Origin of the sequence: Enterobacter sp. KB-280D8 (assembly GCF_041399405.1) — a bacterium.
GTDB lineage: Bacteria > Pseudomonadota > Gammaproteobacteria > Enterobacterales > Enterobacteriaceae > Enterobacter > Enterobacter cloacae_N.
Genome location: NZ_JBGKEC010000004.1, coordinates 115,344 through 230,686 on the forward strand (window position 1 = coordinate 115,344; position 115,343 = coordinate 230,686).

At 56.6% G+C, this 115,343-nt stretch carries 100 protein-coding genes, 1 pseudogene, 1 riboswitch and 1 other annotated feature (2 of these 103 cut by a window edge); of the genes and pseudogenes, 34 read left to right on the top strand and 67 right to left on the bottom strand.

Annotation, left to right across the window (positions count from 1 at the left end; all coding sequences use genetic code 11):
• From ftsZ to leuO, 19 genes are all read right to left on the bottom strand, one after another.
• Nucleotides 1-507: the beginning of a cell division protein FtsZ gene (gene ftsZ, locus AB8818_RS13520; RefSeq protein ID WP_008501978.1), read on the bottom strand. 645 nt of this gene lie to the left of the window's left edge; 507 of the gene's 1,152 nt are visible here — the first part of the coding sequence; the start codon lies at nucleotides 505-507; its stop codon lies off the left edge, out of view.
• Nucleotides 508-570: 63 nt separating this feature from the next.
• The gene (gene ftsA, locus AB8818_RS13525; RefSeq protein WP_006173845.1) at nucleotides 571-1,827 is read right to left on the bottom strand and encodes a cell division protein FtsA; all 1,257 of its coding nucleotides are present in this window, start codon (nucleotides 1,825-1,827) and stop codon (nucleotides 571-573) included.
• Nucleotides 1,824-2,666, bottom strand: a complete 843-nt coding sequence (ftsQ, locus tag AB8818_RS13530) for a cell division protein FtsQ (RefSeq protein ID WP_116342512.1) — start codon at nucleotides 2,664-2,666, stop codon at nucleotides 1,824-1,826. Before ftsQ ends, ftsA begins: the two co-directional genes overlap by 4 nt.
• A gap of 1 nt (nucleotide 2,667) precedes the next feature.
• Nucleotides 2,668-3,588, bottom strand: coding sequence for a D-alanine--D-alanine ligase (locus tag AB8818_RS13535; protein ID WP_192981997.1), 921 nt, complete (start codon nucleotides 3,586-3,588; stop codon nucleotides 2,668-2,670).
• Complete coding sequence (gene murC, locus AB8818_RS13540) at nucleotides 3,581-5,056, bottom strand: UDP-N-acetylmuramate--L-alanine ligase (protein WP_116342508.1); 1,476 nt, start codon at nucleotides 5,054-5,056, stop codon at nucleotides 3,581-3,583. Before murC ends, AB8818_RS13535 begins: the two co-directional genes overlap by 8 nt.
• Nucleotides 5,057-5,112: 56 nt before the next feature.
• On the bottom strand, nucleotides 5,113-6,177 hold the full coding sequence (gene murG / locus AB8818_RS13545) for an undecaprenyldiphospho-muramoylpentapeptide beta-N-acetylglucosaminyltransferase (RefSeq protein WP_116342506.1): 1,065 nt from the start codon (nucleotides 6,175-6,177) through the stop codon (nucleotides 5,113-5,115).
• Nucleotides 6,174-7,418 (bottom strand): cell division protein FtsW, encoded by a 1,245-nt coding sequence (gene ftsW, locus AB8818_RS13550; RefSeq protein WP_028015508.1) that lies wholly within the window; start codon nucleotides 7,416-7,418, stop codon nucleotides 6,174-6,176. The genes murG and ftsW overlap by 4 nt, the downstream gene beginning before the upstream one ends.
• Complete coding sequence (gene murD / locus AB8818_RS13555) at nucleotides 7,418-8,734, bottom strand: UDP-N-acetylmuramoyl-L-alanine--D-glutamate ligase (RefSeq protein WP_166710111.1); 1,317 nt, start codon at nucleotides 8,732-8,734, stop codon at nucleotides 7,418-7,420. The genes ftsW and murD overlap by 1 nt, the downstream gene beginning before the upstream one ends.
• 2 nt (nucleotides 8,735-8,736) lie before the next feature.
• Nucleotides 8,737-9,819, bottom strand: coding sequence for a phospho-N-acetylmuramoyl-pentapeptide-transferase (mraY, locus tag AB8818_RS13560; RefSeq protein WP_008501985.1), 1,083 nt, complete (start codon nucleotides 9,817-9,819; stop codon nucleotides 8,737-8,739).
• Nucleotides 9,813-11,171: a UDP-N-acetylmuramoyl-tripeptide--D-alanyl-D-alanine ligase gene (gene murF / locus AB8818_RS13565; RefSeq protein ID WP_116342502.1), complete on the bottom strand. Its 1,359-nt coding sequence runs from the start codon at nucleotides 11,169-11,171 to the stop codon at nucleotides 9,813-9,815. Before murF ends, mraY begins: the two co-directional genes overlap by 7 nt.
• Complete coding sequence (murE, locus tag AB8818_RS13570) at nucleotides 11,168-12,655, bottom strand: UDP-N-acetylmuramoyl-L-alanyl-D-glutamate--2,6-diaminopimelate ligase (protein WP_116342500.1); 1,488 nt, start codon at nucleotides 12,653-12,655, stop codon at nucleotides 11,168-11,170. Before murE ends, murF begins: the two co-directional genes overlap by 4 nt.
• Nucleotides 12,642-14,408, bottom strand: coding sequence for a peptidoglycan glycosyltransferase FtsI (locus AB8818_RS13575; RefSeq protein WP_028015504.1), 1,767 nt, complete (start codon nucleotides 14,406-14,408; stop codon nucleotides 12,642-12,644). The genes murE and AB8818_RS13575 overlap by 14 nt, the downstream gene beginning before the upstream one ends.
• A 15-nt stretch (nucleotides 14,409-14,423) precedes the next feature.
• Nucleotides 14,424-14,789, bottom strand: a complete 366-nt coding sequence (gene ftsL / locus AB8818_RS13580; RefSeq protein WP_006173860.1) for a cell division protein FtsL — start codon at nucleotides 14,787-14,789, stop codon at nucleotides 14,424-14,426.
• Complete coding sequence (rsmH, locus tag AB8818_RS13585; RefSeq protein WP_028015503.1) at nucleotides 14,786-15,727, bottom strand: 16S rRNA (cytosine(1402)-N(4))-methyltransferase RsmH; 942 nt, start codon at nucleotides 15,725-15,727, stop codon at nucleotides 14,786-14,788. The genes ftsL and rsmH overlap by 4 nt, the downstream gene beginning before the upstream one ends.
• Nucleotides 15,728-15,729: 2 nt before the next feature.
• Nucleotides 15,730-16,188 (bottom strand): division/cell wall cluster transcriptional repressor MraZ, encoded by a 459-nt coding sequence (gene mraZ / locus AB8818_RS13590; RefSeq protein ID WP_192981995.1) that lies wholly within the window; start codon nucleotides 16,186-16,188, stop codon nucleotides 15,730-15,732.
• Nucleotides 16,189-16,787: 599 nt separating this feature from the next.
• A complete protein-coding gene (gene cra / locus AB8818_RS13595) occupies nucleotides 16,788-17,795 on the bottom strand; it encodes a catabolite repressor/activator (protein WP_014168621.1) in 1,008 nt (335 codons plus the stop codon).
• 179 nt (nucleotides 17,796-17,974) lie between these two features.
• Complete coding sequence (gene ilvN, locus AB8818_RS13600) at nucleotides 17,975-18,466, bottom strand: acetolactate synthase small subunit (RefSeq protein ID WP_045259452.1); 492 nt, start codon at nucleotides 18,464-18,466, stop codon at nucleotides 17,975-17,977.
• A 1-nt stretch (nucleotide 18,467) separates the two neighbouring features.
• A complete protein-coding gene (gene ilvI / locus AB8818_RS13605; RefSeq protein ID WP_192981992.1) occupies nucleotides 18,468-20,192 on the bottom strand; it encodes an acetolactate synthase 3 large subunit in 1,725 nt (574 codons plus the stop codon).
• Between the two features lie 380 nt (nucleotides 20,193-20,572).
• Nucleotides 20,573-21,535: a transcriptional regulator LeuO gene (gene leuO / locus AB8818_RS13610; RefSeq protein WP_316387717.1), complete on the bottom strand. Its 963-nt coding sequence runs from the start codon at nucleotides 21,533-21,535 to the stop codon at nucleotides 20,573-20,575.
• A 590-nt stretch (nucleotides 21,536-22,125) separates the two neighbouring features.
• On the opposite strand from leuO, the gene leuL reads away from it, so the two are divergent.
• From leuL to leuD, 5 genes are all read left to right on the top strand, one after another.
• On the top strand, nucleotides 22,126-22,212 hold the full coding sequence (gene leuL, locus AB8818_RS13615) for a leu operon leader peptide (RefSeq protein ID WP_071786497.1): 87 nt from the start codon (nucleotides 22,126-22,128) through the stop codon (nucleotides 22,210-22,212).
• A 91-nt stretch (nucleotides 22,213-22,303) separates the two neighbouring features.
• Entirely contained in the window at nucleotides 22,304-23,875 is a 1,572-nt protein-coding gene (gene leuA, locus AB8818_RS13620) for a 2-isopropylmalate synthase (protein ID WP_116342492.1), read from the top strand.
• The gene (leuB, locus tag AB8818_RS13625) at nucleotides 23,875-24,966 is read left to right on the top strand and encodes a 3-isopropylmalate dehydrogenase (protein ID WP_163330310.1); all 1,092 of its coding nucleotides are present in this window, start codon (nucleotides 23,875-23,877) and stop codon (nucleotides 24,964-24,966) included. Before leuA ends, leuB begins: the two co-directional genes overlap by 1 nt.
• A 2-nt stretch (nucleotides 24,967-24,968) precedes the next feature.
• Nucleotides 24,969-26,369 (top strand): 3-isopropylmalate dehydratase large subunit, encoded by a 1,401-nt coding sequence (gene leuC, locus AB8818_RS13630; RefSeq protein WP_163330309.1) that lies wholly within the window; start codon nucleotides 24,969-24,971, stop codon nucleotides 26,367-26,369.
• A 10-nt stretch (nucleotides 26,370-26,379) separates the two neighbouring features.
• Nucleotides 26,380-26,985 (top strand): 3-isopropylmalate dehydratase small subunit, encoded by a 606-nt coding sequence (gene leuD, locus AB8818_RS13635; protein ID WP_023345432.1) that lies wholly within the window; start codon nucleotides 26,380-26,382, stop codon nucleotides 26,983-26,985.
• Between the two features lie 86 nt (nucleotides 26,986-27,071).
• On the opposite strand, the gene AB8818_RS13640 is transcribed toward leuD, so the two are convergent.
• Both AB8818_RS13640 and sgrT read right to left on the bottom strand, forming a co-directional pair.
• Nucleotides 27,072-28,250 carry a sugar efflux transporter gene (locus tag AB8818_RS13640; RefSeq protein WP_116342482.1) on the bottom strand — a complete coding sequence of 393 codons (1,179 nt, stop codon included), beginning with the start codon at nucleotides 28,248-28,250 and terminating at the stop codon, nucleotides 27,072-27,074.
• Nucleotides 28,251-28,370: 120 nt separating this feature from the next.
• On the bottom strand, nucleotides 28,371-28,523 hold the full coding sequence (sgrT, locus tag AB8818_RS13645; RefSeq protein WP_116342480.1) for a glucose uptake inhibitor SgrT: 153 nt from the start codon (nucleotides 28,521-28,523) through the stop codon (nucleotides 28,371-28,373).
• An 88-nt stretch (nucleotides 28,524-28,611) separates the two neighbouring features.
• Between sgrT and sgrR the strand changes: the two genes are divergently transcribed.
• From sgrR to thiQ, 4 genes are all read left to right on the top strand, one after another.
• Nucleotides 28,612-30,267: an HTH-type transcriptional regulator SgrR gene (gene sgrR, locus AB8818_RS13650; protein ID WP_163330307.1), complete on the top strand. Its 1,656-nt coding sequence runs from the start codon at nucleotides 28,612-28,614 to the stop codon at nucleotides 30,265-30,267.
• 36 nt (nucleotides 30,268-30,303) lie between these two features.
• Nucleotides 30,304-30,404: riboswitch (TPP riboswitch) on the top strand.
• Nucleotides 30,405-30,435: 31 nt separating this feature from the next.
• Entirely contained in the window at nucleotides 30,436-31,419 is a 984-nt protein-coding gene (gene thiB / locus AB8818_RS13655) for a thiamine ABC transporter substrate binding subunit (RefSeq protein WP_192981989.1), read from the top strand.
• The gene (gene thiP, locus AB8818_RS13660; RefSeq protein ID WP_192981986.1) at nucleotides 31,395-33,005 is read left to right on the top strand and encodes a thiamine/thiamine pyrophosphate ABC transporter permease ThiP; all 1,611 of its coding nucleotides are present in this window, start codon (nucleotides 31,395-31,397) and stop codon (nucleotides 33,003-33,005) included. Before thiB ends, thiP begins: the two co-directional genes overlap by 25 nt.
• Nucleotides 32,989-33,690 carry a thiamine ABC transporter ATP-binding protein ThiQ gene (gene thiQ, locus AB8818_RS13665; protein WP_192981983.1) on the top strand — a complete coding sequence of 234 codons (702 nt, stop codon included), beginning with the start codon at nucleotides 32,989-32,991 and terminating at the stop codon, nucleotides 33,688-33,690. The genes thiP and thiQ overlap by 17 nt, the downstream gene beginning before the upstream one ends.
• Nucleotides 33,691-33,733: 43 nt before the next feature.
• Here thiQ and AB8818_RS13670 read toward each other — a convergent pair whose 3' ends face one another.
• Together AB8818_RS13670 and araC are read right to left on the bottom strand one after the other, a co-directional pair.
• Entirely contained in the window at nucleotides 33,734-34,501 is a 768-nt protein-coding gene (locus AB8818_RS13670) for a DedA family protein (RefSeq protein WP_163330303.1), read from the bottom strand.
• 128 nt (nucleotides 34,502-34,629) lie between these two features.
• Entirely contained in the window at nucleotides 34,630-35,475 is an 846-nt protein-coding gene (gene araC / locus AB8818_RS13675) for an arabinose operon transcriptional regulator AraC (protein WP_116342460.1), read from the bottom strand.
• Between the two features lie 337 nt (nucleotides 35,476-35,812).
• On the opposite strand from araC, the gene araB reads away from it, so the two are divergent.
• From araB to rluA, 6 genes are all read left to right on the top strand, one after another.
• Nucleotides 35,813-37,522 carry a ribulokinase gene (gene araB / locus AB8818_RS13680; protein WP_192981980.1) on the top strand — a complete coding sequence of 570 codons (1,710 nt, stop codon included), beginning with the start codon at nucleotides 35,813-35,815 and terminating at the stop codon, nucleotides 37,520-37,522.
• A gap of 10 nt (nucleotides 37,523-37,532) precedes the next feature.
• Nucleotides 37,533-39,035 (top strand): L-arabinose isomerase, encoded by a 1,503-nt coding sequence (araA, locus tag AB8818_RS13685; protein ID WP_032649842.1) that lies wholly within the window; start codon nucleotides 37,533-37,535, stop codon nucleotides 39,033-39,035.
• 47 nt (nucleotides 39,036-39,082) lie between these two features.
• Nucleotides 39,083-39,778 (top strand): L-ribulose-5-phosphate 4-epimerase, encoded by a 696-nt coding sequence (gene araD / locus AB8818_RS13690; protein WP_025758012.1) that lies wholly within the window; start codon nucleotides 39,083-39,085, stop codon nucleotides 39,776-39,778.
• A gap of 74 nt (nucleotides 39,779-39,852) precedes the next feature.
• Entirely contained in the window at nucleotides 39,853-42,210 is a 2,358-nt protein-coding gene (gene polB / locus AB8818_RS13695) for a DNA polymerase II (protein WP_192981978.1), read from the top strand.
• Nucleotides 42,211-42,338: 128 nt separating this feature from the next.
• Nucleotides 42,339-45,245, top strand: coding sequence for an RNA polymerase-associated protein RapA (rapA, locus tag AB8818_RS13700; protein WP_371199906.1), 2,907 nt, complete (start codon nucleotides 42,339-42,341; stop codon nucleotides 45,243-45,245).
• A 12-nt stretch (nucleotides 45,246-45,257) separates the two neighbouring features.
• On the top strand, nucleotides 45,258-45,917 hold the full coding sequence (rluA, locus tag AB8818_RS13705) for a bifunctional tRNA pseudouridine(32) synthase/23S rRNA pseudouridine(746) synthase RluA (protein WP_192981975.1): 660 nt from the start codon (nucleotides 45,258-45,260) through the stop codon (nucleotides 45,915-45,917).
• Nucleotides 45,918-45,947: 30 nt separating this feature from the next.
• Here the strand turns inward: rluA and djlA are convergent, their stop codons facing one another.
• A complete protein-coding gene (gene djlA, locus AB8818_RS13710; RefSeq protein WP_163330299.1) occupies nucleotides 45,948-46,763 on the bottom strand; it encodes a co-chaperone DjlA in 816 nt (271 codons plus the stop codon).
• A gap of 239 nt (nucleotides 46,764-47,002) precedes the next feature.
• Here djlA and lptD point away from each other — a divergent pair, with 239 nt between their 5' ends.
• From lptD to apaH, 6 genes are read left to right on the top strand one after another with little or no spacing between them, the layout of a single operon-like run.
• Nucleotides 47,003-49,378: an LPS assembly protein LptD gene (gene lptD / locus AB8818_RS13715; protein WP_116342450.1), complete on the top strand. Its 2,376-nt coding sequence runs from the start codon at nucleotides 47,003-47,005 to the stop codon at nucleotides 49,376-49,378.
• A 53-nt stretch (nucleotides 49,379-49,431) separates the two neighbouring features.
• Complete coding sequence (gene surA / locus AB8818_RS13720; protein ID WP_116342448.1) at nucleotides 49,432-50,718, top strand: peptidylprolyl isomerase SurA; 1,287 nt, start codon at nucleotides 49,432-49,434, stop codon at nucleotides 50,716-50,718.
• On the top strand, nucleotides 50,718-51,704 hold the full coding sequence (pdxA, locus tag AB8818_RS13725; RefSeq protein WP_163330298.1) for a 4-hydroxythreonine-4-phosphate dehydrogenase PdxA: 987 nt from the start codon (nucleotides 50,718-50,720) through the stop codon (nucleotides 51,702-51,704). The genes surA and pdxA overlap by 1 nt, the downstream gene beginning before the upstream one ends.
• Nucleotides 51,701-52,522, top strand: coding sequence for a 16S rRNA (adenine(1518)-N(6)/adenine(1519)-N(6))-dimethyltransferase RsmA (gene rsmA, locus AB8818_RS13730; protein WP_008502020.1), 822 nt, complete (start codon nucleotides 51,701-51,703; stop codon nucleotides 52,520-52,522). Before pdxA ends, rsmA begins: the two co-directional genes overlap by 4 nt.
• Nucleotides 52,523-52,525: 3 nt before the next feature.
• Nucleotides 52,526-52,903 (top strand): Co2+/Mg2+ efflux protein ApaG, encoded by a 378-nt coding sequence (apaG, locus tag AB8818_RS13735; RefSeq protein WP_014882505.1) that lies wholly within the window; start codon nucleotides 52,526-52,528, stop codon nucleotides 52,901-52,903.
• Between the two features lie 4 nt (nucleotides 52,904-52,907).
• Nucleotides 52,908-53,756 (top strand): bis(5'-nucleosyl)-tetraphosphatase (symmetrical) ApaH, encoded by an 849-nt coding sequence (gene apaH / locus AB8818_RS13740; protein WP_116342444.1) that lies wholly within the window; start codon nucleotides 52,908-52,910, stop codon nucleotides 53,754-53,756.
• 81 nt (nucleotides 53,757-53,837) lie between these two features.
• On the opposite strand, the gene folA is transcribed toward apaH, so the two are convergent.
• The 13 genes and pseudogenes from folA to AB8818_RS13805 all read right to left on the bottom strand — a co-directional run bounded on the left by folA (nucleotide 53,838) and on the right by AB8818_RS13805 (nucleotide 69,139).
• The gene (folA, locus tag AB8818_RS13745; RefSeq protein WP_006173915.1) at nucleotides 53,838-54,317 is read right to left on the bottom strand and encodes a type 3 dihydrofolate reductase; all 480 of its coding nucleotides are present in this window, start codon (nucleotides 54,315-54,317) and stop codon (nucleotides 53,838-53,840) included.
• A gap of 114 nt (nucleotides 54,318-54,431) precedes the next feature.
• Nucleotides 54,432-56,297: a glutathione-regulated potassium-efflux system protein KefC gene (gene kefC / locus AB8818_RS13750; protein WP_192981971.1), complete on the bottom strand. Its 1,866-nt coding sequence runs from the start codon at nucleotides 56,295-56,297 to the stop codon at nucleotides 54,432-54,434.
• The gene (gene kefF / locus AB8818_RS13755; RefSeq protein WP_192981969.1) at nucleotides 56,290-56,820 is read right to left on the bottom strand and encodes a glutathione-regulated potassium-efflux system oxidoreductase KefF; all 531 of its coding nucleotides are present in this window, start codon (nucleotides 56,818-56,820) and stop codon (nucleotides 56,290-56,292) included. The genes kefC and kefF overlap by 8 nt, the downstream gene beginning before the upstream one ends.
• 103 nt (nucleotides 56,821-56,923) lie before the next feature.
• On the bottom strand, nucleotides 56,924-57,157 hold the full coding sequence (locus AB8818_RS13760) for a YgdI/YgdR family lipoprotein (protein ID WP_116342438.1): 234 nt from the start codon (nucleotides 57,155-57,157) through the stop codon (nucleotides 56,924-56,926).
• 139 nt (nucleotides 57,158-57,296) lie between these two features.
• Nucleotides 57,297-60,521 (bottom strand): carbamoyl-phosphate synthase large subunit, encoded by a 3,225-nt coding sequence (gene carB, locus AB8818_RS13765; RefSeq protein WP_008502028.1) that lies wholly within the window; start codon nucleotides 60,519-60,521, stop codon nucleotides 57,297-57,299.
• 18 nt (nucleotides 60,522-60,539) lie between these two features.
• Nucleotides 60,540-61,688 carry a glutamine-hydrolyzing carbamoyl-phosphate synthase small subunit gene (carA, locus tag AB8818_RS13770; RefSeq protein ID WP_010427050.1) on the bottom strand — a complete coding sequence of 383 codons (1,149 nt, stop codon included), beginning with the start codon at nucleotides 61,686-61,688 and terminating at the stop codon, nucleotides 60,540-60,542.
• A gap of 455 nt (nucleotides 61,689-62,143) precedes the next feature.
• Complete coding sequence (gene dapB, locus AB8818_RS13775; RefSeq protein WP_163330295.1) at nucleotides 62,144-62,965, bottom strand: 4-hydroxy-tetrahydrodipicolinate reductase; 822 nt, start codon at nucleotides 62,963-62,965, stop codon at nucleotides 62,144-62,146.
• Between the two features lie 205 nt (nucleotides 62,966-63,170).
• Complete coding sequence (gene ispH, locus AB8818_RS13780) at nucleotides 63,171-64,121, bottom strand: 4-hydroxy-3-methylbut-2-enyl diphosphate reductase (protein ID WP_116342434.1); 951 nt, start codon at nucleotides 64,119-64,121, stop codon at nucleotides 63,171-63,173.
• A gap of 1 nt (nucleotide 64,122) precedes the next feature.
• On the bottom strand, nucleotides 64,123-64,572 hold the full coding sequence (fkpB, locus tag AB8818_RS13785) for an FKBP-type peptidyl-prolyl cis-trans isomerase (protein ID WP_006173955.1): 450 nt from the start codon (nucleotides 64,570-64,572) through the stop codon (nucleotides 64,123-64,125).
• A gap of 52 nt (nucleotides 64,573-64,624) precedes the next feature.
• Nucleotides 64,625-65,125 (bottom strand): signal peptidase II, encoded by a 501-nt coding sequence (lspA, locus tag AB8818_RS13790; protein ID WP_028015470.1) that lies wholly within the window; start codon nucleotides 65,123-65,125, stop codon nucleotides 64,625-64,627.
• Complete coding sequence (ileS, locus tag AB8818_RS13795) at nucleotides 65,125-67,941, bottom strand: isoleucine--tRNA ligase (RefSeq protein WP_192981966.1); 2,817 nt, start codon at nucleotides 67,939-67,941, stop codon at nucleotides 65,125-65,127. Before ileS ends, lspA begins: the two co-directional genes overlap by 1 nt.
• A gap of 45 nt (nucleotides 67,942-67,986) precedes the next feature.
• The gene (gene ribF, locus AB8818_RS13800) at nucleotides 67,987-68,913 is read right to left on the bottom strand and encodes a bifunctional riboflavin kinase/FAD synthetase (protein ID WP_116342430.1); all 927 of its coding nucleotides are present in this window, start codon (nucleotides 68,911-68,913) and stop codon (nucleotides 67,987-67,989) included.
• 7 nt (nucleotides 68,914-68,920) lie between these two features.
• A pseudogene (locus AB8818_RS13805) lies at nucleotides 68,921-69,139 on the bottom strand (DUF2575 domain-containing protein).
• A 101-nt stretch (nucleotides 69,140-69,240) separates the two neighbouring features.
• On the opposite strand from AB8818_RS13805, the gene rpsT reads away from it, so the two are divergent.
• Nucleotides 69,241-69,504, top strand: coding sequence for a 30S ribosomal protein S20 (rpsT, locus tag AB8818_RS13810; protein WP_003856458.1), 264 nt, complete (start codon nucleotides 69,241-69,243; stop codon nucleotides 69,502-69,504).
• Between the two features lie 57 nt (nucleotides 69,505-69,561).
• Here the strand turns inward: rpsT and nhaR are convergent, their stop codons facing one another.
• From nhaR to dnaK, 4 genes are all read right to left on the bottom strand, one after another.
• The gene (gene nhaR / locus AB8818_RS13815) at nucleotides 69,562-70,461 is read right to left on the bottom strand and encodes a transcriptional activator NhaR (protein WP_080328999.1); all 900 of its coding nucleotides are present in this window, start codon (nucleotides 70,459-70,461) and stop codon (nucleotides 69,562-69,564) included.
• 58 nt (nucleotides 70,462-70,519) lie between these two features.
• Nucleotides 70,520-71,695, bottom strand: coding sequence for a Na+/H+ antiporter NhaA (gene nhaA, locus AB8818_RS13820; protein WP_192981963.1), 1,176 nt, complete (start codon nucleotides 71,693-71,695; stop codon nucleotides 70,520-70,522).
• Nucleotides 71,696-71,868: 173 nt separating this feature from the next.
• Entirely contained in the window at nucleotides 71,869-73,014 is a 1,146-nt protein-coding gene (dnaJ, locus tag AB8818_RS13825; RefSeq protein WP_008502040.1) for a molecular chaperone DnaJ, read from the bottom strand.
• An 87-nt stretch (nucleotides 73,015-73,101) separates the two neighbouring features.
• Nucleotides 73,102-75,015: a molecular chaperone DnaK gene (gene dnaK, locus AB8818_RS13830; RefSeq protein WP_163330292.1), complete on the bottom strand. Its 1,914-nt coding sequence runs from the start codon at nucleotides 75,013-75,015 to the stop codon at nucleotides 73,102-73,104.
• A 296-nt stretch (nucleotides 75,016-75,311) separates the two neighbouring features.
• On the opposite strand from dnaK, the gene satP reads away from it, so the two are divergent.
• Entirely contained in the window at nucleotides 75,312-75,878 is a 567-nt protein-coding gene (gene satP, locus AB8818_RS13835) for an acetate uptake transporter (RefSeq protein ID WP_061099280.1), read from the top strand.
• Here satP and AB8818_RS13840 read toward each other — a convergent pair.
• The 3 genes from AB8818_RS13840 to tal form a co-directional block, all read right to left on the bottom strand.
• Entirely contained in the window at nucleotides 75,855-77,177 is a 1,323-nt protein-coding gene (locus AB8818_RS13840) for an MFS transporter (protein WP_116342423.1), read from the bottom strand. The genes satP and AB8818_RS13840 overlap by 24 nt on opposite strands.
• A 122-nt stretch (nucleotides 77,178-77,299) precedes the next feature.
• Entirely contained in the window at nucleotides 77,300-77,887 is a 588-nt protein-coding gene (mog, locus tag AB8818_RS13845; RefSeq protein ID WP_192981960.1) for a molybdopterin adenylyltransferase, read from the bottom strand.
• Nucleotides 77,888-77,997: 110 nt separating this feature from the next.
• Nucleotides 77,998-78,951: a transaldolase gene (gene tal / locus AB8818_RS13850; protein ID WP_008502045.1), complete on the bottom strand. Its 954-nt coding sequence runs from the start codon at nucleotides 78,949-78,951 to the stop codon at nucleotides 77,998-78,000.
• 262 nt (nucleotides 78,952-79,213) lie between these two features.
• Here tal and AB8818_RS13855 point away from each other — a divergent pair, with 262 nt between their 5' ends.
• Together AB8818_RS13855 and yaaA are read left to right on the top strand one after the other, a co-directional pair.
• On the top strand, nucleotides 79,214-80,644 hold the full coding sequence (locus AB8818_RS13855; RefSeq protein WP_192981956.1) for a sodium:alanine symporter family protein: 1,431 nt from the start codon (nucleotides 79,214-79,216) through the stop codon (nucleotides 80,642-80,644).
• Between the two features lie 66 nt (nucleotides 80,645-80,710).
• On the top strand, nucleotides 80,711-81,484 hold the full coding sequence (gene yaaA / locus AB8818_RS13860; protein ID WP_061099284.1) for a peroxide stress protein YaaA: 774 nt from the start codon (nucleotides 80,711-80,713) through the stop codon (nucleotides 81,482-81,484).
• Nucleotides 81,485-81,600: 116 nt separating this feature from the next.
• Here yaaA and thrC read toward each other — a convergent pair whose 3' ends face one another.
• The 6 genes from thrC to yjjY form a co-directional block, all read right to left on the bottom strand.
• A complete protein-coding gene (gene thrC, locus AB8818_RS13865; RefSeq protein WP_192981953.1) occupies nucleotides 81,601-82,887 on the bottom strand; it encodes a threonine synthase in 1,287 nt (428 codons plus the stop codon).
• A 3-nt stretch (nucleotides 82,888-82,890) separates the two neighbouring features.
• Entirely contained in the window at nucleotides 82,891-83,820 is a 930-nt protein-coding gene (thrB, locus tag AB8818_RS13870; RefSeq protein ID WP_047957721.1) for a homoserine kinase, read from the bottom strand.
• A gap of 1 nt (nucleotide 83,821) precedes the next feature.
• Nucleotides 83,822-86,284 (bottom strand): bifunctional aspartate kinase/homoserine dehydrogenase I, encoded by a 2,463-nt coding sequence (gene thrA / locus AB8818_RS13875; RefSeq protein WP_116342415.1) that lies wholly within the window; start codon nucleotides 86,282-86,284, stop codon nucleotides 83,822-83,824.
• A gap of 24 nt (nucleotides 86,285-86,308) precedes the next feature.
• Nucleotides 86,309-86,426, bottom strand: a sequence feature (Thr leader region).
• Nucleotides 86,365-86,433: a thr operon leader peptide gene (gene thrL / locus AB8818_RS13880; protein ID WP_015572623.1), complete on the bottom strand. Its 69-nt coding sequence runs from the start codon at nucleotides 86,431-86,433 to the stop codon at nucleotides 86,365-86,367. Its footprint overlaps the feature before it by 62 nt.
• 211 nt (nucleotides 86,434-86,644) lie before the next feature.
• Nucleotides 86,645-87,331 (bottom strand): tRNA/rRNA methyltransferase, encoded by a 687-nt coding sequence (locus AB8818_RS13885; RefSeq protein WP_116342413.1) that lies wholly within the window; start codon nucleotides 87,329-87,331, stop codon nucleotides 86,645-86,647.
• Nucleotides 87,332-87,730: 399 nt separating this feature from the next.
• Complete coding sequence (yjjY, locus tag AB8818_RS13890; protein WP_085928893.1) at nucleotides 87,731-87,871, bottom strand: protein YjjY; 141 nt, start codon at nucleotides 87,869-87,871, stop codon at nucleotides 87,731-87,733.
• Nucleotides 87,872-87,966: 95 nt separating this feature from the next.
• Between yjjY and arcA the strand changes: the two genes are divergently transcribed.
• Entirely contained in the window at nucleotides 87,967-88,683 is a 717-nt protein-coding gene (arcA, locus tag AB8818_RS13895; protein ID WP_003856501.1) for a two-component system response regulator ArcA, read from the top strand.
• A 46-nt stretch (nucleotides 88,684-88,729) separates the two neighbouring features.
• Here the strand turns inward: arcA and creD are convergent, their stop codons facing one another.
• Genes creD through creA form a run of 4 tightly spaced genes read right to left on the bottom strand, consistent with a single transcriptional unit; the run spans nucleotide 88,730 to nucleotide 92,737 of the window.
• Nucleotides 88,730-90,082, bottom strand: a complete 1,353-nt coding sequence (gene creD, locus AB8818_RS13900; protein ID WP_371199909.1) for a cell envelope integrity protein CreD — start codon at nucleotides 90,080-90,082, stop codon at nucleotides 88,730-88,732.
• A gap of 56 nt (nucleotides 90,083-90,138) precedes the next feature.
• Nucleotides 90,139-91,563, bottom strand: coding sequence for a two-component system sensor histidine kinase CreC (gene creC, locus AB8818_RS13905; protein WP_192981950.1), 1,425 nt, complete (start codon nucleotides 91,561-91,563; stop codon nucleotides 90,139-90,141).
• Nucleotides 91,563-92,252, bottom strand: a complete 690-nt coding sequence (creB, locus tag AB8818_RS13910) for a two-component system response regulator CreB (protein ID WP_116342409.1) — start codon at nucleotides 92,250-92,252, stop codon at nucleotides 91,563-91,565. Before creB ends, creC begins: the two co-directional genes overlap by 1 nt.
• A gap of 14 nt (nucleotides 92,253-92,266) precedes the next feature.
• Nucleotides 92,267-92,737 carry a protein CreA gene (gene creA / locus AB8818_RS13915; RefSeq protein ID WP_014882476.1) on the bottom strand — a complete coding sequence of 157 codons (471 nt, stop codon included), beginning with the start codon at nucleotides 92,735-92,737 and terminating at the stop codon, nucleotides 92,267-92,269.
• Nucleotides 92,738-92,948: 211 nt separating this feature from the next.
• Here creA and robA point away from each other — a divergent pair, with 211 nt between their 5' ends.
• Nucleotides 92,949-93,818, top strand: coding sequence for an MDR efflux pump AcrAB transcriptional activator RobA (gene robA, locus AB8818_RS13920; protein WP_116342407.1), 870 nt, complete (start codon nucleotides 92,949-92,951; stop codon nucleotides 93,816-93,818).
• Here robA and gpmB read toward each other — a convergent pair.
• Nucleotides 93,815-94,462 (bottom strand): 2,3-diphosphoglycerate-dependent phosphoglycerate mutase GpmB, encoded by a 648-nt coding sequence (gene gpmB, locus AB8818_RS13925; RefSeq protein WP_008502057.1) that lies wholly within the window; start codon nucleotides 94,460-94,462, stop codon nucleotides 93,815-93,817. The two genes, robA and gpmB, sit on opposite strands and share 4 nt — an antisense overlap.
• A gap of 49 nt (nucleotides 94,463-94,511) precedes the next feature.
• Here gpmB and yjjX point away from each other — a divergent pair, with 49 nt between their 5' ends.
• Nucleotides 94,512-95,027 carry an inosine/xanthosine triphosphatase gene (gene yjjX, locus AB8818_RS13930; protein WP_192981947.1) on the top strand — a complete coding sequence of 172 codons (516 nt, stop codon included), beginning with the start codon at nucleotides 94,512-94,514 and terminating at the stop codon, nucleotides 95,025-95,027.
• Here the strand turns inward: yjjX and trpR are convergent.
• Together trpR and sltY are read right to left on the bottom strand one after the other, a co-directional pair.
• Nucleotides 95,018-95,347, bottom strand: a complete 330-nt coding sequence (gene trpR, locus AB8818_RS13935) for a trp operon repressor (protein WP_061099291.1) — start codon at nucleotides 95,345-95,347, stop codon at nucleotides 95,018-95,020. The two genes, yjjX and trpR, sit on opposite strands and share 10 nt — an antisense overlap.
• A 55-nt stretch (nucleotides 95,348-95,402) precedes the next feature.
• Complete coding sequence (sltY, locus tag AB8818_RS13940) at nucleotides 95,403-97,340, bottom strand: murein transglycosylase (protein ID WP_233002939.1); 1,938 nt, start codon at nucleotides 97,338-97,340, stop codon at nucleotides 95,403-95,405.
• Nucleotides 97,341-97,566: 226 nt separating this feature from the next.
• On the opposite strand from sltY, the gene ettA reads away from it, so the two are divergent.
• Complete coding sequence (gene ettA, locus AB8818_RS13945) at nucleotides 97,567-99,234, top strand: energy-dependent translational throttle protein EttA (RefSeq protein WP_032660788.1); 1,668 nt, start codon at nucleotides 97,567-97,569, stop codon at nucleotides 99,232-99,234.
• 91 nt (nucleotides 99,235-99,325) lie between these two features.
• On the opposite strand, the gene AB8818_RS13950 is transcribed toward ettA, so the two are convergent.
• On the bottom strand, nucleotides 99,326-100,225 hold the full coding sequence (locus AB8818_RS13950) for a LysR family transcriptional regulator (protein ID WP_163331148.1): 900 nt from the start codon (nucleotides 100,223-100,225) through the stop codon (nucleotides 99,326-99,328).
• Between the two features lie 108 nt (nucleotides 100,226-100,333).
• Here AB8818_RS13950 and AB8818_RS13955 point away from each other — a divergent pair, with 108 nt between their 5' ends.
• On the top strand, nucleotides 100,334-101,335 hold the full coding sequence (locus tag AB8818_RS13955; protein ID WP_192981941.1) for a zinc-binding alcohol dehydrogenase family protein: 1,002 nt from the start codon (nucleotides 100,334-100,336) through the stop codon (nucleotides 101,333-101,335).
• Nucleotides 101,336-101,390: 55 nt separating this feature from the next.
• Here the strand turns inward: AB8818_RS13955 and nadR are convergent, their stop codons facing one another.
• The 3 genes from nadR to serB are packed head-to-tail and all read right to left on the bottom strand — an operon-like array spanning nucleotide 101,391 to nucleotide 105,024.
• Nucleotides 101,391-102,623 carry a multifunctional transcriptional regulator/nicotinamide-nucleotide adenylyltransferase/ribosylnicotinamide kinase NadR gene (gene nadR, locus AB8818_RS13960; RefSeq protein ID WP_192981939.1) on the bottom strand — a complete coding sequence of 411 codons (1,233 nt, stop codon included), beginning with the start codon at nucleotides 102,621-102,623 and terminating at the stop codon, nucleotides 101,391-101,393.
• 35 nt (nucleotides 102,624-102,658) lie between these two features.
• The gene (gene radA, locus AB8818_RS13965) at nucleotides 102,659-104,044 is read right to left on the bottom strand and encodes a DNA repair protein RadA (RefSeq protein WP_003856523.1); all 1,386 of its coding nucleotides are present in this window, start codon (nucleotides 104,042-104,044) and stop codon (nucleotides 102,659-102,661) included.
• Between the two features lie 11 nt (nucleotides 104,045-104,055).
• Nucleotides 104,056-105,024, bottom strand: a complete 969-nt coding sequence (gene serB, locus AB8818_RS13970; protein WP_192981937.1) for a phosphoserine phosphatase — start codon at nucleotides 105,022-105,024, stop codon at nucleotides 104,056-104,058.
• A gap of 117 nt (nucleotides 105,025-105,141) precedes the next feature.
• On the opposite strand from serB, the gene AB8818_RS13975 reads away from it, so the two are divergent.
• Both AB8818_RS13975 and lplA read left to right on the top strand, forming a co-directional pair.
• Nucleotides 105,142-105,786, top strand: a complete 645-nt coding sequence (locus AB8818_RS13975; RefSeq protein ID WP_116342397.1) for a YtjB family periplasmic protein — start codon at nucleotides 105,142-105,144, stop codon at nucleotides 105,784-105,786.
• Nucleotides 105,787-105,825: 39 nt separating this feature from the next.
• A complete protein-coding gene (lplA, locus tag AB8818_RS13980; protein WP_192981935.1) occupies nucleotides 105,826-106,842 on the top strand; it encodes a lipoate--protein ligase LplA in 1,017 nt (338 codons plus the stop codon).
• Nucleotides 106,843-106,927: 85 nt separating this feature from the next.
• On the opposite strand, the gene deoD is transcribed toward lplA, so the two are convergent.
• The 4 genes from deoD to deoC all read right to left on the bottom strand — a co-directional run bounded on the left by deoD (nucleotide 106,928) and on the right by deoC (nucleotide 111,267).
• Nucleotides 106,928-107,650, bottom strand: a complete 723-nt coding sequence (gene deoD, locus AB8818_RS13985) for a purine-nucleoside phosphorylase (RefSeq protein ID WP_010427122.1) — start codon at nucleotides 107,648-107,650, stop codon at nucleotides 106,928-106,930.
• Between the two features lie 128 nt (nucleotides 107,651-107,778).
• Nucleotides 107,779-109,002: a phosphopentomutase gene (gene deoB / locus AB8818_RS13990; protein WP_127729560.1), complete on the bottom strand. Its 1,224-nt coding sequence runs from the start codon at nucleotides 109,000-109,002 to the stop codon at nucleotides 107,779-107,781.
• Between the two features lie 53 nt (nucleotides 109,003-109,055).
• The gene (deoA, locus tag AB8818_RS13995; protein ID WP_116342627.1) at nucleotides 109,056-110,378 is read right to left on the bottom strand and encodes a thymidine phosphorylase; all 1,323 of its coding nucleotides are present in this window, start codon (nucleotides 110,376-110,378) and stop codon (nucleotides 109,056-109,058) included.
• A 109-nt stretch (nucleotides 110,379-110,487) separates the two neighbouring features.
• Entirely contained in the window at nucleotides 110,488-111,267 is a 780-nt protein-coding gene (gene deoC / locus AB8818_RS14000; protein ID WP_032644972.1) for a deoxyribose-phosphate aldolase, read from the bottom strand.
• Nucleotides 111,268-111,529: 262 nt separating this feature from the next.
• Here deoC and AB8818_RS14005 point away from each other — a divergent pair, with 262 nt between their 5' ends.
• Entirely contained in the window at nucleotides 111,530-113,077 is a 1,548-nt protein-coding gene (locus AB8818_RS14005; RefSeq protein WP_192981933.1) for a YjjI family glycine radical enzyme, read from the top strand.
• Nucleotides 113,052-113,912 carry a YjjW family glycine radical enzyme activase gene (locus AB8818_RS14010; RefSeq protein ID WP_192981931.1) on the top strand — a complete coding sequence of 287 codons (861 nt, stop codon included), beginning with the start codon at nucleotides 113,052-113,054 and terminating at the stop codon, nucleotides 113,910-113,912. The genes AB8818_RS14005 and AB8818_RS14010 overlap by 26 nt, the downstream gene beginning before the upstream one ends.
• On the opposite strand, the gene AB8818_RS14015 is transcribed toward AB8818_RS14010, so the two are convergent.
• Both AB8818_RS14015 and AB8818_RS14020 read right to left on the bottom strand, forming a co-directional pair.
• Nucleotides 113,907-114,689 (bottom strand): TatD family hydrolase, encoded by a 783-nt coding sequence (locus AB8818_RS14015; protein WP_116342387.1) that lies wholly within the window; start codon nucleotides 114,687-114,689, stop codon nucleotides 113,907-113,909. The two genes, AB8818_RS14010 and AB8818_RS14015, sit on opposite strands and share 6 nt — an antisense overlap.
• Nucleotides 114,686-115,343 carry the 3' portion of a patatin family protein gene (locus AB8818_RS14020; protein ID WP_116342385.1) on the bottom strand. The gene runs 395 nt beyond the window's last position, so the window shows 658 of its 1,053 coding nt (coding positions 396-1,053); its start codon lies off the right edge, out of view; its stop codon occupies nucleotides 114,686-114,688. The genes AB8818_RS14015 and AB8818_RS14020 overlap by 4 nt, the downstream gene beginning before the upstream one ends.

A 115,343-nucleotide genomic window follows, 5' to 3' on the forward strand; every position in this document is an offset into this window, starting at 1 on the left:
CAACAGTTTGTCGTTCGGGATAGTGATCAGCGAGTCCACATGCTTGGACAGCTCGGTGATACCCTGCTCCGCGAAGGCCATACGCTTTTTGCCTTCGAAGTTGAAAGGCTTGGTCACGACAGCAACGGTCAGGATACCTAAATCTTTTGCCACTTCAGCCACAACAGGTGCTGCACCGGTACCAGTACCGCCGCCCATGCCTGCTGCGATGAAGACCATGTCCGCGCCTTCCAGTGCAGCACGCAGGGCTTCACGATCTTCTTCAGCCGCGTTACGGCCGACTTCCGGGTTAGCTCCAGCCCCCAGGCCTTTGGTGATACCACCGCCGATCTGGATAGTCTGGCCAACTGCCGTCTTACGAAGTGCTTGCGCATCGGTGTTAACTGCAAAGAATTCAACACCTTCAATGCGTTCACGCACCATATGCTCTACGGCGTTACCGCCGCCGCCACCGACGCCGATGACTTTAATCACCGCGTCGTTGGTCAGTTCCATAGGTTCAAACATAATTTCTCTCTCCGTTGTGCCTGTCGCCCGAGACCGCTAATTCTCTCCGGTCTCTTTAAAAAATTAAAACTCTTTTCGCAGCCAGTTGTTCAGTCGTTTGACCCACGACCCCACTGAGACGCGTTTTTCCACTTCTGCTTCACCACTGAGATGAGATTCCTTCCCGTAGTGGAGCAGGCCCACTGCCGTTGAATAGTACGGCTCCTGGGCATAATCCGTTAAACCGGTAATATTCAGCGGCGCACCAATACGCACCTGCGTATGGAACACGCGCTGAGCGCAGGCCGCAAGACCTTCAATTTGCGCTGCACCGCCGGTTAATACAATCCCCGCCGCAAGATGATGTTTCACGCCCTGCTGACGAAGCTGTTCCTGTAACTGTAAAATCTCTTCGTTGACCAGGTTGAGCAGCTCGGTATAGCGTGGCTCAATCACCTCTGCCAACGTCTGGCGCTGCAGGCTACGCGGCGGACGACCGCCCACGCTCGGCACTTCAACGCTCTCATCTTTGCCAACAATAGACCCCAGCGCACAGCCGTGGCGCACTTTAATCGCTTCTGCATCGCTCGGTGGCGTACCAAAAGCGTAAGCAATATCGCTGGTCACAACGTTCCCTGCGTATGGGATCACTTTGGTGTGGCGCAGCGCACCGCCGGTATACACGGCCATGTCCATTGTACCACCACCAATATCGACCACACAGACACCCAGTTCACGTTCGTCTTCGGTCAGCACGGAATAACTTGCCGCCAGACCGGCGAAAATAAGTTGGTCAACTTTCAGGCCACAACGTTCAACGGCTTTTACAATGTTCTTCGCCATATCGTTGTGACATGTGATCAGGTGCACTTTTGCCTGCATACGCACGCCAGACAGACCAACCGGGTTCTTGATCCCTTCCTGGTAGTCGATCGCATACTCCTGCGGGATCACGTGCAGCACGCGATGCTCATCGCGAACGCGCACGGACTTCGCCGTATGCACAACGTTTTCAACGTCTTCCTGCGTCACTTCTTCTTCGGAAATCGGCACCATACCGATTTCGTTCTGGCAGCTGATGTGCTTGCCAGAAAGGGCCAGATAGACAGAAGAAATCTGGCAATCTGCCATTAATTCAGCCTGATCGATGGCGCGCTGTACGCACTTCACCACCGACTCAAGGTCGTTTACCCCACCTTTATCCATACCACGGGACGGGCAACTGCCCACGCCAATGATATTGACCATACCGTCGGGCAGAACTTCCCCTACTAAAGCGGCAACCTTCGCGGTGCCAATCTCCAGTCCAACTACCAGTTTTCTGTCCGTCGCCTTGATCATTGTTGTTCTGCCTGTACCTGTGCCTGATTCTGTTGCTGATTAGGTTCCTCGACCGGAGCCGGCTCCCAACCGACTGCTGCGCCTGAGTCATAGCGCAAATCAACGTAGCTTATCCGTTTGCCGTCCGTCTGCGCCTGCTGCTGTAAAACCGGGTAAAGTTCTACAAAACGCGCCAGACGTTTCATTGTGTCGCCGCGTCCCAGGTTGAGCTTAATGCCGTTCGTCAACGTCAGCTGCCAGGAGCGGCGCGCCGTCATCGCAGCATCTTTTAACGTAAACCTGTCCTTCGCCAGCACCTGGCCCATTTCACGAAAACCCTGCAATACTTCGTTTTCGCTGCCTTCCGGGCCATACAACATCGGTAAATTTTGCTTGTTGACACGATCGCTCGGGACGCTGAAGGAATTTCCGTCTACGTCAACCATGTGCTGATCATTCCAACGCGCAATGGGCACATATTCAACCAGATGAATCTTCAATTCATCAGGCCATTGTTTTCTGACACTCGCCTGTTTTATCCATGGCAGACGTTCAATCTGGCTCTGAATAATATTGACGTCCTGCGTCATAAAGGTGCCGGGCGATCCCAGCGCCAAAATTGACTGGCGAATATCATCGTTACGCGTGTAGTGACGCTCACCGGTCACCACCAGCTTCGACAGCGGCAGCCGCTGCGCATCTTCCATCCAGCCCAGCACCATCCAGCCGCTGATAAACACGGTGCACAGCACCCCGAGCAGGAAAATAATCCCTGCAAGACGCGTTCCATTACTCCGGCGTGAAGAAGTATATTCTTCTTCGTCATCGCGGTTGCGCGTGTTCAATGCAGCCTGAGACATATCAGCCCGCCTGGTCCAGAATACGTACGACTAACTGAGAGAAGCTCATTCCCGCCTGACGCGCCGCCATCGGCACAAGGCTGTGGCTGGTCATTCCCGGCGAAGTATTGGCTTCCAACAGATAAAACTGCCCGTCATTGTCCTGCATCACATCAATGCGTCCCCAGCCGCGACACCCGAGAACATTCCAGGCTTTTACCACCAGGGACTGTAATTCGGCTTCACGCTCACCTTCAAGACCACAAGGGCAGAAATATTGCGTCTCATCAGAGAGATACTTCGCCTCATAATCATAGAAGACTCCGGCGGGTTGGATGCGAATTGACGGTAAAATTTCTTCGCCAAGCATCGCGACGGTAAATTCCGGCCCGCTGAGCCATTTTTCAATCAGAACTTCTTCATCGTGTTGAAATGCCAGCGCTAAAGCAGATGACAAATCTTCAGCTTTATCGACCTTTGACATCCCGACGCTCGACCCTTCCCGGCTCGGCTTTACAATAACCGGTAAGCCCAGTGACGCAATGCGTGTATTAACGCTGTCCGACAGGCCCAATTCAAATTCGCGACGGGTCAGCGCCACCCAAGGTGCAACAGGTAGCCCCGCGCCCTGCCAGAGTAACTTACTGCGCAGTTTATCCATAGAGATGGCGGAAGCCATCACGCCGCTGCCGGTGTAAGGCATGCCGATCAGATCCAGAAGCCCCTGCAGGGTTCCGTCTTCACCGCCACGACCATGTAACGCGATAAAGACCTTATCGAAGCCCATCGCTTTTAATTGCGTCACGTCGACCTCTTTTGGATCGACCAGGTGCGCGTTTACGCCGCCTTCACGCAGGCCCGCCAGCACGGCAGCCCCGGAATTCAGGGAAACCTCGCGCTCGGCGGAGGTGCCGCCAGAGAGGACTGCAATCTTATCAGCCATGATGCTCATCCTCCTGGGTTTGCGGCTTCAGTTTGATTTCAGCTAAAGTACGGGCGATTTTGCCGATATTTCCCGCACCCTGAATCAGAATCAGATCGTTACCGGTCAGGACCGGTGCCAGAATTTCCGCCACCTGCGCCGGATCAGATACCAGAATAGGGTCAACTTTACCGCGCCCGCGAATGGTACGACACAGGGAACGACTGTCCGCGCCCGGAATCGGCGTTTCGCCTGCGGCGTAAACATCCAGCATCAGCAGGGTATCCACCTGCGACAGGACGCTGGCGAAATCGTCATACAGATCGCGGGTACGCGTGAAGCGGTGCGGCTGGAAGATCATCACCAGATTCTTCTCCGGCCAGCCCGCGCGTGCGGCTTTGATGGTCGCGTCCACTTCGGTCGGATGGTGACCGTAGTCGTCTACCAGCATCGCGGTGCCTGGCTTACCATTCACCGCATCCAGCGGGAATTCACCGAGGAAGTCGAAGCGACGCCCCGTGCCCTGGAAGCTTTCCAGCGCGCGCAGGATCGCTTCATCGTCAATGCCTTCTTCCGTCGCAACAGCCACTGCCGCAGCGGCGTTGAGCGCGTTATGGCGCCCAGGCGCATTCAGCGTGACGTGCAGCAGCTCTTTGTCCTGACGCGCCAGAGTGAAATGGCCCTGCGCACCAATCTGTTTGTACGCTTCCACGCGGACGTCAGCGTCTTCGCTGAAACCATAGGTAGTGATTTGACGACCGACGCGCGGCAGCAGCTCGCGGATCACCGGGTCGTCGACGCACATTACCGCACGCCCATAAAACGGCAGGTTGTGCAGGAAGTTGATAAAGGTCTGCTTTAAGTTCTCGAAGTCGCCCTGGTAGGTATCCATATGGTCAGCTTCGATGTTCGTGACAATCGCCACCATCGGCTGCAGATGCAGGAACGACGCGTCACTCTCATCCGCTTCCGCAATCAGATAACGGCTGTGGCCCAGACGCGCATGCACGCCTGCCGCTTTCACCAGACCGCCGTTGACGAACGTCGGATCGAGCCCGGCTTCCGCATAAATACTGGAGACCATCGCCGTGGTCGTGGTTTTACCGTGGGTGCCGGCAATCGCAATGCCGTGACGGAAACGCATCAGTTCCGCCAGCATTTCAGCACGGCGGATCACGGGAATGCGCGCTTCATGCGCGGCAACGATTTCCGGGTTGTCAGAGGAGATGGCGCTTGAGACCACCACCACGCTCGCATCGCGCACGTTTTCCGGGCGATGGTTGAAATAGATAGTCGCCCCAAGCGACGCCAGCTGCTGCGTTACAGGGTTTGGCGCCAGGTCAGACCCGCTGATCTGATAGCCTTCGTTAGCTAACACTTCGGCAATACCGCCCATGCCAGCACCACCGATGCCAACAAAGTGAATGTGCCGGACGCGACGCATCTCGGGCACGATTGAACGCAGTTTTGCCAGTTGTTGTGTATTCATTCTCTAAACGCCATCGACTACTTAAAATTCGTGCCGCGCTTCACGCGCTGCGAGGGTTAAGCCTGGGCTGCCAGGCTCACTTCTTTTGCCACCCGTTCTGTCGCATCCGGGATAGCAACCGCGCGCGCGCGTTGTGCCATCTCCAGCAGTGCGTCTCTGTTCCAGCCCGCCAGGGTGGTGGCGACCGCATCGGCGGTAAATTGTGGCTGTTCAAAAATTTTCGCCGCGCCGGCTTTCTCAAGCGGCAGCGCATTCCAGTACTGCTGTCGGTCTTTGTGCTGGAACGGCACGAACAGCGCGGGTAAACCGGCGGCGGCAATTTCGCTCACCGTCAGCGCCCCCGAGCGGCAGACCACGACATCGGCCCAGGCATAGGCTGCGGCCATATCGTCAATAAATTCCGTCACTTTATGCTGCGGTTTTCCCGCTTCGGCATAAGCCTGCTCAACGGTCTGCTGAGCGCCTTTTCCGCTCTGGTGCCAGATCGTCACGGCATCCCCCAGCTTTGCCGCCACCTGCGGCATCGTCTGGTTTAAAATACGCGCCCCCTGAGACCCACCGACAACCAGCACACGAACCGGACCTTCACGTCCCGCCAGGCGGGCATCCGGCAGCGGTAGCGCCAGCACGTCCACGCGCACCGGGTTGCCCACCACGTCCGCTTTCGGGAACGCGCCGGGAAACGCCTGCATCACTTTGGTCGCGATTTTCGCCAGCCACTTGTTGGTCAGGCCGGCAATACCGTTCTGCTCATGCAGCACAACGGGAATACCCAATGACCATGCGGCCAGCCCGCCGGGTCCAGAGACATAGCCGCCCATGCCCAGCACCACATCGGGCTTAAAGCGCTTCATGATGGTCCGCGCCTGACGCCAGGCGTTGAAAATACGCACCGGTGCCAGCAGCATGGCCTTGAGGCCTTTTCCCCGCAGGCCAGAAATTCGAATAAAGTCGATCTCGATACCGTGCTTCGGTACCAGGTCGGCCTCCATGCGGTCTGCGGTTCCCAGCCAGCGTACCTGCCAGCCCTGATCCATTAAATGGTGCGCAACCGCCAGTCCCGGGAACACGTGTCCGCCGGTACCGCCCGCCATCACCATTAACCGCTTCGGTTGATTCATCGTGAACCTCGTGTAAACGCCTGGGCTTTCTCCAGACGCGTCTCATAATCTATGCGTAACAAAAACATAATGGCCGTCGACATGATCAACAGACTCGAACCACCATAGCTGATCAGCGGCAACGTCAGACCTTTGGTCGGCAGCATACCCGCTGCGGCCCCGACGTTAACCAGCGCCTGGAAGCTAAACCAGATACCAATTGAGCAGGCTAAGAAGCCTGAGAAGCGGTGATCGATCTCCAGCGCTTTCCGGCCGATGGACATAGCACGGAAAGCGACGAAGAATACCATTAATAGCGCTAATACCACACCGATATAACCCAGTTCTTCCCCAATAATGGAGAAGATGAAGTCAGTATGCGCTTCCGGTAAATACTCCAGTTTCTGAACCGAATTGCCCAGGCCTTGTCCCCAGACTTCACCGCGGCCAAACGCCATCAGCGACTGCGTCAGCTGATAACCGCTGCCGAACGGATCTTCCCAGGGGTTCCAGAATGAGGTAACGCGGCGGATACGGTAAGGCTCAGCGAGGATCAGCAGCACCACCGCTGATATCCCCATTCCGATAATGGCAATGAACTGCCACAGCTTGGCCCCTGCCAGGAACAGCATCGCCAGTGTCGTCACGAACAGCACCACCACAGTACCGAGGTCAGGCTGCGCCAGCAGCAGAATCGCCAGCACCAGAATCACGCCCATCGGCTTTAAGAAGCCGCGAAGGTTATTACGCACCTCATCGACCTTACGGACCAGGTAGTTCGCCAGATAGCAGAACAATGAAAGCTTGGTAAATTCCGCTGGCTGAATACGCAGCGGGCCGAAGGCGATCCAGCGCGATGCCCCGTTAACGGAGCTCCCGACAACCAGCACGATCAACAGCATGATGATAGAAGCGATCAGCATCGCGGTACTGTGCCGCTGCCAGAACGCCATCGGCAGACGAAGCGTCACCAGCGCCAGGCAAAACGCCAGAATGATGTACAGCCCGTCACGCTTGGCGAACAGGAAGGGATCGTTCGCCAGACGCTGCCCGACGGGCATGGAAGCCGAGGTCACCATGATAAAGCCGATCGCCGCCAGCCCCAGCGTCAGCCAGAACAGGGTGCGATCGTACATAATCAGGCTATCGGAATCTTTATCCCGTGAAGCCATCACCCAGCCTTTAAGCGCCGCAAACAGCCACACCAGGATCCCAAATCCTGGCAGGCGCGGCATTTTCAGGCGAGGGAGAGATAAACGCATCAGCCTAACTCCTTCGCAAGGCGGGTAAAGACATCGCCACGCTGTTCGAAATTCTTAAACTGATCGAGGCTGGCGCACGCCGGGGAGAGCAGAACCATGTCGCCAGGCTGCACGCGCGGGGCGATCAGGCGCATCGCCTGTTCCATCGTTTCAGTTTGCTCGGCAATTTCCGGGCGTAGTTCAGCCAGCTCGCTGCCGTCGCGGCCAAAGCAGTACAGGCGGATGTTATCGCCGGTGAGATACGGCTTCAGGGAGGAGAAATCTGCGGATTTGCCGTCTCCCCCCAACAGCAGATGCAGGGTACCGTCAACGTGCAGACCGTTCAGCGCGGCCTCCGTGCTTCCCACGTTGGTCGCTTTGGAGTCGTTAATCCAGCGCACGCCGTTATGCTCCAGCGCCAGCTGGAAACGGTGCGCCAGGCCGGAAAACGTGGTCAACGCTTTCAGGCTGGAAGAGCGCGGCAGCCCTACGGCATCCGCAAGCGCCAGCGCCGCCAGGGCATTGGTGTAGTTGTGCTGGCCGGAAAGCTTCATCTCTTTCACGTTCAGCACTTTCTCGCCTTTCACGCGCAGCCAGGTTTCTCCCAACTGACGGTTCAGATGATAATCACCCATGGTGATACCAAAGCTGATACAGCGCTCATCCGCGCCACGCACGGGCATGGTCAGCGCGTCATCGGCGTTAACCACGCAGACTTTGGCGTTTTCGTATACGCGCAGCTTGGCCGCGCGGTACTGCTGCAGACCAAATGGATACCGGTCCATATGATCTTCAGTCACGTTGAGGATTGTTGCCGCCGCCGCATGCAGGCTGGAGGTGGTTTCAAGCTGGAAGCTGGAAAGTTCCAGAACGTACAGCTCGCAGCCTTTGTCCAGCAGCATCAGCGCGGGCAGACCGATATTGCCGCCTACCCCTACGTTCATGCCTGCGGCTTTTGCCATTTCACCCACCAGGGTGGTAACGGTGCTTTTGCCGTTAGAACCGGTGATCGCGATAACCGGCGCCTGCGCTTCGCGGCAGAACAGTTCGATATCGCCAACAATCTCAACGCCCGCATCCGCGGCAGCGCTCAATGAAGGGTGCGCCAGCGCCATTCCCGGGCTGGCGACAATCAGATCGGCTGCCAGCAGCCAGTCATCATTCAGACCACCAAGGTGGCGTTCAACCTGTTCCGGCAGCTTGTCCAGACCCGGCGGAGAGACACGCGTATCCATCACGCGCGGCGTAACGCCGCGCGCAAGGAAAAAGTCCACGCAGGAGAGGCCTGTAAGGCCTAACCCGATGATAACGACTTTTTTGCCCTGGTAATCTGCCATGATTAACGTACCTTCAGCGTTGCCAGGCCAATCAGCACCAGCATCAGCGAAATAATCCAGAAGCGCACAATCACGCGCGGCTCCGGCCAGCCTTTCAGTTCATAGTGGTGGTGGATCGGCGCCATACGGAAGATGCGCTGACCGCGCAGCTTGAAGGAGCCAACCTGCAAAATCACCGACAGGGTCTCAACCACAAACACGCCGCCCATGATCACCAGCAGGAACTCCTGACGCAGCAGTACGGCGATAATGCCGAGCGCACCGCCTAAAGCCAGAGAACCGACGTCGCCCATAAAGACCTGCGCCGGGTAGGTGTTGAACCACAGGAAGCCCAGCCCCGCGCCAACAATCGCCGTACAGACGATCACCAGCTCACCCGCGTGGCGCAGATAAGGGATGTGCAGGTAGTTCGCAAAGTTCATGTTACCGGTCGCCCACGCCACCAGCGCGAAACCGGCGGCCACAAAGACGGTTGGCATAATGGCCAGGCCATCCAGACCGTCGGTCAGGTTAACGGCGTTGCCTGTGCCAACAATCACAAAGTAGGCCAGCAGGATGTAGAACAGCCCCAGTTGCGGCATCACGTCTTTAAAGAACGGCACCACCAGCTCGGTGGCAGGCGTGTCTTTCCCGGCCAGATACAGCGCGAAGGCCACGCCCAGCGCAATCACTGACATCCAGAAATACTTCCAGCGGGCGATCAGGCCCTTCGTGTCTTTGCGGACGACTTTGCGGTAATCATCCACAAACCCGATAATGCCGTAGCCCACCAGCACGGTCAGCACGCACCAGACGTACGGGTTGGACGGGTAGGCCCACAGCAGCACGGAAACAACGATCGCGGTAAGGATCATGATCCCGCCCATCGTCGGCGTACCGCGCTTGCTGAAGTGCGACTCCGGACCGTCGTTACGTACGACCTGGCCGAAAGAGAGTTTTTGCAGACGGGCAATCATGCGCGGGCCCATCCACAACGAGATGAACAGCGCAGTCAGCAGGCTGACGATGGCGCGAAACGTCAGATACGAAAAGACGTTAAAGCCAGAATAATATTTGACCAAATGTTCGGCCAGCCAAACTAACATGTCCCGTTCTCCTGTAATGCGTGCACAACCTCTTCCATGGCGGCACTACGTGAACCTTTCACTAACACTGTCACAATTTGTTTTTCTGTAATTAATGCCTTAAGGCGCTCAATTAAGGCGGCTTTATCGGCAAAATGTTCGCCAACGCCGCTGGCACGGCTAATCGCCTGGCTCAGTTTTCCTGCGCTCAGCACGCAGTCCAGCCCCGCCGCTTTTGCCGCTTCACCGACCTGGGTATGACAGGCTTCGCTTTCATCGCCCAGCTCGGCCATATCGCCAACCACCATGATGCGGTAGCCCGGCATTTCAGATAATACCTGCACCGCCGCCGTCATCGAGCCGACGTTCGCGTTGTATGAGTCATCCAGCAGCAGCTTGTTTTCCGAAAGCTGAATCGGGAACAGACGTCCCGGCACGGCTTTCAGGTTCGCCAGCCCCGCTTTGATCGCCTCATGCGACGCGCCCACCGCCGTCGATAACGCCGCTGCCGCAAGCGCATTGGCGATGTTATGGCGTCCCGGCAGCGGCAGCAGCACGTCTACGCCGCCCGTCGGAGTGGTGAGGGTGAACTCCGTACCGTGCGACGTCACATGGATATTGGTCGCGGTAAAGTCACTGTTGGCCGCATTCGGCGAGAAGCGCCAGGTTTTACGCGAACCAATGATGCTTTGCCAGTTCAGCCAGTCGTTGTTATCGGCGTTAAGAATGGCAATACCGTCATCCGGCAGGCCGGTGTAAATCTCACCTTTCGCTTTCGCCACGCCTTCCAGCGAGCCGAAGCCTTCAAGATGCGCCGCCGCCAGGTTATTCACCAGCGCCGCTTCCGGGCGAGTCAGGCTTACGGTCCAGGCGATTTCGCCCTGGTGGTTTGCCCCTAACTCAATCACCGCAAATTCATGTTCTTTAGTCAGGCGAAGTAATGTCATCGGCACGCCGATGTCATTATTGAGGTTGCCCGCGGTATAGAGCGTATTGCCGCACTGGCTGAGGATCGCCGCCGTCATCTCTTTCACCGACGTTTTGCCTGATGACCCGGTCAGTGCGACAACGCGAGCAGGCACCTGCTGACGCACCCAGGCGGCCAGCTCGCCGAACGCGAGACGCGTATCGTTCACCACAATCTGCGGCAGATCGATATCGAGCCTGCGGCTGACGAGCAGCGCACCGGCGCCGTTCTCTTTGGCCTGTTCTGCAAAATCATGCGCGTCAAAACGCTCGCCTTTCAGCGCCACAAACAGACAGCCCGCAGTAATTTTGCGGGTGTCCGTCGTCACGGCATCGATGGTCAGGTCTTGCCCGTGCAGGTCGCCCTGCAGGATGGCAGCGGCCTGACGTAACGTGATGCTAATCATGCCACTACTCCCAGCAGGCGTGCTGCCGTTACGCGGTCCGAGTAGTCCAGACGGCGATTGCCAACAATCTGATAATCTTCATGCCCTTTGCCCGCCAGCAGAACAACATCATTCTGCTGCGCCTGCATAATGGTGTTGGTCACGGCTTCCGCACGGCCTTCCACCACGCGGGCACGACCGGCGTCCAGCATTCCCGCCAGAATGTCGTTGATGATGGCGCGCGGCTCTTCGGTACGCGGGTTGTCATCGGTCACAACCGGAATATCCGCGAACTGCTCGGCAATAGCCCCCATCAGCGGGCGTTTGCCTTTATCGCGATCGCCGCCGCAGCCAAACACGCACCAGAGCTTACCGGTGCAGTGCAGGCGCGCTGCTTCCAGTGCTTTTTCCAGCGCGTCCGGGGTGTGGGCATAATCAACCACTACGGTCGGTTTACCCGGCGCGCTGAACACTTCCATACGGCCGCAGACCGGCTGCAAACGCGTTGACGTTTCCAGCAGCTCCGCCATCGGATAACCCAGCGCCAGCAACGTCGCCAGCGCCAGCAGCAGATTGCTGACGTTAAACGCCCCCATCAGGCGGCTTTCAATTTCACCTTCCCCCCAGGAAGAGGCAAAGCGGATCGTCGCGCCGCTGTCGTGATAGTTAACGTCAACGGCCTTCAGCCAGCGGCCGTGGCAGTTCGGATTGATATGGTCTTCCATCGACACCGCAACCGCGTCCGGCAGCTTCGCAAGCCAGCGGCGGCCCACTTCGTCATCGGCGTTGATGATAGCCTGGCCGTAATGGTGAGTAGAGAACAGCAGCCATTTCGCGGCTTCGTAGTGCTCCATATCACCATGGTAATCAAGGTGATCGCGGCTCAGGTTCGTGAACACTGAAGCAGCAAATTTCAGCGCCGCAACGCGGTGCTGAACCAGACCGTGCGAAGAGACTTCCATCGCGGCAAAGGTTGCCCCCTGACCTGCCAGACCGGCAAGCACATGCTGTACGTCAACCGCCGAGCCGGTGGTGTTTTCCGTCGGGCTCACTTTGCCCAGCAGGCCGTTGCCTACGGTGCCCATCACGGCCCCCGTTTCACCCAGCAGCTGAGCCCACTGCGCCATCAGCTGTGTGGTGGTGGTTTTTCCGTTCGTGCCCGTCACGCCAACCAGACGCAGCTGGTCGGAAGGTTCGTGATAAAAACGTCCTGCCAGTGCAGAGAGACGCTCATTCAACTGGCTGAGATAGACAACCGGCACCCCGTGAATTTCACGGATCTCACCGTCGGTTGCCTCGTCTTTGGCCTCAGCAATAATGGCAGCAACACCTTGCGCAATCGCCTGCGGGATATAACGACGCCCGTCCGCCTGATGACCGACCACCGCCACAAAAAGATCGCCAGAAGCAGCCACGCGGCTGTCCAGTACCATCTCTCGTAGTGCTCGCGCAGGTAGCATAGGCACCCACGGAGCGAGAAGGTCGCGCAAATTACGATCTGCCACCTGTACCCTCGCCTTGATTAATTACAAATTCACTTTTTTCACCCGTCGCCAGCGCATCCGGTTCAACGTTCATGGTGCGTAACACGCCGCCCATGATGGCGCCAAACACAGGCGCAGAAACGGCGCCGCCGTAGTATTTACCCGCCTGTGGATCGTTAATGACGACCACAAGCGCAAAACGCGGATTGCTTGCAGGCGCAACGCCTGCGGTATAGGCAATGTATTTGTTGATGTAGCGACCGTCTGGCCCCACCTTTTTCGCCGTACCGGTTTTAATGGCGATGCGGTAGCCTTTAATGGCCGCCTTCACGCCGCCGCCACCCGGCAGCGCCACGCTTTCCATCATGTGCACAACGGTACGAACGATGGATTCCGGGAAGATACGCTCGCCCGGAACCGGTGGATCAACTTTGGTGATGGACAGCGGGCGATAGACGCCATAGCTGCCAATCGTTGCGTAGACTCGCGCTAACTGTAACGGGGTTACCATTAGCCCGTAGCCGAAAGAGAAGGTGGCCCTCTCTATGTCAGACCACCGTTGTTTTTGAGGATATAAGCCACTGCGTTCTCCGACCAACCCCAAATTGGTCGCCTTTCCCAGTCCAAAACGTGAGTAAGTCTCTACTAACGCTGAGGACGGCATCGCTAACGCCAGCTTTGAAACACCGACGTTACTCGACTTCTGTAATACCCCGGTCAGGGTCAATTCGCTGTAGCGCGCCACGTCTTTAATCTCGTGGCCGTTAATACGGTAAGGGATCGTGTTCAGGACCGTGTTTTCATTGACGATACCGCGCTGAAGCGCCGTCATCACCACCATCGGTTTCACCGTGGACCCGGGTTCGAACACGTCAGTAATCGCCCGGTTACGCATCGCATCTTTTGCGGTGCCGGTAAAGTTGTTCGGGTTGTAGGACGGACTGTTGGCCATGGCCAGCACTTCGCCAGTGCTGACATCCACCAGCACGGCGCTGCCTGACTCGGCCTTGTTAAACGCCACAGCGTTGTTGAGCTCGCGGTAGACCAGCGCCTGCAGGCGCTCGTCAATACTCAGGGCCAGGTTATGCGCCGCCTGGCTGTCCGTAGAGGAGATATCTTCGATGACGCGCCCGTAGCGGTCCTTACGCACAATTCGCTCGCCCGGCTGGCCGGTGAGCCACTTATCGAAACTTTTTTCAACGCCCTCAATCCCCTGGCTGTCGACGTTGGTGAAGCCAATGAGGTGAGCGGTTACTTCACCGGACGGATAGTAACGACGGGATTCTTCGCGCAGATGAATGCCCGGCAGCTTCAGTTTTCGAATGTAGTCCGCCATGTCAGGGTTAACCTGGCGCGCCAGATAGATAAAACGCCCTTTCGGGTTCGCGTTGACGCGGGAGGCAAGCTGATCCAGCGGCATTTTGAGCGCATCTGACAGCGCTTTCCAGCGGTTATCAAGCGTGATGCCACCGGCATCGTGCAGCTCTTTCGGGTCGGCCCAGATCGCTTTCACCGGCACGCTCACCGCCAGCGGGCGGCCTGAACGGTCGGTTATCATTCCGCGAGAAGTCGACACTTCCTGAACGCGAAGGGAGCGCATATCCCCCTGGCGTACCAGCATGTCAGGGGCGATGATTTGCAGCCACGCCACGCGCCCCAGCAGGAAACCCAGCGCCAGTAAAATGCAGCCGCAAAGCAACGCAAAACGCCAACTGATAAAGTTGGCCTGTTCTTCCTGACGTTTTGGTTTTAGCGTTTTTGCCGCTGCTTTCATGCGTCGCGTTTTCCCTTATTTTTGTACTACGATATTTTCCTGGGAAGGATCAACATGCTGCAGTTGCAGCTTTTCCGTTGCGATCCGTTCAACCCGGCTGTGATCGCCGAGCGCGTTTTCTTCAAGGATCAGATTTCGCCATTCAATATCCAGCGCATCGCGTTCCAGCACCAGCTGCTCGCGCTGCGCAGTCAATAAACGTGTATGGTGAGCCGTGGTCACCACCGTAACTGCCGTAACAATGATGCAAATGAACAGGCAGAGTGGCAGCTTCCCAAACCGCAAAAGATCGTCGCCGATCACGCCAGGCAAAGCATGGCGCTCGTTGCTTCCTAACGATCCCTTAACTTTGCTTAGGGTCTCTGTCACTCTGCCGATCATGCGTTCGTCCTCTCTGCAACTCGCAGCACTGAACTACGGGCGCGTGGATTCTCTGCCACCTCTTCTTCGCCCGGCATCAACTTGCCTAATGCTCGCAACTGACGGCCACCCAGCTTCCTGAGTTGTTCTTCCGTCATCGGCAGCCCCGCTGGCACTTGTGGACCGCGGCTCTGTTCACGCATGAAGCGTTTCACAATGCGGTCTTCCAGCGAATGGAAGCTGATGATGGATAACCGCCCACCCGGGGCCAGCACGTCGAGCGAGCTTTTTAGCGCCAGCTCTATTTCCTCCAGTTCACTGTTTACCCAGATGCGAACCGCCTGGAAGGTACGGGTCGCGGGATGTTTGTGCTTATCCTTCACCGGCGTCGCCGCCGCGATCACTTCGGCCAGCTCTTTGGTGCGGGTCATTGGCTCAACGCGGTTGCGCTCAACGATGGCGCGCGCAATGCGCTTGCCAAAACGTTCTTCGCCAAAGGTTTTGATCACCCAGGCAATATCCGCTTCGTCAGCGGTCTGCAGCCATTCGGCGGCAGACTGGCCACGCGTCGGGTCCATACGCATGTCCAGCGGACCGTCGCGCATAAAGGAGAAGCCGCGTTCTGCATCATCAAGTTGGGGTGAAGAGACGCCAAGATCGAGAAGAATCCCGTCGATCTTGCCCGTAAGATCGCGCTCAGCAACGTAATCCGCGAGCGCAGAGAAAGGTCCATGCACGATGGAAAAGCGTGGGTCATTGATGGTCTGTGCAACGGCAATCGCCTGCGGATCGCGATCGATTGCCAGCAGGCGCCCTTCCTCTCCAAGCTGGGAGAGGATCAAACGCGAGTGACCACCGCGACCAAACGTGCCATCAATGTAGATGCCATCCGGACGAATGTTCAGGCCGTTCACGGCCTCGTCCAGCAGCACCGTTTTGTGTTTATAATTTTCCATCATATTTATAGAGACAAGTCCTGCAGCCGTTCCGATAAAGTTGCGGAATCAGACTGCTCAGCGTCGATATCTTCCTTGACCTGTTGATACCAGGCCGTTTCGTCCCACAGTTCAAACTTGTTGAACTGTCCGACCAGCATCACTTCTTTGGTCAGACCGGCATGTTGCCGCAGCACGGGCGCAATCAGTAATCGCCCGGCGCTATCCATCTGACACTCACTGGCATGTCCCAATAACAGCCGCTGCACGCGGCGCTCTTGCGGGTTCATGCTCGACAGTCGCGACAGCTTTTGCTCAATAATTTCCCATTCAGGTAAGGGGTAAAGCAGCAGGCAGGGGGAGTTGATGTCAATGGTGCAAACCATTTGACCCGAAGCGTTCTCAATCAGCTGGTCGCGATATCGGGTTGGGACCGATAAACGCCCTTTGCTGTCGAGATTGACTAACGTAGCTCCACGGAACATGCCAGTCTCACCCCTCCTCACCACTTTAACCCACAAATTCCCACCTAAAGGAGTTTACGGAGCGAGGGAAAAGCTTGTCAAGCCAGGACTCTCCCTATAAGGACCCGAAAGGCCGCTATTTACAGAGATAAACAGACCTGGCTAATAACTGCACAACTGGCGAGGCAAAATTAACGTTATGAATATTTGTAAGAAAAAAACCGAATATGCACACTAGCGTTAAGGCTCACTCAATATCATCGCAGATAAATATAAAGTGTCAGTTTGCGACGCGGGCAGCATTTTATGACAGATTCTCTGGGGATAACAGCGCCAGATTCACGCAAGCGGTCGGTGAAGGCGGCGGCTGCGTTGCTGGCCGGTCAAGGGGGAAGGGAAAACGGCTGAATATTCATCGACCGAAGAGGGTTTGTAACAAAATAATACAAAGAGAGGCTTTTAAAATGGCTTCGTGATTCTTTAAGGACCATTTAAAACGACAAAATGAATTAGGAAAAATAGTAGATTATGATCTCTCAAGAATTATCCTAATTTCATTGCGGGAATTAACTCGGCAAATTATTTCAGTAAAAAGGGGCGGTTTTCGCCGCCCCGTCATTTCATTTATGGCGGCTCAAAATTCCGCGATGATAGAGATTACGTTTGATACGCGTCAGACCCGGCTTCGGTTTTCGCGGCTCATCCAGGCTCGCCAGAACAATCTCCAGAACGCGTTCAGCTACATCGCGGTGACGCTGAGCCACTGCCAGCACCGGGCACTGAAGGAAATCGAGAAGCTCGTTATCCCCAAACGTGGCGATCGCCAGGTCGGAGGGAAGCTTGCCTTCACGACGTAAGGTGACATCCATCACCCCCTGCAGAAGAGCAAACGACGTGGTGAACAGCGCCTGGGGCATCGGGTGCGTCTCCAGCCATTTTTCGAACAACTGCGCAGCGGCTTCGCGTTCATAGCTGTTGGCATAGAGATAGTGGACTTCACGCGGATCGTCTTTCCAGGCGGTTCTGAACCCCTGCTCACGCAGGAAGCTCACGGAAAGCTCAGGCAGCGCGCCAAGATACAGCACCGTTTCAGCGGGGAAAGTTCTCAGCTCAGCGGCCAGCATTTCCGCGTCATCCTGATCGGCACCCACTACGCTTGTGAAATGCTCACGATCGAGTGCGCGGTCCAGCGCAACGATGGGGAAAGGATCGTTCGCCCAGCGCTGGTAGAACGGATGCTCCGGCGGTAAGGAGGTCGAGACGATGATGGCATCAACCTGACGCTGGAGCAGATGCTCAATGCAGCGCATCTCGTTATCGGGCTGGTCTTCAGAACAGGCGATCAGCAACTGGTAACCGCGCTGACGAGCCTGACGTTCAAGATAGTTGGCGATACGGGTATAGCTGGTGTTTTCCAGATCCGGGATCACCAGACCAATAGAGCGGGTGCGCCCGGCGCGCAGGCCGGCAGCGACAGCATTCGGATGGTAGTTATGCTCACGAACCACCGCCATAACTTTTTCAACGGTCTTATCGCTGACACGGTACTGCTTTGCTTTGCCGTTAATCACATAGCTGGCCGTTGTTCGTGACACGCCGGCTAGCCGGGCGATTTCATCCAGTTTCACAATTGCCCCTTAAAAAAAGAAAAGAGTCCATGGCCCTGTCAAGGTTATGGTTAAATCTTTTAACATCTAAACGCAGAAAAGCCTTCGCGGCAACCGCTTTTATCTGCGTTGTCGGCTGATTACGCAAAAAAAAGCCCGGCTTTGGTGACCGGGCTGAAAGAGGCGAACCTTTTTAACAACTACCGCATGATTTTCTCGCCGCGTGACAGACCAACGATCCCCGATCTCGCCACCTCAACAATTTTTGCTACATCCCGCACGGACGCCAGGAAAGCGTCCAGCTTGTCACTGGTTCCGACCAGCTGAACCGTATAAAGAGAAGGCGTGACGTCGATAATCTGCCCGCGGAAGATATCCGCATTGCGTTTGACCTCTTCCCGCCCGTAACCGCTGGCCTGAATTTTTACCAGCATGACCTCACGCTCAACGTAAGCGCCCTGCCCCAGCTCGCTCACGCGCAGCACGTCGACCAGCTTATGCAGCTGTTTCTCGATCTGCTCAATCACCTTGGCGTCGCCAACGGTCTGAATCGTCATACGCGACAGCGTCGGATCGTCCGTTGGCGCTACGGTCAGGCTTTCAATGTTATAGCCGCGCTGCGCAAAAAGCCCAATGACGCGCGACAGTGCGCCAGACTCGTTTTCCAGTAATACCGATAATATCCGGCGCATATCAGGTTCTCTCCGTTTTGCTTAACCACATCTCATCCATACCGCCGCCGCGAATATGCATCGGATAAACGTGCTCGGTCCCATCAACGATGACATCCATAAAGACAAGGCGGTTGTTTTTAACGTGCTCAAGCGCTTCTGCGAGCTTCGTTTCCAGTTCAGCCGGGTCGGTCACCCGCATCCCCACATGACCGTAAGCTTCAGCAAGACGAACAAAATCTGGCAGCGATTCCATGTACGACTGAGAGTGGCGGCCTGAGTAGATCATATCCTGCCACTGCTTCACCATGCCGAGATAGCCGTTGTTGAGGTTGAGTACCAGCACCGGCAGCTCATATTGCAGCGCGGTGGAGAGCTCCTGAATGTTCATCTGGATACTGCCGTCACCGGTCACGCAGACAACGGTTTCATTTGGCAGCGCCAGCTTAACGCCCAGCGCGGCAGGCAGGCCAAAGCCCATCGTGCCTAAACCACCCGAGTTGATCCAGTGACGCGGTTTATCAAACGGATAATAGAGGGCGGCAAACATTTGATGCTGGCCCACGTCAGAGGTTACATATGCATCGCCTTTCGTCAGTCGCCAGACCGCTTCGATGACCGCCTGCGGCTTAATATGCTCGCTTTGGGTGTCATATTTCAGACACTGCCGCGCGCGCCACTGCTCAATTTGCTGCCACCAGTCGCGGATCTCATCCAGCGGCTGAGCTGTGTTCTCCAGGGCCAGCAGATCCAACATTTGTTCAAGGACCTGACGAGCGTCGCCGACGATAGGTACATCAGCCGACACCGTTTTTGAAATTGAGGTTGGATCAATATCAATGTGCAGCACGGTGGCATTCGGGCAGTACTTCGCCAGGTTGTTGGTAGTACGATCGTCAAAACGCACGCCGACGGCAAAGATCACGTCAGAATGATGCATTGTCATGTTGGCTTCATAGGTACCGTGCATCCCTAACATGCCGAGCGCCTGACGGTGGGTGGCGGGAAATGCTCCGAGCCCCATCAGCGATGACGCAACAGGAAGATTGAGCTTTTCAACCAGTTCACGAAGCTGTGTCTCACACGCTGAATTGACAGCCCCGCCACCGACATAGACCACCGGTTTTTTAGCAGCCAGCAGCGTTTGCAGCGCACGTTTGATCTGACCTTTGTGGCCCTGCGTTGTTGGGTTGTAAGAGCGCATGCTCACCGATTCCGGCCAGACATAAGGCAGCTTGTTTGCCGGGTTCAGGATATCTTTAGGGAGATCGACCACCACCGGCCCCGGGCGCCCGCTTGCCGCCAGCCAGAACGCCTTCTTCAGCACGCCAGGAATGTCTTCGGTTTGCTTTACCAGGAAGCTGTGCTTCACAACGGGACGCGAAATCCCGACCATGTCGCACTCCTGAAACGCGTCATAGCCAATCAGTGATGTCGCGACCTGTCCGGAAAGGATCACCAGCGGAATAGAGTCCATGTACGCGGTCGCAATGCCGGTAATGGCGTTTGTCGCACCAGGCCCCGACGTGACCAGGACCACGCCCACTTCACCCGTCGCACGCGCCAGGCCATCGGCCATGTGCACCGCCGCCTGCTCATGGCGTACCAGCACATGGTCAATGCCCCCTACCGTATGCAGCGCATCATAAATATCAAGAACCGCACCGCCAGGATAGCCGAACACTTGCTTTACGCCCTGATCGATCAGCGACCGGACGACCATTTCCGCGCCAGACAACATCTCCATGCTTTGCCTCCAGGCATTTTGTTATAGACGGACCGCCGAATTCATTTCCGCACCGTCTTGCGATCGGGATGAACCCGTCTTCTATTTTGCAGAGTGATACTTACCTTAACCGCTCGTTATGAGGCAGGCAATTCGCAAACCAGGAGAGAGAAGAGGCCGCGAAAGCAGAAAAAACAGACATTGTCAGAGGATATGGTTAATTCATCTGAAATTAGAGGGCGAGATGATAAATCATCGCTGAAAAGCGCGGCGATCCAGAAAATCATCTATTTTTACAGGCCTGGCAGCCACCAGACAAAATACACAACAGAACAAAATATCAATAAATGAAATAAAACCAAGATAAATTACATGCAGAGATGCAATTTATCCTGACTCGATTATCGACGGCAGATGCTAATAAGTAGCTCTTCCATCCACTGATGTCCTTTATCCCGTCCAGCGGCTTCATGCCAGGAGAGATAGCAGGTACGGCTATTTAGCTTGAGTGGCAGGGGCAGAATTTGCAGATTTAATGCGCCAGAGAACTCTTCTGCCAGCCAGCGTGGCGCAATTGCCACCAGCTGCGTCTGGGAAACGACGTTTAATACACTGACCATGGCCATCCCCTGATAAGCCACGCTCGCCTGTTTCTCCGCAGTGTCGTACCACGGCAGGCTAAAGGAGGCATATCTGTCGAGCGCGACAACGGCATGCTGTTCGCTATAAACGTCACTTTCACGTAGCGGAGCATTCAGTCGTGGATGTTTTTTGCTGGCAACCAGCACCATTTCATCTTTAAACAGCGGTACGCAGGAAAATTCAGGTCGGCGGAATTCTTCATACCCCAGGACAAATTCGGTTTCCTGGTAACGTAACTGGTGTTCAGTGTTTTGATTTAAGGACGATTTAAAGACAAGATTAATATTAGGTGCGATCTCTTCAACTTTATTATAAATAATTGATGTCAGATAATTATCTAATGGGCTGCAGACGCAGAGATGGAATACTCTCTCACTGCTTAAGGGTTCAAAGCCCGAGCCTGGCAGCTCATTTTGAACCAGTTGCAGCGCCTGGCGGATGGAGCCGAAAAGCTGGAAAGCCCGCGCTGTCGGCTGGATCCCTCTGCCATAACGAACGAATAATTCGTCGTTGAACATCACTTTAAGCCTGGCAACCGCGTTGCTTACCGCAGGTTGTGACATTCCCAACGCTTGTGCCGCCCGGGTGATATTCTGCTCCTGCATGACGGCATCAAACACCGTCAATAGATTAAGATCCACCGTGCGCAACTGCGGTTTAATCCCATCAGTAACCTGTGGTTGTTTAATATTATTTTCTGGCACTTCTGACTCCACTGTCACGCTACACTCCCTTCGCCAACGCACTGTAATAATTTCAGAAAATATGATTTACCATGCAAATACGACCAGCGAAAGAAAATTGTTTAAAAATCGGAATATATAAAGATCACGTAATAACGTTAAAATAAAAATAGACGCAAAAGATATGTTTAACTTTAGTGCTGGAATGAAACCATAAACCGAATCAATATACAACAACCATCCAGTTAAGGATGACTTAAGTATAATTAAACTGTTATCGCTGTTGCTCAGTACTAAGTTAATAATCTGTTATCACCTTTCATTTCAGTGAAGTCAAAACACACTTACCAGAATGATAAACAAGTGATATTAAAGAATTTTTAAAAGGACACCTACATAACAAAACGATCGCCTGAAAAATACCTATTAATTTTATTTGTTTCTGCAAATGTTTTTTAAGTCCAAATTTAGACAATTTGTAAAGCCAGACAAGAAAAATCCAGCACAATAAGCTAAAGCACACATCCTCCCTGCTCGACCTTCCGGGGCCGTTTTTACCATCAGGGGTTGACATGCACAGTCGTATCCAGTACCACTAAAAGCATATTGAATTTAACGGAGCACGATTCATGACACGCACCATTCGTTTCACCGGTCTACTACTACTAAACGCATCCACTGTGCGCGGTAGACTGGCGGGCGAAATTCAGCGTTGAATCGTCACCAGTAAGACTAAAAACCCGCGCCACTGCGCGGGTTTTTTTATGCTCGTAGCAAGGCGCCCTAAGACTGACAAGGACCTAACCCATGAGCCAGCAAGTCATTATTTTCGATACAACTTTACGTGACGGTGAACAGGCATTACAGGCAAGCCTGAGTGTAAAAGAGAAACTGCAGATTGCGCTGGCTCTCGAACGTATGGGCGTCGACGTGATGGAGGTCGGCTTCCCGGTCTCGTCTCCGGGTGATTTCGAATCCGTCCAGACTATCGCCCGCACCATTAAAAACAGCCGCGTGTGCGGTCTGGCGCGCTGCGTAGAGAAAGACATCGACGTTGCTGCTGAGTCGCTGAAAGTGGCCGAAGCCTTCCGTATTCACACCTTTATTGCCACCTCCCCCATGCATATCGCAACCAAGTTGCGCAGCACGCTGGATGAGGTCATTGAACGCGCGGTATATATGGTTAAGCGCGCACGCAACTACACCGATGACGTTGAATTCTCCTGTGAAGATGCGGGCCGTACGCCAATCGAAGACCTGGCGCGCGTAGTGGAAGCCGCCATCAACGCGGGCGCGAAAACCATCAACATCCCGGACACCGTCGGCTACACCATGCCGTTTGAGTTCTCCAACATCATCACCGGCCTGTATGAGCGCGTACCGAATATTGATAAAGCGATCATCTCAGTGCATACCCATGATGATTTGGGCCTGGCCGTAGGCAATGCCATCGCCGCGGTGCACGCCGGCGCGCGTCAGGTAGAAGGCGCGATGAACGGTATCGGCGAGCGCGCGGGCAACTGTTCGCTGGAAGAAGTGATTATGGCAATCAAGGTGCGCAAAGACATCATGGACGTGCACACCCGCATCAATCACAACGAAATCTGGCGCACCAGCCAGACCGTCAGCCAGATTTGCAACATGCCGATTCCGGCCAACAAAGCGATTGTCGGCACCGGCGCCTTCGCGCACTCCTCCGGTATTCACCAGGACGGCGTGCTGAAGAACCGTGAAAACTACGAAATCATGACTCCGGAATCCATCGGCCTGAACCAGGTGCAGCTGAACCTGACCTCTCGCTCTGGCCGCGCGGCGGTTAAGCACCGTATGGAAGAGATGGGTTATCAGGACAGCGATTACAACATGGATCAGCTGTACGACGCGTTCCTGAAGCTGGCCGACAAGAAAGGCCAGGTGTTCGATTACGACCTGGAAGCGCTGGCCTTCATCAACAAGCAGCAGGAAGAGCCAGAGCACTTCCGTCTGGATTACTTCAATGTGCAGTCCGGCTCCAGCGACATCGCCACCGCCTCGGTCAAACTGGCCTGCGGTGATGAAATTAAAGCGGAAGCGGCAAACGGCAACGGCCCTGTCGACGCTATCTATCAGGCGATCAACCGTGTCACCGAGTACGACGTTGAGTTAGTGAAGTATGACCTGACGGCGAAAGGACATGGTAAAGATGCGCTGGGTCAGGTGGATATCGTCGTCAACTACAACGGCCGCCGTTTCCACGGTGTGGGCCTGGCGACGGATATTGTCGAATCCTCCGCGAAAGCGATGGTGCATGTCCTGAACAACATCTGGCGCGCCGCTGAAGTCGAAAAAGAGTTGCAACGCAAAGCTCAGAATAAAGAGAACAACAAGGAAACCGTGTAATGTCGAAGAATTACCATATTGCTGTGTTGCCGGGTGACGGTATTGGCCCGGAAGTAATGGCACAGGCGCTGAAAGTACTGGAAGCCGTTCGCACGCGTTTTGCGATGAAAATTACTACCAGCCACTACGACGTGGGCGGTATTGCGATTGATAATCACGGAACGCCATTGCCGAAAGCCACCGTTGAAGGCTGCGAAAATGCCGATGCCGTGCTGTTTGGCTCCGTCGGTGGCCCAAAATGGGAACATCTCCCGCCGGCAGAGCAACCAGAGCGCGGCGCGCTGCTGCCGCTGCGTAAACATTTTAAGCTGTTCAGCAACCTGCGTCCGGCGAAGCTGTATCAGGGGCTGGAAGAGTTCTGCCCGCTGCGCGCGGACATCGCGGCCAACGGATTCGACATTCTCTGCGTGCGCGAGCTGACGGGTGGGATCTACTTTGGTCAGCCAAAAGGTCGCGAAGGCAGCGGCCAGCATGAGAAAGCGTTTGATACCGAGGTGTATCACCGTTTCGAAATTGAACGTATCGCCCATATCGCGTTTGAGTCAGCACGTAAGCGCCGCCATAAGGTGACCTCCATTGATAAAGCGAACGTGCTGCAGTCGTCCATTTTGTGGCGCGAGATCGTCAGTGAAGTCGCTAAGCAGTACCCGGACGTTGAGCTGTCGCACATGTACATCGACAACGCAACGATGCAGCTGATTAAGGATCCGTCCCAGTTTGACGTGCTGCTCTGCTCCAACCTGTTCGGCGATATCTTGTCTGACGAGTGCGCGATGATCACCGGTTCTATGGGCATGCTGCCATCCGCCAGCCTGAATGAAGAAGGCTTTGGACTGTACGAGCCGGCGGGCGGCTCCGCACCGGATATCGCCGGCAAAAACATTGCTAATCCGATTGCGCAGATCCTCTCCCTGGCCCTGCTGCTGCGCTATAGCCTCGATGCAGGCGACGCAGCAACCGCAATTGAAAACGCCATTAACCGGGCGTTAGAAGAAGGCGTCCGTACCGGTGACTTAGCGCGCGGCACGGCAGCAGTCAGTACCGATGAAATGGGCGACATTATTGCCCGCTATGTCGCTGAAGGGGTGTAATCATGGCTAAGACGTTATATGAAAAGTTGTTTGATGCGCACGTTGTTTACGAGGCACCAAACGAAACCCCGCTGCTGTACATTGACCGTCATCTGGTACACGAAGTGACCTCTCCGCAGGCATTTGACGGCCTGCGCGCGCACAAGCGCCCGGTACGTCAGCCGGGTAAAACCTTCGCGACTATGGATCACAACGTCTCCACCCAGACCAAAGACATTAATGCCTCGGGTGAGATGGCGCGTATCCAGATGCAGGAGCTGATCAAGAACTGCAACGAGTTTGGCGTTGAGCTGTATGACCTGAACCATCCGTATCAGGGCATCGTCCACGTGATGGGGCCTGAGCAGGGTATTACCCTGCCGGGCATGACCATTGTCTGCGGCGACTCCCATACCGCAACCCACGGCGCGTTTGGCGCGCTGGCCTTCGGGATCGGCACGTCTGAAGTGGAACACGTTCTGGCGACCCAGACCCTGAAGCAGGGCCGCGCCAAAACCATGAAAATTGAAGTAAAGGGTAAAGCCGCGCCGGGCATTACCGCGAAGGACATCGTGCTGGCCATCATCGGTAAAACCGGCAGCGCGGGCGGTACCGGCCACGTTGTGGAATTTTGCGGCGACGCGATTCAGGCGCTAAGCATGGAAGGTCGTATGACCCTGTGCAACATGGCTATTGAGATGGGCGCAAAAGCTGGCCTGGTCGCGCCGGACGAAACCACCTTCAACTATGTGAAAGGCCGTCTGCATGCGCCGAAGGGTCAGGATTTTGACGACGCGGTGGCGTACTGGAAAACCCTGAAAACCGACGACGGCGCGACCTTCGATACCGTTGTCACGCTGCAGGCGGAAGAGATTGCCCCTCAGGTGACCTGGGGCACCAATCCGGGCCAGGTGATTTCCGTCAACGACAGCATCCCGGACCCGGCGTCCTTCGCCGATCCGGTCGAGCGCGCCAGTGCGGAAAAAGCGCTGGCCTATATGGGACTGAAGCCAGGCGTACCGTTGACCGATGTCGCCATTGATAAAGTCTTTATCGGTTCCTGCACCAACTCACGTATCGAGGATTTACGCGCGGCGGCAGAGATTGCCAAAGGCCGTAAAGTGGCGCCGGGCGTGCAGGCGCTGGTGGTTCCAGGCTCCGGTCCGGTGAAAGCCCAGGCGGAAGCGGAAGGTCTGGATAAGATCTTCATCGAAGCAGGCTTCGAGTGGCGCCTGCCGGGCTGCTCAATGTGTCTGGCGATGAACAACGACCGCCTGAATCCGGGCGAGCGCTGCGCCTCTACCAGCAACCGTAACTTTGAAGGCCGTCAGGGCCGCGGTGGACGCACCCATCTGGTCAGCCCGGCAATGGCCGCCGCCGCGGCAGTTACCGGCCATTTCGCCGATATTCGCAGCCTGAAATAAGGAGACAATCATGGCAGAAAAATTTACCCAACATACGGGCCGTGTTGTCCCGCTGGACGCCGCTAACGTCGATACGGACGCGATCATTCCTAAGCAGTTTTTGCAGAAAGTGACCCGCACCGGTTTTGGCGCACACCTGTTTAACGACTGGCGTTTTCTGGACGACAAAGGCGAAGTGCCGAACCCGGAATTCGTCCTGAACTTCCCGGAATACAAAGGTGCCTCCATTCTGCTGGCGCGGGAAAACTTCGGCTGCGGCTCATCGCGTGAGCATGCGCCATGGGCGTTGACCGACTACGGCTTTAAGGTAGTTATCGCCCCGAGCTTCGCGGATATCTTTTACGGCAACAGCTTCAACAACCAACTGCTGCCGGTGACGCTGAGCGACGAGCAGGTCGATGAATTGTTCGCGCTGGTTAAGGCGAACCCGGGCATGGCGTTTGAGGTGGATCTGGAAGGGGAAGTGGTGAAAGCCGGGGATAAGACCTACAGCTTCAGCATCGATGCCTTCCGTCGCCACTGCATGCTCAACGGTCTGGACAGCATTGGCCTGACGCTCCAGCACGAGGACGCCATCTCCGCGTACGAGAAAAAACAGCCTGCGTTTATGGGCTAAAAGCAGTGGCCCGCTGCACGCGGGCCATTGCTTCCCTCCGATACCTGTCAGACAATCGTCTCATTTCGTGAAGCCACCTCCCGGAATCAAACATCCTTGACCCGGCAGGTCAGCCCAAGCGTAACCACCGAAATCGCCGCAATCACCCAGTAAACCGAGGCATGGCCATAGCTTTGCGCCAGCGCCCCCTGAATCACCCCCGCCAGAATAACGCCCGTCGAAATGCTGTTGGTAAAAAGCGTGGTCGCAGAGCCTGCGCGTCCGGGCATAAGATCCTGGAACCAGAGCATGCCGATCCCGGCAACGATACCAATAAACACAGCGTTAAACAGCTGCAGCGCAAGCAGCGCTTCACGCGAATGGAAAAGGATCAGTCCCGCGTAAAACAGCACCCCGGCCGCCACGGCGACGATCATCATCCGACGCTTTCCGAAGCGCTTCACGTAATACCCCGCAAGAATCATCGCTGGAATTTCCAGCCCGGCAGCTGTGCCCATTAAGATCCCGGCAAGCTTGTCCGGCAGGCCCAGATCGCTGCTGATCCACAGCGGCATATCAATGATGTACATGGTGTTACAGGTCCACATCAGCGTGGAGGCGATAAACAGCATGCGGACGTTTTTATCCTGCCAGCCGCTCACCTGCGTGATGGGCTTATCCGTCGTCTGCTCAATCCGAGCGACGGACGGCAGCGCAAAGGCAATCAGCGCCAGGCTAATAATAAAAATGCCTGCCGCGATCGAAAACATGACCGTGAAGCCATAGTTCAGCGCCAGCATGAAGGCCAGCGGCGGGCCGATGACCCATGCAAGAGAGAGCTGCGCGCGCATCACCGAGCTGAACATCACCACCTCCCGCGCCGAGCTGTCGGCGTATTCACGGGCCAGCGCGAACAGCTGCGGCATGGCGGTATTGGCAAGAGAGGCCAGCAGCACGCCGCAGGTGATGAGCGTCAGGTAGTGACGGTTAAAGGCAAAAAGCAGCGCGTTGCCCACGGCCATCGCGCAGCAAAAGAGGATCAGCCTGCGGCGATCGCCCTGGCTGTCCGATCGTTTCGCCAGTCCCAGGCTAACGAGGATCCCGGCAATGGCGTTGACGGTATAAAACAGGCCAACCCAAAACGGCTGTGCGCCCACCTCGCGGCTGAGGAACAGGCTCAGCGTCGGCGCCTGTAGGGCCCCCGCCACGCCCATCATAAAGGCCACCAGCATAAAAGCGGCATATACGCCATTCAGGCGGCGCCCCATCGTCATCAACCACAGCATGCGCAAGTCCTTGTGAAAGCGAATCGAAATTGGGTGAAAGAATAAACGAAAAAAGCCAGCAAAAACATTTTGCTGGCGGGTGATAAACACCAATACTCAGTCACACATGATCGAGGCGAGTTAGCGGGAAGAGGTCGGTTTCGTAACGTCCCACTGCATCAGTTCTTCCAATATTTTCAGCCGTTGCTCTGCACACTGGCGGGCCAGCCAGGACGATCCTTTTGTCGCTGAAAAGTACTGCTGATAAAACTGACGTGCGGTAGACCTCTTCATAATTTACCTCCTCACTTCATCGGGAAGCATTATTGGCCTAATATAGGGATTAATAAATTGCTGATTTTTTGTCAGGAGTTCCCCTTTTATGCCATCCGGTCGACTGCAACAACAATTTATCCGCCTGTGGCAGTGCTGCGAGGGTCAATCGCAGGAGACCACGCTTAACGAGCTGGCAGAACTCCTCAATTGCTCTCGCCGCCATATGCGCACGTTGCTCAACACCATGCAGCAGCAGGGCTGGCTAAGCTGGGAGGCCGAGGCCGGACGCGGCAAGCGCTCTCGCTTAACCTTCCTCTATACTGGTCTGGCGCTGCAGCAACAGCGGGCGGAGGATCTGCTGGAGCAGGATCGCATCGATCAGCTGGTCCAGCTGGTGGGCGACAAGGCCGCCGTGCGCCAGATGCTGGTCTCGCATCTGGGGCGCAGCTTTCGTCAGGGCCGCCACATTATGCGGGTGCTCTACTATCGGCCAATGAAAAACCTGTTGCCCGGCACGGCGTTGCGTCGTTCTGAAACCCATATGGCCCGGCAGATATTCAGCGGCCTGACGAAAATAAATGAGGAAAACGGGGAGCTGGAAGCGGACATCGCGCACCACTGGCAGCAGCTTTCCCCCCTGCACTGGCGTTTCTTTTTACGCCCGGGCATTCACTTCCACCACGGACGCGAGCTGGAGATGAGTGACGTCATCGCCTCTCTGGAACGCGCCCGCACGCTTCCGCTCTATTCGCACGTCTCGCGGATCCACTCCCCCACGGCCTGGACGCTGGACATTGAATTGTCGCAGCCGGACAGATGGCTGCCGTGGCTGCTGGGCTATGTGCCCTCAATGATCCTGCCCGGCGAATGGCGATCGCTGAACAATTTTGCCAGCCTGCCGATTGGCACGGGCCCCTACTCCGTGACGCGCAATACCAACAACCAGCTCAAAATCCGCGCCTTTGATGACTATTTTGGCTATCGGGCGCTGATCGACGAAGTGAACGTCTGGGTATTACCGGATCTCAACGAAGAGCTGAGCGCAGGCCTGACGCTGGAAGGCCCCACAACAAGCGAAAAGGCGTTCGAAAGTCGCCTGGAGGAGGGCTGTTACTACCTGCTCTTTGACAGCCGCAGCCACCGCGGAGCAAACCACGACGTCCGCACGTGGATCAGCCATGTTCTGGCCCCGGCTAACCTGATTTATCACGCAGAGGAGCAATACCAGACCTGGTGGTTCCCGGCATATGGCCTGCTTCCGCGCTGGCACCATGCTCAGCCGGTGCGCAGTGGAAAACCTGCCGGGCTGGAGACCATCACCCTCAGCTACTATCGCGATCACATTGAGCACCGTTTTATCGCGAAGATTATGAGCAAGCTGCTGGCGGCCGAAGGCGTGACACTGGCGATACAGGAAGTCGACTATGATGAATGGCACCGCGGGGATGTCGTCAGCGATATCTGGCTCAATAGCGCCAACTTCACGCTGCCGCTTGATTTCTCGCTCTTTTCTCACCTGTATGAAGTGCCCCTCATTCAGCACTGTATCAACCGGGACTGGCAGCAGGACGCCGCGAAGTGGCGGGCAGGCGAAATGGATCTGGCCGCATGGTGCCAGGAGCTGCTGGCCGGGCAGACGATCGTACCGTTGATCCACCACTGGCTGCTGATCCAGGGACAGCGCAGCATGCGCGGCCTGCGGATGAACACCCTGGGCTGGTTTGATTTTAAATCCGCCTGGTTTGCGCCGCCGGAACCATAACGCTTTCGTAATATTCACCAAATCATTACAATAGCGCCGTTCTCAACGGGGTGCTGCATCACAGATGTGCGCTGAGATAATACCCGTCGAACCTGATCCGGATAACGCCGGCGAAGGGATTTGAGGCTGTCGCTCAAAATCCTTTGCCACTCAACTCTGAGGTGCAAAGTGTTAAAAAAAGTTTTCCCCCTGCTGGCGCTGTTTGCGCTGCCTGCTTTCGCGAAACCCGTCCTGACGGTCTACACCTACGACTCCTTCTCCGCCGACTGGGGCCCTGGCCCGGTGGTAAAAAAAGCCTTTGAAGCCGACTGCAACTGCGAGCTGAAGTTCGTGGCGCTGGAAGATGGCGTGTCGCTGCTCAACCGTCTGCGCATGGAAGGGAAAAACAGCAAGGCCGACGTGGTGCTCGGGCTGGATAACAACCTGCTGGAAGCCGCGACGCAAACCAGACTGTTTGCCAAAAGCGGCGTGGCGGCAGATGCCGTCAACGTGCCGGGCGGCTGGAAAAACGACACCTTCGTGCCGTTCGATTACGGCTATTTTGCTTTTGTTTACGACAAAAATAAGCTGAAAAACCCGCCGAAAAGCCTGAAAGAGCTGGTGGAAAGTGACCAGAAGTGGCGCGTGATCTATGAAGATCCGCGTACCAGCACGCCGGGTCTGGGCCTGCTGCTGTGGATGCAGAAAGTCTATGGAGATAAAGCGCCGGAAGCGTGGCAGAAACTGGCCGCCAAAACCGTCACCGTGACCAAGGGCTGGAGCGAAGCCTACGGCCTGTTCCTGAAAGGGGAAAGCGACCTTGTGCTGAGCTACACCACCTCTCCGGCCTACCACATCATCGCAGAGAAGAAAGACAACTATGCCGCCGCGAATTTTGCTGAAGGGCACTATCTGCAGGTGGAAGTGGCAGCGCGTACCGCCGCCAGCAAACAGCCGGAGCTGGCCGAGAAGTTCCTGAAGTTCATGGTTTCACCGGCGTTCCAGAATGCGATTCCCGCAGGCAACTGGATGTATCCGGTCACCAGCGTTACCCTGCCCGCAGGTTTCGAGCAGTTGACCAAACCAACAACCTCGCTGGAATTTACGCCGCAGCAGGTCGCCGCGCAGCGTGCAGCATGGGTAAGTGAATGGCAACGCGCCGTCAGCCGTTAATTCCCGGCTGGTTAATCCCCGGCCTGCTCGCCGCCATGCTGATGGTGGTGGTCAGCCTGGGGGCATTCCTTGCGTTGTGGTTTAATGCGCCAGAGAGCGATCTGCTCGCGCTCTGGCACGACAGCTATCTCTGGCACGTTATCCGGTTCTCTTTCTGGCAGGCGTTTCTTTCTGCGCTGCTGTCAGCGATCCCGGCCATTTTCCTCGCGCGAGCGCTGTACCGCCGGCGTTTTCCCGGCAGGCAGGCTCTGCTGCGCCTGTGCGCCATGACGCTGATCCTGCCGGTTCTGGTGGCCGTTTTTGGCATTCTGAGCGTCTACGGTCGTCAGGGCTGGCTTGCTTCGCTCTTTGCATCTTTGGGGCTGGAGTGGACCTTTTCCCCTTACGGGCTGAAAGGCATTCTGCTGGCGCACATTTTCTTCAATATGCCGATGGCGACGCGCCTCTTTTTACAGGCGCTGGAAAACATTCCCGGCGAGCAACGCCAGATTGCGGCTCAGCTCGGCATGCGCGGCTGGTCGTTCTTCCGCTTTGTCGAATGGCCGTGGCTGCGACGTCAGATTGCCCCGGTGGCCGCGCTAATCTTTATGCTCTGCTTCGCCAGCTTTGCCACCGTGCTTTCGCTCGGCGGTGGGCCGCAGGCCACCACCATTGAGCTGGCGATTTATCAGGCCTTAAGTTACGACTACGATCCGGGCCGCGCCGCGCTGCTGGCGATGGTGCAGATGGCGTGCTGTCTGGTGCTGGTGCTGCTGAGCCAGCGACTGAGTAAAGCCATTCCCGCTGGCAGTAATCAAATAACCGGCTGGCGCGACCCGCAGGACAGCCTGCACAGCCGCGTCGCCGATTTTATCCTGATTACGCTGGCGCTCATGCTACTGCTGCCGCCGCTGATGGCCGTTATCGTTGACGGACTGAACCTCAATCTCACGTCCGTCCTGCAGCAACCCGTCCTCTGGGAAGCGACGTGGACCTCGCTGCGCATCGCGCTGGCAGCCGGGCTGGTCTGTGTACTTCTGACCATGATGCTGCTCTGGAGCAGCCGCGAGCTCTACGCGCGTCATGCTCGTAAAACCGGACAGGCGCTGGAGCTGACGGGCATGCTGATTCTGGCGATGCCGGGCATCGTGCTGGCGACGGGCTTCTTTTTACTGTTCAACAGCACCATCGGCCTGCCGGAAAGCGCCGACGGCATCGTCATTTTTACCAACGCCTTAATGGCCATCCCTTACGCGCTTAAGGTGCTGGAAAACCCGATGCGCGACGTCAACAGCCGTTACGGTTTACTGTGCCAGTCGCTGGGCATGCAGGGCTGGCAGCGACTGAAGGTGGTCGAACTCCGCGCGCTAAAACGGCCGCTCGCCCAGGCGCTGGCGTTTGCTTGCGTGCTGTCGATTGGCGATTTTGGCGTGGTAGCCCTCTTTGGCAACGAAGATTTCCGCACGCTGCCGTTCTGGCTCTATCAGCAAATCGGCTCTTATCGCAGTCAGGACGGCGCGGTCACAGCACTGTTACTGCTGCTGCTGTGCTTTGCCTTATTTACCGTTATCGAAAAACTTCCGGGGCGCGATGTTAACACTGACTGATGTAACCTGGCTTTACCAGCATCTGCCGATGCGCTTCACGCTCTCCGTGCGCCAGGGGGAGATGATCGCCGTACTTGGCCCAAGCGGCGCGGGAAAAAGCACGCTGCTTAATTTGATTGCGGGTTTTCTTCAGCCGGCAAGCGGCGCGATCGTCATTGAAAATCACGATCATACCCACACGCCGCCCGCAAAACGTCCGGTCTCAATGCTGTTCCAGGAAAACAACCTGTTTACCCATCTGACGGTGCGGCAAAACATCGCTCTGGGAATGCATCCGGGGCTCAGGCTGAACGACGCCCAGCGCCAGAAGCTGGAGATCATTGCCGCACAGATGGGGATCACCGGGTTCATTGACAGGCTGCCGGGCGAGCTTTCCGGCGGCCAGCGTCAGCGCGTGGCGCTGGCGCGTTGTCTGGTGCGAGAGCAGCCAGTACTGCTGCTGGATGAGCCGTTCTCGGCGCTCGATCCCGCTCTGCGCCAGGAGATGCTGGCGCTGGTGCAGGACGTCTGTCAGCGCCAGCAACTGACGATGCTGATGGTGTCGCACAGTATTGAGGATGCCGCACGGATTGCGCCGCGATCGGTGGTGATTGCGGAGGGACGTATTTTGTGGGACGGAAGTACAGAAGAACTGCTGAGTGGTGAAGCGGGGGCGTCTTCATTGTTGGGCATTCGTGTGGTCTGATGCCCTTACCGTGGCCCTCTCCCCCAGGAAGAGGGAAAACGCCTTAACGGCTTACCACCTTCAACAGAATCTCGCCGTACACCGGCATCAGCGGGTGACGAATCAGCACCACCAGGGCCACCACCGCAACGCCCAGCGTCAGCGGGGCCAGCCACAAAAGACGAGAGCGCGGAAGATAGCGCGTCAGGCGATCGACGCTGGCTTTCGCGCTGCGCCATAGCCGCCAGCAGAGCCAGGCCGCCAGCCACAGCAGCACAGCCGTGCCCAGCAGCAGCCACTTAAACTCACCGCTTTGCATGCCGTCAGGGATATCAATCGCCGCGCCGGCGAGGATCCCCGGCAGGAAGTAAAACGGCGGCCAGAAGACGCAGCCGATGATGTTCGGCACCACGAACTTCGCGACCGGAAGGTCCAGCATCCCCGCCACCATCGGCACCAGCGGACGCGTTGGCCCAACGAAGCGGCCTACCAGAATGGTAAACATGCTGTGCTGATGCAGGGCATGCTCGGTTTTATCCAGCAGCGCTTTGTTCTTTTTCATAAAAGACCAGCGGTGCAGCGGCTTCTTAAAGCGCCAGCCCAGCCAGAAGGAGATCCAGTCCCCCATCAGGCAACCGATAATCCCGGCCAGCCACGCCTGCCAGAAATTAACCTCGCCGCTGCCGATCAGCGCGCCAAGCCCCGCCATCATCACGGTTCCGGGCAGGATCAACCCAACAAGCGCCAGCGATTCCAGAAACGCCACCAGCGCCACGGCGATGAGCGAGTACATAACGGACTGGGTAATAAAGTGTTCCAGCAATGCCTGCATAACTATTCCGGTCAGAAAACGAATCAGCGATTCTGCTTAGCGCCCCGCACCGCGTCAAGGCAACAATTGTCTGAATAGTTTACAGGTTGCTTTCCGCATTCACCTGCTTGTTTATCTTTTTTTACCGTTTATTCACATCCCGCGCGGAATTCGCTCGGGCTCGCGCCGGTGCATTTCTTAAACACGCGAGAAAAATAGAGCTGATCTTCAAATCCCACGTTGCGCCCAACGGTAGCAATCGGCATTCGGGTGGTGCTGAGCAGCAGCTTCGCCTGACTGATGCGCTGATCCTCACGCCAGCTCAGAACGCTGACGCCCAGCTGCTGGCGGAACAGATGCGACAGCCGCGACGGCGACAGACAGACGTGTTGGGCGACGCTGGCGATATCAAACTGGCTGTCGGCCAGATGGTCGCTAATGTACTGGCAGGCGTCGCGGACGCGGTTATCCAGCGGTGGGTTAAGCGATTCGTTGATGGCCTCCATGCGGCGCAGCAGCACCTGCTCAAGCAGGTTTATCGCCAGCAGTTCGGCATAGCGCCCGCCGGCCTGCCCCGCCTCAATAATCTGCGCGAACAGTTCGCGAAACTGCGCCAGATGAACCTCATCCGGGCGATAAAAGCCGGTATGCGCAAAAATAGCCGGCCACGAAAGCCACTCCTGCCAGTAGGCGCGCGGGCGAAAATAGACCCACTGGTGATACCACTCTTTAGCATCCGGATGACGCCCGTAGTGGTGGATCTCTCCCGGCGGAAACAGCAGGATATCGCCGGGACGGCAGACAAACTGCTGGTCACCGTTCTTGATGATCCCTTCCCCCCGCACGGTCAGGTTGAGAATATACCCTTTCATCCCGAGCGGTCGGTCGACGTAAAAATCGAGATATCCCTCAGCCTCGATAGGGGTCAGTCCCGCCACAAGGTGCGCGTTAAACGAGTATCCCGGCAACAGGGGATCGTTTTGCGTTTCGGCCATAGATTCAGTTCTCCCAAGGGTCCTGAAGGAAACCAATTGTCCATATCACTAAAAGCAGTATAAAAATGGCCTGCGAAAAGATCCAAAAAGCATCACGCCTCTTTTACGTCCGCCATGTTTCAGCCTTTCCCCCTGATTTCTCCGCCAGTACAGGCAGATAAGCAGTAACAAAAGTGTCTATAAGTGCGGCAGAAATGTCCACATTGAATATTTGCACGGCGTCACACTTTCCGTCGTAACAGCAATTTAGTCCATAAGATTAGCGGATCCTGCCTGACGATTTTCGCCCCCAGTCTCTAATGTTCTTCCATACCTGTTTTTTGGATGGAGCAACACCATGGCAATTGCAATTGGCCTCGATTTTGGCAGCGACTCGGTTCGCGCGCTGGCAGTGGACTGTACGTCCGGCCAGGAGATAGCAACCAGCGTTGAGTGGTACCCGCGCTGGCAGGAAGGGCGCTACTGCGATGCGGCGAACAACCAGTTCCGTCATCACCCGCGGGACTACATTGAGTCGATGGAAGCGGCAATCAAAACCGTACTGGCCGAACTGACGGACGCCCAGCGGGCCCAGGTCGTGGGGATTGGCGTCGACAGCACCGGCTCCACGCCTGCCCCGGTGGATGCCGAAGGCCGCGTGCTGGCACTGCGCCCGGAGTTTGCCGACAACCCGAACGCCATGTTCGTGCTGTGGAAAGACCATACTGCCGTGGAAGAGGCCGAAGCCATCACGCGCCTGTGCCATCAGCCGGGCAAAACAGACTACTCACGCTACATCGGCGGGATTTACTCCAGCGAATGGTTCTGGGCCAAAATCCTCCACGTCACCCGCGCCGACGCAACCGTTGCGCAGGCCGCGGCGTCCTGGATTGAGCTGTGCGACTGGGTGCCTGCCCTGCTCTCCGGCACCACCCGGCCGCAGGATATTCGCCGCGGGCGCTGCAGCGCCGGGCATAAATCCCTGTGGCATGAAAGCTGGGGCGGCCTGCCTCCGGCCGCGTTCTTTGATGAACTCGACCCAATCATCAACAAGAATCTCAAATACCCGCTGTTTACCGACACCTTCACCGCCGATATTCCGGTCGGCACGCTTTGTGAAGAGTGGGCGACGCGTCTCGGCCTGCCGCAGAACGTGACCATCTCCGGCGGCGCGTTTGACTGTCATATGGGCGCCGTGGGCGCGGGCGCGCAGCCCAACACCCTGGTAAAAGTTATCGGTACTTCGACCTGCGACATTCTGACGGCAGATAAAGCCAGCGTCGGCGACCGCGCGGTGAAAGGCATCTGCGGCCAGGTTGACGGCAGCGTGGTGCCGGACTTCATCGGTCTGGAAGCCGGTCAGTCCGCGTTTGGCGATATTTACGCCTGGTTTGGCCGCGTGCTGGGCTGGCCTCTGGACCAGCTGGCAGCGGCGCATCCAGAGCTGAAACCCCAGATTGCCGACAGCAAAAAGCAGCTCCTGCCGCAGCTCACCGAAGCCTGGGCCAAAAATCCGTCTCTCGATCACCTCCCGGTGGTGCTGGACTGGTTTAACGGTCGCCGCACGCCGTTTGCCAACCAGCGTCTGAAAGGGGTGATTACCGATCTCAACCTGGCGACCGACGCTCCAGCGCTGTTCGGCGGCCTGATTGCCGCAACGGCCTTCGGTGCCCGCGCCATTATGGAGTGCTTCACCGAGCAGGGCATCGACGTGAACAACGTGATGGCGCTGGGCGGCATCGCCCGTAAAAACCCGGTGATTATGCAGGCCTGCTGCGACGTGCTGAACCGTCCGCTGCAGATTGTGGCTTCCGATCAGTGCTGCGCGCTGGGCGCGGCGATTTTCGCTGCCGTGGCCGCAGGCGTGCATTCCGATATCCCGACCGCACAGCAGCATATGGCGAGCGCCGTCGAAAATACGCTCCAGCCGCATGCCCGGCAGGCACAACGCTTTGAACAGCTTTATCAGCGCTACCAGCAATGGGCAAAAAGCGCCGAACTTCACTATCTCCCTGTCGCCGCCCCGGCCAAAAGCACCGCGGACACTACGGCAACCCTGACCCATTAAGGACACGATGATGACCATTTTTAATAACTATGAAGTGTGGTTTGTGATTGGCAGCCAGCATCTGTACGGACCGGAAGCGCTGCAGCAGGTGACGAAACACGCGGAGCACGTGGTTAACGCGCTGAACGCGGAAGCCAAACTGCCGTGCAAACTGGTACTGAAACCGCTGGGCACCACGCCGGACGAAATTACCCACATCTGCCGCGACGCGAACTACGACGATAAATGCGCAGGTCTGGTGGTGTGGCTGCATACCTTCTCTCCGGCCAAAATGTGGATCAACGGTCTGTCTATCCTCAACAAACCGCTGCTGCAGTTCCATACCCAGTTCAATGCCTCCCTGCCGTGGGACAGCATCGACATGGACTTCATGAACCTGAACCAGACCGCGCACGGCGGCCGCGAGTTTGGCTTCATCGGCGCGCGCATGCGCCAGCAGCACGCGGTGGTCACCGGCCACTGGCAGGATGGCAAGGCGCAACAACGTATCGGCTCCTGGATGCGACAGGCGGTCTCTAAGCAGGATACCCGCCACCTGAAAGTGGTGCGTTTCGGCGACAACATGCGTGAAGTGGCGGTCACCGACGGCGATAAAGTCGCTGCGCAGATTAAATTCGGCTTCTCCGTAAATACATGGGCAGTGGGCGACCTGGTGCAGGTGGTGAATGAAATCAGCGACGGCGACGTGAGCGCGCTGGTGGATGAATACGAAAGCAGCTACCGCCTGACCCCTGCGGCACAAATCAACGGCGACAAGCGCCAGAACGTGCTGGATGCAGCGCGCATTGAGCTGGGCATGAAGCGCTTCCTGGAACAGGGTGGCTTCCACGCTTTTACTACCACTTTTGAAGACCTCCACGGCCTGAAACAGCTGCCGGGCCTGGCTGTACAACGTCTGATGCAGCAGGGCTACGGCTTTGCAGGCGAAGGCGACTGGAAAACTGCCGCTCTGCTTCGCATCATGAAGGTGATGTCGACCGGTCTGCAGGGCGGCACCTCCTTTATGGAGGACTACACCTACCACTTCGAAAACGGCAACGACCTGGTGCTCGGCTCCCACATGCTGGAAGTGTGCCCTTCTATCGCCGTCGAAGAGAAACCGATCCTCGACGTGCAGTATCTCGGCATCGGCGGCAAAGCCGATCCGGCGCGTCTGATCTTCAACACCCGCACCGGCCCGGCCATCAACGCCAGCCTGATCGATCTGGGCGATCGTTTCCGCCTGCTGGTGAACTGCGTCGATGCGGTTGAAACGCCACATTCCCTGCCGAAACTGCCTGTCGCCAACGCCCTGTGGAAAGCGCAGCCGGACCTGCCGACCGCGTCAGAGGCGTGGATCCTGGCCGGCGGCGCGCACCACACGGTGTTCAGCCACGCGCTGGATCTGAACGACATGCGTCAGTTCGCCGAGCTGCACGATATCGAGCTGACCGTCATTGATAACGATACCCGCCTGCCCGCCTTTAAGGACGCGCTGCGCTGGAACGAAGTCTATTACGGTTCAAAACGCTAAGTACGGAATGCCCGGTGGCGCTACGCCCACCGGGCAGGGAGACAACAATGTTAGACGATCTCAAACGTCAGGTGCTCGAAGCCAACCTGGCGCTGCCGAAACATAACCTGGTGACCCTGACCTGGGGCAACGTCAGCGCCGTTGACCGGGAAAAAGGCGTGTTCGTGATCAAGCCTTCCGGCGTGGATTACACGGTGATGACCGCGGACGATATGGTGGTGGTCAGCATCGAGACGGGTGAAGTGGTGGAAGGTAACAAAAAACCGTCATCCGATACGCCCACTCACCGCCTGCTGTACCGGTCATTCCCGACCATCGGCGGCATTGTGCATACCCATTCTCGTCACGCGACCATCTGGGCGCAGGCGGGCCAGTCGATCCCGGCGACCGGCACCACCCACGCGGACTACTTTTACGGCACCATTCCCTGCACGCGTCTGATGACCGATGCAGAGATCAACGGTGAGTACGAGTGGGAAACGGGTAACGTAATTGTCGAAACCTTCGAAAAACAGGGAATCGACGCGGCGCAGATGCCCGGCGTGCTGGTGCACTCCCACGGCCCGTTTGCCTGGGGTAAAAACGCGGAAGATGCGGTGCATAACGCGATCGTGCTCGAAGAGGTGGCCTATATGGGGATCTTCTGTCGCCAGCTCGCGCCGCAACTACCGGATATGCAGCAAACCCTGCTGGATAAACACTACCTGCGCAAGCACGGCGCGAAGGCCTATTACGGACAATAAACTGTATATATCTCCAGCATAAAACATTCAACCAGGCTATAATCAGGCCTGGTTTTGTTTTATGGGATAGCGGCGTGGCACAGGCGCAAGAAGGCTTTTTACTGACCCGACACTGGCGGGATACCCCTCAGGGCACCGAGGTCGCGTTCTGGCTGGCGACGGACAACGGCCCGCTGCACGTTACGCTGCCGCCGCAGGAGTCCGTGGCATTTATCCCTGAAACGCACGTCGAAAAGGTGAAGCAGCTGCTGCGCGACGAAAGCGGCTGGCGCATTACCCAGCTTGAACTGAAAGATTTCCACCGCCAGCCGGTTTACGGCCTCTACTGCCGCGCCCATCGCCAGCTGATGCGCTATGAAAAGCTGCTGCGCGAAGCGGGCGTGACGCTCTACGAAGCGGATATCCGCCCGCCGGAACGCTTTCTGATGGAGCGGTTTATAACCGCGCCCGTCTGGGTAGACGGCGCAGAGCAAAACGGCACCCTCATCAACGCTCGCCTGAAGCCGAATCCGCATTATCGTCCACCTCTGAAGTGGGTCTCCCTGGATATAGAAACCACCCGTCATGGCGAACTGTACTGCATCGGTCTTGAAGGCTGCGGGAAGCGGGTTGTGTATATGCTCGGGCCGCCGAACGGCGATGCGTCCGCGCTGGATTTTCAGCTTGAGTACGTCAGCAGCCGCCCGCAGTTGCTGGAGAAACTTAACCAGTGGTTTGCCAGGCACGACCCGGATGTGCTGATCGGCTGGAACGTGGTGCAGTTTGACCTGCGCGTGCTGCAAAAACACGCCGAGCGGTATCGCATCCCGCTGATGCTCGGGCGCGGAAATACGGAGCTGGAGTGGCGCGAGCACGGCTTTAAGAACGGCGTGTTCTTTGCGCAGGCCAACGGACGACTGATTATCGACGGCATCGAGGCGCTGAAATCCGCTTTCTGGAATTTCTCCTCCTTCTCTCTGGAAGCGGTAGCGCAGGAATTGCTCGGTGAAGGCAAATCCATCGACAATCCGTGGGACCGCATGGACGAGATCGACCGGCGCTTCAACGAAGACAAACCCGCGCTCGCTACCTATAACCTGAAAGACTGCGAGCTGGTGACGCAGATTTTCCATAAAACCGAGATCATGCCGTTCCTGCTGGAGCGGGCGACGGTAAACGGCCTGGCGGCAGACAGGCACGGCGGCTCGGTAGCGGCCTTTAGCCACCTCTATTTCCCACGAATGCACCGTGCGGGCTATGTTGCGCCCAACCTCGGAGACGTGCCGCCGCAGGCCAGCCCCGGCGGCTACGTGATGGACTCCCGGCCTGGACTGTATGACTCGGTTCTGGTGCTGGACTACAAAAGCCTCTACCCGTCGATTATCCGCACCTTCCTGATCGATCCCGTCGGGCTGGTAGAAGGCATGGCGCAGCCGGACGACGCCCACAGCACCGACGGTTTCCTCGGCGCCCGTTTTTCGCGGGAAAAGCACTGCCTGCCTGAAATCGTGGGGAACATCTGGCACGGCCGCGATGAGGCCAAGCGCCACGGCAACAAGCCGCTCTCGCAGGCGCTGAAAATCATTATGAACGCCTTTTACGGCGTGCTGGGGACCAGCGCCTGCCGCTTCTTTGATCCCCGTCTGGCCTCGTCCATCACCATGCGCGGGCACGACATCATGCGCCAGACCAAAGCGCTGATTGAATCCCGGGGCTATGACGTTATCTACGGCGACACGGATTCCACCTTTGTGTGGCTTAAGAGCGCACGTACAGAAGAGGATGCCTCGCGAATCGGCAAAGAACTGGTCGCTTTCGTGAACGCCTGGTGGCAGGAACATTTGCAAAAAGAGCGGTTAACCAGCGCATTAGAACTGGAATTTGAAACCCATTTTGCCCGCTTTTTAATGCCCACCATTCGCGGTACCGATCAGGGCAGCAAGAAGCGCTACGCCGGGCTGATTCAGGAAGGAGATAAGCAGCGTATGGTCTTTAAAGGCCTGGAAACGGTGCGCACCGACTGGACGCCGCTGGCACAGCAGTTTCAGCAAACCCTTTACCTGCGAGTGTTTCGCAACGAGCCGTATCAGGATTACGTGCGTGAAACCATCGCCAGCCTGATGGCGGGCGAACTGGATAACCAGCTGGTCTACCGCAAACGCCTGAGCCGCCCGCTGGCGGAGTACCAGCGCAACGTTCCTCCACACGTGCGCGCCGCGCGTCTGGCGGATGAAGAAAACGTGCGCCGCGGACGTGCGCCACAGTATCAAAATCGGGGTACCATTAAGTACGTCTGGACGATTAACGGCCCGGAACCCGTTGATTACCAGCAGTCTCCGCTCGATTACGATCACTATCTTACGCGTCAGCTTCAGCCCGTCGCCGACGGAATTTTGCCCTTCATTGACGACGATTTTGCTACACTAGTGACAGGGCAACTTGGCCTATTTTGACGCGTGACGAAATGGCTGCCATCCAGTACCATAGCGCCCTTTCCATTCCCGGACCCATTTTTCGATGACCGTCTTTTTTGACGGGGGTCGAACTATTGCCTGCAATTAAAGATTAGAGCCGAACAACTATGCCTTTTACACTTGGTCAACGCTGGATCAGCGATACAGAAAGCGAACTTGGATTAGGAACCGTCGTTGCCGTTGATGCGCGCATGGTTACCCTCCTCTTCCCTGCCACCGGTGAAAACCGCCTGTACGCCCGCAATGACTCCCCTGTAACCCGCGTGATGTTTAATCCGGGTGACACCGTGACCAGCCACGACGGCTGGCAACTGAAGGTTGAAGACGTAAAAGAAGAGAATGGACTGCTCGCCTACATCGGGACGCGTCTTGATACCGACGAGACGAATGTCATCCTGCGTGAAGTGCTGCTCGACAGCAAACTGGTGTTCAGTAAGCCGCAGGACCGCCTGTTTGCCGGGCAAATTGACCGCATGGATCGTTTCTCCCTGCGCTACCGCGCGCGCAAGTTCCAGAGCGAGCAGTACCGTATGCCGTGGAGCGGCCTGCGCGGCCAGCGCACCAGCCTGATCCCCCACCAGCTGAATATCGCCCATGACGTGGGCCGTCGCCACGCGCCGCGCGTGCTGCTGGCTGATGAAGTGGGCCTGGGTAAAACCATTGAAGCTGGCATGATCCTGCATCAACAGCTGCTTTCCGGCGCAGCCGAGCGCGTGCTGATCGTGGTGCCAGAAACCCTGCAGCACCAGTGGCTGGTCGAGATGCTGCGCCGCTTTAACCTGCGCTTCTCCCTGTTCGACGACGAGCGCTATGCCGAAGCGCAGCACGATGCCGACAACCCGTTTGAAACTGAACAGCTGGTGATCTGCTCCCTGGACTTCGTGCGCCGCAGCAAGCAGCGTCTTGAGCACCTGTGTGACGCCGAGTGGGATCTGATGGTTGTCGATGAAGCACATCATCTGGTCTGGAGCGAAGACGCACCGAGCCGCGAATATATGGCGATTGAACAGCTTGCAGAGCGCGTGCCCGGCGTCCTGCTGCTGACCGCAACGCCGGAACAGCTCGGTCTGGAAAGCCACTTCGCCCGCTTGCGCCTGCTCGATCCAAACCGTTTCCACGACTTCGCGCAGTTTGTGGAAGAGCAGAATAACTACCGTCCGGTTGCGGATGCCGTCGCGCTGCTGCTGGCGGGAAAACGTCTCTCAAACGACGAGCTCAACACCCTGAGCGATCTGATTGGCGAGCAGGATATTGAACCGCTGCTGCAGGCCGCGAACAGCGACAGCGAGAACGCGGAATCCGCGCGCAAAGAGCTGATCGACATGCTGATGGACCGCCACGGCACCAGCCGCGTGCTGTTCCGTAACACCCGTAACGGCGTGAAAGGGTTCCCGAAACGCGAGCTGAACACCATCAAGCTGCCGCTGCCAACCCAGTATCAGACGGCGATTAAAGTCTCCGGCATTATGGGCGCGCGCAAAACCCAGGAAGAGCGCGCCCGCGATATGCTCTACCCGGAACAGATTTACCAGGAATTTGAAGGCGATACCGGCACCTGGTGGAACTTCGATCCGCGCGTAGAGTGGCTGATGGGCTACCTGACCGCGCACCGCTCCCAGAAAGTGCTGGTGATCTGCGCCAAAGCGGCCACCGCGCTGCAGCTGGAGCAGGTCCTGCGCGAGCGCGAAGGCATTCGCGCCGCCGTGTTCCACGAAGGGATGTCCATCGTCGAGCGCGACCGCGCGGCCGCCTGGTTTGGCGAAGAGGACAGCGGCGCCCAGGTGATGCTGTGCTCTGAAATCGGCTCCGAAGGCCGTAACTTCCAGTTCGCCAGCAATCTGGTGATGTTCGATCTGCCGTTCAACCCGGATCTGCTGGAGCAGCGTATCGGCCGCCTGGATCGTATTGGTCAGGCGCATGATATTCAGATCCACGTCCCATATCTGGAAAAAACCGCCCAGTCCGTGCTGGTGCGCTGGTTCCACGAAGGTCTGGATGCGTTTGAACATACCTGTCCAACCGGCCGCACCATTTACGATCGGGTGCACGGCGATCTGATCGGCTTCCTGGCCGCGCCGGAAAACACCGACGGCTTTGACGATCTGATCAAGTCCTGCCGCGAGCAGCACGACGCGCTGAAAGCGCAGCTTGAGCAGGGCCGCGACCGCCTGCTGGAGATCCACTCCAACGGCGGTGAAAAAGCGCAGGCGCTGGCTGAGAGCATTGAAGAACAGGATGACGACACTAGTCTGATTAGCTTCTCCATGAACCTCTTCGACATCGTCGGGATTAACCAGGACGATCGTGGCGAGAATCTGATTGTCCTTACCCCGTCAGACCACATGCTGGTCCCGGATTTCCCGGGCCTGCCGGAAGACGGCTGTACCATCACCTTCGAGCGTGATGTGGCGCTGTCCCGCGAAGATGCGCAGTTCATCACCTGGGAGCACCCGCTGATCCGCAACGGGCTGGATCTGATCCTCTCCGGCGATACCGGCAGCAGCACTATCTCCCTGTTGAAAAACAAGGCGCTGCCCGTAGGCACGCTGCTGCTGGAGCTGATCTACGTTGTGGAAGCGCAGGCGCCGAAACAGCTGCAGCTCAACCGCTTCCTGCCGCCAACGCCGGTGCGTCTGCTGCTGGATAAAAACGGTACGAATCTCGCAGGACAGGTTGAGTTCGAAAGCTTTAACCGTCAGCTGAGCGCGGTGAACCGCCATACCGGCAGCAAGCTGGTCAATGCGGTGCAGCAGGACGTGCACGCTATTCTTCAGCAGGGCGAAACCCAGATTGAAAAAGCGGCCCGAGAACTGATTGACGCTGCGCGCAATGAAGCCGACGAGAAACTGTCTGCCGAACTGTCCCGTCTGGAAGCGTTAAAAGCGGTCAATCCGAACATCCGTGACGACGAGCTGGCGGCGATTGAAAGCAACCGTCAGCAGGTGCTGGAAAGCCTGAATCAGGCGGGCTGGCGCCTGGATGCCCTGCGTCTTATCGTTGTGACGCATCAGTAAACGGAGCGCAAGATGGTGATGGAGCCGTATAATCCGCCGCAGGATCCCTGGCTGGTCATTCTGTATCAGGATGAACACATCATGGTGGTCAACAAGCCGAGCGGCCTGTTGTCCGTGCCGGGGCGCCTGGACGAGCACAAGGACAGCGTGATGACGCGCATTCAGCGCGATTTTCCGCAGGCTGAGTCCGTCCATCGCCTGGATATGGCCACCAGCGGCGTGATTGTGGTGGCGCTGAATAAAGCGGCGGAGCGTGAGTTGAAGCGCCAGTTCCGCGAGCGCGAGCCGAAAAAGCAGTATGTCGCCCGCGTCTGGGGCCATCCGGCGCAGTCGGAAGGGCTGGTGGATTTGCCGCTGATATGCGACTGGCCGAACCGGCCAAAGCAGAAGGTGTGTTATGAAACCGGCAAGGCCGCGCAGACCGAATATGAAGTGCTGGAGTACGCGCCGGATAATACCGCGCGCGTCCTGCTTAAGCCGATTACCGGACGTTCGCACCAGCTGCGCGTGCATATGCTTGCGCTGGGTCATCCGATTCTGGGCGACCGGTTTTACGCCCCGCCGGAAGCGCTGGCGTTAGCGCCACGTCTGCAACTGCACGCGCAGACGCTCACCATCACCCACCCGGCCTTCGGTAACGCGATGACGTTTAAAGCCCCGGTGGACTTCTGAAAAAAAAGCCCGACGCTGTCGGGCTTTTGCTTATTTGAAACCTTTCTTCTCTTTAATCAGCTCGTACGCTTTCTGGATTTCCTGCGCTTTTTGCTTCGCCATCTCCATCATTTCCGGCGGTAAGCCTTTCGCGACCAGTTTGTCCGGGTGGTGTTCACTCATCAGCTTACGGTAGGCACGTTTAATTGTGGTTTGATCGTCCGTGGGCTTCACGCCAAGCACGTTGCAGGCATCTTCCAGCGTCGGGCCACGCTGCGCCTGCTGCCAGCCGCCACCGGACGACTGCTGGTGATAGCCGCCGCCAAACTGTGCCCCGCCCTGCATCATGCGCAGGAACTGGTCAAACTGCATACGGGAGATGCCCAGCTCTTCCGCAATGACGTACAGCACATCACGTTCATTAGGGTGAAGTGAACCGTCGGCAAATGCCGCCTGGATTTGGATTTCCAGAAACATCCGAATTAAATCAAAACGTCCGAAGCAGATGCTGCGGAACTGGCGCATCTTTTCACGCAGCGGATAGTTATCGGATTTACCGATGCGAAACGCATTTTGCGCAGCCACACGAGATTCACCGTGCAGATTCATGCGATCCATGAATACGCTGGCAATCTGAATATCGGCTTCTGTGACACGCCCTTTGGATTTGGTTAAGTGCCCCATAACCTCAAAGGTGGTGGAGAAAAAGAGTGACTGACGCTCGCGCTGATTGGCAAACCAGGCCATTTTGCGGCTGCGCGCCTTATCAAACATGTGGCCGATAATAAGCCCAAGCACAATCCCCCAGAACCCGGCACCCATGATGATGGCGAACGCAACGCCGATTATTTTACCCCAATACTGCATATACTCCCCGGATAGTCATATTCCTGGCCGACGCAACGTCATCATCACTGTGTTCAAGTCACGGTCAATTGAAGGACATCGCCTATAATTTGCTTTATCATACTCGTCATTCGATAGCGAGCCTAACACTCTGGCACGCAAACGGGCAGGATTAACGCTGGTACTGCGCAGATGAGTAAGATAGTCTCTGAGCGTTTGTAAGCCGTAGCCACTGATGACGGAACAATAAAATATAACGTATGAAAAAACGTATCCCCACCCTCCTGGCCACAATGATTGGCTCCGCCCTTTACAGTCAACAGGGGCTGGCGGCCGATCTCGCCTCGCAGTGTATGCTTGGCGTCCCAAGTTATAATCGCCCATTGGTGGAGGGCGATACAAATAGCTTGCCGGTAACCATTACTGCCGATAGCTCCAAAGGTACTTATCCTGACAATGCCACGTTTACGGGCAATGTGGATATTAACCAGGGCAATAGCCGCCTGCAGGCGGATGAAGTGCAGTTGCACCAGAAGCAGCCGGAAGGCGCGGCCGAGCCGGTACGAACGGTGGATGCGCTGGGTAATGTGCACTATGACGATAATCAGGTCATCCTGAAAGGTCCGAAAGCCTGGTCAAACCTGAATACTAAAGACACTAACGTCTGGGAAGGTGATTACCAGATGGTGGGTCGCCAGGGACGCGGTAAAGCGGACCTGATGAAGCAGCGCGGTGAAAACCGCTATACGATTCTGGAGAATGGCTCCTTTACATCCTGTCTGCCGGGTTCAAATACCTGGAGCGTGGTCGGGAGCGAAGTTATCCATGACCGTGAAGAACAGGTCGCGGAAATCTGGAACGCCCGCTTTAAGCTCGGCCCAGTTCCGGTTTTCTACAGCCCTTACCTGCAGCTTCCCGTGGGTGACAAGCGTCGCTCAGGTTTCCTGATTCCCAATGCCAAATACAGCACTTCGAATTACTTTGAGTTCTACCTGCCGTATTACTGGAACATCGCGCCCAACATGGACGCCACGATCACGCCGCACTATATCCACAAGCGCGGCAACATCATGTGGGAGAATGAGTTCCGCTATCTGACTCAGGCCGGGGCTGGCCTGATGGAGCTGGATTATCTGCCGTCAGATAAAGTGTTCCAGGATGAGCATCCAACGGAAGGTGATAAACACCGCTGGTTATTCTACTGGCAGCATGCCGGGGTGATGGATCAGGTGTGGCGCTTTAACGTTGACTACACCAAAGTTAGCGATTCGTCCTATTTTAATGACTTCTCGTCCAAATATGGTTCGAGCACTGATGGCTATGCCACGCAGAAATTCAGCGTTGGCTATGCGGTGCAGAACTTTGATGCAACCGTCTCGACCAAGCAGTTCCAGGTATTTTCTGACCAGTCCACGCCTACATATGGTGCAGAACCACAGCTGGACGTAAACTGGTACCAGAATAACGTAGGGCCATTCGACACCCGTGTTTACGCTCAGGCAGTGCATTTCGTAAACACGGATTCAGACATGCCGGAAGCCACGCGTCTTCACCTTGAGCCGACGATCAATTTGCCGTGGTCTAACGACTGGGCAAGCCTGAATACCGAAGCCAAGCTGATGGCGACTCACTATCAGCAAAAAAATGTTGATAATTACAACGCAACTAACAATGCACATCTGGAAGAGTCGGTCAACCGAACGCTCCCACAGTTCAAAATGGACGGGAAGCTAATCTTTGAGCGTGATATGGGCCTGCTGGCGGATGGTTATACTCAGACGCTTGAACCGCGTATGCAGTATTTGTACGTGCCGTATCGCGATCAGAGCAGCATTCAGAACTACGACTCTTCTTTGCTGCAGTCTGACTACAGCGGCCTGTTCCGCGACCGTACTTACGGCGGCCTGGACCGCATCGCATCCGCTAACCAGTTAACGACAGGCGTCACTACGCGCGTTTATGATGATGCCGCAGTTGAACGTTTTAACGTTTCTGTTGGTCAAATCTACTATTTCACCGAGTCTCGCACCGGCGATGACAACATTCAGTGGGAGAAAAACAACAAAACGGGATCGCTGGTTTGGGCGGGTGATACTTACTGGCGCATGACCGATCGTTGGGGTCTGCGTGGCGGAGTGCAATATGATACTCGTCTCGACAATATTGCTAATAGTAGTGCGGCTATAGAGTATCGTCGTGATGAAGATCGCATGATTCAGCTAAGCTATCGCTACGCTAGCCCGGAATACATTCAGGCGACGCTTCCGAAGAGCAACGATCAGAACAGCGTTAATTACTGGAAATTACCGCAATATTCAGACGGTATTTCTCAGGTCGGTGCGACAGCAAGCTGGCCTATCGCCGACCGCTGGTCAATCGTAGGCGCTTACTACTTTGACACTAACGCGAATAAGCCAGCGGACCAGATGGTGGGTCTGCAATATAACTCCTGCTGTTACGCGCTGCGCGTCGGTTATGAGCGTAAGCTTAACGGCTGGGACAGTGAAAACAATCAGGGCAAATACGATAACGTGATTGGCTTTAATGTCGAACTGCGCGGCCTGAGCTCCAACTACGGCCTTGGCACACATCAGATGCTGCGTTCGAACATTCTGCCGTACAGTAGCTCTTTGTAATGTGCTTGATTTACAACGTAATCCGCTTTGCGGTTAATTGAAATGGAAAAAGTATGAAGAACTGGAAAACGCTGCTGCTCGGTGTCGCTATGGTTGCGAATACCAGCTTCGCGGCCCCCCAGGTTGTTGATAAGGTCGCGGCTGTCGTTAACAACGGCGTCGTGCTCGAAAGTGACGTTGACGGTCTGATGAAATCCGTGAAGCTCAATTCGGGCGAAGCAGGCCAGCAGCTTCCGGATGATGCCACGCTGCGCCATCAGATCCTGGAGCGTCTGATCATGGATCAGATTATCCTGCAGATGGGTCAGAAAATGGGCGTGAAGGTGACTGACGAGCAGCTCGATCAGGCCATCGCTAACATTGCAAAGCAGAACAACATGACGCCAGACCAGATGCGCAGTCGTCTGGCTTATGACGGTATCAGCTACGCCACCTACCGCAACCAGATCCGTAAAGAGATGCTGATTTCGGAAGTGCGTAACAACGAAGTGCGCCGCCGCGTCACGATCCTGCCGCAGGAAGTGGACGCGCTGGCAAAGCAGGTGGGCAACCAGAACGATGCGAGCACAGAGCTGAACCTGAGCCACATTCTGATCCCACTGCCAGAGAACCCAACGTCCGATCAGGCTGCGGAAGCAGAAAGTCAGGCACGTTCTATTGTCGACCAGGCGCGTAACGGCAGCGACTTTGGCAAGCTGGCTATCACCTACTCCGCTGACCAGCAGGCGCTGAAAGGCGGCCAGATGGGCTGGGGACGTATTCAGGAGCTGCCTTCCATCTTTGCTCAGGCGCTGAGCACGGCGAAGAAAGGCGATATTGTGGGTCCAATCCGTTCAGGCGTGGGCTTCCACATTCTGAAAGTGAACGATCTGCGCGGTCAGAGCCAGAACATCTCCGTGACTGAAGTTCACGCTCGCCACATTCTGCTGAAGCCGTCACCGATTATGACTGACGATCAGGCGCGTGCGAAGCTGGAGCAGATTGCCGCGGACATTAAGAGCGGTAAAACCTCGTTTGCCAATGCAGCGAAGGAGTTCTCTCAGGATCCTGGCTCTGCGAACCAGGGCGGCGATCTGGGCTGGGCGGCAGCGGACATTTACGATCCTGCCTTCCGCGATGCACTGATGAAGCTGAATAAGGGTCAGCTCAGCGCCCCGGTTCACTCTTCATTTGGCTGGCATCTGATCGAGCTGATGGACACACGCAACGTGGACAAAACGGATGCGGCGCAGAAAGACAGAGCCTACCGTATGCTGTTTAACCGTAAATTCTCTGAAGAAGCGGCAACCTGGATGCAGGAACAACGCGCCAGTGCTTATGTGAAAGTGCTGAGCAACTAATGAAACAGCATCGTGTTGTTATCACGCCCGGCGAACCCGCCGGGATTGGGCCTGACCTCGTTGTCCAGCTCGCCCAGCGCAGCTGGCCGGTAGAACTGGTTGTCTGCGCTGATGCAACACTGTTACAAGACCGGGCGAAGCTGCTCGGTCTGCCTCTAACGCTCATCCCTTACGATGAAGGCCAACAGCCCGCACCACAGCAGGCCGGTACGCTCACGCTGCTCTCTGTCCCCCTTCGTACACCCGTTGTTCCAGGCCAGCTCAGCACGGAAAACGGCCATTACGTCGTTGACACCCTTGCTCGCGCCTGCGACGGTTGCCTGAAGGGCGAATTTGCCGCTCTGATCACCGGCCCCGTCCACAAAGGCGTCATCAACGAAGCGGGCATACCGTTTACCGGGCATACGGAGTTCTTCGAAGAGCGCTCGCACAGCCCGAAAGTGGTGATGATGCTGGCGACGGAAGCGATGCGCGTTGCGCTGGTGACAACCCATCTGCCGATCAAAGCCATTCCTGATGCGATCACCCCTGAACTCCTGCGCGAAATCATCGGGATTTTGCACCACGATCTACAGACAAAATTTGGGATCCCGCAGCCCCACGTGCTGGTCTGCGGCCTGAATCCGCACGCCGGAGAAGGCGGGCACATGGGCACCGAAGAGATCGACACCATTATTCCGGTGCTCAACGAAATGCGGGCGAAGGGGATGAATCTCAGTGGACCGCTGCCTGCGGATACCCTTTTCCAGCCGAAATACCTGGATAATGCCGACGCCGTGCTCGCGATGTACCACGATCAGGGCCTGCCCGTGCTAAAATACCAGGGCTTTGGCCGCGGGGTGAATATCACCCTCGGTTTACCCTTTATTCGAACATCCGTTGACCACGGCACTGCGCTGGATCTGGCAGGCCAGGGGAAAGCGGATGTCGGCAGTTTTATTACGGCGCTTAATCTCGCCATCAAAATGATTGTTAATACTCAATGACTAATCGAGTCCATCAGGGCCACTTAGCCCGTAAACGCTTCGGGCAAAACTTTCTCAACGATCAGTTCGTGATCGAAAGCATCGTGTCTGCTATTAATCCGCAGAAAGGTCAGGCTATGGTCGAAATCGGCCCGGGTCTTGCCGCGCTGACCGAGCCGGTAGGCGAACGCCTCGACGAGCTGACCGTTATCGAACTGGACCGCGACCTGGCCGCACGCCTGCAAACGCACCCGTTCCTCGGACCAAAGCTGACCATCTATCAGCAGGATGCCATGACCATGAACTTTGGCGAACTGTCGGAAAAAATGGGCCAGCCGCTGCGCGTGTTTGGCAACCTGCCGTATAACATCTCCACGCCGCTAATGTTCCACCTCTTTAGCTATACTGATGCCATTGCCGACATGCACTTCATGTTGCAAAAAGAGGTTGTTAACCGTCTGGTTGCAGGGCCGAACAGTAAAGCGTATGGTCGTTTAAGCGTGATGGCACAATATTACTGCAACGTGATCCCGGTACTCGAAGTACCGCCGTCCGCGTTCACGCCACCACCGAAAGTAGATTCTGCGGTTGTGCGCCTGGTGCCGCACAAAACAAAACCTTATCCGGTTAAAGATCTGCGCGTACTCAGCCGCATCACAACAGAAGCGTTCAACCAGCGCCGTAAAACGATCCGTAACAGCCTGAGCAATTCGTTTACCGTTGAGGTGTTAGCAGAGCTGGGGATCGACCCGGCAATGCGTGCGGAAAACATTTCCGTAGAGCAGTACTGCAAGCTGGCTAATTACATCAGCGAAAATGCGCCGCCGAAGGAGAGTTAAGCCATGATTGATTCGCCCCGCGTATGTGTCCATGTACAAAGCGTCTATGTTGAATCGCAATCCTCGCCGGATGAAGAGCGTTTTGTCTTTGCCTACACCGTGACCATTCGCAATCTGGGGCGGATGCCCGTGCAGCTGCGCGGGCGCTACTGGCTTATCACTAACGGCAATGGCCGCGAAATTGAAGTTCAGGGTGAAGGCGTGGTCGGTGAGCAGCCCCACATCGCCCCTGGCGAAGAGTACCAGTACACCAGCGGCGCGGTGATTGAAACGCCGCTGGGTACCATGCAAGGCCATTACGAAATGGTCGACGTCGATGGCAACGTGTTCCGCGTTGCTATTCCTGTGTTCCGTCTCGCCGTAACCACACTCATTCATTAATCTAATGTCTACATATCTGATTGGCGACGTTCACGGTTGCTACGATGAACTGATCGCATTGTTAAAACAGGTCGACTTTACGCCAGGACAGGACACGCTCTGGCTGACGGGCGATTTAGTCGCGCGCGGCCCGGGATCGCTTGAGGTTTTACGTTTCGTCAAATCGCTGGGCGACAGCGTTCGCATGGTGCTGGGCAATCACGATCTTCACCTGCTGGCCGTATTTGCCGGGATCAGCCGCAACAAACCTAAAGATCGCCTCTCTCCCCTGCTGGATGCGCCAGACGCGGACGAACTGATTAACTGGCTGCGCCGTCAGCCCTTACTTCAGGTCGACGAGGAGAAAAAGCTGGTCATGGCCCATGCCGGGATCACGCCACAATGGGATCTTGAGACAGCGAAAACCTGCGCACGTGACGTAGAGGCGGTGCTGGCGAGCGACTCGTACCCTTTCTTCCTTGATGCCATGTACGGCGATATGCCGAACCACTGGAGCGAGGATCTCAGCGGTCTGGCCCGCCTGCGCTTTATCACCAATGCGTTCACCCGCATGCGTTTCTGCTTCCCGAACGGGCAGTTGGACATGTATTCCAAAGAGACACCGGAAAGCGCGCCTGCCCCGCTCAAACCGTGGTTTGCTATTCCTGGACCGGTGACAAGCGAGTACAGCGTGGTATTTGGTCACTGGGCTGCGCTGGAAGGAAAAGGCACGCCGGACGGGATCTACGGTCTGGATACCGGATGCTGCTGGGGCGGAGAGTTAACCTGCTTACGCTGGGAAGATAAAGCTTACTTTGTGCAGCCGTCCAACCGACAGCTGGACTTAGGGGAAAGTGAGGCCGTTGCCTCCTGACTATTGCCCCCCTCCCCAAAAGACCGCACCGAACAGTCCCCTCCCCCCTTTGGGAAGAGGGGAGAGGGGTAGGAAAATCACTTAACGACGCTCCAGAATCTCGAAGCAGTAGCTGTGGGAGTTCTGCGCATCGGCGTCGTGGAATTCGCTGAACACAGATTCCCATTCGTCCGGATCGTAATCCGGGAAATGGGTATCCCCTTCCACTTCTGCATCAATGTGGGTCAGATACAGCTTCTGCGCTTTTGGCAGGAACTGTTCATACACACGACCGCCACCGATCACCATGATCTCTTCCGCGTCACCACAGGCGGCAATCGCTTCATCAACGGACTTAACCCATTCAACGCGATCGTCAGTGCCCGGCTGGCTGCTGATAACGATATTCTTACGGCCCGGCAATGGACGACCAATCGACTCCCAGGTCAGGCGGCCCATCACTACCGGCTTGTTTAACGTAGTACGCTTAAACCATGCGAGATCGGCAGGCAGGTTCCACGGCATGGCATTTTCCATACCGATAACGCGGTCCACCGCCAGCGCTGCAATCAGACTGATCATTGAAAATTTCCCGGATGCAAAAAATTGCCGCCACTATACGGAAAGCTTAATCTTTCGTCGACTGGCGGCAGAGTAAAGATACAGAAATTTTTTATTATTGCTGGCAACTCCACTTCACGCGGAAGGTTTACTCTCGGGCTCGTCAGCCGGATCGCCGGTGTGCTTGCCCTCTTCCGTGCCCTGCCAGCCGTGACGCTGGATCAGCGACAGGTGATTGCGGTCCTCGTTAATGATTTCCGTCAGCATCGCGCTGGTGCGTTTAAACACCGCTGCACGCTCCGTGGCCGTGCTGCCTGCCATCGCCGCCATCTCTTCCACCATCCCGGTGTTAAAGCGGCGGAACAGGTCCGCACGTTCGCGCGCCTCATACGCGCCGAGCCCCAGATTTTCCAGCGCCATCCGGCCAGACTTCAGCGCGCCTTCGAATGTCTCACGTTCCGGCGCCTCAACCCCTGCCTGGCGCAGCCGGATGTAATGATCTACATCGCGCGCGCGGGAAATTATCGTCAGCGCAGGGAAATGCTCTTTTACCAGCTCCACCATCTGCATGCTGGTCTCCGGATCGTCAATGGCGTTAATCAACACCTCTGCTTTTGCCGCCCCGGCGGATTCCAGCAAGTCGACGCGGGTCGCATCGCCGTAAAACACCTTCATATCAAATTTACGCAGGGTATCAACATGGTCGGGGTCGTGATCGAGGATGACCATCTTCACCCCGCTCGACAGCAGTAAACGCCCCACGATCTGCCCGTAGCGGCCAAATCCGGCGATGATAACGCGCGGCTGCTCCTCGTCGATCTCGTCGGCTTCGCGCTCCTGCTCGCTACCCGATTTTTCAAGGCGCGTCAGAACCACCAGCAGAACAGGCGTCGCCGCCATCGACAGCGCGACCGCCAGCGTCAACGCTTTCGCCCACTCGGGATCGAGCACGTTTGCCATCTGCGCGGCGCCAAACACCACGAACGCAAATTCGCTTCCCTGACCCAGCAGCACGGCAAACCAGCGGCGCTGCTTGTTCGGCACCTTCAATGGGCGCGCAATCAGCCACAGCATCACCATTTTAATGACGAGGAAACCGACGAGCAGGATGACAATCCGCAGCGGGTGCGTGACCAGCGTGCCGAAGTCGACGGACATCCCCACCCCGATGAAAAACAGCCCCAGCAGCAACCCTTTGAACGGCTCGATATCGCTTTCCAGCGCGTGACGGTATTCAGAGCTCGCCAGCAGAACGCCTGCGAGGAAGGCCCCCATCGCCATCGACAGTCCGGCTTCCTCAAGCAGCAAACCAAAGCCAAACACCAGGAACAGCGCCACGGCGCTGAATACTTCGCGCAGGCCCGAGCGGGCAACAAACCGCAGTAACGGACGGGTCACGTAGCGCCCCAGCAGGACCACCAGCGCCAGCGCCCCCACGACTTTTAATGCCGAAAGCGCGAACGCACCCAGCGTCGTGGACGAGCCGCTTGCCGCCAGCAGCGGAATCATCGCCACCAGCGGAATAGCGGCAATATCCTGGAACAGCAGCACCGAAAACGCGCTGCGCCCCATCTGCGAGACCGTCAGATTTCGCTCGTTCATCGCCTGCATGGCAATCGCCGTTGAGGAGAGCGCCAGCGTCATGCCGATAAGCTCAGCCACTTTCCAGTCCATGCCTAACAGGATACAGAACCCGCCCAGCAGCAGGCCGCAGGCCACCATCTGCAGCGCGCCTCCGCCAAATACCGAGGCGCGAAGCTTCCATAATCTCTGCGGATCCAGCTCCAGGCCAATCACAAACAGCATCAGCACCACGCCAATTTCAGCGAAATGGAGGATCGCCTCCGCATCCGTGACCAGTCGAAAGCCCCACGGCCCAATGACGCAGCCCGCAATCAGGTAGCCGAGAACAGAGCCCAGCCCCAGACGTACCGCCACGGGCACAATCAGTGCCGCCGCGCCGAGATAAATCAGCGCCTGTATCAGCGTATGGCTATCCATGGTGCGTCTCCTGCCACTCAAGTAAGCGTTGTTTATAATGGCGAGCCTGCGCCTGCAGCGTTTCATCGTCGCAAACAAAGGTGCAGTGCATCGCAAACGGCGGGAGCCAGTTCAGTCCACAGTAAAGCGCAGTGGCCTGCAGCGGCTGCGCCAGCACGTCAAACCCGGGAAAGGAACCAATATCAAAGTGGCTTTCCCCACCGCCGGTAGTGACCGCCCACATCAGGCTTTTGCCTTTTAGCGCATGGCCGTTGTGACCATACGCCCAGCCATGGGAGAAGACTTTATCAATCCACAGCTTCAGGAGCGGGGGCGCGCTGTACCACTGCATAGGATGCTGCCAGATAATCAGATCGGCACGGGAAAGCGCCTCCTGTTCGGCAGCGATATCGATATTGAAATCGGGATAGAGTTCATAGAGGGAACGTATCTCTACGTTATCAAGCGTCCTTACCTGCTCAAGCATCCGCTTATTCGCATGCGAATGGTGCGGATAAGGGTGGGCATAAATTATCAGAATCATTGATTAGCCTGTGGTTACTGCTTTCTTTTAACAAAAGAGTGTAGTCAGTAATTCAACAGGCTAATAGTGAATATTATTGACGGGCTTACGTCAGAATTCTGAATTAGTTATCCAGTTCGCCCATCGATTTAACCTGGTCACGGTTAATCTGCTCAGTTTGGCCGGTTTCAGCGTTTTTGTAAGACACCAGACCGGTATCGTCATCCACCTGCGGTTTGCCGTCGGTGACAATGGTTCTGCCATCGGTGGTTTTTACGGCCTGATTAGACGAACAGCCCGCAACGGTAAACATTGTCGTGGCAGCCAGAACGGAAGCGATCAGTAATTTATTTTGCATGGTGTTTTCCCCTGCTCTCAGATGAATTTCGTTATCGACCTAACCATTTTAGGCTAACTGACTGAAAGCGGATGAAAAACCAGAAGGTTCTGAAGAGAGGAAGAATGCCCGGTTACCGAACGGCACCGGGCAATTTGTCTTACTTGCTAATCTGCGCGTGCATTTCCTGCACCGAAATCACCTTCTCGGTGGCGTCCGCGTTCAGCGCCATGGCCGTCGCGAAACCGCCGTTCAGGGTGGTGTCGTAGTGCACTTTGTACTGCAGCGCGCTGCGGCGAATCAGCTTGGAGTCTTCAATCGCCTGGCGGCCTGCGGTGGTGTTGATGATGTAGGTGTATTCGCCATTCTTGATACGATCCTGAATGTGCGGACGACCTTCATGCACCTTGTTCACCAGACGCGGGTTGATGCCGGCTTCGCCCAACACAATCGCCGTACCGTGGGTTGCATCCAGTTCGAAGCCCTGTTTCAGCAGCTTGGCGGCCAGGTCAACCACGCGCTCTTTGTCACCTTCACGAACGGAGAGCAGCGCACGGCCTGATTTTCTCATGGTGGAGCTACTGCCCAGCTGCGCCTTCGCGAACGCTTCTGCGAAGGTGCGGCCCACGCCCATCACTTCACCGGTAGAGCGCATTTCTGGCCCTAACAGCGGGTCAACGCCCGGGAATTTGTTGAACGGCAGCACCACTTCTTTCACCGAGTAGTACGGTGGGATGATCTCTTTTGTCACGCCCTGCTGAGCCAGCGTCTGGCCTGCCATCACGCGTGCCGCCACTTTCGCCAGCGGAATACCAGTGGCTTTAGAGACGAACGGTACGGTACGTGCCGCACGCGGGTTCACTTCAATCAGGTAAACTTCGTTGTCTTTTACCGCGAACTGAACGTTCATCAGGCCGCGGACCTGCAGTTCGAAGGCCAGCTTTTGCACCTGCTGACGCATCACGTCCTGAATCTCCTGACTCAGCGTGTACGCTGGCAGAGAACAAGCGGAGTCGCCGGAGTGTACGCCCGCCTGCTCGATGTGCTCCATGATGCCGCCAATCAGCACCATTTCGCCGTCGCAGATGGCGTCAACGTCCACTTCAACCGCGTCGTCGAGGAAGCGGTCGAGCAGCACAGGTGCATCGTTGGAGACGCTCACCGCGGTCTGGAAGTAGCGGCGCAGGTCGGCTTCGTCATAAACGATTTCCATCGCGCGGCCGCCCAGTACGTAGGAAGGACGTACCACCAGCGGGTAGCCAATCTCTTTCGCCTTCTCGACAGCCTGTTCGATAGCGGTCACGGTGGCGTTCGCAGGCTGTTTCAGCTTCAGACGGTCAACCGCCTGCTGGAAACGCTCGCGGTCTTCCGCACGGTCAATCGCATCCGGACTGGTGCCGATAACCGGCACGCCTGCCGCTTCCAGCGCGCGCGCCAGCTTCAGCGGGGTCTGGCCGCCGTACTGCACGATAACGCCTTTTGGCTTCTCAATGCGCACGATTTCCAGCACGTCTTCCAGGGTAACCGGCTCGAAGTAGAGACGGTCAGAAGTGTCGTAGTCGGTGGAGACGGTTTCCGGGTTACAGTTGACCATGATGGTCTCGTAACCGTCTTCGCGCAGCGCCAGCGAGGCGTGTACACAGCAGTAGTCAAACTCGATGCCCTGGCCGATACGGTTTGGGCCGCCACCCAGCACCATAATCTTGTCGCGGTCGACGGACGGATTCGCTTCGCACTCGTCTTCATAGGTGGAGTACATGTAAGCGGTGTCGGTGGAAAACTCTGCCGCACAGGTGTCCACGCGCTTGTAAACCGGGTGCAGGTCATACTGGTCGCGCAGCTTACGGATTTCCGCTTCGCGCACGCCCGCCAGCTTAGCCAGACGCGCGTCGGCGAAGCCTTTACGCTTCAGCATGCGCAGGAAGTCTGCGTCCAGGCCGTTGATGCCCAGCTCTGCCACTTTCTCTTCCAGACGCACCAGCTCTTCAATCTGCACCAGGAACCAGCGGTCGATGTTGGTCAGGTTGAACACGCCGTCGACGGAGAGGCCAGCACGGAAGGCATCGGCGATGTACCAGATGCGCTCCGCGCCCGCGTCTTTCAGCTCGCGGCGGATTTTGGTCAGCGCTTCCGGGTCGTCCAGGCTCACTTTCGGGTCAAAGCCGGTCGCGCCCACTTCGAGGCCGCGCAGCGCTTTCTGCAGGGATTCCTGCTGCGTGCGACCAATCGCCATCACTTCACCGACGGATTTCATCTGGGTGGTCAGACGGTCGTTCGCGCCTGCGAACTTCTCGAAGTTAAAGCGAGGAATTTTAGTCACAACGTAGTCGATGGACGGTTCGAAGGACGCAGGGGTGCGGCCACCAGTGATGTCGTTCATCAGCTCGTCGAGGGTATAACCCACCGCCAGCTTCGCCGCCACTTTCGCAATCGGGAAGCCGGTCGCTTTGGAGGCCAGCGCGGAGGAGCGGGAGACGCGCGGGTTCATTTCGATAACAATCAGACGGCCGGTTTTCGGGTTAACGGAGAACTGCACGTTAGAGCCGCCGGTTTCCACGCCGATTTCACGCAGTACCGCCATCGAGGCGTTACGCATGATTTGATACTCTTTGTCGGTCAGCGTCTGGGCTGGCGCAACGGTGATGGAATCACCGGTGTGGATACCCATCGCATCGAAGTTTTCGATGGAGCAGACGATGATGCAGTTGTCGTTTTTATCACGCACCACTTCCATCTCGTACTCTTTCCAGCCAATCAGCGATTCATCAATCAGCAGCTCTTTGGTTGGGGAAAGGTCCAGACCGCGTTCGCAAATCTCTTCGAACTCTTCGCGGTTGTAGGCAATACCGCCGCCGGTGCCGCCCATGGTGAAGGAAGGACGGATGATGCATGGATAACCCACTTCAGCCGCAACGGCCAGCGCCTCTTCCATGTTGTGCGCAATACCGGAACGCGCGGTGTCGAGGCCGATTTTCTTCATCGCCACGTCGAAGCGGCGACGGTCTTCTGCTTTATCAATCGCGTCGGCGGTCGCACCAATCATGGTCACGCCGAACTCGGCCAGCACGCCCTGACGCTCAAGCTCCAGCGCACAGTTCAGCGCCGTCTGGCCGCCCATGGTTGGCAGGACCGCGTCCGGACGCTCTTTCTCGATGATTTTACGCACCACTTCCCAGTGAATCGGCTCGATGTAGGTTGCATCGGCCATTTCCGGGTCGGTCATGATGGTTGCCGGGTTAGAGTTCACCAGAATAACGCGGTAGCCCTCTTCACGCAGGGCTTTACACGCCTGCGCGCCGGAGTAGTCGAATTCACAGGCCTGGCCGATGACAATCGGGCCAGCGCCAAGGATCAGGATGCTTTTTATGTCTGTACGTTTTGGCATGGTCTTCTCGGCTCCTGATTATTTAGCGGTCTTACGGTATTGCTCGATAAGTTCGATGAAGTGATCGAACAGCGGCGCGGCGTCGTGCGGGCCCGGGCTGGCTTCCGGATGACCCTGGAAGCTGAATGCTGGCTTATCGGTGCGATGAATCCCCTGCAGGGTGCCATCGAACAGCGACTTATGGGTCACGCGCAGGTTAGCCGGCATTGAGGCTTCATCGACGGCAAAGCCGTGGTTTTGCGCGGTGATCATTACCGTGTTGTTATCGATGTCTTTCACCGGGTGGTTACCACCGTGGTGGCCGAACTTCATCTTAACGGTGTTCGCACCGCTCGCCAGCGCCAGCAGCTGATGGCCGAGGCAGATGCCGAATACCGGGATGTCGGTTTCCAGGAAGGACTTAATGGCGGCGATGGCGTAATCGCACGGTGCCGGGTCGCCAGGACCGTTGGACAGGAAAATACCGTCCGGATTCATCTTCAATACGTCTTCGGCAGAGGTCTGAGCCGGCACCACCGTCAGGCGGCAGCCGCGGTCAACCAGCATGCGCAGAATGTTGCGCTTGGCGCCAAAATCGTAGGCCACCACGTGGAACGGCAGCTCGCTCTCTTTTTTCGCTTCCGGCAGGTCGCCTTCCAGCGTCCAGCTACCCTGCGTCCAGCTGTAGGCTTCCGCGGTCGTCACTTCTTTCGCCAGGTCCATGCCGTTCAGGCCCGGGAAGGCTTTCGCTTTTTCCAGCGCCAGCGTCGCATCGAGGTTATCACCCGCGATGATGCAGCCATTCTGTGCACCCTTCTCGCGCAGCAGACGCGTTAACTTACGGGTATCGATATCGGCAATCGCCACGATGTTATGGCGCTTCAGGTAAGAAGAGAGGTCTTCGGTATTGCGGAAGTTGCTGGCAATCAGCGGCAGGTCGCGAATGACCAGGCCTTGCGCATGTACCTGAGAAGATTCTTCGTCAGCCGCGTTGGTGCCGACATTGCCGATATGAGGATAAGTAAGAGTAACGATTTGGCGAGAATAGGAAGGATCAGTGAGGATTTCTTGATAACCGGTCATTGAAGTATTGAAAACGACTTCCCCAACCGCCGAACCCGTTGCCCCTATGGCCCGACCGATAAACTGGGTTCCGTCTTCCAGAACCAATAGCGCTGACTTAATCAAAACACCCTCCAGAGAATATTCACTCACTTTATTTGCATATTAATTCATAACCATGTCATGGATCAATGCAAATGTGTTGCCAGCGGATTTTTGGCAAACGGCGGCATTCTGGAGATTTGGTGGGTAAAAGTCAACTTAAAACGGATATTTTGTTTAGTCTTTTACAGGCCTGGCGATAGGAATGCGGCTTAAGCGACAAAAAGATCAGGTAAATCACTGCGGAAAACGCTTGCGCGCCTGGTTTAATAAAAAATAAGAGGATGGAGCATTATAAAGTGGACCAAATGGTCAAAATTTACATTTCTGCAACGTTAAAACGCAGCAATAGATAGATTTTTATAGGCTTATTTCCTGATTCATATTGAAACAGTCAAAAATAAAAGGGCAATAAAATATTGCCCTATGCAATCAAACAATTACGACTGCAATAACCACATCACGATGGGTAATAATGCTTACAAATTGTTGAGATCAAGCACATCTCGCATATCAAAAAGTCCATCTTTCTTGTTTTTAAGCCACAAAGCGGAACGTACCGCGCCGTTGGCAAACGTCATTCGGCTTGAGGCTTTATGAGTAATCTCCACGCGTTCACCAATATCGGCGAACATCGCCGTATGTTCGCCGACGATGTCACCCGCACGTACCGTTGCGAAACCAATAGTGCCCGGTACGCGTTCGCCGGTGTGACCTTCGCGGGCATAGACCGCGCAGTCTTTTAAATCTTTATCGAGTGCATGAGCAATCGCCTCGCCCATAGCCAGCGCCGTGCCTGACGGCGCATCAACCTTGTAGCGGTGGTGGGCTTCGACAATTTCAATATCGGTATAGTCGCCCATGACCTTCGCTGCTTTCTCCAGCAGCTTGAGCATGACGTTAACGCCCACGCTAAAGTTCGCCGCGAAGACAATCGCGATCTCTTTTGATGCGTCCTGGATGGCCTGCTTACCCGCGTCATCAAAACCGGTGGTGCCGATCACCATCCCCTTGCCGTGCTGGCGGCAAAATGCCAGGTGCGTCAACGTACCTTCCGGGCGGGTAAAGTCGATAAACACATCGAAGTCATCTTTAACCGCATCCAGGCTGCTCTGGACGGTAACGCCCGTCTTTCCTGCGCCCGCCAGTTCACCTGCGTCGGCCCCCAAAAGCGATGAGCCTTCACGCTCCAGCGCCGCGCCCAGCGCTACGCCATCCATCTGAAGTGCCGCCTGAATCAGCTGACGGCCCATACGTCCACCCGCGCCCGCAATGGCGACACGGATCTGTGCATCATGCATAGTTATTCTCTTACGTTAAAATGATGTAAATCGTTTTCAGATTAACCAGCATTCGCGGAGGCTGCCAACTGAAAACACCAATAATTAGAATTTAACGTGAAACCGACTTAAATATCAGTAAAAGACATGATTTTGTGGTCACGATAAAGTACGGGGCAAAAAAAAGGCCAGCACATGAGATGCTGGCCTTTTCGCTGTTTAGGGGTTATTCCACTTCGCGGGCGTCGATACGCAGCTCTTTCGGCACTTCGAAGACGATATTCTCTTCGCGTCCTTCCAGCGGAACCGCTTCGCCACCGCCCAGCTCCTGCAGACGGGTTATCACGTTCTGCACCAGGATATCCGGCGCGGAAGCGCCTGCGGTAACGCCAACGCAGACCGCATTTTTAACCCACGCTTCCTGGATGTCCGCCGCGTCGTCGATCAGGAACGCCGCTTTACCCATGCGCTGCGCCAGTTCGGCCAGACGGTTGGAGTTAGACGAGTTTTTGGAACCGACCACCAGCACCACGTCCGCCTGTTCAGCCAGCGCGCGCACCGCTTCCTGACGGTTGGTGGTCGCGTAGCAGATGTCATCCTTACGCGGCCCGACGATTTTCGGGAAGCGCTGGCGCAGGGCGTCAATCACATCCGAGGTATCATCAACCGAGAGCGTCGTCTGGGTCATAAACGACAGACGGGCGTCATTTTTCACGTTCAGCGTAAAGACATCTTCCGGCGACTCAACCAGATACATTCCCCCTTCCGGATTGCTGTACTGGCCCATGGTGCCTTCGACTTCCGGATGACCCGCATGGCCAATCAGAATCGACTCTTCACCGCGACGGCTGGCGCGCGCCACTTCCATATGCACTTTCGTCACTAATGGGCAGGTTGCGTCGAAAACGGTTAAATCGCGGCTTTTCGCTTCGTTACGCACCGCCTGAGAGACGCCGTGCGCGGAGAAGATCAGGATCGCACCGTCCGGCACTTCGCTGATCTGCTCGATGAAAATAGCGCCGCGCTCGCGCAGGCTATCCACCACGTAGCGGTTATGTACCACTTCGTGACGCACGTAAATTGGCGCGCCGTAAATCTCCAGCGCGTTTTCAACAATGCTGATAGCGCGGTCTACACCGGCGCAGAAGCCGCGCGGGTTAGCCAACAGGATCTGCATTTCAGGCCTCCAGTGCCGGATCGATCTCCAGCACTTCAACATCAAAATGAACGGTACGCCCGGCAAGCGGATGGTTGAAGTCAACGGTGATAGAGTCGCCGTTAATCTCGCGGATCACGCCAGGCATTTCGCTGCCGTCCATAGCGGTAAAGAGCATAATCGCCCCGATTTCCGGTTCGCCCGCGTCCATAAACTCGCGGCGCGAGAAATACTGGATCAGGTCCGGGCTTGGCACGCCAAACGCGGCATCCGGCTCCAGCGAGAACACTTTTTTCTCCCCCTCTTTCAGGCCCAGGAGCTGCTGCTCAAGACCTTCAGAGAGGGAGGTATCGCCGAGACGAAACAGGGCAGGTTTGCCGTTATTGCGGGTGGATTCGGCGGTGGAGCCGTCATCCAGCTTCAGCGTGAAGTGAACGAGAACCGCGCTGTTGCTCTGTACGGATTTAGACATGCAAATTGCTCGCTTGTTTTGCCCGGTGGCATTACACCACCGGGCGAGTGTGTTACGCCTGCTCTTTCGCGGCCGGTTTAGGCAAGAAGCCTTCCAGCACGATTAACGCCGCACCGATGCAAATTGCGGTATCGGCCAGGTTAAAGGTCGCGAAGTGCCAGTCGCCGACGTAGAAGTCGATCATATCGACCACAAAGCCGTGCCACAGGCGGTCAAACAGGTTGCCGAGCGCGCCGCCAATGATCAGCGCGTAGGCAATGTTATTCAGCTTTTGCGTGGCCTTTGAGCGGTACATCAGCACGGCCAGCACCACGCAGATACCGAGAGCGATACCCGCAAAGAACCAGCGCTGCCAGCCACCGCTGTCGGCAAGGAAGCTAAACGCCGCGCCGTAGTTGCGTGCATAGTGCAGGTTAAGCGACGGGAACAGCGAAACCGTCTCCCCCAGAGCAAAATTCTGGAGGATCAGGAACTTGCTGCCCAGATCGATAATCAGCACCACCACAACCAGCCACAGCCAGCGCAGTCCTGTTGAACAGAGAGTTTTACTCATCAGGCAAACTTACGTTTTTCGCCGTCACCGGCGACGTTGCTTACACAGCGTCCGCAGATGTCTGCGTGTTCCGCCACCTGGCCGATATCGGTAGTGTAATGCCAGCAGCGCGGGCACTTCTCACCTTCGGCTTTGCTCAGCGCGACTTTCAGCCCCTTGAGCAGCTCGCTCTGCTGCGCATCAGCAGAAGCCTCGGCATAATCCGCAACTTTTGCTCCGGAGGTCAACAGGACAAATCGCAATTCATCGCCCAGCGCGGTCAGCTTCGCCGCCAGCTCAGGTTCGGCGTACAGAGTCACTGCCGCTTCCAGAGAGCCACCAACTTTCTTGTCAGCACGCGCCTGCTCGATCACCTTGTTCACTTCGCCACGCACTTTCAGCAGCTCGTCCCAGAAGGCATCGTTCATTGCTTCGGTGCTGGAGAGATCGAACAGACCTTCATACCACTCGCCGGTGAAGACATATTTCTCACGGTCGCCAGGCAGATAGCCCCAGATTTCATCTGCGGTGAAGGACATGATCGGTGCCATCCAGCGCACCAGCGCTTCTGCGATGTGGAACAGCGCGGACTGGCAGCTACGGCGCGCCACGCTGTCCGCCTTCGCGGTGTACTGGCGGTCTTTGATGATGTCGAGGTAGAACGAGCCCATCTCGATGGAGCAGAAGCGCATCAGGCGCTGCACCACTTCGTGGAAGTCGTAGGACTCATACGCCTTAACGATGTCTTCCTGCGCCGCTTTCGCGCAGCCTACCGCCCAGCGGTCCAGCACGACCATCTCTTCCGGTTTCACCATGTCTTTCACCGGATCAAAACCGTTCAGGTTCGCCAGCAGGAAGCGCGCGGTGTTACGGATACGACGATAGCTGTCAGCAGCACGCTTCAGGATCTCGTCCGATACAGCCATTTCGCCGGTGTAGTCGGTAGAGGCTACCCACAGGCGCAGGATATCCGCGCCCAGCTTGTTCATCACGTCCTGCGGAGAAACGGTGTTACCGATGGATTTGGACATCTTACGGCCCTGTCCATCCACGGTGAAGCCGTGAGTCAGTACCTGACGGTAAGGCGCTTTACCCTTCATCGCGGTGGAGATCATCAAAGATGACATGAACCAGCCGCGGTGTTGGTCAGAGCCTTCCAGATACATATCGGCAGCGTGGCCGGCAAACTCCGGGCGCACATCGACCACGGAGGCGTGAGTAGACCCGGAGTCGAACCACACGTCCAGGGTATCCGGCACTTTCTCGTAGTTGTCCGCGTCCGCGCCCAGGATGTCACGGGCGTCGAGATCCCACCACGCCTGAATGCCGTCAACTTCAACGCGCTTCGCCACTTCTTCCATCAGTTCCAGGGTGTTCGGATGCAGTTCCTGCGTCTCTTTATGCACGAAAAGAGACATCGGCACGCCCCAGGTACGCTGACGGGAAATACACCAGTCAGGACGGTTAGCCACCATGGATTCGATACGCGCCTGGCCCCAGTCCGGGATCCACTGCACGCCTTTAATCTCTTTCAGAGACTGCTCGCGCAGGCCTTTCTGATCCATGCTAACGAACCACTGCGGGGTCGCACGGAAGATGATTGGCGTCTTGTGACGCCAGCAGCACGGATAGCTGTGCTGCATTTTCTCAACGTGCAGCAGCGCGCCGCTGGTGCGCAGCATATCAACGATAATGTCGTTCACTTTGAAGACGTTGATGCCGTCCAGCGCCGGATAGGTGCCAGGCAGGTAAGAACCGTCCGGGCCAACCGGATTGGCGATTTCAAGACCGTACTTCAGGCTGATGTTGTAGTCGTCAGGACCGTGGCCACCGGCGGTATGTACCGCACCGGTACCCGCGTCCAGCGTCACGTGGTCGCCCAGGATCGCCGGAACGTCGAAGTCCAGGAACGGGTGTTTGAAGCGCATCAGCTCAAGCGCGTCGCCTTTTACGGTACCCAGCACGGTGTAGTCGGTGATATTCGCGCGTTTCAGCACGCTTTCAACCAGATCTTTCGCCAGGATAACCGCGCGGCCATCAATCTGCACCAGCGCGTATTCGAACTCGCCGGAGAGCGAGATTGCACGGTTGGCTGGCAGCGTCCATGGGGTAGTGGTCCATATCACCAGAGAGATCGGGCCGCTAACGCCAGGCAGACCGAATTTACCTTTAATGGCATCCTGATCGACCGCTTCGAAGGCCACATCGATAGAAGGTGAAGTTTTGTCGTAATACTCCACTTCCGCTTCTGCCAGCGCAGAGCGGCAGTCCACGCACCAGTGCACCGGCTTCGCGCCTTTGTGCAGGTGACCGTTACCGATGATTTTGCCCAGCGCACGGATGATGTTGGCTTCGGTTTTGAAGTCCATGGTCAGGTACGGGTGCGACCAGTCGCCCAGCACGCCCAGACGGATAAAGTCAGCGCGCTGGCCTTCAACCTGGGTGGCAGCGTATTCGCGGCACTTCGCGCGGAACTCTGCAGCGGTAAACTTCTCGCCAGGCTTGCCAAACTCTTGCTCTACTTTCAGCTCAATTGGCAGACCGTGGCAGTCCCAGCCCGGAACGTAAGGCGAGTCATATCCCGCGAGTCCTTTGGACTTCACGATAATGTCTTTCAGAATCTTGTTTACAGAGTGACCAATATGAATGCTGCCATTCGCATATGGAGGGCCATCATGCAGAATGAAGGTTTTTTTGCCTTTTTTAGCTGCACGAATGATGCCGTACAGGTCATCATCGGTCCAACGCGCCAGCATTCCCGGTTCGCGCTTGGCGAGATCGCCGCGCATCGGGAACCCTGTTTCCGGCAAATTCAGGGTTGATTTATAGTCACTCATCAGATTCTCGGTTCCGTATTTATCACGTAGGCAGTTAAGCCGGTTCTATAGCCCAAAATACTCGCGGGCCGTCAATTCATCTCGCGCGATTTGCGCCTTAAGTTCATCCAGCGAAGCAAATCGCTGCTCATTGCGTATTTTTTTACGCAGTATCACATCTATATGGCGACCATAAAGGTCCATTACAACGTCCAGCAGGTGCACTTCTAGCTGTTGACGCACACCAGCAACGGTCGGACGCGTGCCAATGTTGGCAACGCCGTAAAACGGCTTATCGCCAAGTCCTGCTACTTCCACCGCATAGACCCCTTTAACCGGGGAAACCTGACGACGCAGCGGTATATTCGCCGTCGGGAAACCTATCGTGCGGCCCAGCGCGTCGCCATGGACCACGCGGCCAGAGATGGTAAATGGATGTCCCAGCAGAGTTTCTGCCGTCTCCAGTTCATCATTAGCCAGCGCCTGACGCACCGCCGTGCTGCTGACGCGCACGCCGCCTTCACAGAAGGTCATCGCGCTGGTGACGTCAAAACCGTACTCCAGACCAGCCTTCTGTAATAGCAAGAAATCGCCCTGACGACCAGCGCCAAAGCGGAAATCATCCCCCACGGCGAGAAACTGTACGCCAAGACGCTTAACCAGCAGGTCGCTGACGAAATTTTGTGCTGTCAGTGCGGCAAAGCGACGATCGAAACGCACGCACAATACGTAGTCCACGCCGGACTCTGCCAGGTAGCGCAACTTTTCGCGCAGGCGAGTGAGGCGGGCGGGAGATTTATCGCCCGCGAACAGCTCCAGCGGCTGTGGCTCGAAAATCATCACCACAACGGGCAGGCCACGGGCCTCCCCTTCTTTACGCAATCCCTGCAACAGCGCCTGATGACCACGATGCACGCCGTCGAAATTACCAATAGTCAGCACGCACCCGTGCGGGGCTCTGCTGAGATTATGTATGCCGCGTATCAGCTTCATGTCTGGCTCAAAACAGTGAAAATCGCCAAAGTATACCTTGTACAGCGGTTAAGGTTAACCGGCGATTGTTCGCGCAAAACAGAAAGCCGTAATGATTTCATCAGGCTGACCTTTCACAGCGAAAAAATCTGCCCGTGAACTGCGATTTTTACGCCGAAAGGCTGTATTCACGAAAGACAAGCTGGTAGAATCTTGCGCCATCACTACGTAACGTAGCGTCGCTAATTAACGGCGCTTATTTGCACAAATCCATTGACAAAAGAAGGCAAAGAGGGCATATTCCTCGGCCTTTGAATTGTCCACATAGAACATATTTGGGAGTTGGACTTGGCTAATATCAAATCAGCTAAGAAACGTGCCGTTCAGTCTGAAAAGGCTCGTAAGCACAACGCAAGCCGTCGCTCTATGATGCGTACTTTCATCAAGAAAGTATACGCAGCAATCGAAGCTGGCGACAAAGCTGCAGCGCAGAACGCATTTAACGAAATGCAACCAATCGTGGATCGTCAGGCTGCTAAAGGTCTGATCCACAAAAACAAAGCAGCGCGTCATAAAGCAAACCTGACCGCGCAGATCAACAAACTGGCTTAATCGCCACTTGTTGTTGCTTGTTTAAAGAACCCGCTTAACGCGGGTTTTTTTATGTCTTCAGAACGCCGGTGGCGTAAATAGCGCCGAGTAGTCACGGTTGCAGATTCGCTGCACCGCCGGATGCTGAATCATCCTTTCGGCGAAAATGGCGTGGTACTCTTCCATCACGTTATCTACCCTGCCAATCTCCGTAATCTTATCGTCTGAATAGAGATCGTGCGCATAGAGCGTTGGTGCCACGAAGATCGCATTATGCGCTTCGCCGAAGGCTTTCATCAGCGCAGCATCGTCAAACTCACCGAGGATCTCCACGTTCAGCCCCTGTGAGTTAAACCAGTTCAGCAGCTTGCGTCCCAGCATGGAACGCCTTCCCGGCACCAGCAGGCGACGCTCTTCGAGACAGGCCGGGAAAGGTTTCTCCGGCGGCGGATTGATGCACCAGAAGCTCACGCCGCATTCGCCAATTTTCACCGAGAACAGCCCCTCCTGCTGTGTGGAGTCGATGGGGCAGTCCGAGATAATCATGTCCAGCTTATGCTGGCTCAGCTGCTCCAGCAGCATCTCGTGGGTGGATTCAAAGCAGCGCAGGTGGATTTGTTCATCTTCTACCACGGCGGCATCCAGCACGCCGCTCACCAGCCGTTTGGAGAGCGCATCCGCCACGCCCACGTCAAAGAGCAGGTTCGACTCTTTGCGGTAGTTGACGATATCCAGCATCTCCTGACTCAGGGTGAACATTTTGTCCGCATAGCGGAAAACCAGTTCACCCAGCTCGCTCGGCTCAATCCCACGGCCCTTTCGCTTGAAGAGCTTACCCTGCAGACGTTCTTCCAGGGCTTTAATTTGCCCGGTGATGGTTTGCGGCGTCAGGTAAAGCGCCTCTGCGGCCCCCACGACCGAGCCCTGTTTATAGACGTGCCAGAAGTAGTACAGATGGTTGTAATTTAAATGAGACATCGCGTCTTCTCTCCCTGAGTGTGTATCGGGAGAAGGATCGTCTCCTCCCGGTGTTCCGCTATGCCTGGACGGCCTGTCCGGACAACTTCACCTTCAACAAGGTATACCCAATCACTGCGGCCAGTAATGACCCGATGAGAATGCCGAGCTTCGCCCAGACGATGAGCTCAGGCGCGTTTGCGCCAAACGCCAGCGTCGAGATAAAGATCGACATGGTAAATCCAATGCCGCACAGCACGCCGACGGCCATAATCTGACCAAAGCTTGTACCGTTCGGCAACGACGCCAGCTTCATCTTCAGCGCCAGCCAGCAGAAGAGGCTGATCCCCAGCGGCTTACCGATAAACAGCCCGGCAATAATGCCCAGCGGCAGGACAGACGTCAGCCCGTCCAGCGTAACGCCCTGCAGGGAAACGCCCGCGTTGGCAAACGCAAACAGCGGCAGGATCATAAAGGCGACCCACGGATGTAGTACGTGTTCCAGCTGTTTAGCGGGAGACTTTCCGTCCTGCGGCTTAAGCGGCACGAAGAAGCCGACAATCACGCCTGCCAGCGTGGCGTGCACGCCGGACTTCAGCACCGCCGTCCACAGCACCATCCCCACCAGAATATAGATACCGATGCGGCGAACATTGAAGATGTTCAGCAGCGCCAGCACTGCAATCGCCCCGGCGGCCACGCTCAGGGACAGGATCGACAGATCGCTGGTGTAGAACAGCGCGATAATCACAATGGCGCCCAGGTCATCAATAATCGCCAGCGCCATCAGGAAGATTTTCAGCGCAACCGGAACGCGGCTACCGAGCAGGGCTAAGACACCGAGCGCAAAGGCGATATCCGTTGCGGCCGGGATAGCCCAGCCGTCACGCGCGACAGGATCCTGCCAGGTAAATGCGAGAAAGAGCAGCGCCGGAACGACCATCCCGCCAATGGCAGCGATCACCGGAAACGCCGCGCGCAGGCGGCTGGCGAGCGAGCCGAGCACCAGCTCGCGCTTAACTTCCAGTCCTACCAACAGGAAGAACACCGCCATCAGCGCATCGTTGATCCACAGCAGCATGTTCTTGTTAATTTCCAGCGCCCCGACCTTCAGCTCGACGGGTGTTTCCAGAAATGCGTGATAGAGATCGCGGGTCATGCCCAGGTTAGCCAGCCCCATCGCGGCCGCCGCGGCAATAATCAGGATCACACCACCGGACGCCTCACTGCTAAAGAAACGGTGTAGTAATTTCATTTATGTTCTCTCTTTTACAACAATACCTCGATAAAACCATAATACCAAGCCAAATAGCTCGGCAAAAACAGATTAATATTGAGTATAGACTCAGTTTTACCGATCGATATCGGCAAATAAAAAAAGCCCGGAATCGCTTCCGGGCTTTTTGAAGATGAACACCAGCTAACGAACTAGCGGGTCAAATCATCGAAGAATTTTTTGACGCCATCAAAGAAGCTTTTGGAGCGTGGGCTGTTTTTCTCACCCGTTGGGCCGCCAAAGCTCTCCTGAAGCTCTTTCAACAGCTGTTTCTGCTTGTCGTTCAGGCCAACCGGCGTTTCCACGACGACGCGGCACAGCAGGTCGCCCTGAGCACCACCGCGAACAGATTTCACACCTTTGCCGCGCATGCGGAACAGCTTGCCGGTCTGGGTTTCGCCAGGGATTTTCAGATTGACGCGACCGTCCAGCGTCGGCACTTCGATTTCACCGCCGAGAGCCGCCATCGCGAAGTTGATCGGCACTTCACAGTACAGGTTGTTGCCTTCACGCTCGAAGATGGCGTGCTGTTTCACCTGTACCTGAACGTACAGATCGCCTGCCGGCGCGCCGTGCTCGCCTGCTTCGCCTTCACCCGCCAGACGGATGCGGTCGCCCGTATCAACGCCAGCCGGGATCTTAACGGACAAGGTCTTGGTTTTCTCAACGCGACCGTGGCCGTGACACTTGGTGCACGGATCTTTAATCAGCGTACCGCGACCGTGACAGTGCGGACAGGCCTGCTGTACCGCGAAGAAGCCCTGACGCATCTGTACCTGGCCGGAGCCGTGACAGGTTGGACAGGTCTGTGGCTGGGTACCCGCCTTCGCGCCGCTGCCGTGGCAAACATCACACTCTTCCAGCGTCGGAATACGGATCTCTTTCGTGACGCCACGAACGGCCTCTTCAAGAGTGAGATCCATGTTGTAGCGCAGGTCTGCGCCGCGCGCCGCGCGCTGACGACCACGACCGCCGCCAAAGATATCGCCGAACACATCGCCAAAGATGTCGCTGAAATCCGCACCGCCGCCAAAGCCGCCACCACCGAATCCACCGCCGCCCATGCCGCCCTGTTCAAAGGCTGCGTGGCCGTACTGGTCATAGGCCGCACGTTTTTGTGCATCGGTCAGGACTTCGTAGGCTTCTTTGATCTCTTTAAATTTTGCTTCAGCCTCTTTGTCACCCTGGTTACGGTCCGGGTGGAATTTCATGGCCAGGCGCTTATACGCCTTTTTGATTTCACGCTCTTCCGCAGTTTTCGGAACGCCTAAAATCTCGTAATAGTCTTGCTTTGCCATTGGTTTTTTTAAGCCCCTTAACATGCGAGCACGGGCGTGGAGAGTTCTCCTACGCCCGTGCCGATTAATTACCCTGCATCAGGGCGATTATTTTTTGTCTTTAACTTCTTCGAACTCAGCGTCGACAACGTCGTCGTCTTTCGCGTTGTTCGCAGAAGCGTCAGCGCCCGCCTGCTGCTGTGCGTGCTGCTGCTGAGCGATTTCCATCAGCTTCTGGGAAGCCTGTGCCAGCTCCTGCATCTTCGCTTCGATATCCGCTTTGTCTTCGCCTTTCAGAGACGTTTCCAGCGCGCTCAGTGCAGCTTCGATAGCAGTTTTATCTTCCGCTGGCAGTTTATCGCCCGCTTCTTCAACCTGCTTACGGGTGCTGTGCAGCAGATGGTCACCCTGGTTACGGGTCTGAACCAGCTCTTCGAACTTACGGTCGGATTCCGCGTTAGCTTCGGCATCACGAACCATTTTTTCGATTTCCGCTTCGTTCAGGCCAGAAGATGCCTTGATGGTGATCTTCTGCTCTTTACCGCTGTTTTTATCTTTCGCAGACACGTGCAGGATACCGTCAGCATCGATATCGAAGGTGACTTCGATCTGCGGCATGCCGCGCGGTGCCGGGTTAATACCATCCAGGTTGAACTGACCCAGAGATTTGTTATCAGACGCACGCTTACGCTCACCCTGCAGCACATGGATGGTTACCGCAGACTGGTTGTCTTCAGCGGTAGAGAACACCTGGCTGTGCTTGGTTGGGATGGTGGTGTTTTTGTTGATGAGCGCAGTCATCACACCGCCCATGGTTTCGATACCCAGAGACAGCGGGGTAACGTCCAGCAGCAGTACGTCTTTCACTTCACCGGTCAGAACGCCGCCCTGAACCGCAGCACCGATAGCAACTGCTTCGTCCGGGTTCACGTCTTTACGTGGCTCTTTACCAAAGAATTCAGCCACTTTCTTCTGAACCATTGGCATACGAGTCTGACCACCCACCAGGATAACGTCCTGGATATCAGATACAGACAGGCCAGCATCCTGCAGTGCAACTTTCAGCGGCTCGATAGAACGGTTCACCAGGTCTTCTACCAGGCTTTCCAGTTTCGCACGGGTCACTTTGATGTTCATGTGTTTAGGACCGGTCGCGTCTGCAGTGATGTACGGCAGGTTCACGTCAGTCTGCTGAGCGGAAGACAGTTCGATCTTCGCTTTCTCAGCGGCTTCTTTCAGGCGCTGCATTGCCAGCGGATCGTTACGCAGGTCAATGCCCTGATCTTTCTTGAACTCGTCAACGAGGTAGTTGATCAGACGGGTATCGAAGTCTTCACCACCCAGGTGGGTATCACCGTTGGTTGCCAGAACTTCGAAGGTTTTTTCGCCGTCAACTTCGTCGATTTCGATAATAGAGATATCGAAGGTACCACCACCCAGGTCGTAAACCGCGATAGTACGGTTGCCGACTTCTTTATCCAGACCGTAAGCCAGCGCAGCCGCGGTTGGTTCGTTGATGATACGTTTTACTTCCAGACCTGCGATACGGCCAGCATCTTTAGTTGCCTGACGCTGCGCATCGTTGAAGTAAGCAGGAACGGTAATAACAGCTTCAGTTACCGGCTCACCCAGATAATCTTCAGCGGTTTTCTTCATTTTTTTCAGCACTTCAGCAGAAATCTGCGGTGGTGCCGTTTTGGTGCCTTTCACATCAAGCCACGCATCGCCGTTATCTGCCGCGATGATTTTGTAAGGCATGATAGAAACGTCACGCTGAACTTCTTCGTCCTGGAAGCGGCGGCCAATCAGGCGTTTGATCGCAAACAGGGTGTTTTGCGGGTTTGTCACTGCCTGACGTTTAGCCGGCTGACCAACCAGAGTTTCACCATCCTGGGTATAAGCAATGATAGAAGGCGTGGTGCGATCGCCCTCGGCGTTCTCCAGCACGCGTGCAGTAGTGCCGTCCATAATCGCTACACAAGAGTTGGTAGTACCCAGGTCGATACCAATAATTTTACCCATCTAAACGTCTCCACTAAAAATTCAGTCAACATGTGGTTGTGTACCTGTAATAAGGGCAGAACGTGCTTTTTCAACTACCCAGATTTGATTTTTTTCAGGTCCACACACTGCGGTTGACTACAAGATGGGGTCGCGACGGCATCCATCAAGGGGGAACGATAAAAAAAATTTTAATTTCACCCTGATGAGATCATAGACGGCGTCGATGCCGCCCATTATGATGCCGCGCCCCGTCAGGGAGAATTGACGCGGGTTTTACCATTTCACCATATTAATGATGATTTTTTTGAGGACTTATGGGCAACACTAAGTTGGCTAATCCGGCTCCGCTGGGCCTGATGGGTTTTGGCATGACCACCATTCTGCTGAACCTGCACAACATCGGGATGTTCCCGATGGACGGCATTATCCTGGCGATGGGCATTTTTTACGGCGGTATCGCGCAAATCTTCGCGGGCCTGCTGGAATATAAGAAAGGCAACACCTTCGGCTTAACCGCCTTCACTTCTTACGGCTCGTTCTGGCTGACCCTGGTCGCCATCCTGCTGATGCCTAAAATGGGCCTGGCAGACGCGGCAAACGCCCACTTCCTGGGCGTCTACCTGGGCCTGTGGGGCGTCTTCACCCTGTTCATGTTCTTCGGCACCCTGAAAGGCAACCGCGCACTGCAGTTCGTCTTCCTGAGCCTGACCGTCCTGTTCGCCCTGCTGGCGATTGGCCACCTGGCGGATAACGAAGGCATCGTTCACGTAGCAGGCTGGATTGGCCTGGTGTGCGGCGCAAGCGCTATTTACCTGGCAATGGGTGAAGTGCTGAACGAACAGTTTGACCGCACCATTTTACCGATTGGTGAAAAACACTGATCCCTCTGTCGTGCCCGCCTCGCGGGCACGATATTCTCCCGCCTGACGAAGCCAAACGCCTAATCCCAGCCCCATCAGCGAGAGCGCGAGTACATACCAGGCAGGCGCCATCGGCGACACCCCCATCATCACCGTGACCACTATCGGCGTCAGCCCGCCGAAAATGGCATACGCGACGTTATAAGAGAACGAGATCCCGGTGAAGCGAACCTCCGGCGGGAAGGCGCGCACCATGACGTAAGGCACAGCACCCACTACGCCCACGCACAGCCCCACGATACCGTACAGCAGGAACAGCTGTTCAGGATGAGTGCCCGCCAGATGGTAGAACGCCCAGCTGGACGCGGCCAGTAGCAGGCTGCCGACAATAAAAGTCAGGCTGGCACCGAAACGATCCGCCGCCAGCCCGGCGGCCAGACAGCCAAAGCAGAGCATGATTGTCGCGATACTGTTCGCCTGTAAGGTCACGGCAGGGGCGAAACCGTACTGTTTCTGCAGCCACACCGGCGACATCAAAATCACCACCACAATGCCCGCCGACAGCAGCCAGGTGAGCAGCATCGACACCACCACCGCTTTTTTATGACGCACCACGACGGCTTTGACCGGCAGCTCCTGCGCCAGCGCCTTGCGCTGCTGCATTTCGAGGAAAATAGGCGTCTCCTGCAGCCAGCGGCGCAGGTACATTGCCACCAGGCCAAACGCCCCACCCAGCAGGAACGGAATACGCCAGCCCCAGTCGTGCACGGCCTGCTGCGTCATGCTGGTGTTGACTATCGTCGCCACCACCGACCCCAGCAGGATCCCGACGGTCAGCCCCGCCGTTAACGTTCCGCAGGCGATACCGATGCGGCGGGCAGGAACGTGCTCCGCCACAAACACCCAGGCCCCCGGCACTTCCCCGCCGATAGCCGCGCCCTGGAGAATGCGCATCAGCAGCAGCAATAGCGGGGCGAGAATGCCCATTGAGGCATAAGTTGGCAGCAGGCCGATGGCCAGCGTCGGCACCGCCATCAGCAGAATGCTCAGGGTAAACATCTTCTTACGCCCGACAAGATCGCCAAAGTGGGCCATGATGATGCCGCCCAGCGGACGCGCCAGATACCCGGCAGCAAAAATGCCGAAGGTTTGTACCTGACGCAGCCATTCCGGAATATCCGCCGGGAAGAAGAGCGCCCCCACCACGGCGGCGAAGAAAACAAAGATGATGAAGTCGTAAAACTCCAGCGCGCCGCCTAAGGCGGCGAGCGTGAGGGTTTTGTAGTCCTGTCGATTCAGAGGTCGGGTGTTATGTGACATAGCGAACCATTGTGCATGTGTTGTGGATTATTTTTTACAGCAATCGTAAAGAAAAAATTACTATATCGTAAATCCATTTACACGCTACTGCGGCTGGCGCTAATGTCACATTTTAGTTAATTTCAGGAGATTGTCTCGCGGCGCGCGCTTTTAGGACGAAATGCTGCTACCACTTTGTCGTCAGTTTCCACGTACGGCCCGTCAAGCAACTGTATACAATACGGTACACTCGCAAATATGCCGTGCACAATGACGCTGCCGTCCTCGGCTTTTAATCCTTCCAGCGTCTCTTTGATCGACTTCGGCTGTCCCGGCAGGTTCAGAATCAGCGCCTGCTTGCGGATCACCCCTACCTGGCGGGAAAGAAGCGCCGTCGGGACAAAGTGTAGACTGATCTGGCGCATCTGTTCGCCAAAGCCCGGCATTTCACGATCGGCAATAGCCAGCGTCGCGTCCGGCGTCACATCCCGGCGCGCGGGGCCGGTTCCGCCCGTGGTCAGCACAAGGTGACAGCTCATCTCATCCACCAGCTCACACAAGGTCTGCTCGATGATCGGTTGTTCGTCGGGGATAAGGCGAGTCTGGATCTCAAACGGGGTGGTCAGCGCACTCGCCAGCCACGCTTCCAGAGCGGGGATGCCTTTATCCTGGTAAACGCCGCTGGAGGCGCGGTCAGAAATCGACACTAAGCCGATGCGTAAGGTATTCATATCCATTCCATTCAAAAAGTACTGATTAAAGGGAATGATACACGCAGAGGGAAAATTCAGACAGGGATCAGAAGAAGACGCGTGACCGGGAGCCCGGTCACGCAGAATGATTACAGCAGGTCGCCGATCATTTTTTCCAGTTTTTCCTGGTCAACAGCAAACTTACGGATACCGTCCGCCAGTTTGTCTACGGCCATTGGATCCTGGTTGTGCTGCCACAGGAACTCAGATTCAGTGATGCGCTCTGGGCGTGCTTTCACTTCACCGGTGTAGGACAGTTTACGCTCCAGGGTACCTTCGCTCTCTGCCAGCTCTTTCAGCAGCGCAGGCGCGATGGTCAGGCGGTCACAGCCAGCCAGCTCGATGATTTCACCGACGTTACGGAAGCTTGCGCCCATAACCACAGTCTCATAGCCATGCTGTTTGTAGTATTCGTAGATTTCAGTCACAGAAATCACGCCTGGATCTTCAGCCGGTGCGTACTCTTTCTTATCGGTGTTGGCTTTGTACCAGTCCAGAATACGGCCCACGAACGGAGAAATCAGGTACACGCCTGCTTCCGCACACGCACGTGCCTGTGCGAAGGAGAACAGCAGGGTCAGGTTACAGTTGATGCCTTCTTTTTCCAGCTGCTCAGCAGCGCGAATGCCCTGCCAGGTCGACGCCAGTTTGATCAGGATACGGTCATTGCTGATACCCGCATCGTTGTACAGTTTGATCAGGCGTTTTGCTTTCGCGATTGACGCTTCGGTGTCGTAGGAGAGACGTGCATCCACTTCGGTAGAGATACGGCCCGGAACCAGCTTCAGAATTTCCAGACCGATGTTCACTGCCAGTTTATCAGTAGCATCCACAACCTGCTGCGCGCGGTCATTGCTCTGTGCTTTCGCCCAGGTCACAGCCTCGTCAATCAGTTTGCGATACTCAGGGATCTGTGCGGCGTTAAGGATCAGAGAAGGGTTAGTTGTGGCATCCTGCGGCTGGTACAGCTTCATTGCCGCGATATCTCCGGTGTCAGCTACGACAGTGGTGAACTGACGAAGGGAGGTCAATTTATCCGTCATGATAGTGTTTCTCTTTTAACGTGCCCTGGATAATTCACGCTACCGACAGCATGCCTGCAGCGGAAAAATGACAGGTTTACTTGTTAGGGGGATGTAACCGGTCTGCCCTGATGATAACACGACGGAGGGGTAGCGCAACCGCAGACAGTGCGCTTAGGCAGAGTATGATAAACTCAGAATATTAACAGGCTGCTAAGCAACAGCATGCCCAATCAGTGGTAGCGCTTACATATTCACATTGGCATCAACAAGAGGGACGTTAATGCCTGATTTCTTTTTCTTTATTAACGAAGTCCTCTGGGGTTCGATAATGATCTACCTGCTTCTGGGAGCAGGTATCTGGTTTACGCTACGCAGTGGGTTTATCCAGTTTCGTTATATCCGCAAGTTTGGCAGAAGTCTGAAAAACAGCGTCACGCCCCAGCCGGGGGGATTAACGTCGTTCCAGGCGCTCTGTACCAGCCTGGCGGCACGCCTTGGCAGCGGTAATCTGGCGGGCGTTGCGCTGGCCATCAGCGCCGGTGGGCCAGGCGCGGTGTTCTGGATGTGGGTCACGGCGCTTCTAGGAATGGCTACCTCTTTTGCCGAAAGCTCACTGGCGCAGCTTTACAAAGAGAAAGACAGAAACGGGCAGTTTCGCGGCGGTCCGGCCTGGTATATGGCGCGTGGCTTAGGAATGCGCTGGATGGGCGTTCTGTTCTCGCTTTTTTTACTTCTCGCGTACGGCCTAATCTTTAATACCGTGCAGTCAAACTCCGTCGCCCATGCCCTGCGCTATACCTTCTCCTGCCCGGAGTGGATCACCGGCATCGTTTTAGCCCTCTTTGTGTTGCTCACCATTTCTGCCGGCATCAAAGGCGTCGCCCGTCTGATGCAGTGGCTGGTTCCCATCATGGCGCTGCTCTGGGTTGCCGCGAGTCTGGTCGTCGCTGCGCTGCATGCCGACCAGGTTCCGGGCGTGATTGCGACCATCTTTAAAAGCGCCTTTGGCTGGCGCGAGGTCGCGTCTGGCGCCCTGGGTTACACCCTGAGCCAGGCGCTGATGGCAGGTTTTCAGCGAGGTATGTTCTCCAATGAAGCCGGAATGGGCTCCACTCCCAACGCCGCCGCGGCCGCCTCTTCCTGGCCGCCACACCCGGCAGCACAGGGTATCGTGCAGATGATAGGCGTTTTTGTGGATACCGTTATTATCTGTTCCGCCAGCGCCATGATCCTCCTGCTGGCCGGCCCGGTACCCCATACCTCGGACGCCGTCGGGATCCAATTTCTCCAGCAGGCGCTGGTGAATCTTACCGGAGGCTGGGGGGCAGGATTTGTCTCGCTCATTCTGATGCTATTCGCCTTCAGCTCGATTGTGGTGAATTACCTGTACGCCGAAAACAACCTCATCTTCCTGAAATTCGACTCTCGTCCGGCCATCCTCTTGCTTCGCCTGGGCGTGATACTGATGGTGATCGCGGGCTCCCTTCTGAATATGCCGCTGGTCTGGCAGTTGGCTGATGTCATTATGGCGCTAATGGCAATCACTAACCTGACGGCGATCCTGCTGCTCTCGCCCGTTGTGAACCTTATTGCCAGGGATTATCTGCGCCAGCGCAAGTTGGGCGTCCCCCCGGTTTTTGATGCCGCACGCTATCCCGAAATTCAGTCACAACTCGCCCCCGGCACCTGGGATGATTTGCCCCGGCGATAACAGCTATCGATCAATTCAGGGCGATTTTTTGTTAAAGTCGCTCTAAATTTCCTGCAAGGACTGGATATGCTGATTCTGATTTCACCTGCAAAAACGCTCGACTACCAGAGCCCGCTCGCCACCGAGCGTTATACCCAGCCAGAACTGCTGGACTACTCGCAACAGCTGATCCGCGAAGCGCGTAAGCTCTCGGCGCCGCAAATCGCCTCGCTGATGAGCATCAGCGACAAGCTGGCAGACCTTAACGCGACCCGATTCCATGAGTGGCACCCGGATTTCACCCCCGCCAATGCGCGCCAGGCGATCCTGGCGTTTAAGGGCGATGTCTACACCGGCCTGCAGGCGGAAGATTTTAGCGAAGCCGACTTTGATTTTGCCCAGCAGCATCTACGCATGCTGTCGGGTCTGTATGGCGTGCTGCGCCCGCTGGATCTGATGCAGCCATATCGTCTGGAGATGGGGATTCGCCTGGAAAACGCCAAAGGCAAAGACCTGTACCATTTCTGGGGCGACATCATCACCGACAAGCTGAACGCGGCGCTGCACGCTCAGGGCGATAACGTGGTGGTTAACCTGGCATCCGATGAGTACTACAAGTCGGTGAAACCGAAAAAGCTGAACGCGGAGATCGTTAAGCCGGTCTTCCTTGATGAGAAGAACGGCAAGTTCAAGGTCATCAGCTTCTACGCCAAAAAAGCGCGTGGCCTGATGAGCCGCTACATCATTCAGAACCGCCTGACGAAGCCGGAGCAGCTGACCGGGTTTAACAGTGAAGGGTATTTCTTTGACGAAGAGGCGTCGGGGAAAGGCGAACTGGTGTTTAAGCGTCACGAGCAGTAAAAAACAACCCCGCCTGCTGGCGGGGTTTTGCGTTAATGGTGTTTCCAGTCCGGTCCCGGACGGTGGTCGCGGTCGTTGCAGGCCCGGTAAGGCGTAGCCGCCACCGGGCAACACAATCACGCGCGCGTCATCATCAACTTACGCAGCGCCGCAAAGTCCGCCGGCAGCTCATGAGACAGCAGCGGCAGGTCAGCACGCTCGGCCAGCTCTTTCGGCAGCGGCAGCGTTTCGCCCAGGATCGCTTCCACGCTCTCTTTGAACTTCGCCGGATGCGCGGTGCCCAGGAACAGGCCATATTCACCCGGGTTAAGCTGGTCGCGCAGCGCCCGGTAGGCAATTGCCGCGTGCGGCTCAGAGGTGTACCCCACCGCCTTCAGCTCGCGCATGGTGGCTTTGGTGGTTTCGTCCGTCACCGCGGCGTAGCCCAGGTCACCCAGACGCCAGATCTTACGGCGGAACAGCTCTTCTACGCGCGGCCAGTTGTTCGGCTGTGACACGTCCATGGCATTGGAGAGCGTGGCCTGCGTGGCGTTAGGAGCCCATTTGCCGTCTTTCAGGAAGCGCGGCACGGTGTCGTTGGCGTTGGTAGCAGCGATAAAGCGTTTGACCGGCAGCCCCAGAGATTTCGCCAGCAGGCCCGCCGTCAGGTCACCAAAGTTACCGCTTGGTACGGAAACTACCAGCTGATTGCGCGCTTCCTGCGGCAGCTGCGCCACCGCTTCGAAGTAGTAGCAGATCTGCGCCAGCAGACGGCTGATATTGATGGAGTTCGCCGAGTTCAGCCCCAGCGCGGCCTTCAGCTCTTCATCATCGAACGCCTGCTTGACCAGCGCCTGGCAGGCATCGAAATCGCCGTCGATCGCCACGGTTTCAATGTTGCCGCCGAGGGTGCAGAACAGTTTTTCCTGCAGCGGGCTGATCTTGCCTTTTGGATAGAGGATCACCACGCGGACGTTTTTCAGGCCATAGAACGCGTGCGCCACCGCCGCGCCGGTATCGCCGGAGGTGGCGGTCAGGATGGTCACCGGTTTGTCGCCGCTGATGTGGGTCAGCATCTGCGCCATAAAGCGGCCGCCGAAATCTTTAAACGCCAGGGTCGGGCCGTGGAACAGCTCCAGACAGCCAACGTCAGGCTCCACCTGCTTAACCGGAGCCGGGAAAGCAAACGCCGCGCGCACGCGCTCTTCCAGCAGCTCCTGCGGGATTTCGTCGCCGATAAATGCAGAAAGAATTTTGGTGCTGCGGGTGACAAAATCCTGTTTCAGCAGTTCGTCGATGTCGGTCAGCTGGAATTCCGGCAAGTCATGCGGGAAAAACAGCCCCTGGTTTTTGCCCAGCCCCTGAGACACCGCCTGCGCGAAGCTGACCTGCTCGTTATGATCTTTAAGGTTGTAGAGTTTCATTAATTATCCCAGTACTCGTGCGCCAGCCGTGTCCAGACGGCAAATATGAACAAAGCCTTCCTGATTTTGCAGGTAGTGTTTAGAGAGCCAGTCCGCCACGCGCTGCGCGGTGTCTGGCTTATCGCACAGGGCGAACAGCGTCGGGCCGGAGCCGGAGATGCCGCACGCCTGCGCGCCGATATCCATTGAAGCCTGTCGCGCCTCGTTAAAGCCGGGCAGCAGCTTCGTGCGGTACGGCTCGGCAATGACGTCCTTCATTAGCTTCGCCGCCAGCTGCGGCTGACGGGTGTAGCAGGCGTGGATAAAGCCCGCCAGATGACGCCCGTGGGCGATGCAGTCCTGGCGACGATACTGCGCAGGCAGGATCGCACGCGCTTCCGCGGTAGAGACCTTAATGCCCGGATACGCCAGCACCCATAGCCACTCATCAAACCCTGGCACCTGCTGGCTGATGATGCCATTTTCTTCGATCATCAGCTGCATGCCGCCGAGGAAGCACGGCGCCACGTTATCGTAATGAATACTGCCGGAGATGCGTCCTTCAAGCTCGCCCATCAGCCCCAGCAGACGGCTGTTATTCAGCGGCTTACCGCAGTGCTCGTTCATCGCCACCAGTGCGGCAACCACCGAACAGGCGCTGGAGCCCAGGCCCGAGCCAATCGGCATACTTTTTTCCAGCGTCATGGCGACCGGCACATTTTTGCCGATCTCCTGACAGAATCGTTCCCAGCACTGATAGACAATATTCTCGCGCGGCTCAGACGGCAGCTTACTGGCAAAGCGGCCCACGTTATTCAAGCTGAAGCTCTCTGCCGCTTCAACCGTGACCGTATCGCCCAGCAGCGAACCATCTACCGGCGTCACCGCCGCACCCAGCACGTCAAATCCGACGCTCATATTGGCGCTGGAAGCCGGGGCATAAACTTTGACCATGTTAAACTCCTAACTTCCATGACAGGGTACGCAGCAGATCGGCAAACACACCCGCCGCCGTAACATCGTTCCCTGCGCCATAGCCGCGAAGCACCAGCGGCAATGGCTGATAATAGTGGCTGTAAAACGCGAGGGCGTTTTCGCCGTTTTTAACTTTGTACAGCGGGTCGTTGCCATCCACTTCGGCAATCTTCACCCGGCATACGCCATCTTCTTCAATGTTGCCAACATAGCGCAATACCTTACCTTCATCACGGGCTTTCGCCACTCGCGCGGCAAAAGCGTCGTCAAGCTGGGGCAAATTCGCCATAAAGGTGCTGACATCGCCGCTGCTGTCAAACTCGGCTGGCAACACGGGTTCAATCACGATATCGGAAAGCTCAAGCTCGCGCCCCGTTTCACGCACCAGGATCAGCAGCTTACGCGCCACGTCCATACCGGAGAGATCGTCACGCGGGTCCGGCTCGGTATAGCCCAGCTCGCGCGCGGCACGGGTCGCTTCCGAGAGGCTCATGCCCTCATCGAGCTTGCCGAAAATAAACGACAGGGAGCCGGAGAGAATGCCGGAGAAACGCTGCAGTTCGTCGCCCGCGTTCAGCAGGTTTTGCAGATTTTCGATAACCGGCAGGCCGGCACCGACGTTAGTGTCGTACAGGAACTTGCGGCGCGACTTGCTCGCCGCCAGACGCATCTGGTGATAGTAATCCATCGACGAGGTGTTGGCCTTTTTGTTCGGCGTCACCACGTGGAAGCCTTCGCGCAGGAAATCGGCGTACTGGTCGGCCACAGCCTGGTTTGAGGTACAGTCAACGATCACCGGGTTAAGCAGGTGATACTCTTTCACCAGACGGATCAGGCGCCCCAGGTTGAACGGCTCTTTCGCCTCCTCCAGCTCCGCCTGCCAGTTTTCCAGGTTAAGACCGTGGACGTTGGTCAGCAGCGCCCTGGAGTTGGCGATACCGCAGACGCGCAGGTCGATATGTTTTTTCTTAAGCCACTCCTGCTGGCGCTTCACCTGCTCCAGCAATGCGCCACCGACCCCTCCTACGCCAATCAGGAACAGCTCGATCACCTGATCGGTGTTGAACAGCATCTGGTGCACCACGCGAACGCCGGTGGTCGCATCGTCGTTATCCACAACAACGGAAATTGAACGCTCGGACGAGCCCTGAGCAATCGCCACGATATTGATATTGGCCCGCGCCAGCGCGGCAAAGAATTTGGCGGAGATACCGCGCAGAGTGCGCATACCGTCACCGACCACAGAGATCACGGCCAGGCGCTCCTGAATGGAGAGCGGCTCCAGCAGTTCCTCTTTTAACTCCAGGTAGAACTCTTCTTCCAGCGCGCGGCGGGCGCGCAGACAGTCGACCTGCGGCACGCAGAAGCTGATGCTGTACTCGGAAGAGGACTGGGTGATCAGCACCACCGAGATACCGTTGCGTGACATGGCCGCAAAAACGCGCGCCGCCATGCCGACCATCCCCTTCATCCCGGGACCGGAGACGCTGAACATCGCCATATTGTTCAGGTTGGAAATACCTTTCACCGGCAGGCCATCTTCATCGCTGCTGGCACCAATCAGCGTGCCTGGCGCCTGTGGGTTACCGGTGTTTTTAATCAGGCAAGGGATCTGGAACTGGGCAATCGGGGAGATGGTACGCGGGTGAAGCACTTTGGCGCCGAAGTAAGAAAGCTCCATCGCTTCCTGATACGACATCGACTTCAGCAGCCTGGCGTCCGGCACCTGACGCGGGTCGCAGGTATAGACGCCGTCGACGTCAGTCCAGATCTCACAACAGTCCGCGCGTAAACAGGCAGCCAGCACGGCGGCAGAGTAGTCGGAGCCGTTGCGGCCCAGCACCACCAGTTCACCCTTCTCATTTCCGGCAGTGAAGCCTGCCATCAGGATCATGTGGTCAGCGGGAATTTTGCTTGCGGCGATACGGCGGGTTGATTCGGCAATATCAACGGTAGATTCGAGGTAGTGACCCACCGCCAGCAGTTTCTCAACCGGGTTGATAACGGTCACGCTATGGCCGCGCGCTTCCAGCACGCCCGCCATGATGGCGATGGAGAGTTTTTCGCCCCGGCAGATCAGCGCCGCGTTGACGCTGTCCGGGCATTGGCCCAGCAGGCTGATGCCGTGCAGCACATGTTTGATCTGAGCAAACTCCTGCTCAACGAAAGACTTCAGCTGCGCGAGCGGGAAACCATGCTGTGCCTCTGCCAGCCCCTGCAGCAGCTCAGCGAAGATACGCTCTGCGTCGCTGATGTTCGGGAGTGCATCCTGGCCACCGATGGTCTTTTCAATCATCGCCACCAGATGGTTTGTGATTTTTGCCGGGGCAGAGAGGACGGTCGCAACCTGCCCCTGCCTGGCGTTGCTCTCCAGGATATCGGCAACACGCAGAAAGCGTTCTGCATTTGCCACTGATGTACCGCCGAACTTCAACACTCGCATGGTTCTACCTCGTTTCCTTTAGCCGAAAAAAAAGCCCGCACTGTTCAGGTGCGGGCTTTTTTCTGTTTTTCCTGTACGCGTCAGCCCGCATCGTTACCTGTGGTAATGATGATGGTTGTGGTAATGGTGGTGATGCTGATGCGTTTCATGGATGTTGTGTACTCTGTCATTATTATCTGTCTGTGCTGTATTCTTTTAGGGTTAAAGGATCGGGCACCTTAAGTCAATGAATTTTTAATTTGATCACAATTCCGCAGACGTTCACGTCACGCTGCGCGCCGTTTTATTTTCATCCTAATCCCCCAACTGCAACCCTCCACGACAGACCTTTTCGCCATACTAAAAACTTCTGGCAGCATTTTACTCGGCCAATTTTTTTTCAATATCGTGCAGCAAACGGTGCAACATGGCAGTGTCCCGCTGCTCAAGACGTCCAAGGCGCTGCTGTAGCCAGTCGGCCATTTTTTGATCGTCCGCAACGCCAAGGCTCGATAGCAGGCTCTCCACGCGGGCACGAAGCGCGGCCAGCTGATTTTCATTTGCCGCTTCTGCCTGAGGTTGGGGGATTTGCATTAGGGAGGCTAATTGATAGCAATAGACCATGACCGCCTGGCCTAAATTCAGGGAAGGATAATCGGCTACCATCGGCGCACCGGTGAGAACGTCCGCCAGCTCAAGCTCTTCGTTGGTGAGCCCGGAATCTTCGCGACCAAATACCAGCGCGGCTTTCTCCAGCCACTGGCTTTTCTCCTCCAGCATGGGTACCAGTTCAGCAGGCGTGACGTAGTAGTGGAACTTCGCCCGGCTGCGTGCGGTGGTCGCAACGGTAAACGAAATATCGTGCAGCGCGTCGGCAAGCGTAGCGTAAGTCTTTATATTATCGAGAATATCACCCGAACCGTGCGCCACCCAGCGGGCGGCAGGCTCCAGGTGCGCAGTGCTGTCCACAATACGTAAATCGGTAAAACCCATGGTCTTCATGGCGCGCGCCGCAGCGCCTATATTTTCGGCTCTGGCTGGAGCGACCAGTACAATCGACAGATGCATTTATGCTCTCTTTTTAATCAGTTAGCGGGTAAAAATGTGATGCACTTCAACATATTACGCAGCGCGAATTTACAAATTTGCAACACGAATCACCGAAATAGCGTTTCATAATAAATTAAAGACGCTAAACTATTTTGTGTCTGAACAATCAGTTAGAATGTTAACAGGAGCCTATTATCCCTATGTTTTATAATGATAATGGCAACATGAATACCCTATTCTGATTGGATTCGCTTCGTTTATAAATCAATCTCCGCAACTAGTTGGTTTATTGAAAAATTGTGACAAAGGCTAGCATTCGGCTACGATGATTTCATCAAACTGTTAACGTGCTACAATTGAACTTGATATATGTCAACGAAGCGTAGTTTTATTGGGTGTCTGGTGTCACTTAGCCTGTTATGTTGCTGTTAAAATGGTTAGGATGACAGCCGTTTTTGACACTGTCGGGTCCAAAGGGAAAGTACCCAAGACCAAGCTAATGATGTTGTTGACGTTGATGGAAAGTGCATCAAGAACGCAATTACGTACTTTAGTCACGTTAAGCCGATCATGTTAATTTGCGACATGTATCAGGCAGGTCAGGGACTTTTGTACTTCCTGTTTCGATTTAGTTGGCAATTTAGGTAGCAAACATGCAGACCCCGCACATTCTTATCGTTGAAGACGAGTTGGTAACACGCAACACGTTAAAGAGCATTTTCGAAGCAGAAGGCTACGATGTCTTTGAAGCGACCGATGGCGCAGAGATGCATCAGATCCTTTCTGAAAATGATATCAACCTGGTGATCATGGATATCAACCTGCCGGGCAAAAACGGTCTTCTTCTGGCGCGCGAATTGCGCGAGCAGGCGAACGTCGCGTTAATGTTCCTGACGGGCCGTGACAACGAAGTTGATAAGATCCTTGGCCTGGAAATCGGTGCGGATGACTACATCACCAAGCCGTTCAATCCTCGCGAGTTAACCATTCGTGCACGCAACCTGCTGTCCCGCACCATGAACCTGGGCACAGTCAGCGAAGAGCGCCGTAGCGTCGACAGCTACAAATTCAACGGCTGGGAACTTGATATCAATAGCCGTTCGCTGATTAGCCCGAACGGTGAGCAGTATAAACTGCCGCGCAGTGAATTCCGCGCGATGCTGCACTTCTGCGAAAACCCGGGCAAAATTCAGTCCCGTGCAGAGCTGCTGAAGAAAATGACCGGCCGTGAGCTGAAGCCTCATGACCGTACCGTAGACGTGACCATCCGTCGTATTCGTAAACATTTCGAATCTACGCCTGATACGCCGGAAATTATCGCCACGATCCACGGCGAAGGGTACCGCTTCTGCGGAGACCTGCAGGAGTAATCCGGCAGTTAACCCATGAAAAAACGGCGCATTTGCGCCGTTTTTTTTATTTCCAGATCCGCATCGTATCGTCATCCGGCGATGCAGCTGGCTCAGACCGCTTCGGCTGTGAAAGTGAATACCAGTCGAGATGTCGGGTCAGGTACATCACGGCGAACAGTGCCAGCGCCAGCACCGCTGACCCCAACAGCAGCGCGCTATCCTCCGAGCGCAGCAAGAACCACATCACCACGTCCAGCCCCAGCAGGGCCAGCACGAACAGCCCGCTACGCTTCCAGCTTTTCAGCACAGCCCGCAGGTACATCCCGTTCATCGCCGCGCCAACCAGACTTGCAACAACCCAGGCTGGCGTAAAGCCGACGTGTTCTGACAGCGCCAGCAGCACCAGATAGAACAGCACCAGCGACAGCCCCACCAGCAGATACTGCATCGGGTGCAGGCGCAGCCCGGTCAGAGTTTCGAAAACAAAGAAGGCCATAAACGTCAGCGCAATCAGTAAAATAGCGTACTTGATCGCCCGGTCAGTCAGTTGATACTGATCGGCGGGCGTGGCTACCGTGACGCTGAAAGCGGGGATCGACTCCCACGCCGGAGATTCACTGCCGTTGAACCAGCTCTCAAGGTTGTTCGCAAACCAGCTGCTCTGCCAGTTCGCCTGGAAACCGGAATCACCAATTTTGTGCTTCACCGGCAGATAGTTACCCATAAAGCCTGGATGTGGCCAGTTACTGTTCAGCGCCATTTCACTGTTACGTCCCACAGGCACCACGGCAAAACTTCCCGTCCCTGCCAGATTCAGCGACATCTCCATGACAAACGTTTTTGGCTCCAGCGCTTTGTCCGTCAGCGGGATATGAATCCCGGAAAGCCCCCCATACACGCCTAAACCCGGCTCTACGCCCAGCGTCTCACCGTTGATACTGGAGACGTTCACCGTGCCAATACCGCGAGCGTCGCCCACGCCAACAACGATAAACGGCTGCCCCAGGGTCATCGCCTCCCCTTTCAGCTGCGTGATTTTTTCGGTGTTGAACCGTGCTTTTATGTTGAGTTTAGTGTTCCAGATCTGCCCGTCATAAATACCGATATTTCGGGACTCAACGTGCTGGTTACCCTCAACCAGCAGAGACTCCGGCAGGATAAAGCGCATATAGCTTTTCTTGTATTCGACGTTCTTCTCATCCTCTAACTTGTAGAAGATCTCCGTCACCGGGATCGCAATCAGTGGGCCGACCAGTTTTTGCGGTCCACTGGTACTCTGGCGAAGCGTATTTTCGACATCGTTACGGTAGCTTTCACGCTCTGAAATGAGGTTACTCACCATAAACAGCGGAACTAACAGCAGCAGAATGCACCCCAGCAGGGTGCTTACTTTCCAGAACAGGGGGGATTTCATCATTACGTCTCCTTTGTGATGAGGAGAGCGTAACCAGGCTGTGTGGGGGCAGTTTGAAGTTATGTGAAGGGACGGTGAAGTGTCAGCGTGGCCATCACGCCACCTTCATCACGATTGCGCAATGTAATGTCTCCCTGATGCAGACGAGCCACCTCCCGGACAAAGGCCAGCCCAAGCCCGCTGCTCTTAAACCCGTTCTCCCGCGGCAGGGAATAGAAGCGTTCAAAAATACGATCCTGCGCGTAATTCGGGATCCCGCTTCCGCTGTCGGTGACGATCAGCTGTATCTGCCCGCGCTCTTCCCGGGCCGCCAGTTCTATGGATCCGCCCTGCGGCGTAAAATCGATAGCGTTATCCAGTAAATTGCCGAGCGCCTGTTCGAGCAGATCGGGATCGCCTTCAACATAAAGCGAAGCAGGCTGGAGGGTCAGCGCAATCTCTTTTGTCGCCAGCTGCGCCGATCGCGCGTCGGCAAGCCGGGTAAACAGCGAGTCGACCCGGACGGCCTCGGGCGTAATCTCGACCCGATTTTCAAGCCGAGCCTGAGCGAGCAGTTTTTCAACCAGCGACTGCATTCGCGCGTTTTGTACCAGAATATTATCGATGAAACGAGCAGCCACCTGCGGCGGCGGCTGCTCGGCGAGTATTTCCGCCGCGCCGCGTATGGCGGCGATCGGGCTTTTCAGCTCGTGGGTGAGCGCATGGACATAGCGTTCAATATAGTTTTTCCCTTCGAGGCGAATGCGCATATTTTCCAGCGCCTGGGCCAGCTTGTGCAGTTCGCTACTACCTGGATTGGGCAGCGGGAGAGGCGTGTCGGTGGTCACCGAGTCGGCGTAGCGCGATAACGTACTGATGGAACGGTTGATCCACCAGGCGACAAAAAGACCGATCAGCAAAGCAATGCCGAGCAGCGCCCCGCCTGCCCACAGAATTCGCCGCTCGCTGCGATGGATAACCGGTGCCATCGCGCTGTTAGGTTTCCCTACCGACAGCACGCCGATGATTTTGCCCTGCTCCACAACCGGCGCTGCAACATACATCACCGTACTCTCCGGATCCTCGGGATTGATCTGAGTACTGCGCGCGCCGTATTCGCCGCGAAGCGTCAGCCAGACGTCGTTCCAGCGAGAGTAATCCTGCCCCACGGCCAGACCGGCGGAATCAAAAACCACTCTACCCTGCGCATCGGTCATATAGACGTGATACTCGTTGCGCACCTTATGAATGCCGCCGATATTGGCGCGGAAAGGCCGCTGATGGAGTTGGGAAAAGGCCTGCGCCAGTTTGCCCTGCTGCGCATTGCCCGAAAGAAGATCCTCACGCCCGACTTCGGCGAGCAAGGTCGCGGTATCGATCAACGTGCCCTCGGTTGCCCTGCGCACGCCGGGCTTCACTTCCTGAACAAAGATCGACAGCACAAACCACGCGGCGATGGCCACGATGAGGAAATATCCCAGCAACAACCGCATCCCAATGCGCATCAGTAAAGGCCCAGACTATAGCCCATACCGCGATGGGTGCTGATGGGTGAAAGTTCCTCGTTCACCGCCCGCAGCTTGGCGCGCAGGGTTTTGATGTGGGTATCCACGGTACGATCGAAACTGTCCCCGTCTTCACCCCATACCTTGTCCATGAGTTGCTGGCGAGAAAATACTCGTCCGGGCGCCTGTAACAGGGTTTTGAGCAGCAAGAATTCGTAGCGGGTCAGGGGCAATGCTTCACCGCACCAGCTGATTCGGGCTGCAGGTTCGTTCAGCTCAAACTGCCCGATACGCACCGTCTCTGCTGGCGCGGCGGATTTTTGCATCCGCCGTAAAATGGTCCTTACCCGGGCACATACCTCGCGCGGGGAGAAAGGTTTGGCGACGTAGTCGTCTGCGCCCATTTCCAGGCCGAGGAGTTTATCCACTTCGTCACTGCGTGCCGTCAGAAACAGCACGGGCAGTGATGGATGCTGCGCAAGAAGCTGGCGGCAGAGCTCGAAACCGCTGATGTCCGGCAGCCCGACGTCCAGAATGGCGAGCGCCGGAACCTGCCGCCGCGCCGCCTCCAGCACCGGTAGCCCCCGTTCAAACGCCTTTACCGCAAACCCTTCCTGCTGAAGCATGTAGATAAGCGTATCGGCGATACTGGTTTCGTCTTCAACCAGCCAGACCACAGGTTGTTGCATGGTTCATCCCTGCATTAATGCCACGGCATAATCGGCACCGCGCTGATCGCGTTTTTCGGTGAGCCTTCCACCACTTTGTCGGAATACGCCAGGTAGGCCAGGGTGTTGCGTTTGGCATCATAGAAACGCACCACCTGTAGCTTTTTAAACACCAGCGAGGTCCGTTTCTGGAATACCACATCGCCCTGCGCTTTGCCGTTTTTGATTTTATCGCTCAGCTCAACCGGCCCCACCTGCTGACAGGAGATCGCCGCATCGGAAGTGTCTTCCGCCAGCCCCAGGCCGCCTTTAATACCGCCCGTCTTCGCGCGGCTAACGTAGCAGGTAACGTTTTTCACGTCCGGATCGTCAAACGCCTCCACCACAATTTTGTGGTCCGGACCGAACATTTTGAACACGGTATCGACAGAACCAATCTGTTCCGCCTGCGCCGCACGGCCCGCTACCAGCAACAGGGCAGTAAGAAGCAAAGTCTTGTATTTCATATTGTTACCATTCTTTAAAATTGCACTGAGCAATTATTCAACACGTTAGTCAAAAATGTAGCAAGATCACAGGATTAGAATATATTCACCCAAAACGAAGGAGAAAAGGCATTAATGCGCAAAAAAAACACTGAATGCTAAAACATCAAAAAATGCTATTATCCGCTAACCTGTTATCAGGCACCTGCTGTTTTAAGGATGAGGATAGTATATGGATCAGGCTGGAATTATTCGCGACCTGCTCACCTGGCTGGAAGGTCATCTCGACCAGCCTTTGTCACTGGATAATGTGGCGGCTAAAGCGGGCTATTCCAAGTGGCATCTGCAAAGGATGTTCAAGGATGTCACCGGTCATGCTATCGGGGCCTATATTCGCGCACGTCGTTTATCGAAATCTGCTGTAGCGTTGCGCCTGACGGCGCGGCCCATTCTGGATATTGCTTTGCAGTACCGTTTTGATTCGCAGCAGACCTTCACCCGCGCCTTTAAAAAACAGTTCTCGTTGACGCCAGCGCTCTATCGCCGCTCGCCTGACTGGAGCTCGTTTGGTATGCGTCCGCCGCTGCGTCTGGGCGAGTTCGCAATGCCGAAATACGAAATGGTCACTCTGCCGGAAACCCATCTGATCGGTACGACCCAGAGCTATTCCTGCTCTCTGGAGCAGATTTCTGAGTTCCGTCATCAGATGCGCGTCCAGTTCTGGCGCGATTTCCTGAGCCATGCGCCGGCCATTCCGCCGATCCTGTATGGCCTCAACGAAACGCATCCAAGCCAGGAAAAAGACGACGAGCAGGAGGTGTTTTACACCACCGCCCTCACCCCTGACATGGCCAACGGCTACATTCAGGGCTCTAAACCTGTCGTACTGGAAGGCGGCGAGTATGTGATGTTCTCATACGAGGGTTTAGGAACGGGCGTCCAGGAGTTTATCCTGACCGTTTACGGAACCTGCATGCCAATGCTGAATCTGAATCGCCGTAAAGGTCAGGATATTGAGCGCTACTACCCGGCGCAGGATGCCAAACCGGAAGAAGGCCCAATCAATCTGCGTATGGAATTCTTGATTCCGATCCGTCGTTAACGCTGCAGTTCGTCAAGCGCAGGGGCATCGAGATGCGAAATGTCCCCTGCCATCTCCACCACCCAGCCCGACGCCAGCCACGCGCTTTCCTGGTAATCAATCCGGGAAATGGAGCAGTTGCGCAGACGCAAACGGCGCTCGGCATAAGCCGGCAATCCCAGAATGGTGCTCACCAGACAGCCCAGGGCGATACCGTGACTCACCAGCAGCGGACGGCTGCCTGCCGGAAGCTTGAGGCATTCCGCCAGTGCCGCATGCATACGCACGCTCAGCTCCTGCATGGATTCGCCCTCAGGAATACGGCCATCTTCGGTACCGTTCACCAGTGTGCGACGCCAGCCCTCTTCCGTTTCCGTCAGCGTATCGATATGGCGCTTTTCCAGCACGCCCATATCCAGCTCGCGCAGGCGCGGCTCAAGCATCACATCGCAGCCGCAGGCGTCTGCAATGATGCGCGCCGTCTGCTGTGTGCGACCTAAATCGCTGGTAATAACGTGGGTAATGCCCAGCGTTCTGGCGCGTTCCGCCACCTGCCACGCTTGCTGCACACCCTTCTCGGTGAGAGGACTGTCTGACTGGCCTTGAATACGTCGCTCGGCGTTCCACTGCGTTTCACCGTGGCGAACAAGGTATACCTGTAACATGCTTTTTTTCCGTTATACTGCGATGAGTTTTTTTGAATCGAGCTTAATTATGCACCATGTTGTCTCTGCTACCACCAATCCTGCCAAAATTCAGGCAATTCTAAAGGCTTTCGAAGAGATTTTCGGCGAAGGATCCTGCCATATTGAGGCCATCGGCGTCGAGAGTGGCGTACCTGAACAGCCGTTTGGCAGCGAGGAAACGCGCGCTGGCGCACGAAATCGCGTGGCAAATGCAAAAGCCGCGGCCCCGAAAGCTGACTTCTGGGCCGCCATAGAAGCAGGCATCGACGAAGGCGCAACCTTTAGCTGGGTGGTGATTGAAAGCCGCGAGCAGCGCGGCGAAGCACGCTCGGCCACCCTGCCGCTGCCGGAGATCATTCTGGAAAAAGTCCGCGCAGGTGAAGCGCTCGGGCCGGTAATGTCGCACTACACCGGCATTGATGAGATTGGCCGTAAAGAAGGGGCAATTGGCGTCTTTACGGCGGGTAAGCTCACGCGTTCAGGGGTTTACCATCAGGCGGTGATCCTGGCGTTAAGCCCGTTTCATAACGCCATTTATCGTTGATCGCCCAATAAGACTGACTCAAGCCACTGACGCAGCTCGACCGGCGCAGACTTCAGGCTGTTCGATCCACGGGTGATGGTCGCGATGCCCGCGCCCAGCTCGTTTTTCAGCTCGCGCTGGCTCATCTCACCGCGCAATAGCTCTTCAATGATGCGCACGCGCGTGCCCAGCGCCTCACGCTCGTCCGGCGTGAGCATCAGCTGCATGAGGGGTAGGTGCAAATCCTGCTCGTAAGACTGGCGAAGCAGCTCCACAAAACGAAGCCACTCCTGGTGACGCTGTTCGGCCATCGCCGAGGAATATGGGGAATGCTGGGTCATGTTATGCTGCCTCTTGTACTCATTAGCGAGTACAGCATAACACAACCCATGCCGATCAGTAACGTCTCTGCCACTCAGCATCGCTCATCAGGGTATCTTTCTGCCCCATGAAGTAGCGATAGTAGGCGTCATAGGCCAGCACGTTCTTCACGTAGCCGCGCGTTTCCGAGAACGGGATGCTCTCGACAAACGCCACGGCGTCGATGCGTCCGGCGCTATTGCCAAGCCAGGTGCGCACGCGACCCGGGCCGGCGTTATACGCCGCCGACGCGAAGATACGGTTATTGCCGAACTGCTGATACACGTACTGCAGGTAGCTGGTGCCGATGTTGATGTTGGTATCCGGATCCAACAGCTGTGACGGGCTACTGTACCCAGGGATATTAAACATCTTCACCGTGTGCGTTGCCGTGCCAGGCATAATCTGCATCAGCCCGCTGGCGCCCACCGGGGAACGGACTTTCGGGTTCCAGGCGCTCTCCTGACGAGCAATCGCCATGGCGTAGCTTTGCGGGATATCTTTGCCGCTGGTGTAGCGGTCAAACAGATCTTTATACGCCAGCGGGAAACGCTCTTCGAGATGATCCCACAGCTTACCGGCGATCGTCGCCTGCACGCTCAGATCCCACCAGTGATTATCAAACGCATAGCGGGCAAGCTGCGCTTTTTCATCCGTGGTGCGGCTGGTCACCAGGTTGGCCCACTCGCTGCGCGCGGTGTTATCCATGTTCCAGTACATCAGCTCGCGAACGCGCGCCATCTCTGGTCCCTGCGTCAGCGACGGGTTCGCATTAGCGGGCGCTTTGTCGATCCTGAGCGTGTACTCTTCGCCCAGACGCTGGGCGGCCGCCATCGGATAGAACCCACGCTGCTGCATCAGCGAGTGAAGAATATCTTTGGCTTCGCCTTCACGACCACGCTCCAGCAGCAGATCCGCCTGCCAGTAGCGCCATTCGTCTTTCTCTTTGGCATCCATCGGCAAACGCGCGAGCCAGGTGTTGAGGCCACGGCGGTCGCCGGTACCCAGCGCCATGCGCACGCGGCGTTCCACCAGCGACGTGGAGTTAGAACGCATAATGGCATCGTCTCGCCAGCGCGCCTGTTCGTCGGTCACATCCGTGCCCATCAGTCGCCACGCCACGATGTCGCGCAGCTCCTGGGTTTGATCTTCATTCAGCTGCTGCGCCTGCACCAGCTGCGGGATCATCAGCCGCGCATTTTCGACATCGTCGCGCGCCACGCTGGCAAAAGCCACCGCCGCCATCTGGCGGGTAAAATCGGTCGAGCCCGTGCTGCGGGCAAAGGTCAGCACGCTGTTCGGATCGTTTGCCAGCGCGATAACCGCCGAGGAGATAGTCTGGTAATCGGACGGCATCTGCCCTGCCAGCGCGGTCACCAGACGCGTGTTGCCGGCTTTCATCGCCAGGCGGATGCGCTCAAGGTAGGCCAGCGGGTCCTGCTTGCCGGACGCGCGCCATGCGCCAAACAGGGAATCACAGGCGTTCGGCTGGCTTTTGCCGGTCAACCACAGATCTTTCGCCCCGGCCCATGCCTCTTCCTGCTGTCCGGTCGCCCATTTCGCATAGTAGTAATTACACTGCGCTTCGGTGGTATTCGGCTTGTCAGGGCTAAACGCCAGCAGGCCGCGCCAGTCTTCACGACGCGCCAGCTCATTCACAAAACGAGACTGGAGATTCCGGGCAGGCGGCAGGGTCGGGTTCGCCTTAATGAAATTATTCACGGTGACGGTCGGCTGGTTCATCAGATCGTCGGTAATCTGGCGATACTCCAGATACGGATACAGCGGATAATCTTTGAGCGTCGGCATCAGCGCCTGCACGGTATCCATCTGCTTGTTGTCCCACGCCTGTTTAATCTGGGCGTAGCGGTTACGTTGTTCATCCAGTGAATCTGCATGCACCGCCTGGCTTACCGCCATTACGCATACGCTGGCAGCCAGCAGACGCCAGACCACCCGTTTGGCTTTTTCCACAAGCTCTTCCTCATTGTTTTTTCGTCAATTGCAGCGTCTTGCCACGTCAAAGTCACAACAACTTATGCTAACCAGGCATCCTGCAACGCGCCACGTCATGGACACTTTTTTACCTTTCTTGCGCGTTTTAACACTCCCGACGTTCCTGGCTGGGATTAGGGCGTGAAAAAGGCTACACTTCGAGGCTGAAATTCCTTCTCATTACGATAAAAGAGGCGAAGTCCACGTGGCTCAATTCGTTTATACCATGCATCGTGTCGGCAAAGTTGTCCCGCCGAAACGTCATATTCTTAAAAATATCTCGCTGAGCTTCTTCCCGGGCGCAAAAATTGGTGTTCTGGGTCTCAACGGTGCCGGTAAGTCCACCCTGCTGCGCATCATGGCCGGCATCGATACAGACATCGAAGGTGAAGCCCGTCCGCAGCCTGGCATCAAGATCGGCTACCTGCCGCAGGAACCTCAGCTGAACCCGGAACACACCGTACGTGAGTCCGTTGAAGAAGCGGTGTCCGAAGTGGTTAACGCCCTGAAAGGTCTGGATGAAGTGTATGCCAAATACGCCGAGCCGGATGCGGACTTCGACAAGCTGGCCGCTCAGCAGGGCAAATATGAAGAGATTATCCAGGCGCACGATGGTCACAACCTGAACGTGCAGCTGGAGCGTGCGGCTGATGCCCTGCGTCTGCCGGACTGGGATGCGAAAATCGCGAACCTCTCCGGTGGTGAACGCCGCCGCGTGGCGCTGTGCCGCCTGCTGCTGGAAAAACCAGACATGCTGCTGCTCGATGAACCGACTAACCACCTGGATGCGGAATCCGTGGCATGGCTGGAGCGCTTCCTGCACGACTTCGAAGGCACCGTGGTGGCGATTACCCACGACCGTTACTTCCTCGACAATGTCGCAGGCTGGATCCTGGAGCTGGACCGCGGCGAAGGCATTCCGTGGGAAGGCAACTACTCCTCCTGGCTGGAGCAGAAAGATCAGCGCCTGGCGCAGGAAGCTTCTCAGGAAGCGGCCCGTCGTAAGTCTATTGAGAAAGAGCTGGAGTGGGTGCGTCAGGGCGCGAAAGGCCGTCAGTCTAAGGGCAAAGCCCGTCTGGCACGCTTCGAAGAGCTGAACAACACCGAATACCAGAAACGTAACGAAACCAACGAACTGTTTATTCCACCTGGAGCACGTCTGGGGGATAAAGTGGTTGAAGTCAGCAACCTGCGCAAGTCTTACGGCGACCGCCTGCTGATCGACGACCTGAGCTTCTCCGTACCGAAAGGCGCTATCGTTGGGATCATCGGTCCGAACGGCGCGGGTAAATCGACCCTGTTCCGCATGATGTCCGGTCAGGAACAGCCTGACAGCGGCTCTATCACCCTGGGTGAAACCGTGAAGCTGGCCTCCGTTGACCAGTTCCGTGACGCGATGGATAACAGCAAAACCGTGTGGGAAGAAGTCTCCGGCGGTCTGGATATCATGCGTATCGGCAACACCGAGATGCCAAGCCGTGCCTACGTTGGCCGCTTTAACTTCAAAGGCACCGACCAGGGCAAACGCGTGGGCGAGCTGTCCGGCGGCGAGCGCGGTCGTCTACACCTGGCGAAGCTGCTGCAGGTTGGCGGTAACGTTCTGCTGCTCGATGAACCAACCAACGACCTGGATATCGAAACCCTGCGCGCGCTGGAAAACGCCCTGCTGGAGTTCCCGGGCTGCGCGATGGTTATCTCGCACGACCGCTGGTTCCTGGACCGTATCGCCACCCACATCCTGGACTACCAGGACGAAGGTAAAGTGGAGTTCTTCGAAGGTAACTTCACCGAATACGAAGAGTACAAGAAACGCACGCTGGGCGCCGACGCGCTGGAGCCGAAGCGTATTAAGTACAAGCGTATTGCGAAATAAAAGCAAAACGGCAACTTCGGTTGCCGTTTTTTATGTTTGTACCCTCTCCCCGTGGGAGAGGGTCAGGGTGAGGGCATCAGGCCGCACAAAATCACCCACCCACGTAATACCGCTTCACCTCATCGAACTGCATCGCAAACTCGATATAGCTCATCAGCGCGGGCGAGTTCAGCTTGCGGCTCGGATAGGCCAGCCACAGATCGTTACCTTCAACATTCCACTCAGGCAGCACCTGAACCAGCGCACCCTTTTCGATCTTATCTTCCAGCAGAAATGCGGGTAACAGCGTGATCCCCGCACCGGCAATCGCACATTCGCGGGCGTACACCAGATTATCGGTCAAGTGGGCATTATTCGGCAGGTAGCGGTAATCCTCGCCCTCGCTTCGCAGAAGCCACTCCGACCACGCCCGGTGCGTAATACTGCGGTGATCCACCAGTTGGCGAGGATGCGTCAGCGGCTCCCGACGCGCCAGATAGTCCGGCGAGGCCAGCATGTAGCGCGGGCAATGCCCGATCATCCGGCCAATCAGGGAGGAGTCCTGCGGCCTGCCGGTGCGCAGCGCCACGTCAAAGCCGGACTCGACCAGATCCACCACATCGTCAGAGATCGACACATCCAGCGAAACGTCAGGATAGCGAAGCTGGAACTCGGCATTCATATGCGCCAGCAGCGTCGCCCCAATCCCCGCCGGACAGGTGATCCGCAGTCGCCCGCTGGGGTTTTCACGCAACCGTTGAATGGCGTACTCCGCCCGCTCGCTGGCCGCCAGCATCTCGCGACAGTGCACCAGATAGTGCTCGCCCGCGAACGTGAGGCTGATCCTGCGCGTGGTGCGGTTGAGCAGGCGGATCCCCACCTGCTGCTCCAGCTGACTAATCCGCTGGCTCACGCTGGATTTTGGCAGTTCCGCCTTCTGCGCCGCCGCGGTAAAGCTGCCCATCTCTGCCACCAGCGCGAATAGAGCCATATCCTGCAGCTGTTTAAACATGATTGTTCATCCTTTGCGAACGCTGAGTTCTTGATTGTCCATCTTATCATGCAGCTGGCCACTTAATAGACTAGCCTCAACAAAACGCATGCCATTGAGGAGCACACCATGTCTGTTAAAGCCATTGCCGTTAACCCAGAAAAGCCATCCACCTTCATTGAAATCACCCCGCCTATGCCGCAGCCCGGCGAGCACGATCTGCTGGTGGAGGTGAAAGCCGTCTCCATAAACCCTGTAGACACCAAGGTGCACGCAGGCATTGTCAAAAACGGGCTGAAAGATCCGCGCGTGCTCGGCTGGGATGCCAGCGGGATCGTCAAAGCCGTGGGGACTGGCGTGACCGGATTCAAACCGGGCGACGAGGTATGGTACGCGGGAGACATCACCCGCCCGGGCAGCAACACCACGCATCAGCTGATCGATGCGCGCATAGTCGGGCACAAGCCTGCCAGCCTCGGCTGGGCGGCTGCCGCAGCACTGCCCTTAACCGCGCTCACCGCGTGGGAAGGCCTGTTTGAACGGCTGAACATTCAGGATGCAGGGGCGGACAAAACGCTGCTGATCATCGGCGGCGCGGGCGGCGTGGGCTCGCTGGCGATCCCGTTTGCGAAGCACAACAGCAAAGTGAAGGTCATCGCAACCGCTTCACGAGAAGATTCCGCCCAATGGTGCCGCGATCGTGGGGCTGACGCGGTGGTGAACTACCGCGATCTGAAAGGCGAGCTGGCAAAACAGAACATCACCTTTGTGGATTACATTTTCATCCTCAACGACACCGACGGGCACTGGGATGCGGTCAGCGAACTGATTGCACCGCAGGGGCATATCTGTTCCATCGTTGAGAATGAACATCCGCTGAACCAGGACAAGCTCAAGTCCAAATCCGCCGCGCTGCACTGGGAGTTTATGTACACCCGCAGCATGTACCAGACCGCTGATATGGCGCGGCAGGGTGAGATCCTCAATGAGGTGGCGAAGCTGGTGGATAACGGCGTGGTAGAAAGTTCGCTGAGTGAAACACTGCACGGGCTGAGCGTGGAAAGCATTACCGAAGCGCACCGTAAAGTGCTGGAGGGGCATATGCGGGGGAAAGTGGTGGTTGAGTTCTGAGTGGTTTGTTCCCCTCTCCCCTCTGGGGAGAGGGTTAGGGTGAGGGGGCGATGATTTAACCCTGCTCCCCCATCATCTCCTTCACCAGCTCGACGCAGCGCAGGAAACGCGAGTCGTAGTCCGACTCTTCCACATGCACAAACTCAACGTTGTTTTCGTTGAGCATCTCCACCAGCATGGACTGGAATTCTCGCCTGTCCACCGAGCTGCCGAGGCTGCGCATGCCGTCGGCCACCCACGGGGTATTATTTTCCAGCAGGATCACCAGGTCAAAACGGTATTCGTCAATCAGCGCCTGCACGAACGGGTGTTCGCGCCCCTCGTACTTTTTACAGAACGCCTGCGTGGTGACGAAATCGGTATCGATAAAGGCCACTTTATTGGCGTATTTCACCGCAAAATCAATGTACTGGGCGTGTCCGAGGGCAATTTTATCGTAGTCCGAATACTGCAATGCCATCTCGTCGCCGCCGAGGTGCGAGAACACATAATCGCGGCCATACTCCCACGCGCTGGTGGTGTTGAAGATGTTCGCCAGCTTGTTGACCAGCGTTGATTTACCGCTCGATTCACCGCCCAGAATAGCCACCGTGCGCACGAAGAACGGCTTCACTTCGGTCGGGATGTAATCCCAGTAGCGGAACGGGTTCTCGCGGATCTGCGCCCCGCTGATGTTCATAAAGGTGCGTTTTGGATCGATCAGCACCGTCTCGATGCCCAGATGCTCGCGGAACTGCGGCGCGTCGGACTCTTCAGAGGTGTAGATCCAATTAGGCGCAATGCCCTTTTCTTCCATAAACGCTTTGATGCCGTTGCTCCACACGTCCCAGCCGTGCGGGTACGGCTCCATGCCCTCTTCGTTAAAGGCATGAATACGAATGTTTTTCTGGTACTTAAAGGTCTGCAGCAGCCAGCGCAGGCGGTCCGGCACGGTGGGCTGCTGCGACATGGCGCTGTCTCCAAACAGCTGACGGTCGCGAGTTTCGTCGTAACCCATGATGATGTGCAGCTCGTCGACCTGGCTACAGGCGCGCTGGATCAGATAGATATGCCCGGTATGCAGGGGGTAAAACTTGCCGAACACCACGCCGATGTTCTTTTGCATACGCGGGAATTCGAGCCCCAGAAAACGGTGCAGCGCTTCGAGCTTCTGCGCGCTGGGGCTTTTGATTTTGGCGTTCAGCAGTTGGCTCAGGTAGCCTTTGGTCATGCCGCTGGCGTCAGCCACCTGCTGCAGCGTGCAGCCTTTCTGACGGATTGCGGTTTTGATGTAGTCAAATGATGACATAAATTACGGTGCCTCCTGCAAAATCGAATACGTAATTATAAGTCGTCAAAGACATTTAACGCATCTGCGAGTTTCTTAACGCCAAAGACCTGCATCCCTTCCGGGATTTTTTTCGGCACGTTAGCTGCCGGAACAATAGCCCGACGGAAGCCGTGTTTTGCTGCCTCGGAGATACGTTCCTGGCCGCTCGGCACCGGACGGATTTCCCCGGCCAGCCCCACTTCACCAAACACCACCAGATCCTGCGGCAGCGGCCTGTCGCGCAGGCTGGAGACCATCGCCAGGAGTAGCGCCAGATCTGCGCTGGTTTCAGTGACTTTGACGCCGCCAACCACGTTAACGAACACATCCTGATCCGCCATCTGCAGGCCGCCGTGACGGTGCAGCACCGCCAGCAGGATCGCCAGACGGTTCTGCTCCAGACCGACCGCCACGCGCCGCGGGTTACCCATCATAGAGTGATCCACCAGCGCCTGAATTTCGACGAGCAGCGGGCGCGTGCCTTCCCACAGCACCATCACCGAGCTGCCGGAGGTGATCTCATCGCCACGGCTCAGGAAGATAGCAGATGGGTTGCTGACCTCGCGCAGCCCCTGCTCGGTCATGGCAAACACGCCCAGTTCGTTCACCGCCCCAAAACGGTTTTTATGGCTGCGCAAGGTGCGGAAGCGGGAATCCGCGTCGCCGTCGAGCATCACGGAGCAGTCGATACAGTGCTCAAGCACCTTCGGCCCCGCCAGCGAGCCGTCTTTGGTCACGTGGCCGACCATCACAATCGCCACGCCGCGCGTTTTGGCAAAGCGCGTCAGGTAAGCGGCGGTTTCACGCACCTGTGCCACGCTGCCCGGCGAGGACTGAATGTCCGCCATGTGCATCACCTGGATGGAGTCGATCACCATCAGCTTCGGCTGCTCTTCTTCGGCGATCATGCAGATCTGCTCGATGCTGGTTTCGGAGAGCATGTTCAGGTTGCCGGTCGGCAGGCCCAGGCGGTGCGCGCGCATCGCCACCTGCTGCAGTGACTCTTCCCCCGTGACGTACAGAGTTTTCATCTGTTCGGCGAGCTTGCAAAGCGTTTGCAGCAGCAGGGTCGATTTCCCCGCGCCCGGGTTACCGCCGATCAGGATCGCGCTGCCCGGCACCACGCCGCCGCCGAGCACGCGGTCAAATTCCTTGAAGCCGGTGGAGAAGCGCGGCAGCGCCTCCAGGCTGATATCTGAAAGTTTTTGTACCTTCGACACGCCTGCATTGCCCGCATAACCACTCAGGCGTTCATTGCGGGCCACGCTCGGCGAAGCCGCCACACCACGCACTTCGGTGATGGTGTTCCAGGCATGACAGGCGCTGCATTGCCCCTGCCAGCGCGGATAATCCGCACCACATTCATTACAGACAAATGCGCGTTTTGGAGCTTTCGCCACGGTTTACCTCGTTATTTCTGATTAAGGCTGCCGGAGAGAATGCAGAACACCCCCATCAGGTCAGCGTGACGGATAGTCACTTCCGTCTTTTCATTCACTTTTGGCTTGGCATGGTAGGCAATGCCAAGGCCAGCAACTTTGATCATCGGCAGATCGTTCGCGCCATCACCGATGCCGACGGTCTGCTCGACAGGAATGTCATATTTCTCCGCCAGGCGCGTCAGGGTGTTGGCTTTGTACTGGGCATCCACGATGTCGCCGATCACCTGGCCGGTCAGCTTGCCGTCCATGATCTCCAGTTCATTGGCCACCACGGTGGTCAGATGCAGTTTTTCCCGCAGGTAATCCGCGAAGAAGGTGAAGCCACCAGAGGCGATCGCCACTTTCCAGCCGAGGGACTGCAGCTTCAGCACCAGCTGCGTCAGTCCCGGCATCAGCGGCAGCACGTCGCGCACCTGGCGCAGAATATTGGCGTCGGCCCCTTTCAGGGTCGCCACGCGCTGGCGCAGGCTGGCGGTGAAGTCCAGCTCGCCGCGCATCGCACGCTCGGTGACTTCCGCCACCAGCTCGCCGCTGCCCGCCAGCTTCGCAATCTCGTCAATACACTCGATCTGAATGGCGGTTGAGTCCATGTCCATGACCAGCAGGCCAGGGGTTTTCAGGTGAGGGATTTTACCCAGCGGCGCAACGTCCAGCCCGGCGTCATGCGCCAGACGCGTTGCGCGCTGCGTCAGGGAACCCGCCAGCCGGATGACCTGGTAATCTTCCACGCACCAGGCCGCTACGATGACCATCGCCGCGCCCAGCCTGGTTTGATACTGGGTCAGGCGTTGCTTATCCAGGCCGCGTCCGTACAGCAGCCAGCCGCTACGGCCAGCGTGGTAATCCAGAGGCATCACCTCATCGCCACTTAACGAGAGCGGCAATCCTGGCCATAAAGAGACATCCATTGGCAGGTCACACCAGGTAATGTTCGGCATTAAAGCTCCTGTAATTTCGTTCGCGCCGGAAGGTTCCAGAGGGAAAATAACGCATGAGGCTACCCTGTAACCATCACTTCTGGCAACATTAAGCCCTAAATTTTCAGCAGGTGGAATATGGCTCGCGCAAAACTGAAATTCCGGCTTCATCGCGCCGTGATTGTCCTTTCCTGTCTCGCACTGTTAGTGGCATTGATGCAGGGGGCATCGTGGTTTAGTCAGAACCATCAGCGGCAGCGCAACCCGCAGTTTGAAGAGCTGGCCCGCACGCTGGCGCGTCAGGTGACGCTCAACGTTGCGCCCCTGATGCGCACCGAGACGCCGGACGATAAGCGGATAGGCCAGGTCTTGCGTCAGCTTACGGAAAACAGCCGCATTCTGGATGCGGGCGTATACGATGAAAAAGGTGACCTGATTGCCCGCGCCGGAGAGCACGTCGACGTGCGCGACAGACTGGCGCTGGACGGCAAAAAAGCCGGGGGCTATTTTAACCAGCAGATCGTCGAACCCATTCAGGGCAAGAATGGTCCGCTGGGCTATCTCCGCCTGACGCTCGATACTCACACTCTGCCGACCGAAGCCAAACAGGTGGATAATACCACCAATATTTTGCGCCTGATGCTGCTGCTCTCGCTGGCCATTGGCGTCGTGCTGGCGCGTACCCTGCTTCAGGGCAAGCGCACCCGCTGGCAGCAGTCGCCGTTCCTGCTGACCGCCAGCAGATCGGTTCCCGAAGACGAAGAGAGCGAGAAGAAAGAATAGTGATAAAGTAGGCGAACGATTCGGAAAAGGAACTCTGCCATGACGACGTTACGCCTGCTTATCTCTGACTCTTATGATCCCTGGTTTAATCTCGCGGTAGAAGAGTGCATCTTCCGCCAGATGCCCGCCATCCAGCGCGTGCTGTTTCTCTGGCGCAACGCCGATACGGTGGTCATTGGCCGCGCGCAAAACCCGTGGAAAGAGTGCAATACGCGGCGTATGGAAGAGGACAACGTCCGTCTGGCACGCCGCAGCAGCGGCGGCGGCGCGGTGTTTCACGATCTGGGCAATACCTGCTTTACCTTTATGGCCGGCAAGCCTGAATACGATAAAACCATTTCAACCTCCATCGTGCTAAACGCACTGAATTCGCTCGGCGTAACGGCGGAGGCGTCGGGGCGGAACGACCTGGTAGTGAAAACGCCCGAGGGCGACCGAAAAGTCTCCGGCTCCGCCTACCGCGAAACCATGGATCGCGGGTTCCACCACGGCACCCTGCTGCTGAACGCCGATCTGAGCCGTCTGGCGAACTACCTGAATCCGGACAAGAAAAAGCTCCAGGCGAAAGGGATTACCTCCGTGCGCGGGCGCGTGGCGAATCTGGTTGAACTGCTGCCGGGGATTACGCACGAGCAGATTTGCGACGCGATCCGTGACGCGTTCTTTAAACATTACGGCGAGCGCGTGGATGCGGAAGTGATTTCGCCGGATAAAACCCCGGATCTGCCCAACTTCGCCGAAACCTTTGCCCGCCAGAGCAGCTGGGAGTGGAACTTCGGTCAGGCCCCCGCGTTTTCTCATCTGCTGGACGAACGTTTTACCTGGGGCGGTGTAGAGCTGCATTTTGACGTGGAGAAAGGCCATATCACCCGCACGCAGGTATTTACGGACAGCCTCAACCCGGCACCGTTAGAAGCGCTGGCGGCCCGCTTGCAGGGCTGTTTGTATCGGGCAGATATGCTGCAGCAGGAATGCGACGCGTTAATTGGGGATTTCCCGGGGCAGGAAAAAGAGTTAAGGGATTTGTCAGCATGGATTGCACAGGCAGTGCGCTAGTAAAAAAGCCCGCTGGCGCTGCGCTTAGCGGGCCTACAAAACCGTAGGCCGGGTCAGGCGAAGCCGCCACCCGGCACAACAGCTCTTACTCTTTATCGCCCAGCAGAACGGATTCCAGCGCGATTTTGATCATGTCGTTGAAGGTGGTCTGACGCTCGGCAGCGGTGGTCTGCTCGTGGGTACGGATGTGGTCAGAGACGGTACAGATGGTCAGCGCTTTCGCACCAAACTCAGCCGCGACGCCGTAGATACCCGCCGCTTCCATTTCCACGCCCAGGATGCCGTATTTTTCCATCACGTCGAACATCTCGCCGCCGTCCGGTGCATAGAACAGGTCAGCAGAGAAGATGTTACCCACGCGCGCTTCAACGCCCAGCGCTTTTGCCGCGTCGACTGCGTCACGCACCATGCCGAAGTCAGCAATCGCCGCGAAGTCGTGGTCTTTGAAACGCATACGGTTAACTTTGGAATCGGTGCAGGCACCCATGCCGATAACGATATCACGCAGCTTAACGTCCATGCGCACCGCGCCGCAGGAGCCCACGCGGATGATTTTCTTCACGCCGAAGTCGGTGATCAGCTCTTTGGTGTAGATGGAGCAGGATGGGATACCCATACCGTGGCCCATGACGGAGATTTTGCGGCCTTTATAGGTACCGGTGAAGCCCAGCATGCCGCGAACGTTGTTCACTTCACGCACGTCTTCGAGGAAGGTTTCCGCAATGTGCTTCGCGCGCAGCGGGTCGCCCGGCATCAATACGACGTCAGCGAAATCACCCATTTCTGCGTTAATGTGAGGAGTTGCCATCTTCAGTTCCTTTTCATTTAATATCTCCCTCTCCCTGTGGGAGAGGGTTGGGGTGAGGGCATCAGGCCGCACCCGTATTTCTCGTGGGAGAGGGTTGGGATGAGGGCATCAGGCCGCACCCAATCCGTTTAGAACATGGCTTTGCCATATTCCATGTCAGACGTGCCAAAATATTTCGCAATGGTCTGGCCGATGTCCGCGAAGGTTTCACGGTGACCGAGCGAGCCCGGCTTCACTTTCGGGCCATACACCAGCACCGGGATGTGCTCACGGGTATGGTCGGTACCGGTCCAGGTTGGGTCACAGCCGTGGTCCGCTGTCAGGATCAGAATGTCATCTTCACCCACCAGCTCCATCAGCTCAGGCAGACGGCGGTCAAACAGTTCAAGGCCAGCAGCATAACCCGCAACGTCGCGACGGTGGCCCCAGGAGGAGTCGAAGTCCACGAAGTTGGTAAAGACAATGGTTTTGTCGCCCGCTTCTTTCATCTCTTTGATGGTGGCATCGAACAGCGCATCGAGACCGGTCGCTTTGACCTTTTTGGTGATGCCGCAGTTGGCGTAGATATCCGCGATTTTACCCACGGAAACCACGTGGCCGTCTTTCTCTTCAACCAGCTTCTGCAGCACGGTTGGCGCTGGTGGCTCAACGGCCAGGTCATGACGGTTACCGGTACGCTGGAAGTTACCCGCTTTGTCGCCGATAAACGGACGCGCGATCACGCGGCCAATGTTGTACCCGCCTTCGGTCAGCTCTTCACGGGCGATTTCGCACAGCTCGTAGAGTTTATCCAGGCCATAGGTCTCTTCGTGGCAGGCAATCTGGAACACGGAGTCAGCAGAAGTGTAGAAAATCGGCTTGCCGGTTTTCATGTGCTCTTCGCCGAGCTGGTCCAGAATCACGGTACCGGAAGAGTGGCAGTTACCGAGGTAGCCCGGCAGGTTGGCACGCTTGACCAGCTTATCGAGCAGCTCCTGCGGGAAGCTGTTCTCGTGATCGGAGAAATAGCCCCAGTCGAACAGCACCGGCACACCGGCGATTTCCCAGTGACCGGACGGGGTGTCTTTACCGGAAGAGAGCTCGTGCGCCCAGGCGTAGGCGCCCACCACTTCCGCGTTGCCGTCCATACCGGCTGCGATTTTACCGGTAGAACCTTCATGCGCTTTCACCAGACCGAGGCGGGTCAGGTTTGGCAGAGTCAGAGGGCCTTTACGACCGTTGTCCGCTTCGCCTTTGGCACAGGCTTCCGCGATGTGACCCATGGTATCGGAACCCACGTCACCAAAACGTTCTGCATCTTCGGTTGCGCCGATGCCGAATGAGTCCAGCACCATAATAAATGCACGTTTCATAATTGTTCTCCGTACTTAGTGCTTCATAAAAATGCGATCAGATCAGTATACCGCTATTCGGTGATACGGCGATAGACCGTTGGGGTGTTTTCCGGCGCTTTATCATCAAGCGTAATGGCGGCTTTCACCGCTTTCGCCGCGTCCTGCCAGCTGGCTTCATCTTTGGCGTGGATCACCGCCAGCGGACGTTGGCCGTCAACGCTGTCGCCCAGACGGGCCATGTCGGTAAAGCCGACGCTGTAATCAATGGTGTCGGATGCCTGACGACGACCGCCGCCCATAGACACGACAGCCATGCCGAGCGCGCGGGTGTCCATGGCAGAGACAAAGCCTTCGCTATCCGCATAGACGGCTTTGCTGAGCATCGCTGTCGGCAGGTACTTCGCGTAATTTTCGACGAAATCGGTCGGGCCTTTTTGCGCCGCCACCATGCGGCCAAAGATCTCCGCCGCTTTGCCGTTGTCCAGCACCGCCTGCAGCTTCGCGCGGGCCTCCGCATCGTCTTTAGCAAGCTTGCCGGAGATGAGCATCTCCACGCACAGCGCCATAGTGACGTCGAACAGACGCGGGTTACGGTATTCGCCGGTGAGAAATTGCACGGCTTCGCGGACTTCAACCGCGTTACCGGCGCTGGAAGCCAGCACCTGGTTCATGTCGGTCAGCAGCGCGGTGGTGCGCACGCCCGCGCCGTTAGAGACGCCAACAATCGCTTCGGCCAGCGCCTCAGAGAGTTCATAGGTCGGCATAAAGGCGCCGCTGCCCACCTTCACGTCCATCACCAGCGCGTCCAGCCCTTCAGCCAGTTTCTTCGCCAGGATAGAGGCGGTGATCAGCGGGATGGAGTCAACGGTCGCGGTGATATCGCGGGTTGCATAGAAACGTTTGTCTGCCGGAGCAAGAGAGCTGGTCTGGCCGATAATCGCCACACCAACGTCTTTAATAATGTCGCGGAAGCGGTTGTCGTCCGGGAAGATATCGAAGCCCGGAATGGCTTCCAGTTTGTCGAGCGTACCGCCGGTGTGGCCCAGGCCGCGCCCGGAGATCATCGGAATGTAACCGCCGCAGGCTGCCACCATGGGGCCGAGCATCAGAGACGTCACGTCGCCCACGCCGCCGGTGGAGTGTTTGTCCACAATCGGGCCGTTAAGGTTAAGGCTTTTCCAGTCCAGAACGGTTCCTGAATCTCGCATCGCCATGGTCAGCGACACGCGCTCGGGCATCGACATATCGTGGAAGAAAATGGTCATCGCCAGAGCCGCAATCTGCCCTTCTGAGACGGTGTTATCACGAATGCCGTTGATAAAGAAGCGGATCTCTTCGTCGCTTAATGCCTGACCATCACGTTTTTTACGAATAATTTCTTGTGCGAGAAACACGGTAACCTCCATGCGGAATCGGGGGAGTTGTGGCGGGTGGCGCTACGCTTACCCGCCCTACGATCCTGTTGGCCGGATAAGCGAAGCGTCATCCGGCATTGTCTGGCAATCAGTAGCTGCTTGCGCTCTTACCGTCGCCGTGACCCAGCGCCTTCAGCAGGCTTGCCAGCAGGCTGGACGCACCGAAGCGGTAGTGGCGGGAGTCCGCCCACTCTGCGCCGAACAGCTCGTCGGCAATTGCCAGGAACTGCTGCGCGTCTTCCGCGGTACGCACGCCGCCCGCAGGCTTGAAGCCAACGGTTTTGGACACGCCCATATCGCGGATAACTTCCATCATGATGCGCGCGCTTTCCGGGGTCGCATTCACCGGTACTTTACCGGTAGAGGTTTTAATGAAATCCGCACCGGCTTTGATGGAGATTTCAGACGCTTTACGAATCAGCGCCTCTTCTTTCAGCTCGCCGGTTTCGATGATCACTTTGAGCAGCACGTTTGCCGCCGCACACGCGTCTTTACAGGCTTTCACCAGGTCAAAACCGACCTGCTCGTTGCCAGCGATCAGCGCGCGGTAAGGGAACACCACGTCAACTTCGTCTGCGCCGTAGGCAATCGCCGCACGGGTTTCCGCCAGCGCGATCTCGATATCGTCGTTGCCGTGCGGGAAGTTAGTCACGGTTGCAATGCGCACGTCCGGAGTGCCCTGCTCTTTCAGCGTTTTGCGGGCAATCGGGATAAAGCGCGGGTAGATGCAGACAGCGGCGGTGTTGCCCACTGGCGTTTTCGCCTGATGGCACAGGGCGATGACTTTTTCATTGGTGTCGTCATCGTTCAGGGTGGTCAGGTCCATCAGTTTCAACGCGCGCAGGCTGCTTGCAGTTAAATCGGTCATAACATTCTCCAACGGCAGTGCCGTATAAATTTTACCTTGCGGGTCTGTGAGTATTCTAACATTCACCCGCATCCACACTTCGACATTCATCACAGTTAATGAAAACTGCGTACAAATTTGCATTACTGTAATGAGATCTTCTTCAAACTTTAGCGCGTAAATTGCCGACTAAAGCAGCGATACCCCCTGTCGGATCAAAAGCCCCGACAGGCTGGCTTCCTACAATTCGCTCATCATCCGCAGAACACTCAAGGAAGCGAATATGCCCCACTCCAGCCCCGACGCCCTGCAACAACGTTGCCAGCACATTGTGACAAGCCCGGTGTTAACCCCGGAACAAAAACGTCATTTTCTGGCGCTGGAAGCGGAAAACAACCTGCCGTATCCGACACTTCCTGAGGCCGCGCGAGCCGCGCTGGACGAAGGGTTTATCTGCGACATGTTCGAAGGCCACGCGCCTTACAAACCCCGTTACGTTCTGCCGGATTACGCAAAATTTCTGGCTAACGGTTCAGAATGGCTGGAGCTGGAAGGGGCGAAAGATCTCGACGACGCCCTCTCGCTGTTAACCATCCTCTACCACCATGTTCCGTCCGTCACATCGATGCCGGTCTATCTCGGTCAGCTTGATGCGATATTAACTCCGTATGTTAGAATTCTAACACAAGAAGAGATCGATAGCCGAGTAAAACGTTTCTGGCGCTATCTCGACCGTACGCTGCCGGATGCGTTTATGCACGCAAACATCGGGCCTGCCGACAGCCCCATCACCCGTGCCATTCTGCGTGCCGACGCAGAGCTGAAGCAGGTCGCGCCGAACCTGACCTTTATCTACGATCCCGATATCACCCCGGACGACTTGCTACTTGAGGTGGCAAAAAACATATGTGAATGCAGCAAACCGCATATTTCCAATGGCCCAATGAATGATAAAATTTTCACAAAAGGCCGTTACGGCGTGGTGAGTTGTTACAACTCCCTGCCGCTGGCAGGCGGTGGCAGCACCCTGGTGCGCCTTAACCTCAAAGCCATGGCTGAACGCAGCACATCCATTGAAGACTTCTTCACCCGCACGCTCCCGCACTACTGCCAGCAGCAAATTGCCATCATCGATGCACGCTGCGATTTCCTGTACGGGCAGTCTGGCTTCTTTGAGAATAGCTTCCTGGTAAAAGAGGGGCTGATTGATGCCGATCGGTTTGTGCCAATGTTTGGCATGTACGGCCTGGCGGAAGCGGTAAACGCGCTCTGTGAGAAAGCAGGAATAGCGGGACGCTACGGAAAAGACGAACAGGCCAACGCGCTGGGCTATCGCATCAGCGAACAGCTTGCGGCGTTCGTCGAAAACACTCCGGTGAAGCACGGCTGGAAGCAGCGCGCGATGCTGCACGCCCAGTCAGGCATCAGCTCCGATTCGGGCACCACGCCGGGGGCGCGTCTGCCGTACGGTGACGAACCGGATCCCATCAGCCACCTGCTGGCTGTTGCGCCGCACCATAAACACTATCACTCCGGGATTAGCGATATTTTAACGCTGGATGAGACGGTAAAACGCAATCCTCAGGCGGTGGTTCAGCTTTGCCTGGGTGCGTTCAGGGCCGGTATGCGTGAGTTCACCGCGAATGTCGCCGGTAACGATCTGGTCCGCGTAACCGGGTATATGGTGCGCTTGTCGGATCTGGAAAAGTACCGCGAAGCCGGATCGCGCACCAATACCACCTGGCTGGGTGAAGAAGCCGCACGCAATACCCGAATTCTGGAACGTCAGCCGCGCGTGATAAGCCATGAACAGCAGATGCGCTTTAGTTAGTCAGGTCATTCCCTTCTCCTGCGTAGACGGGCCGGGCAGCCGCCTGGCGCTGTTCCTGCAGGGCTGCAACCTGCGCTGCAAAACCTGCCACAACCCGTGGACCATCGGGCGCTGCAACGACTGCGGGGACTGCGTGCCCCACTGCCCGCATGACGCGCTGACCATTCAGGCAGGACGCGTCTGGTGGCAGGAGAGTCACTGCCAGCAGTGCGACACCTGCCTGCGCCTGTGCCAGCAGCAGGCCACGCCTATGGCGCACCGCTTCAGTGTGGACGAGATCCTCACCCAGGTCCGCAAATCCGCACCGTTTATCGAAGGGATCACCGTGAGCGGCGGTGAAGCCACAACGCAATTGCCCTTTTTGATCGCCCTGTTCAACACGATCAAAGCCGATCCCGCCCTGCGTCACCTCACCTGTCTGGTAGACAGCAACGGTCTGTTAAGCGAAACCGGCTGGCAAAAGCTGCTGCCGGTACTGGATGGCGCGATGCTGGATCTGAAGGCGTGGGGGAACGAGCATCACCGCTTCCTGACCGGGCGCGAAAACCCGCAGATTAAACAGAGCATCCGCTGGCTGGCAGATCGTCACCGTTTGACGGAACTCCGCTTGCTGGTTATTCCGGAGCAGTGTGATTACCTGGAACATCTCAAGCCGCTAACGACCTTTATCCACGGGCTTGGGAATGTGCCGGTGCGCATCAACGCTTTTCATGCGCATGGGGTTTACGGCGAGGCAGCGTCATGGCGCAGCGCCACGCCGGAGGACGTTGAACCGCTGGCCCAGGCGCTGGAAAAAAAGAAAATAACGGTGATTCGTCCGGCGCTTTATCTATAGCGTGATGCCAAAAACCGAACGGGTATTTTCCAGCAGCGCGCCAGCAATCTCATCTTCAGGTTCCTGACGCAATTCGCACAGCACGTCAAAAACGCGCGCCGCCTGTTCCGGGCGATTCGGCTGCCCCTGAAAACCATTCAGCGGCATATCCGGCGCGTCAGTTTCCAGCAGAAGCGCCGACAGCGGCAGCTGAGCCATCACATCGCGGGTTTTACTGGCACGCGGATAGGTAATGGTGCCACCGACGCCGATTTTATACCCCAGCTCAATAAAACGCTGCGCCTGCTGCAGGCTGCCGGAAAAACCGTGTACAACGCCTCTTCGCGGCAGATCGATACGCTTCAGGTGCATTGCGAGCTTATCGTGCGTGCGTCTTGAGTGGAGGATCACCGGCAGATCGTGACGCTTTGCCAGCCTGAGCTGCGCGTCGAGGATCGTCTGCTGGCGCTCAAACTGCGGATCCTCGCGATAGAGATCGAGACCGATCTCGCCGATGGCGACAAGTTTCTCTCCTGCACTTTGCAGCACCTGATCCAGCTCTTCAAGATGCTCATCACGATGGCGCTCAATGACAATCGGATGCAGGCCGAGCGCGGCATAAAGCGCGGGGTATCGCGTGGAAAGATCCAGCACGCGGGAAAAATAGGCCGCTTCTACTGACGGCACAATGATCGCCTGAACGCCTGCCTCGGCAGCTTTCGCAATGCTTTGCGCTTCATCCCCCGCAAACGGCGGGAAATCAAAGTGGCAGTGGGTATCAACAAAGAGGTGCGTCACGCCAGATCCTCGTTATCCAGTAAAGCGTCATTCGCCTGCGGGATATCCACCAGCGGCATCGTCAGGGCATCATTGGCGACAACCGCAGGCGGCATAATAATCCGTTTATGCCGATGAAGCGGCGGCTGCTCTGCCAGCATTTTCCCCACCGTCGCCAGGAAGTAACGCCCGCACAGCCGCCCCGTTTTGTAATCCATGCGCAGCGCAGGGACGCGGCTGCCCAGCGCCATGCTCAGCAGCGGCTTCGGCGGATAGATTTCAAAAATTCGCAGCTTACCCGGCGGTTTTTCAATAAAGCGCTGCATCGCGCCGTAGGTGGTTTCATGCTGCTTTGCGATGTTCACCAGCGGCTGCAGGCTGCTGTCGCCCAGCCAGCGCTCCATCCGTTTAAACCACTGGGGTGTGTAATACATTTGCGACGGCACGGTACGGATCACCACGATGGTTTTCGCCCCGCGCCGGGCGGCTTCCTGCACCGGCACCGCATCGCTGATGCCGCCGTCGAGATAGCTGATGCCGTCCAGCAGAGCTCCGGTACGATAAAAACCGGGAATAGCGCTGGAGGCGCGGATGATGTCCAGCCAGTTATCCTTCTGCGGTGAGAAATAGCCCGGCGAGTAGTCATCCCCCCGGCTGGCGCACATCCAGAACGCT

Excerpts from the sequence above, each read along its gene's own strand:
- gpmB (WP_008502057.1), bottom strand. The coding sequence starts at position 94,462 with ATGTTACAGGTATACCTTGTTCGCCACGGTGAAACGCAGTGGAACGCC.
- AB8818_RS13955 (WP_192981941.1), top strand. The coding sequence starts at position 100,334 with ATGTCTGTTAAAGCCATTGCCGTTAACCCAGAAAAGCCATCCACCTTC.
- rluA (WP_192981975.1), top strand. The coding sequence starts at position 45,258 with ATGGTGATGGAGCCGTATAATCCGCCGCAGGATCCCTGGCTGGTCATT.
- thrC (WP_192981953.1), bottom strand. The coding sequence starts at position 82,887 with ATGAAACTCTACAACCTTAAAGATCATAACGAGCAGGTCAGCTTCGCG.
- murG (WP_116342506.1), bottom strand. The coding sequence starts at position 6,177 with ATGAATCAACCGAAGCGGTTAATGGTGATGGCGGGCGGTACCGGCGGA.
- dnaK (WP_163330292.1), bottom strand. The coding sequence starts at position 75,015 with ATGGGTAAAATTATTGGTATCGACCTGGGTACTACCAACTCTTGTGTA.
- ftsQ (WP_116342512.1), bottom strand. The coding sequence starts at position 2,666 with ATGTCTCAGGCTGCATTGAACACGCGCAACCGCGATGACGAAGAAGAA.
- ilvN (WP_045259452.1), bottom strand. The coding sequence starts at position 18,466 with ATGCGCCGGATATTATCGGTATTACTGGAAAACGAGTCTGGCGCACTG.
- ispH (WP_116342434.1), bottom strand. The coding sequence starts at position 64,121 with ATGCAGATCCTGTTGGCTAACCCGCGCGGCTTCTGCGCCGGTGTAGAC.
- creB (WP_116342409.1), bottom strand. The coding sequence starts at position 92,252 with ATGCAACAACCTGTGGTCTGGCTGGTTGAAGACGAAACCAGTATCGCC.
- nadR (WP_192981939.1), bottom strand. The coding sequence starts at position 102,623 with ATGTCATCATTTGACTACATCAAAACCGCAATCCGTCAGAAAGGCTGC.
- AB8818_RS13575 (WP_028015504.1), bottom strand. The coding sequence starts at position 14,408 with ATGAAAGCAGCGGCAAAAACGCTAAAACCAAAACGTCAGGAAGAACAG.
- leuC (WP_163330309.1), top strand. The coding sequence starts at position 24,969 with ATGGCTAAGACGTTATATGAAAAGTTGTTTGATGCGCACGTTGTTTAC.
- ileS (WP_192981966.1), bottom strand. The coding sequence starts at position 67,941 with ATGAGTGACTATAAATCAACCCTGAATTTGCCGGAAACAGGGTTCCCG.
- ribF (WP_116342430.1), bottom strand. The coding sequence starts at position 68,913 with ATGAAGCTGATACGCGGCATACATAATCTCAGCAGAGCCCCGCACGGG.
- rapA (WP_371199906.1), top strand. The coding sequence starts at position 42,339 with ATGCCTTTTACACTTGGTCAACGCTGGATCAGCGATACAGAAAGCGAA.
- yjjX (WP_192981947.1), top strand. The coding sequence starts at position 94,512 with ATGCACCATGTTGTCTCTGCTACCACCAATCCTGCCAAAATTCAGGCA.
- tal (WP_008502045.1), bottom strand. The coding sequence starts at position 78,951 with ATGACGGATAAATTGACCTCCCTTCGTCAGTTCACCACTGTCGTAGCT.
- mraZ (WP_192981995.1), bottom strand. The coding sequence starts at position 16,188 with ATGTTCCGTGGAGCTACGTTAGTCAATCTCGACAGCAAAGGGCGTTTA.
- djlA (WP_163330299.1), bottom strand. The coding sequence starts at position 46,763 with ATGCAGTATTGGGGTAAAATAATCGGCGTTGCGTTCGCCATCATCATG.
- surA (WP_116342448.1), top strand. The coding sequence starts at position 49,432 with ATGAAGAACTGGAAAACGCTGCTGCTCGGTGTCGCTATGGTTGCGAAT.
- satP (WP_061099280.1), top strand. The coding sequence starts at position 75,312 with ATGGGCAACACTAAGTTGGCTAATCCGGCTCCGCTGGGCCTGATGGGT.
- ilvI (WP_192981992.1), bottom strand. The coding sequence starts at position 20,192 with ATGGAGATGTTGTCTGGCGCGGAAATGGTCGTCCGGTCGCTGATCGAT.
- araB (WP_192981980.1), top strand. The coding sequence starts at position 35,813 with ATGGCAATTGCAATTGGCCTCGATTTTGGCAGCGACTCGGTTCGCGCG.
- thiP (WP_192981986.1), top strand. The coding sequence starts at position 31,395 with ATGGCAACGCGCCGTCAGCCGTTAATTCCCGGCTGGTTAATCCCCGGC.
- rsmA (WP_008502020.1), top strand. The coding sequence starts at position 51,701 with ATGACTAATCGAGTCCATCAGGGCCACTTAGCCCGTAAACGCTTCGGG.
- AB8818_RS13975 (WP_116342397.1), top strand. The coding sequence starts at position 105,142 with ATGGCTCGCGCAAAACTGAAATTCCGGCTTCATCGCGCCGTGATTGTC.
- kefF (WP_192981969.1), bottom strand. The coding sequence starts at position 56,820 with ATGATTCTGATAATTTATGCCCACCCTTATCCGCACCATTCGCATGCG.
- serB (WP_192981937.1), bottom strand. The coding sequence starts at position 105,024 with ATGCCGAACATTACCTGGTGTGACCTGCCAATGGATGTCTCTTTATGG.
- fkpB (WP_006173955.1), bottom strand. The coding sequence starts at position 64,572 with ATGTCTAAATCCGTACAGAGCAACAGCGCGGTTCTCGTTCACTTCACG.
- AB8818_RS13885 (WP_116342413.1), bottom strand. The coding sequence starts at position 87,331 with ATGCATCTGTCGATTGTACTGGTCGCTCCAGCCAGAGCCGAAAATATA.
- leuB (WP_163330310.1), top strand. The coding sequence starts at position 23,875 with ATGTCGAAGAATTACCATATTGCTGTGTTGCCGGGTGACGGTATTGGC.
- AB8818_RS13640 (WP_116342482.1), bottom strand. The coding sequence starts at position 28,250 with ATGCTGTGGTTGATGACGATGGGGCGCCGCCTGAATGGCGTATATGCC.
- murF (WP_116342502.1), bottom strand. The coding sequence starts at position 11,171 with ATGATTAGCATCACGTTACGTCAGGCCGCTGCCATCCTGCAGGGCGAC.
- apaG (WP_014882505.1), top strand. The coding sequence starts at position 52,526 with ATGATTGATTCGCCCCGCGTATGTGTCCATGTACAAAGCGTCTATGTT.
- AB8818_RS13855 (WP_192981956.1), top strand. The coding sequence starts at position 79,214 with ATGCCTGATTTCTTTTTCTTTATTAACGAAGTCCTCTGGGGTTCGATA.
- ftsA (WP_006173845.1), bottom strand. The coding sequence starts at position 1,827 with ATGATCAAGGCGACGGACAGAAAACTGGTAGTTGGACTGGAGATTGGC.
- creC (WP_192981950.1), bottom strand. The coding sequence starts at position 91,563 with ATGCGCATTGGGATGCGGTTGTTGCTGGGATATTTCCTCATCGTGGCC.
- dapB (WP_163330295.1), bottom strand. The coding sequence starts at position 62,965 with ATGCATGATGCACAGATCCGTGTCGCCATTGCGGGCGCGGGTGGACGT.
- deoB (WP_127729560.1), bottom strand. The coding sequence starts at position 109,002 with ATGAAACGTGCATTTATTATGGTGCTGGACTCATTCGGCATCGGCGCA.
- sgrR (WP_163330307.1), top strand. The coding sequence starts at position 28,612 with ATGCCATCCGGTCGACTGCAACAACAATTTATCCGCCTGTGGCAGTGC.
- dnaJ (WP_008502040.1), bottom strand. The coding sequence starts at position 73,014 with ATGGCAAAGCAAGACTATTACGAGATTTTAGGCGTTCCGAAAACTGCG.
- thrB (WP_047957721.1), bottom strand. The coding sequence starts at position 83,820 with ATGGTCAAAGTTTATGCCCCGGCTTCCAGCGCCAATATGAGCGTCGGA.
- lspA (WP_028015470.1), bottom strand. The coding sequence starts at position 65,125 with ATGAGTAAAACTCTCTGTTCAACAGGACTGCGCTGGCTGTGGCTGGTT.
- AB8818_RS14010 (WP_192981931.1), top strand. The coding sequence starts at position 113,052 with ATGAACAGCAGATGCGCTTTAGTTAGTCAGGTCATTCCCTTCTCCTGC.
- apaH (WP_116342444.1), top strand. The coding sequence starts at position 52,908 with ATGTCTACATATCTGATTGGCGACGTTCACGGTTGCTACGATGAACTG.
- deoC (WP_032644972.1), bottom strand. The coding sequence starts at position 111,267 with ATGACCGATTTAACTGCAAGCAGCCTGCGCGCGTTGAAACTGATGGAC.
- nhaR (WP_080328999.1), bottom strand. The coding sequence starts at position 70,461 with ATGTCTCATTTAAATTACAACCATCTGTACTACTTCTGGCACGTCTAT.
- AB8818_RS13840 (WP_116342423.1), bottom strand. The coding sequence starts at position 77,177 with ATGTCACATAACACCCGACCTCTGAATCGACAGGACTACAAAACCCTC.
- AB8818_RS13535 (WP_192981997.1), bottom strand. The coding sequence starts at position 3,588 with ATGGCTGATAAGATTGCAGTCCTCTCTGGCGGCACCTCCGCCGAGCGC.
- trpR (WP_061099291.1), bottom strand. The coding sequence starts at position 95,347 with ATGACCCAGCATTCCCCATATTCCTCGGCGATGGCCGAACAGCGTCAC.
- AB8818_RS14005 (WP_192981933.1), top strand. The coding sequence starts at position 111,530 with ATGCCCCACTCCAGCCCCGACGCCCTGCAACAACGTTGCCAGCACATT.
- araA (WP_032649842.1), top strand. The coding sequence starts at position 37,533 with ATGACCATTTTTAATAACTATGAAGTGTGGTTTGTGATTGGCAGCCAG.
- pdxA (WP_163330298.1), top strand. The coding sequence starts at position 50,718 with ATGAAACAGCATCGTGTTGTTATCACGCCCGGCGAACCCGCCGGGATT.
- AB8818_RS13950 (WP_163331148.1), bottom strand. The coding sequence starts at position 100,225 with ATGTTTAAACAGCTGCAGGATATGGCTCTATTCGCGCTGGTGGCAGAG.
- murD (WP_166710111.1), bottom strand. The coding sequence starts at position 8,734 with ATGGCAGATTACCAGGGCAAAAAAGTCGTTATCATCGGGTTAGGCCTT.
- leuL (WP_071786497.1), top strand. The coding sequence starts at position 22,126 with ATGACACGCACCATTCGTTTCACCGGTCTACTACTACTAAACGCATCC.
- robA (WP_116342407.1), top strand. The coding sequence starts at position 92,949 with ATGGATCAGGCTGGAATTATTCGCGACCTGCTCACCTGGCTGGAAGGT.
- lplA (WP_192981935.1), top strand. The coding sequence starts at position 105,826 with ATGACGACGTTACGCCTGCTTATCTCTGACTCTTATGATCCCTGGTTT.
- AB8818_RS13670 (WP_163330303.1), bottom strand. The coding sequence starts at position 34,501 with ATGCAGGCATTGCTGGAACACTTTATTACCCAGTCCGTTATGTACTCG.
- creA (WP_014882476.1), bottom strand. The coding sequence starts at position 92,737 with ATGAAATACAAGACTTTGCTTCTTACTGCCCTGTTGCTGGTAGCGGGC.
- leuD (WP_023345432.1), top strand. The coding sequence starts at position 26,380 with ATGGCAGAAAAATTTACCCAACATACGGGCCGTGTTGTCCCGCTGGAC.
- leuA (WP_116342492.1), top strand. The coding sequence starts at position 22,304 with ATGAGCCAGCAAGTCATTATTTTCGATACAACTTTACGTGACGGTGAA.
- rsmH (WP_028015503.1), bottom strand. The coding sequence starts at position 15,727 with ATGATGGAAAATTATAAACACAAAACGGTGCTGCTGGACGAGGCCGTG.
- carB (WP_008502028.1), bottom strand. The coding sequence starts at position 60,521 with ATGCCAAAACGTACAGACATAAAAAGCATCCTGATCCTTGGCGCTGGC.
- nhaA (WP_192981963.1), bottom strand. The coding sequence starts at position 71,695 with ATGAAATTACTACACCGTTTCTTTAGCAGTGAGGCGTCCGGTGGTGTG.
- yaaA (WP_061099284.1), top strand. The coding sequence starts at position 80,711 with ATGCTGATTCTGATTTCACCTGCAAAAACGCTCGACTACCAGAGCCCG.
- mog (WP_192981960.1), bottom strand. The coding sequence starts at position 77,887 with ATGAATACCTTACGCATCGGCTTAGTGTCGATTTCTGACCGCGCCTCC.
- ftsW (WP_028015508.1), bottom strand. The coding sequence starts at position 7,418 with ATGCGTTTATCTCTCCCTCGCCTGAAAATGCCGCGCCTGCCAGGATTT.
- AB8818_RS13760 (WP_116342438.1), bottom strand. The coding sequence starts at position 57,157 with ATGCAAAATAAATTACTGATCGCTTCCGTTCTGGCTGCCACGACAATG.
- thiQ (WP_192981983.1), top strand. The coding sequence starts at position 32,989 with ATGTTAACACTGACTGATGTAACCTGGCTTTACCAGCATCTGCCGATG.
- kefC (WP_192981971.1), bottom strand. The coding sequence starts at position 56,297 with ATGGATAGCCATACGCTGATACAGGCGCTGATTTATCTCGGCGCGGCG.
- thrA (WP_116342415.1), bottom strand. The coding sequence starts at position 86,284 with ATGCGAGTGTTGAAGTTCGGCGGTACATCAGTGGCAAATGCAGAACGC.
- folA (WP_006173915.1), bottom strand. The coding sequence starts at position 54,317 with ATGATCAGTCTGATTGCAGCGCTGGCGGTGGACCGCGTTATCGGTATG.
- creD (WP_371199909.1), bottom strand. The coding sequence starts at position 90,082 with ATGATGAAATCCCCCCTGTTCTGGAAAGTAAGCACCCTGCTGGGGTGC.
- sgrT (WP_116342480.1), bottom strand. The coding sequence starts at position 28,523 with ATGAAGAGGTCTACCGCACGTCAGTTTTATCAGCAGTACTTTTCAGCG.
- ftsL (WP_006173860.1), bottom strand. The coding sequence starts at position 14,789 with ATGATCGGCAGAGTGACAGAGACCCTAAGCAAAGTTAAGGGATCGTTA.
- deoD (WP_010427122.1), bottom strand. The coding sequence starts at position 107,650 with ATGGCAACTCCTCACATTAACGCAGAAATGGGTGATTTCGCTGACGTC.
- mraY (WP_008501985.1), bottom strand. The coding sequence starts at position 9,819 with ATGTTAGTTTGGCTGGCCGAACATTTGGTCAAATATTATTCTGGCTTT.
- lptD (WP_116342450.1), top strand. The coding sequence starts at position 47,003 with ATGAAAAAACGTATCCCCACCCTCCTGGCCACAATGATTGGCTCCGCC.
- murC (WP_116342508.1), bottom strand. The coding sequence starts at position 5,056 with ATGAATACACAACAACTGGCAAAACTGCGTTCAATCGTGCCCGAGATG.
- araC (WP_116342460.1), bottom strand. The coding sequence starts at position 35,475 with ATGGCCGAAACGCAAAACGATCCCCTGTTGCCGGGATACTCGTTTAAC.
- araD (WP_025758012.1), top strand. The coding sequence starts at position 39,083 with ATGTTAGACGATCTCAAACGTCAGGTGCTCGAAGCCAACCTGGCGCTG.
- arcA (WP_003856501.1), top strand. The coding sequence starts at position 87,967 with ATGCAGACCCCGCACATTCTTATCGTTGAAGACGAGTTGGTAACACGC.